At 70.7% G+C, this 114,457-nt stretch carries 102 protein-coding genes (2 of these 102 only partly in view); 59 read left to right on the forward strand and 43 right to left on the reverse strand.

Going from position 1 to position 114,457, the window contains the following annotated elements; all coding sequences use genetic code 11:
- The 6 genes from miaB to K311_RS0107385 form a co-directional block, all read left to right on the forward strand.
- Positions 1–1,269, forward strand: the 3' portion of a protein-coding gene (gene miaB / locus K311_RS0107360; protein WP_026816770.1) for a tRNA (N6-isopentenyl adenosine(37)-C2)-methylthiotransferase MiaB. 108 nt of this gene lie to the left of the window's left edge; 1,269 of the gene's 1,377 nt are visible here — the last part of the coding sequence; its start codon lies beyond the left edge, outside the window; the stop codon is at positions 1,267–1,269.
- Positions 1,270–1,296: 27 nt separating this feature from the next.
- Positions 1,297–2,277 (forward strand): PhoH family protein, encoded by a 981-nt coding sequence (locus K311_RS0107365; protein WP_026816771.1) that lies wholly within the window; start codon positions 1,297–1,299, stop codon positions 2,275–2,277.
- On the forward strand, positions 2,274–2,735 hold the full coding sequence (ybeY, locus tag K311_RS0107370; RefSeq protein WP_026816772.1) for an rRNA maturation RNase YbeY: 462 nt from the start codon (positions 2,274–2,276) through the stop codon (positions 2,733–2,735). The genes K311_RS0107365 and ybeY overlap by 4 nt, the downstream gene beginning before the upstream one ends.
- Before the next feature lie 181 nt (positions 2,736–2,916).
- The gene (locus tag K311_RS0107375; protein WP_026816773.1) at positions 2,917–3,768 is read left to right on the forward strand and encodes a CorC family transporter; all 852 of its coding nucleotides are present in this window, start codon (positions 2,917–2,919) and stop codon (positions 3,766–3,768) included.
- A gap of 25 nt (positions 3,769–3,793) precedes the next feature.
- On the forward strand, positions 3,794–5,074 hold the full coding sequence (locus K311_RS0107380; RefSeq protein WP_026816774.1) for a lipoprotein N-acyltransferase Lnb domain-containing protein: 1,281 nt from the start codon (positions 3,794–3,796) through the stop codon (positions 5,072–5,074).
- Between the two features lie 108 nt (positions 5,075–5,182).
- A complete protein-coding gene (locus tag K311_RS0107385; RefSeq protein WP_026816775.1) occupies positions 5,183–6,169 on the forward strand; it encodes a magnesium and cobalt transport protein CorA in 987 nt (328 codons plus the stop codon).
- 21 nt (positions 6,170–6,190) lie between these two features.
- Here the strand turns inward: K311_RS0107385 and K311_RS17620 are convergent, their stop codons facing one another.
- The gene (locus tag K311_RS17620; RefSeq protein WP_051239720.1) at positions 6,191–7,381 is read right to left on the reverse strand and encodes an OmpA family protein; all 1,191 of its coding nucleotides are present in this window, start codon (positions 7,379–7,381) and stop codon (positions 6,191–6,193) included.
- Between the two features lie 165 nt (positions 7,382–7,546).
- Here K311_RS17620 and hemN point away from each other — a divergent pair, with 165 nt between their 5' ends.
- From hemN to K311_RS15950, 21 genes are all read left to right on the forward strand, one after another.
- Positions 7,547–8,938 carry an oxygen-independent coproporphyrinogen III oxidase gene (gene hemN, locus K311_RS0107395; protein WP_425476574.1) on the forward strand — a complete coding sequence of 464 codons (1,392 nt, stop codon included), beginning with the start codon at positions 7,547–7,549 and terminating at the stop codon, positions 8,936–8,938.
- A 13-nt stretch (positions 8,939–8,951) separates the two neighbouring features.
- Positions 8,952–9,707: a helix-turn-helix domain-containing protein gene (locus K311_RS0107400; protein ID WP_154659508.1), complete on the forward strand. Its 756-nt coding sequence runs from the start codon at positions 8,952–8,954 to the stop codon at positions 9,705–9,707.
- Positions 9,708–9,827: 120 nt separating this feature from the next.
- Positions 9,828–12,140 carry a nitric-oxide reductase large subunit gene (locus tag K311_RS0107405; protein ID WP_026816778.1) on the forward strand — a complete coding sequence of 771 codons (2,313 nt, stop codon included), beginning with the start codon at positions 9,828–9,830 and terminating at the stop codon, positions 12,138–12,140.
- A gap of 2 nt (positions 12,141–12,142) precedes the next feature.
- Positions 12,143–12,385, forward strand: a complete 243-nt coding sequence (locus tag K311_RS0107410; protein WP_026816779.1) for a hypothetical protein — start codon at positions 12,143–12,145, stop codon at positions 12,383–12,385.
- 102 nt (positions 12,386–12,487) lie between these two features.
- Positions 12,488–13,657 carry an NnrS family protein gene (locus K311_RS0107415; RefSeq protein WP_081683340.1) on the forward strand — a complete coding sequence of 390 codons (1,170 nt, stop codon included), beginning with the start codon at positions 12,488–12,490 and terminating at the stop codon, positions 13,655–13,657.
- 10 nt (positions 13,658–13,667) lie between these two features.
- Positions 13,668–14,066 (forward strand): SirB2 family protein, encoded by a 399-nt coding sequence (locus tag K311_RS0107420; RefSeq protein WP_026816781.1) that lies wholly within the window; start codon positions 13,668–13,670, stop codon positions 14,064–14,066.
- Positions 14,067–14,133: 67 nt separating this feature from the next.
- Positions 14,134–15,252 carry a PLP-dependent cysteine synthase family protein gene (locus tag K311_RS15935; protein WP_211223635.1) on the forward strand — a complete coding sequence of 373 codons (1,119 nt, stop codon included), beginning with the start codon at positions 14,134–14,136 and terminating at the stop codon, positions 15,250–15,252.
- A 128-nt stretch (positions 15,253–15,380) separates the two neighbouring features.
- On the forward strand, positions 15,381–16,913 hold the full coding sequence (nirK, locus tag K311_RS0107430; protein WP_026816782.1) for a copper-containing nitrite reductase: 1,533 nt from the start codon (positions 15,381–15,383) through the stop codon (positions 16,911–16,913).
- Between the two features lies 1 nt (position 16,914).
- Positions 16,915–17,772 (forward strand): formylglycine-generating enzyme family protein, encoded by an 858-nt coding sequence (locus K311_RS0107435; protein WP_026816783.1) that lies wholly within the window; start codon positions 16,915–16,917, stop codon positions 17,770–17,772.
- Positions 17,769–18,362 (forward strand): SCO family protein, encoded by a 594-nt coding sequence (locus K311_RS0107440; RefSeq protein ID WP_026816784.1) that lies wholly within the window; start codon positions 17,769–17,771, stop codon positions 18,360–18,362. The genes K311_RS0107435 and K311_RS0107440 overlap by 4 nt, the downstream gene beginning before the upstream one ends.
- A 66-nt stretch (positions 18,363–18,428) precedes the next feature.
- Positions 18,429–19,874: a cytochrome-c oxidase, cbb3-type subunit I gene (gene ccoN / locus K311_RS0107445; protein ID WP_026816785.1), complete on the forward strand. Its 1,446-nt coding sequence runs from the start codon at positions 18,429–18,431 to the stop codon at positions 19,872–19,874.
- Entirely contained in the window at positions 19,871–20,479 is a 609-nt protein-coding gene (gene ccoO / locus K311_RS0107450; protein WP_026816786.1) for a cytochrome-c oxidase, cbb3-type subunit II, read from the forward strand. The genes ccoN and ccoO overlap by 4 nt, the downstream gene beginning before the upstream one ends.
- A 4-nt stretch (positions 20,480–20,483) precedes the next feature.
- Positions 20,484–20,639: a cbb3-type cytochrome oxidase subunit 3 gene (locus K311_RS18110; RefSeq protein ID WP_211223636.1), complete on the forward strand. Its 156-nt coding sequence runs from the start codon at positions 20,484–20,486 to the stop codon at positions 20,637–20,639.
- A complete protein-coding gene (ccoP, locus tag K311_RS0107460; protein WP_026816787.1) occupies positions 20,636–21,577 on the forward strand; it encodes a cytochrome-c oxidase, cbb3-type subunit III in 942 nt (313 codons plus the stop codon). The genes K311_RS18110 and ccoP overlap by 4 nt, the downstream gene beginning before the upstream one ends.
- Positions 21,574–21,870, forward strand: a complete 297-nt coding sequence (locus K311_RS18375; RefSeq protein ID WP_043797118.1) for a hypothetical protein — start codon at positions 21,574–21,576, stop codon at positions 21,868–21,870. The genes ccoP and K311_RS18375 overlap by 4 nt, the downstream gene beginning before the upstream one ends.
- A 2-nt stretch (positions 21,871–21,872) precedes the next feature.
- A complete protein-coding gene (locus K311_RS0107470; RefSeq protein WP_026816789.1) occupies positions 21,873–23,414 on the forward strand; it encodes a 4Fe-4S dicluster domain-containing protein in 1,542 nt (513 codons plus the stop codon).
- The gene (locus K311_RS17625; protein ID WP_051239725.1) at positions 23,411–23,917 is read left to right on the forward strand and encodes a FixH family protein; all 507 of its coding nucleotides are present in this window, start codon (positions 23,411–23,413) and stop codon (positions 23,915–23,917) included. The genes K311_RS0107470 and K311_RS17625 overlap by 4 nt, the downstream gene beginning before the upstream one ends.
- Positions 23,914–26,355: a heavy metal translocating P-type ATPase gene (locus tag K311_RS15945; protein ID WP_081683343.1), complete on the forward strand. Its 2,442-nt coding sequence runs from the start codon at positions 23,914–23,916 to the stop codon at positions 26,353–26,355. Before K311_RS17625 ends, K311_RS15945 begins: the two co-directional genes overlap by 4 nt.
- Positions 26,352–26,573: a cbb3-type cytochrome oxidase assembly protein CcoS gene (ccoS, locus tag K311_RS0107485; RefSeq protein WP_026816790.1), complete on the forward strand. Its 222-nt coding sequence runs from the start codon at positions 26,352–26,354 to the stop codon at positions 26,571–26,573. Before K311_RS15945 ends, ccoS begins: the two co-directional genes overlap by 4 nt.
- Complete coding sequence (locus K311_RS0107490) at positions 26,573–27,286, forward strand: sulfite exporter TauE/SafE family protein (RefSeq protein WP_026816791.1); 714 nt, start codon at positions 26,573–26,575, stop codon at positions 27,284–27,286. Before ccoS ends, K311_RS0107490 begins: the two co-directional genes overlap by 1 nt.
- 793 nt (positions 27,287–28,079) lie before the next feature.
- Positions 28,080–29,218, forward strand: a protein-coding gene (locus K311_RS15950; RefSeq protein WP_154659487.1) for an IS3 family transposase whose coding sequence is annotated in 2 segments (ribosomal slippage) — positions 28,080–28,338 and positions 28,338–29,218 — 1,140 coding nt in all. Because the reading frame shifts where the segments join, the coding sequence is not laid out codon by codon here.
- Positions 29,219–29,227: 9 nt separating this feature from the next.
- On the opposite strand, the gene K311_RS15955 is transcribed toward K311_RS15950, so the two are convergent.
- The 4 genes from K311_RS15955 to K311_RS0107520 all read right to left on the reverse strand — a co-directional run bounded on the left by K311_RS15955 (position 29,228) and on the right by K311_RS0107520 (position 37,393).
- Complete coding sequence (locus K311_RS15955) at positions 29,228–32,776, reverse strand: RHS repeat-associated core domain-containing protein (RefSeq protein ID WP_051239726.1); 3,549 nt, start codon at positions 32,774–32,776, stop codon at positions 29,228–29,230.
- 6 nt (positions 32,777–32,782) lie between these two features.
- The gene (locus K311_RS15960; RefSeq protein WP_154659488.1) at positions 32,783–34,387 is read right to left on the reverse strand and encodes an RHS repeat domain-containing protein; all 1,605 of its coding nucleotides are present in this window, start codon (positions 34,385–34,387) and stop codon (positions 32,783–32,785) included.
- Positions 34,388–34,596: 209 nt separating this feature from the next.
- Complete coding sequence (locus K311_RS0107515; RefSeq protein ID WP_026816793.1) at positions 34,597–35,319, reverse strand: helix-turn-helix domain-containing protein; 723 nt, start codon at positions 35,317–35,319, stop codon at positions 34,597–34,599.
- A 7-nt stretch (positions 35,320–35,326) separates the two neighbouring features.
- Positions 35,327–37,393 (reverse strand): alpha/beta hydrolase family protein, encoded by a 2,067-nt coding sequence (locus K311_RS0107520; protein WP_026816794.1) that lies wholly within the window; start codon positions 37,391–37,393, stop codon positions 35,327–35,329.
- Positions 37,394–37,521: 128 nt separating this feature from the next.
- Here K311_RS0107520 and K311_RS0107525 point away from each other — a divergent pair, with 128 nt between their 5' ends.
- Positions 37,522–38,364, forward strand: coding sequence for a hypothetical protein (locus tag K311_RS0107525; protein WP_154659489.1), 843 nt, complete (start codon positions 37,522–37,524; stop codon positions 38,362–38,364).
- A gap of 40 nt (positions 38,365–38,404) precedes the next feature.
- Here the strand turns inward: K311_RS0107525 and K311_RS15965 are convergent, their stop codons facing one another.
- From K311_RS15965 to ssb, 6 genes are read right to left on the reverse strand one after another with little or no spacing between them, the layout of a single operon-like run.
- The gene (locus tag K311_RS15965; protein WP_043797122.1) at positions 38,405–40,438 is read right to left on the reverse strand and encodes an alpha/beta hydrolase family protein; all 2,034 of its coding nucleotides are present in this window, start codon (positions 40,436–40,438) and stop codon (positions 38,405–38,407) included.
- A gap of 55 nt (positions 40,439–40,493) precedes the next feature.
- Positions 40,494–41,399, reverse strand: coding sequence for a dTDP-4-dehydrorhamnose reductase (rfbD, locus tag K311_RS0107535; RefSeq protein ID WP_026816796.1), 906 nt, complete (start codon positions 41,397–41,399; stop codon positions 40,494–40,496).
- Positions 41,399–41,953, reverse strand: coding sequence for a dTDP-4-dehydrorhamnose 3,5-epimerase (rfbC, locus tag K311_RS0107540; RefSeq protein WP_026816797.1), 555 nt, complete (start codon positions 41,951–41,953; stop codon positions 41,399–41,401). The genes rfbD and rfbC overlap by 1 nt, the downstream gene beginning before the upstream one ends.
- A complete protein-coding gene (rfbA, locus tag K311_RS0107545) occupies positions 41,950–42,834 on the reverse strand; it encodes a glucose-1-phosphate thymidylyltransferase RfbA (protein ID WP_026816798.1) in 885 nt (294 codons plus the stop codon). The genes rfbC and rfbA overlap by 4 nt, the downstream gene beginning before the upstream one ends.
- The gene (gene rfbB / locus K311_RS0107550) at positions 42,834–43,889 is read right to left on the reverse strand and encodes a dTDP-glucose 4,6-dehydratase (RefSeq protein ID WP_026816799.1); all 1,056 of its coding nucleotides are present in this window, start codon (positions 43,887–43,889) and stop codon (positions 42,834–42,836) included. The genes rfbA and rfbB overlap by 1 nt, the downstream gene beginning before the upstream one ends.
- A 44-nt stretch (positions 43,890–43,933) precedes the next feature.
- Positions 43,934–44,500 (reverse strand): single-stranded DNA-binding protein, encoded by a 567-nt coding sequence (gene ssb / locus K311_RS0107555; protein WP_026816800.1) that lies wholly within the window; start codon positions 44,498–44,500, stop codon positions 43,934–43,936.
- A 155-nt stretch (positions 44,501–44,655) separates the two neighbouring features.
- Here ssb and K311_RS0107560 point away from each other — a divergent pair, with 155 nt between their 5' ends.
- The 8 genes from K311_RS0107560 to K311_RS0107595 all read left to right on the forward strand — a co-directional run bounded on the left by K311_RS0107560 (position 44,656) and on the right by K311_RS0107595 (position 51,857).
- The gene (locus K311_RS0107560; RefSeq protein ID WP_211223637.1) at positions 44,656–45,093 is read left to right on the forward strand and encodes an RrF2 family transcriptional regulator; all 438 of its coding nucleotides are present in this window, start codon (positions 44,656–44,658) and stop codon (positions 45,091–45,093) included.
- Between the two features lie 14 nt (positions 45,094–45,107).
- Complete coding sequence (locus tag K311_RS18115; RefSeq protein ID WP_081683345.1) at positions 45,108–45,326, forward strand: YezD family protein; 219 nt, start codon at positions 45,108–45,110, stop codon at positions 45,324–45,326.
- Positions 45,327–45,481: 155 nt separating this feature from the next.
- Positions 45,482–46,924, forward strand: a complete 1,443-nt coding sequence (locus K311_RS0107570; protein WP_026816802.1) for an OprO/OprP family phosphate-selective porin — start codon at positions 45,482–45,484, stop codon at positions 46,922–46,924.
- A 20-nt stretch (positions 46,925–46,944) separates the two neighbouring features.
- A complete protein-coding gene (locus K311_RS0107575) occupies positions 46,945–47,982 on the forward strand; it encodes a sulfate ABC transporter substrate-binding protein (RefSeq protein WP_051239727.1) in 1,038 nt (345 codons plus the stop codon).
- Between the two features lie 3 nt (positions 47,983–47,985).
- A complete protein-coding gene (gene cysT / locus K311_RS0107580; protein WP_026816804.1) occupies positions 47,986–48,825 on the forward strand; it encodes a sulfate ABC transporter permease subunit CysT in 840 nt (279 codons plus the stop codon).
- Positions 48,826–48,832: 7 nt separating this feature from the next.
- Positions 48,833–49,714, forward strand: coding sequence for a sulfate ABC transporter permease subunit CysW (cysW, locus tag K311_RS15970; RefSeq protein ID WP_051239852.1), 882 nt, complete (start codon positions 48,833–48,835; stop codon positions 49,712–49,714).
- 11 nt (positions 49,715–49,725) lie between these two features.
- Complete coding sequence (locus K311_RS0107590) at positions 49,726–50,769, forward strand: sulfate/molybdate ABC transporter ATP-binding protein (RefSeq protein WP_026816805.1); 1,044 nt, start codon at positions 49,726–49,728, stop codon at positions 50,767–50,769.
- Between the two features lie 83 nt (positions 50,770–50,852).
- Positions 50,853–51,857 (forward strand): polyprenyl synthetase family protein, encoded by a 1,005-nt coding sequence (locus tag K311_RS0107595; RefSeq protein WP_026816806.1) that lies wholly within the window; start codon positions 50,853–50,855, stop codon positions 51,855–51,857.
- A 182-nt stretch (positions 51,858–52,039) separates the two neighbouring features.
- Here K311_RS0107595 and K311_RS0107600 read toward each other — a convergent pair whose 3' ends face one another.
- The 4 genes from K311_RS0107600 to K311_RS0107615 form a co-directional block, all read right to left on the reverse strand.
- Positions 52,040–52,834: a dienelactone hydrolase family protein gene (locus K311_RS0107600; RefSeq protein WP_026816807.1), complete on the reverse strand. Its 795-nt coding sequence runs from the start codon at positions 52,832–52,834 to the stop codon at positions 52,040–52,042.
- Positions 52,835–52,998: 164 nt separating this feature from the next.
- Positions 52,999–54,378 carry a UDP-N-acetylmuramoyl-L-alanine--D-glutamate ligase gene (gene murD / locus K311_RS0107605; protein WP_026816808.1) on the reverse strand — a complete coding sequence of 460 codons (1,380 nt, stop codon included), beginning with the start codon at positions 54,376–54,378 and terminating at the stop codon, positions 52,999–53,001.
- Complete coding sequence (locus tag K311_RS18695) at positions 54,365–55,852, reverse strand: MurL-like N-terminal domain-containing (RefSeq protein ID WP_026816809.1); 1,488 nt, start codon at positions 55,850–55,852, stop codon at positions 54,365–54,367. The genes murD and K311_RS18695 overlap by 14 nt, the downstream gene beginning before the upstream one ends.
- Complete coding sequence (locus tag K311_RS0107615) at positions 55,845–58,463, reverse strand: bifunctional aspartate kinase/diaminopimelate decarboxylase (protein WP_026816810.1); 2,619 nt, start codon at positions 58,461–58,463, stop codon at positions 55,845–55,847. Before K311_RS0107615 ends, K311_RS18695 begins: the two co-directional genes overlap by 8 nt.
- Before the next feature lie 206 nt (positions 58,464–58,669).
- On the opposite strand from K311_RS0107615, the gene K311_RS0107620 reads away from it, so the two are divergent.
- Genes K311_RS0107620 through K311_RS0107635 form a run of 4 tightly spaced genes read left to right on the forward strand, consistent with a single transcriptional unit; the run spans position 58,670 to position 60,664 of the window.
- Positions 58,670–59,551, forward strand: coding sequence for a PhzF family phenazine biosynthesis protein (locus K311_RS0107620; protein WP_154659509.1), 882 nt, complete (start codon positions 58,670–58,672; stop codon positions 59,549–59,551).
- Positions 59,552–59,554: 3 nt separating this feature from the next.
- On the forward strand, positions 59,555–60,004 hold the full coding sequence (locus K311_RS0107625) for a pyrimidine dimer DNA glycosylase/endonuclease V (protein WP_026816812.1): 450 nt from the start codon (positions 59,555–59,557) through the stop codon (positions 60,002–60,004).
- Positions 60,005–60,029: 25 nt separating this feature from the next.
- Positions 60,030–60,269 carry an MAPEG family protein gene (locus tag K311_RS15975; protein ID WP_051239729.1) on the forward strand — a complete coding sequence of 80 codons (240 nt, stop codon included), beginning with the start codon at positions 60,030–60,032 and terminating at the stop codon, positions 60,267–60,269.
- Positions 60,269–60,664: a GFA family protein gene (locus tag K311_RS0107635; protein ID WP_026816813.1), complete on the forward strand. Its 396-nt coding sequence runs from the start codon at positions 60,269–60,271 to the stop codon at positions 60,662–60,664. The genes K311_RS15975 and K311_RS0107635 overlap by 1 nt, the downstream gene beginning before the upstream one ends.
- A 22-nt stretch (positions 60,665–60,686) precedes the next feature.
- Here the strand turns inward: K311_RS0107635 and K311_RS15980 are convergent, their stop codons facing one another.
- From K311_RS15980 to K311_RS0107650, 3 genes are all read right to left on the reverse strand, one after another.
- Positions 60,687–62,417: an amidohydrolase gene (locus tag K311_RS15980; RefSeq protein ID WP_051239731.1), complete on the reverse strand. Its 1,731-nt coding sequence runs from the start codon at positions 62,415–62,417 to the stop codon at positions 60,687–60,689.
- Positions 62,418–62,511: 94 nt separating this feature from the next.
- Entirely contained in the window at positions 62,512–63,123 is a 612-nt protein-coding gene (locus K311_RS18895) for a glycine zipper 2TM domain-containing protein (RefSeq protein WP_026816814.1), read from the reverse strand.
- A gap of 115 nt (positions 63,124–63,238) precedes the next feature.
- Positions 63,239–63,667, reverse strand: coding sequence for an OsmC family protein (locus tag K311_RS0107650; protein WP_026816815.1), 429 nt, complete (start codon positions 63,665–63,667; stop codon positions 63,239–63,241).
- Between the two features lie 119 nt (positions 63,668–63,786).
- Between K311_RS0107650 and K311_RS17630 the strand changes: the two genes are divergently transcribed.
- The 3 genes from K311_RS17630 (at position 63,787) to K311_RS17635 (ending at position 68,790) form a co-directional block, all read left to right on the forward strand.
- A complete protein-coding gene (locus K311_RS17630; protein ID WP_051239733.1) occupies positions 63,787–65,658 on the forward strand; it encodes a sulfotransferase in 1,872 nt (623 codons plus the stop codon).
- A 251-nt stretch (positions 65,659–65,909) separates the two neighbouring features.
- Positions 65,910–67,946: an elongation factor G gene (fusA, locus tag K311_RS0107660; RefSeq protein ID WP_026816816.1), complete on the forward strand. Its 2,037-nt coding sequence runs from the start codon at positions 65,910–65,912 to the stop codon at positions 67,944–67,946.
- Between the two features lie 79 nt (positions 67,947–68,025).
- Positions 68,026–68,790 carry a hypothetical protein gene (locus tag K311_RS17635; protein ID WP_051239735.1) on the forward strand — a complete coding sequence of 255 codons (765 nt, stop codon included), beginning with the start codon at positions 68,026–68,028 and terminating at the stop codon, positions 68,788–68,790.
- Between the two features lie 40 nt (positions 68,791–68,830).
- Here the strand turns inward: K311_RS17635 and K311_RS0107670 are convergent, their stop codons facing one another.
- The 5 genes from K311_RS0107670 to K311_RS16000 all read right to left on the reverse strand — a co-directional run bounded on the left by K311_RS0107670 (position 68,831) and on the right by K311_RS16000 (position 74,836).
- On the reverse strand, positions 68,831–69,826 hold the full coding sequence (locus K311_RS0107670; protein WP_026816817.1) for a cytochrome d ubiquinol oxidase subunit II: 996 nt from the start codon (positions 69,824–69,826) through the stop codon (positions 68,831–68,833).
- 10 nt (positions 69,827–69,836) lie between these two features.
- Positions 69,837–71,243, reverse strand: coding sequence for a cytochrome ubiquinol oxidase subunit I (locus K311_RS15995; protein WP_081683347.1), 1,407 nt, complete (start codon positions 71,241–71,243; stop codon positions 69,837–69,839).
- Positions 71,240–71,812, reverse strand: coding sequence for a GbsR/MarR family transcriptional regulator (locus tag K311_RS0107680; RefSeq protein WP_026816818.1), 573 nt, complete (start codon positions 71,810–71,812; stop codon positions 71,240–71,242). Before K311_RS0107680 ends, K311_RS15995 begins: the two co-directional genes overlap by 4 nt.
- Positions 71,813–71,921: 109 nt before the next feature.
- Positions 71,922–74,177, reverse strand: a complete 2,256-nt coding sequence (locus K311_RS0107685) for a DUF5916 domain-containing protein (RefSeq protein ID WP_245570637.1) — start codon at positions 74,175–74,177, stop codon at positions 71,922–71,924.
- 128 nt (positions 74,178–74,305) lie between these two features.
- Complete coding sequence (locus K311_RS16000) at positions 74,306–74,836, reverse strand: SET domain-containing protein (RefSeq protein WP_051239737.1); 531 nt, start codon at positions 74,834–74,836, stop codon at positions 74,306–74,308.
- 105 nt (positions 74,837–74,941) lie between these two features.
- Between K311_RS16000 and K311_RS0107695 the strand changes: the two genes are divergently transcribed.
- From K311_RS0107695 to K311_RS0107735, 9 genes are all read left to right on the forward strand, one after another.
- The gene (locus K311_RS0107695; RefSeq protein ID WP_026816820.1) at positions 74,942–75,973 is read left to right on the forward strand and encodes a VIT1/CCC1 transporter family protein; all 1,032 of its coding nucleotides are present in this window, start codon (positions 74,942–74,944) and stop codon (positions 75,971–75,973) included.
- A gap of 63 nt (positions 75,974–76,036) precedes the next feature.
- Positions 76,037–76,489, forward strand: coding sequence for an SUF system Fe-S cluster assembly regulator (locus K311_RS0107700; protein ID WP_026816821.1), 453 nt, complete (start codon positions 76,037–76,039; stop codon positions 76,487–76,489).
- Positions 76,486–77,928: a Fe-S cluster assembly protein SufB gene (sufB, locus tag K311_RS0107705; protein ID WP_026816822.1), complete on the forward strand. Its 1,443-nt coding sequence runs from the start codon at positions 76,486–76,488 to the stop codon at positions 77,926–77,928. Before K311_RS0107700 ends, sufB begins: the two co-directional genes overlap by 4 nt.
- Entirely contained in the window at positions 77,928–78,662 is a 735-nt protein-coding gene (locus K311_RS16005; RefSeq protein WP_043797153.1) for a hypothetical protein, read from the forward strand. The genes sufB and K311_RS16005 overlap by 1 nt, the downstream gene beginning before the upstream one ends.
- 61 nt (positions 78,663–78,723) lie before the next feature.
- Positions 78,724–79,494, forward strand: coding sequence for a Fe-S cluster assembly ATPase SufC (gene sufC, locus K311_RS0107715; protein WP_026816823.1), 771 nt, complete (start codon positions 78,724–78,726; stop codon positions 79,492–79,494).
- Positions 79,491–80,789, forward strand: a complete 1,299-nt coding sequence (gene sufD, locus K311_RS0107720; protein WP_081683348.1) for a Fe-S cluster assembly protein SufD — start codon at positions 79,491–79,493, stop codon at positions 80,787–80,789. Before sufC ends, sufD begins: the two co-directional genes overlap by 4 nt.
- Positions 80,786–82,018, forward strand: a complete 1,233-nt coding sequence (locus K311_RS0107725) for a cysteine desulfurase (RefSeq protein ID WP_026816825.1) — start codon at positions 80,786–80,788, stop codon at positions 82,016–82,018. The genes sufD and K311_RS0107725 overlap by 4 nt, the downstream gene beginning before the upstream one ends.
- A 14-nt stretch (positions 82,019–82,032) precedes the next feature.
- Positions 82,033–82,587 (forward strand): GNAT family N-acetyltransferase, encoded by a 555-nt coding sequence (locus K311_RS0107730; RefSeq protein ID WP_026816826.1) that lies wholly within the window; start codon positions 82,033–82,035, stop codon positions 82,585–82,587.
- The gene (locus K311_RS0107735) at positions 82,584–82,919 is read left to right on the forward strand and encodes a non-heme iron oxygenase ferredoxin subunit (protein ID WP_051239739.1); all 336 of its coding nucleotides are present in this window, start codon (positions 82,584–82,586) and stop codon (positions 82,917–82,919) included. The genes K311_RS0107730 and K311_RS0107735 overlap by 4 nt, the downstream gene beginning before the upstream one ends.
- A 43-nt stretch (positions 82,920–82,962) precedes the next feature.
- Here the strand turns inward: K311_RS0107735 and K311_RS0107740 are convergent, their stop codons facing one another.
- From K311_RS0107740 to K311_RS16015, 7 genes are all read right to left on the reverse strand, one after another.
- The gene (locus tag K311_RS0107740; protein ID WP_026816828.1) at positions 82,963–83,748 is read right to left on the reverse strand and encodes an oxygen-binding di-iron domain-containing protein; all 786 of its coding nucleotides are present in this window, start codon (positions 83,746–83,748) and stop codon (positions 82,963–82,965) included.
- 186 nt (positions 83,749–83,934) lie between these two features.
- Positions 83,935–84,261: a lipid-A-disaccharide synthase N-terminal domain-containing protein gene (locus K311_RS0107745; protein WP_425476575.1), complete on the reverse strand. Its 327-nt coding sequence runs from the start codon at positions 84,259–84,261 to the stop codon at positions 83,935–83,937.
- 11 nt (positions 84,262–84,272) lie between these two features.
- Positions 84,273–84,998 (reverse strand): glycosyltransferase family 2 protein, encoded by a 726-nt coding sequence (locus K311_RS0107750; protein WP_043797155.1) that lies wholly within the window; start codon positions 84,996–84,998, stop codon positions 84,273–84,275.
- Positions 84,995–86,773 (reverse strand): glycosyltransferase family 39 protein, encoded by a 1,779-nt coding sequence (locus tag K311_RS0107755; protein ID WP_026816830.1) that lies wholly within the window; start codon positions 86,771–86,773, stop codon positions 84,995–84,997. The genes K311_RS0107750 and K311_RS0107755 overlap by 4 nt, the downstream gene beginning before the upstream one ends.
- A 27-nt stretch (positions 86,774–86,800) precedes the next feature.
- Positions 86,801–87,391: a HutD/Ves family protein gene (locus tag K311_RS0107760; RefSeq protein ID WP_026816831.1), complete on the reverse strand. Its 591-nt coding sequence runs from the start codon at positions 87,389–87,391 to the stop codon at positions 86,801–86,803.
- Positions 87,392–87,533: 142 nt separating this feature from the next.
- Positions 87,534–87,938, reverse strand: coding sequence for a transposase (locus tag K311_RS17640; RefSeq protein ID WP_051239741.1), 405 nt, complete (start codon positions 87,936–87,938; stop codon positions 87,534–87,536).
- Positions 87,939–88,283: a ComEA family DNA-binding protein gene (locus K311_RS16015; RefSeq protein WP_043797157.1), complete on the reverse strand. Its 345-nt coding sequence runs from the start codon at positions 88,281–88,283 to the stop codon at positions 87,939–87,941.
- Between the two features lie 201 nt (positions 88,284–88,484).
- On the opposite strand from K311_RS16015, the gene K311_RS0107775 reads away from it, so the two are divergent.
- Together K311_RS0107775 and K311_RS16020 are read left to right on the forward strand one after the other, a co-directional pair.
- A complete protein-coding gene (locus K311_RS0107775) occupies positions 88,485–89,963 on the forward strand; it encodes a M20 family metallopeptidase (RefSeq protein WP_026816832.1) in 1,479 nt (492 codons plus the stop codon).
- Between the two features lie 7 nt (positions 89,964–89,970).
- Complete coding sequence (locus K311_RS16020; protein WP_051239743.1) at positions 89,971–91,269, forward strand: aspartyl/asparaginyl beta-hydroxylase domain-containing protein; 1,299 nt, start codon at positions 89,971–89,973, stop codon at positions 91,267–91,269.
- 343 nt (positions 91,270–91,612) lie between these two features.
- On the opposite strand, the gene K311_RS0107785 is transcribed toward K311_RS16020, so the two are convergent.
- On the reverse strand, positions 91,613–92,311 hold the full coding sequence (locus tag K311_RS0107785; RefSeq protein WP_026816833.1) for a 2OG-Fe(II) oxygenase: 699 nt from the start codon (positions 92,309–92,311) through the stop codon (positions 91,613–91,615).
- Between the two features lie 115 nt (positions 92,312–92,426).
- On the opposite strand from K311_RS0107785, the gene K311_RS17645 reads away from it, so the two are divergent.
- A complete protein-coding gene (locus K311_RS17645; RefSeq protein ID WP_051239745.1) occupies positions 92,427–94,223 on the forward strand; it encodes a tetratricopeptide repeat-containing sulfotransferase family protein in 1,797 nt (598 codons plus the stop codon).
- A 24-nt stretch (positions 94,224–94,247) separates the two neighbouring features.
- Here K311_RS17645 and K311_RS17650 read toward each other — a convergent pair whose 3' ends face one another.
- The 7 genes from K311_RS17650 to K311_RS0107825 form a co-directional block, all read right to left on the reverse strand.
- A complete protein-coding gene (locus K311_RS17650) occupies positions 94,248–95,237 on the reverse strand; it encodes a class I SAM-dependent methyltransferase (RefSeq protein WP_051239747.1) in 990 nt (329 codons plus the stop codon).
- 104 nt (positions 95,238–95,341) lie between these two features.
- The gene (locus tag K311_RS0107800; RefSeq protein ID WP_026816834.1) at positions 95,342–97,900 is read right to left on the reverse strand and encodes a TonB-dependent receptor plug domain-containing protein; all 2,559 of its coding nucleotides are present in this window, start codon (positions 97,898–97,900) and stop codon (positions 95,342–95,344) included.
- Between the two features lie 228 nt (positions 97,901–98,128).
- On the reverse strand, positions 98,129–99,031 hold the full coding sequence (locus tag K311_RS0107805) for a DUF4097 family beta strand repeat-containing protein (protein ID WP_026816835.1): 903 nt from the start codon (positions 99,029–99,031) through the stop codon (positions 98,129–98,131).
- 43 nt (positions 99,032–99,074) lie between these two features.
- A complete protein-coding gene (locus K311_RS17655) occupies positions 99,075–99,578 on the reverse strand; it encodes a hypothetical protein (protein WP_051239750.1) in 504 nt (167 codons plus the stop codon).
- Complete coding sequence (locus K311_RS0107815; RefSeq protein WP_026816836.1) at positions 99,565–100,158, reverse strand: RNA polymerase sigma factor; 594 nt, start codon at positions 100,156–100,158, stop codon at positions 99,565–99,567. Before K311_RS0107815 ends, K311_RS17655 begins: the two co-directional genes overlap by 14 nt.
- 172 nt (positions 100,159–100,330) lie before the next feature.
- Complete coding sequence (locus K311_RS0107820; RefSeq protein ID WP_043797159.1) at positions 100,331–102,109, reverse strand: phosphoenolpyruvate carboxykinase (GTP); 1,779 nt, start codon at positions 102,107–102,109, stop codon at positions 100,331–100,333.
- Between the two features lie 114 nt (positions 102,110–102,223).
- On the reverse strand, positions 102,224–102,808 hold the full coding sequence (locus tag K311_RS0107825) for a TetR/AcrR family transcriptional regulator (protein ID WP_026816838.1): 585 nt from the start codon (positions 102,806–102,808) through the stop codon (positions 102,224–102,226).
- A gap of 114 nt (positions 102,809–102,922) precedes the next feature.
- On the opposite strand from K311_RS0107825, the gene K311_RS0107830 reads away from it, so the two are divergent.
- The 3 genes from K311_RS0107830 (at position 102,923) to K311_RS0107840 (ending at position 106,904) form a co-directional block, all read left to right on the forward strand.
- Positions 102,923–103,834 carry an alpha/beta fold hydrolase gene (locus K311_RS0107830; RefSeq protein WP_026816839.1) on the forward strand — a complete coding sequence of 304 codons (912 nt, stop codon included), beginning with the start codon at positions 102,923–102,925 and terminating at the stop codon, positions 103,832–103,834.
- Entirely contained in the window at positions 103,831–106,302 is a 2,472-nt protein-coding gene (locus K311_RS0107835; protein ID WP_026816840.1) for an acyl-CoA dehydrogenase, read from the forward strand. The genes K311_RS0107830 and K311_RS0107835 overlap by 4 nt, the downstream gene beginning before the upstream one ends.
- A 164-nt stretch (positions 106,303–106,466) precedes the next feature.
- A complete protein-coding gene (locus K311_RS0107840; RefSeq protein WP_425476576.1) occupies positions 106,467–106,904 on the forward strand; it encodes a hotdog fold domain-containing protein in 438 nt (145 codons plus the stop codon).
- A 134-nt stretch (positions 106,905–107,038) separates the two neighbouring features.
- On the opposite strand, the gene K311_RS0107845 is transcribed toward K311_RS0107840, so the two are convergent.
- From K311_RS0107845 to K311_RS0107860, 4 genes are all read right to left on the reverse strand, one after another.
- Positions 107,039–107,389 (reverse strand): DUF1304 domain-containing protein, encoded by a 351-nt coding sequence (locus K311_RS0107845; RefSeq protein WP_026816842.1) that lies wholly within the window; start codon positions 107,387–107,389, stop codon positions 107,039–107,041.
- Positions 107,390–107,447: 58 nt separating this feature from the next.
- Positions 107,448–108,284 carry an S-formylglutathione hydrolase gene (gene fghA, locus K311_RS0107850; RefSeq protein WP_425476581.1) on the reverse strand — a complete coding sequence of 279 codons (837 nt, stop codon included), beginning with the start codon at positions 108,282–108,284 and terminating at the stop codon, positions 107,448–107,450.
- A gap of 7 nt (positions 108,285–108,291) precedes the next feature.
- Positions 108,292–109,401: an S-(hydroxymethyl)glutathione dehydrogenase/class III alcohol dehydrogenase gene (locus K311_RS0107855; RefSeq protein WP_026816844.1), complete on the reverse strand. Its 1,110-nt coding sequence runs from the start codon at positions 109,399–109,401 to the stop codon at positions 108,292–108,294.
- A gap of 189 nt (positions 109,402–109,590) precedes the next feature.
- Entirely contained in the window at positions 109,591–110,934 is a 1,344-nt protein-coding gene (locus K311_RS0107860) for an NTP/NDP exchange transporter (RefSeq protein ID WP_026816845.1), read from the reverse strand.
- A 160-nt stretch (positions 110,935–111,094) separates the two neighbouring features.
- Between K311_RS0107860 and K311_RS0107865 the strand changes: the two genes are divergently transcribed.
- Positions 111,095–112,711, forward strand: a complete 1,617-nt coding sequence (locus K311_RS0107865; RefSeq protein WP_026816846.1) for a GMC family oxidoreductase — start codon at positions 111,095–111,097, stop codon at positions 112,709–112,711.
- A 92-nt stretch (positions 112,712–112,803) separates the two neighbouring features.
- Here K311_RS0107865 and K311_RS0107870 read toward each other — a convergent pair whose 3' ends face one another.
- Positions 112,804–114,457: the 3' portion of a M48 family metallopeptidase gene (locus K311_RS0107870; RefSeq protein ID WP_026816847.1), read on the reverse strand. Its footprint extends 269 nt past the window's final position; the window shows 1,654 of its 1,923 coding nt (coding positions 270–1,923); the start codon falls outside the window, past its right edge — the gene reads right to left on this strand; its stop codon occupies positions 112,804–112,806.

The raw sequence follows: 114,457 nt of genomic DNA on the forward strand, positions 1-114,457 counted from the left end.
GCCGCCGAACAAGGCCTGGAACTGACGCAGGACGAGACCGAGGCCGACGTCATCCTGGTCAACACCTGCTCGATCCGCGAGAAGGCGCAGGAGAAGGTGTTTTCCCAGCTCGGCCGCTGGAAGCAGCTGAAGAAGGACAGGCCGGTGCTGATCGGCGTCGGCGGCTGCGTCGCCAGCCAGGAGGGCGAGGCCATCCTGAAGCGAGCGCCCTTCGTCGATCTCGTGTTCGGTCCGCAGACCCTGCACCGCCTGCCCGACCTGATCGAGGCCCGGCGCGAGAGCGGCCGCCCGCAGGTCGACGTCAGCTTCCCGGAAATCGAGAAGTTCGACCGCATGCCGGAACCGCGTGCCGAGGGCCCGACCGCCTTCGTGTCGATCATCGAAGGCTGCAGCAAGTACTGCAGCTTCTGCGTGGTGCCCTACACCCGCGGCGAGGAAGTCTCGCGGCCGTTCGACGACGTGCTGCTGGAGGTCGCCCAGCTCGCCGCCCAGCGGGTCCGGGAGATCCACCTGCTCGGGCAGAACGTCAACGCCTACCGCGGCCGCATCGGCGACGGCCCGGAGATCGCCGACCTCGCCACGCTGATCCGCGCGATCGCCACGATCGAGGGCGTCGGCCGCATCCGCTACACGACCTCGCATCCGCTGGAGTTCTCCGACGCGCTGATCGAGGCGCACCGCGACGTGCCGCAGCTGGCGGCGTTCCTGCACCTGCCGGTGCAGTCGGGCAGCGACCGCATCCTCGCGGCGATGAAGCGCAACCACACCGCGCTCGAGTACAAGGCGCGCATCCGCAAGCTGCGCGCCGCGAAGCCCGACATCGTCATCAGCTCGGACTTCATCGTCGGTTTCCCCGGCGAAACCGAGCGCGACTTCGAGCAGACGATGAAGCTGATCGAGGAAGTCGGCTTCGACCAGAGCTTCTCCTTCGCCTACTCGCGCCGTCCCGGCACGCCGGCCGCGAACCTGCACGACGAAGTGCCGCACGAGGTCGCGTTCGCGCGCCTGCAGCGTCTGCAGGCGGCGATCAATGCCAATGCGCGGCGGATTTCCGAGGCGATGCTGGGCACGGTGCAGCGGGTGCTGGTCGAAGGCCCGAGCGCGCGCAACCCGGACGAGCTGACCGGCAAGACCGAGAACATGCGCAACGTGAACTTCCCCGGCAATCCCCGCCTGATCGGCCGGTTCGTCGACCTGCGCATCACCGAGGTGAGGACAAACTCACTGCGCGGCGAGGTGGTGACGGTCGACGAGGCCGTCGCCGCGTAATCCCGCAGACCGGGAATCGGAGCAACGATGACGAAGCACGCGGCGCACCGGGATTTCGTGCTCGAACCCGAGGACAACGAACGGCTGGCGAACCTCGCCGGCCCCTTCGACGAACATCTGCGGCAGATCGAACTGCGGCTCGGTGTCGAGATCGCCAATCGCGGACATGTGTTCCGCGTCACCGGCGATGGCAAAGCCGTCGACGCCACCGAGAAGCTGCTGCGCGCGCTCTACGAGGACGCCGCCGGCGAGACCCTGGACCCGCACCGCATCCACCTGCGCCTCGGCAGTGCGAGCCTGGAGCGCATCGCCGGCGACGACGACTTCGCGCCGCAGGAGGTGACGGTCCGGGTCAAGCGCGGCACCGTGCGTGGCCGCGGCGCCAACCAGGCGAAGTACCTGCACGCGATCTCGCAGAACGACATCAACTTCGGCGTCGGCCCGGCCGGTACCGGCAAGACCTTCCTCGCGGTGGCGATGGCGGTCGATGCGCTCAACGAGAGCCGGGTGCAGCGGCTGCTGCTGGTGCGTCCGGCGGTCGAGGCCGGGGAGAAGCTGGGCTTCCTGCCCGGCGACCTCAGCCAGAAGGTCGATCCCTACCTGCGGCCGCTGTACGACGCGCTGTACGAGATGCTCGGCGTCGAGAAGGTCGCCAAGCTGCTCGAGCGCAACGTCATCGAGATCGCGCCGCTGGCCTACATGCGCGGGCGCACGCTCAACGACGCGTTCGTGATCCTCGACGAGGCGCAGAACACCACCATCGAGCAGATGAAGATGTTCCTGACCCGGATCGGCTTCGGCTCGACCGCGGTGATCACCGGCGACCTCAGCCAGATCGACCTGCCGAAGCACCAGAAGTCCGGCCTGCGCGACGCCATCGACGTGCTGCGCGGGGTCGAGGGCATCAGCTTCACCTTCTTCGACGCCCGCGATGTCGTGCGCCACCCGCTGGTCGCGCGCATCGTCCGCGCCTACGATGCCCGCGACGGCAAGGAGTCCCAGGAATGAGCCGCTGGCCGCTGCAGCTGGACGTGTCGGTGAGCTACGGCTGCGGCCGCGCCGGGGTGCCGGCCTCCGCCAGCTTCCGCCGCTGGGTCGCCGCGGCGACGAAGGGCCGCATCAAGCGCGCCGACCTGGCGATCCGGGTCGTCGACGAGAAGGAAGGCCGCGCCCTCAACCGCCACTACCGCGGCAAGGACTATGCGACCAATGTGCTGAGCTTCCCGGCCGAACTGCCCGAAGGCGTGCAGCTGCCGCTGCTCGGCGACCTGGTGATCTGCGCCCCGGTCGTCGCCCGCGAAGCCGCCGAACAGGGCAAGCCCCTGCAGGCCCACTACGCCCACCTGACCGTGCACGGCGTCCTGCACCTGCTCGGCCTCGACCACGAGGACGAACGCGAGGCGGAGGCGATGGAGCAGATGGAGCGCGAGATCCTGGCCGAACTCGGCCTCCCCGATCCCTACTGACCCCGCAGCCCCCCCTGCCTCTGTAGGAGCGGCTTCAGCCGCGATGCCTTCCTCCCATTCGTTCCGGGTCCCTCCGGGATCGCGGCTGAAGCCGCTCCTACAGAGGCAGGGGGGCGGGTTTTGGGGGCGGGTGGAGGTTGGCCGTGTAGAATCGACTCCCCGTCACGAGACGCTAGCCCGCATGTCAGAGGACTCGCCAAGTACCACCGCGCCGGAACGCCGCTCGTGGCTCGAACGCCTCAGCCTGGCGTTTTCCGGTGAACCGCAGACCCGCGCCGACCTGATCGAGATCCTGCGCGACGCGCAGACCAACGGCCTGCTCGAGGCCGACACCCTGAAGATGCTCGAGGGCGCCCTGTCCGTCTCCGAACAGCAGGTCGGCGACATCATGGTGCCGCGCTCGCAGATGGTGTCGCTGCCGATCGACGCGCGCTTCCTCGACCTGACGAAGATGGTGGTGGAGTCCGGGCACTCGCGCTTCCCGGTGCACGGCGAGGACCGCGACGAGATCCTCGGCATCCTGCTCGCCAAGGACCTGCTGCGCGGCCTGGTGTCCGACGGCGGCCCCGGCAGCGTGCGCGAGCTGCTGCGCCCGGCGGTGCTGATCCCCGAATCCAAGCGCCTGAACGTGCTGCTGCGCGAGTTCCGCCTGTCGCGCAACCACATGGCGATCGTCGTCGACGAACACGGCGGCGTCGCCGGCCTGGTCACGATCGAGGACGTGCTCGAACAGATCGTCGGCGAGATCGACGACGAGCACGACGACCTCGACGAGGCCAAGCTGATCGCCGCCCAGGCCGACGGCCAGTTCATGGTCGACGCGCTGACCCCGATCGACGACTTCAACGAGCGCTTCGGCGCCGACTTCCCCGACGACGAGTACGACACGATCGGCGGCCTGGTCACCTCGGCGATCGGCCACTTGCCGGCCGCCGGCGAGGAGCTGGCGCTGGGGCGTTTCCACTTCCGCGTCTGCCGCGCCGACCGCCGCCGCGTGCACACCTTCATCGTCAGCGTCCATGCGGGCGAGTGAGGCCCGCGGCCGCTTCCGTTCCCGGATGAGCCCGCCCCGCGCCGCCGCGGTGGCGGCCTGGCTGCTGGCCGCGTGGCTGCTGCTGGGCACCGCGGTCGCGCGCGCGGCCGGCGCGCCGGTGCAGGACGCCCCCGTGCCGGCGGCCACGGGGCAGGACGACGGCACGCAGGCCGCGCCGCCGCAGGCGCGCGGCCTGCGCATCGGCATCCTGACGATGGAGCCGGGCGAGATCTTCTTCGAGCGCTTCGGCCACAACGCGATCGTCGTCGACGACCCCGCCGCGGCCGGGCCGGTGTCCTACAACTACGGCTACTTCGACCTCGACGAGGAAGGCTTCGTCTGGAATTTCGCCCGCGGCCGGATGGTGTACCGGCTGGTCGCGCTGCCGCTGGAACGCGACCTGCGCTACTACGCCGAGGTCGGCCGCGGCGCGACGATGCAGTGGCTGGACCTGCCGCCGGAACGTGCCGCCGCCCTCGCCGCGCGCCTGCACGACCAGGCCACCGGGCCGGAATCGCGCTACCGCTACGAGTACTTCACCAGCAACTGCTCGACGAAGGTGCGCGACGGCATCGATTTCGCGCTCGAAGGCGCCCTGCACCGGCAGCTGGTGCCGCGCTCGCAGGGCGACACCTGGCGCAGCGAGGCCGTGCGGCTGGCGGCGCCGGCGCCGTGGATGGCGCTGGGTTTCCACCTCGGCCTCGCCGGCTGGGCGGACCAGCCACTGTCGCGCTGGGACGAGGCGTTCGTGCCGATGCGCCTGCGCGACGACCTGCGCCGGATCACCCTCGCCGACGGGCGACCGCTGGTGGCGTCCGAGGAAGTGCTGCTGCCGCATCGGCTGGGCCAGCCGCCGGACGCCGCGCCGCGCTGGCGCCTGCCGGCGCTCCTGCTCGGCATCGCGATCGCCGCCGTGGTGTTCTGGAGCGCGCGCCGGGCGCCGCGCCTGCTCGGCCTCGGCGCCGGCCTGTTCTGGCTGTTCGCCGGCCTGTGCGGCGTGCTGATGGGCTTCCTGTGGTTCGGCTCCGATCATGTCGCCGGGCACGCCAACCAGAACCTGCTGCTGCTGAGCCCGCTGGCCCTGGGCCTGCTGCCGGCGGCATGGGCGAAGCTGCGCGGCCGCACGCCGGGGGCGTGGTTCCGGCCGCTGCTGTGGACCGTCGCCGGCATGGCGGCGCTGGCCGGCTTCCTGAAGTTCCTGCCCTTCCTCGACCAGCAGAACACGGACTGGGTGCTGCTGTTGCTGCCGGTGCATTGGGCGCTGCTGAAAACCTTCGATCCGAAGCGGGAAACGAGTGGAGAGTAACGAGCAACGAGTGAAAGCGCGCGCTGCGCGCGGGTCTTCCCTCGTTGCTCGTTACTCTCCACTCGTTACTCGCTTGCCGAAGGCGCACTCCCCCCGGAAGATCCACGCATGGACCAGACCCCGTCCCCGGTGGTGAACTGCGTCGCCTACTGGCGCGACGGCAGCAAGCGGGTGATTCCGCTGGACGAGATCAGCGACGTGCTCGCCGTCGACGACGGCAGCTTCGTCTGGGTCGGGCTGTTCAATCCGCCGGCCGACCTGCTCGGCAAGCTGCAGGAGGAGTTCTGCCTGCACGACCTCGCGGTCGAGGACGCGCGGCACGCGCACCAGCGGCCGAAGATCGAGGCCTACGGCGATTCGCTGTTCATCGTCGCGCACACCGCGCAGGTCGTCGACGGCCGCATCCGCTTCGGCGAGACGCATCTGTTCGTCGGCCCGCGCTACCTGGTGACGCTGCGGCACGGCGCGTCGCTCAGCTACGCGCCGGTGCGGGCACGCCTGGAACGCGACGCCGCGGCGACCGCGCTCGGTCCCGGCTACGCGCTCTACGCGGTGCTCGACTTCATCGTCGACAACTACCTGCCGATCGTCGACGTGTTCGGCGCGCGGCTCGAGGGCCTGGAGCAGGACATCTTCGAGGAGACGTTCCGCCGCGAGACCGTGCGCGAGCTCTACGACCTCAAGCGCGAACTCACCCGCATGCGGCTGGCGGTGACGCCGCTGCAAGACATCACCGGCCAGCTCACCCGCGTCCACGTCGCGCTGATCGGCGAGGACATGCGGCTGTACTTCCGCGACGTCTACGACCACGTGCTGCGGGTGAACGACGCGGTCGACACCCTGCGCGAGATGCTCACCGCGGCGATGAACGTGAACCTCGCCCTGGTCACCGTGGCCCAGGGCGAGATCGTCAAGCGCCTCGCCGGCTGGGCCGGCCTGCTCGCGGCGCCGACCCTGATCGCCAGCTGGTACGGCATGAACTTCCCGCACATGCCTGAACTCGCGGGGCGCTGGAGCTACCCGATCCTGATCGGCGTCACGATCGCGGTGATGGCGGTGCTGTTCGTGGTGCTGCGCCGCGCGCGCTGGATCTGACGCGCGCGGCGCCCGTCGCGCTCAGCGCTTGACCAGCTCGACGCGGCGGTTCTTCGCCCGGCTCGCCGAATCGGTGTTCGCGACCAGCGGCCGGCCCTCGCCGTGGCCGTCGCTCGCCAGCCGCCCGGCGTCGATGCCGCGCCCGACCAGCGCCGCGACCACCGCCGCCGCGCGTGCCCGCGACAGCGCCAGGTTCGCCGCGTCGCCGCCGATGTCGTCGGTGTGGCCCTCGATCGACAGCGCCAGCGCCGGGTCGGCCTGCATGAGCGCCTGCACCCGGTCGAGCACGGGCGCGGCATCCGGGCGCAGCGTCGCCTTGCCGAAGTCGAAGTTCACGTACAGCGCCACCCGGCCCTCGGCATCGAGCGCGGCGCGCAGCGCGTCGGGTTCCGGCGGCAGCAGGCTGGAGGCGAACGGCTTCTCCTCGATCACCGTCAGCTCGTACATCCGGTCCTCGGAATACACGCCGACCCACACCAGCTGGCCCTCGTGCATCAGCCGGGCGGTGAGGTTGTTCTCCTCCCCGTCGTGCACGATCTCGCCGCCCCGCGCCAGCACGGCATGACGGAAATTCTCGATGACGTCGGGCCAGCCCACCGGCTGGCCGCCGTCGGCGAGCACGAAGCGGGCGTGGTACTTCGCGCCCTGCGCGGTGATTCCGGTGAAGCCGCCGTCGGCGTCGAAGCTGCGGAACTCCGCCTCGTCGAAATTCCGCCGCTCCGGTTCCTCGGCGACGAAGCCGGGCATGTGCCCGAACAGGCGGTGGTCGTCGGCGCACGGCGCGGTCAGCGTCGGGCGGTGCGGCGCGACGTCGACCACGACGATGTCGATGCGGTGGTCGTCGCTGTAGACGTGGACCCAGTGCCGGGTGCCGTCGCGGTCGAACCAGGCGTGGGTGTCGTTGCCTTCGGCGAACGCGACCGTCGCACCGAGCGCCGCGAGCTGCTCGCGATAGTTGTACTGGATCTCCAGCGCGCTCATCGGCGTGTCGCCCTGGAAGATGTAGGTGGCCTCGCAGTAGCGGCCGGCGACCGGTTGCTCGCGCACGCTGCCGTCGGCATCGGCCACGCGGAAGGTGTTGCGGTGCCAGGCGTACTTCGTCTCCGAGTCGGGCTCGTAGCCCGGCAGGGTGCCGAGCGGTGCGCAGTCGGCGGCGGCGGTGCCGGCGGCCAGGGCGAGCGTGACGGCGGCGAAGCGGAAAGCGGTCTTCATGGGCGGGAGGCTCCTCGAGGCCTGTTGCGGCGCATCATCGTGGTGAAAACCGGGTCGAACGCCGACCCGGGCTCCACGCGGACAGTCCCGGGCCGCCGGATGTGACCGTCGCGGGCTTGACCGGCGTCAAGGCATCGCCGCCGGCCGCCCGGCAGGATGCCGGCCATGAACGCGATTCCGTCCTTCGACGCCGAACTGCTGCGCCGCTACGACCGCCCGGGTCCGCGCTACACCTCGTACCCGACCGCGCCGCAGTTCGCGCCCGGCTTCGGCGAGGCGGAGTTCGTCCGTGCCGCGCGCGCGAGCAACGACGACCCGATCCCGCGCCGCCTGTCGCTCTACGCGCACGTGCCGTTCTGCTTCAGCCCCTGCTTCTACTGCGGCTGCAACCGCATCATCACCCGCGACCACGGGCGCGCCGCGCCGTACCTGCAGCGGCTGGTGCGCGAGGCGTCGCTGCTCGGGCCGCTGTTCGCGCGCGACCGCGAGGTGATCCAGATCCACCTGGGCGGCGGCACCCCGAACTTCCTCACCGCCGACCAGATCGGCGAATTCCTCGAAAGCCTCGCCACCCACTTCCGCTTCAGCAGCTCGCCCGAGCGCGACTTCTCGATCGAGCTCGACCCGCGCTTCGTCGCCGACGGTGCCGTCGCCGCGCTGGGCTTCATGGGCTTCAACCGCGCCAGCCTCGGCGTGCAGGACTTCGACCCGGCGGTGCAGGCGGCGGTGAACCGCATCCAGAGCGTCGCCGAGACGATGAAGGTCATCGACGACTGCCGCGCGCACGGTTTCCGCTCGGTCAACGTGGATCTCATCTACGGCCTGCCGAAGCAGACGCTCGCCGGCTTCGAGCGCACGCTGGACATCGTCACCGCGGCCCGTCCCGACCGGCTGGCGATCTACGGCTACGCGCACATGCCGCAGCTGTTCCGTCCGCAGAAGCAGATCGACGAGGCGCAGCTGCCGGCCCCCGAGGACAAGCTGGCGCTGCTGCAGCTGGCGATCGACAAGCTCGGCGCCGCCGGCTACGTGCACATCGGCATGGACCACTTCGCGCTGCCGGAGGACGACCTGGCGCGCGCGCAGGCGGCCGGCGGCCTGCACCGCAACTTCATGGGCTACACCACGCATGCCGACTGCGACCTGGTCGGCATGGGCGTGAGCGCGATCAGCCACGTGGCAGAGACCTTCAGCCAGAATCCGCGCGACCTCCCCGCGTGGGAGATCGCCATCGACGCCGGCAGGCTGCCGACCTGGCGTGGCATGCAGCTCGACGCCGACGACGTCCTGCGCGGCGACATCATCCAGCAGCTGATGTGCTCGGCCCGGATCGACATCGCCGACGTCGAGCGCCGGCACGACATCGACTTCGCGGCGACCTTCCCTGCCGAGCTCGACCGCGTGCGGGCGCTGGTCGCCGATGGCCTGGTCGAGGTCACGCCGGAGGCGATCACCGCGACCTCGCGTGGTCGCCTGCTGCTGCGTATCATCGCCGCATGCTTCGACCGCTACCTGCACCAGGGCGAATCCGCCGGCCGCTATTCGAAGGCGATCTGAGCGCTCAAGGGGCATCCGCGTGAGCACGCCGGCACGACGGCCCCGGCCCTCGCCGATCGCCGACGACGGCGACGAGCTGCGTTTCTGCAGCACCTGCGCGTTCTCCGACGCCTGCCTGTCGCAGGGCTACGACAAGTCGTCGCTGGCCGAACTGCACGTGCTGGTCGAACACGTCGGCCCCTTCCACGAGGGCATGCACCTGTTCCGCGAAGGCGACGAGTTCAACGCGATCGCGGCGGTGCGCGCGGGAACGGTGAAGACCTACGTGCTCGACGCCGAAGGGCGCGAGCAGGTGCTCGGCTTCCATCTGCCGGGCGAGGTGATCGGCCTCGACGCGATCCACGCGTCGCGCTATCCCTGCAACGCGGTGGCGCTCGACACGGTGATGCTCTGCCGCTTCTCGTTCCCGAAGATGGCGCTGCTGGCGACGCGCATGCCGGGGCTGCAGGCGCAGCTCTTCCGGTTGCTCAGCCAGGACATCGGCAAGGCGGCGCTGCTGTCGGGCGATTTCAGCGCCGACGAGCGGATGGCGGCCTTCCTGGTGGCGTTGTCGCGCCGTTTCGAGCGGCGCGGGTTCTCCGCCACGCGCCTGCACCTGACGATGTCGCGCACCGACATGGCGAACTACCTGCGCCTCGCGCCCGAGACCGTCAGCCGGGTGCTGCGCCGCTTCCAGTCCGAGGGCCTGGTCGGGGTCGACCGCCGCGAGCTCGAGATCCTCGATCCGGCGCGGCTCGCCGGGCTGGCGAAGGCGGTCCTCAGGGACTAGGCCGGCATCGGCGCGGGCGCTGCGGGATCCGGACGCCCACGCGATTCCGCTTGATCCAGGTCAGGGAGTGTCGCGCGGCGCGCGCGGACCATGGCGACGCATCGTCATGGGAGACGTTCGATGAGTACTACACGGAAGCTCTGGCTGGGCCTGGGAGCCCTGCTGGTCGCCTCGTTCGCCGTGCTGCTGTGGGTCGGCGGCGAGATCCACCGCGTCATGCCGCCGATCCCCGAACGGGTGGTCACCACCGACGGCCAGGTCGTCTTCACCCGCGACGACATCCAGACCGGGCGGCAGGTATGGCAGTCGATCGGCGGCCAGCAACTGGGCTCGATCTGGGGCCATGGCGGCTACGTCGCGCCCGACTGGACCGCCGACTGGCTGCACCGCGAAGCCGTCGACCTGCTCGACCGCCGCGCGCGCATCGACAACCGGGCGCCCGACTACGCCAGCCTGGGCCCGGCCGAACAGGGCGCGCTTCAGGCGCAGCTGCAGGCCGACCTGCGCGCGAACACCTTCGACGAGGCCACCGGCACGATCACGATCACGCCGGAGCGCGCGCAGGCGATCGCGAACGTGTCGGCGCATTACCAGAGCCTGTTCAGCAACGATCCGGCGACGAAGGACCTGCGCGAGGCCTATGCGATGCGCGACGGCACTGTCGCGGACGCGGAGCATCGCCGGCAGATGACGGCGTTCTACTGGTGGACCGCGTGGACCGCGGTCACCGAACGGCCCGGCAAGGACATCACCTACACCAACAACTGGCCGCACGACCCGCTGGTGGGCAACACGCCGCCGTCGGGCCTGCTGATGTGGACGGTGTTCAGCGTCCTGTTCCTGCTCGCCGGCATCGCGCTGCTGGGCTGGCACTACGCGGTGTCGCACGGCGACGGTGAGCGGCCGCTGCTGCCGGCGAGCGATCCGCTCGCGAAGGTGGTCGTGACGCCGTCGATGAAGGCCACCGCGAAGTACTTTTGGGTCGTCGTCGCGCTGTTCCTGTGCCAGATCCTGCTCGGCGCGATCACCGCGCACTACCAGGTCGAGGGCCAGGAGGCGTACGGCTTCGCGCTCAGCGACATCCTGCCGTACTCGCTCACGCGCACCTGGCACACGCAGCTGGCGGTGCTGTGGATCGCGACCGCGTGGCTGGGCATGGGCCTGTACATCGGCCCGGCGATCAGCGGCCACGAGCCGAAATACCAGGCGCTCGGGGTCAACGTGCTCTGGGTGTGCCTGATCGTGATCGTGGTCGGCTCGTTCGCCGGCCAGTGGTTCGCGGTGATGCAGAAGCTGGGCCTCGAGCACAACTTCTGGTGGGGCCACCAGGGCTGGGAGTACGTCGACCTGGGCCGCTTCTGGCAGTGGTTCCTGTTCGCCGGCCTCGGCATCTGGCTGACGCTGGTCGGGCGCTGCCTGGTCCCGGCGATCCGTGCCGGCGGCGAGTCGAAGTCGATCACCACGCTGCTGTTCCTCTCCACCGTCGCGATCGGCCTGTTCTACGGCGCCGGCCTGATGTGGGGCGAGCACACGCATCTGTCCATGGTCGAGTACTGGCGCTGGTGGGTCGTGCACCTGTGGGTCGAGGGCTTCTTCGAGGTGTTCGCGACCGCGGTCATCGCCTTCCTGTTCACGAAGCTGGGCCTGATCCGCACCCTGACGGCGACCGTCGCGGTGCTGTTCGCGACGATCGTGTTCATGGCCGGCGGCGTACTCGGCACCCTGCACCACCTGTACTTCACCGGCACGCCGACGGCGGTGATCGCGATCGGCGCCTCGTTCTCGGCGCTGGAAGTGGTGCCGCTGGCCTACGTCGGCTTCGAGGCGTACCACACGTACAAGCTCGGCCGCGCCACGCCGTGGATGCAGAAGTACAAGTGGCCGATCCTGTTCTTCGTCGCGGTCGCGTTCTGGAACCTGGTCGGCGCCGGCCTGTTCGGTTTCCTGATCAACCCGCCGCTGCCGCTGTACTACATGCAGGGCCTGAACCTGACGCCGCTGCACGGCCACACCGCGCTGTTCGGCGTGTACGGGATGCTGGGCATCGGCCTGATGCTGTTCTGCCTGCGCGGCATCAAGCCGCAGGCGATCTGGCCCGAGGCACCGCTGCGCACCGGTTTCTGGGCGCTGAACATCGGCCTGACGCTGATGGCGGTCTGCACGCTGCTGCCGATCGGCATCCTGCAGCTGAATGCCGCGATCGGCGAAGGCTACTGGTACGCGCGCTCGGCGGAGTTCATGCAGCAGCCGGTCATCGACCTGCTGGTGTGGATGCGCGTGCCGGGCGACACGATCTTCAGCATCGGCGCGCTCGCGATCGCGTGGTTCGTGCTGCGCCTGTGGATCCGGCCGACATCGGAGCCCGTGCCGGCGGCGATCGTGCCGGCCGCGGCTCCGGTGCCGGCGAAGGCTGCCGTGGCGATGGAGGCCTGACCATGGAATACCGCATCACCCTCCCGCCCCGCACGCCGGTGGACCTGGACCGTCTCGCCGCGGCACTGCAGGGGTTCGATCCCGCCGCGATCGTCGACCACGACGCGGTCATCGGGCGACTGCGCATCAACGCCGCGATGTCGTCCCTCGCGCTGGCCGGACTGCTGCATGCCCTGGGCGTTCCGGTCACGCCCGACGGTGTCGAAACCCAACCGTCCGTCTGCTGCGGCGGCTGCGGCGGCTGAGCCCGCCGCGCCTGACCTGCATCAAGGCGCGTCCACGGCGGGCCACCTAACCTGCCCGCCATGGACGCCAAACGCATACCTGCTCCCTTTCCGCTCGCGATCATGGGCGCGGCCCCACACCGGCTGATGTTCTTCGTCGGTGCCGCGAACGTGCTCGCCGCGATGGCCTGGTGGACCGCCTGGCTCGCCGGCAAGGCGCCGCCGATCGCGACACCGGCCGGCTGGGTGCACGCGTTCGTGATGCAGTACCAGGTGCTGCCCACCTTCATCTTCGGTTTCCTGCTCACCGTCTTCCCGCGCTGGATGGGCCTCACCGAAGCCGGCCGCTGGCACTACCTCCCGGTCGGGCTGGGGCTGCTGCTCGGGCAGGCGCTGACGCTGGCCGGCGTCGCCGCCGACATCCCGGCGCTGCTGCACTTCGGCGTGATCAACACCTGCGCCGGCTGGATCGCGGCGATGGCGGTGCTAGCCGGCTGGCTGCTGCGCGCGCGCGAGCCGAACTGGCACGCGATCTCCTGCTTCGCGGCGCTGGTGTTCGGCCTGGCCGGGCTGCTGTGCTTCGCGGTCTTCCTGCACACCGGCAACCCGAAGCTGGGTTTCGCGATGCTCAAGATCGGCACCTTCGGCCTGCTGGTGCCGGTGTATGCGACGGTCGCCCACCGGATGTTCCCGTTCTTCGCCGGCAACGTCGTGCCCGGCTACCGCGCTTGGCGGCCGCTGTGGCTGCTGGGCGCGATGTGGCCGCTGTGGATCGCGCACTTGGCGCTCGAGCTCGCCCACCTGCACCCGTACCTGTGGCTGGTCGACCTGCCGATGCTGGCGCTGACGACACTGGCGCTGTGGCGCTGGTGGCCGCGCGGTAAGGCGCCGCCGCTGCTGCGCGTGCTGTTCATCGGCTACGCCTGGCTGCCGCTCGCGCTGGCGCTGTACGCCGGCCAGTCCGCCTGGTTCATGGCGAGCGGCGAATACCTGCTCGGGCGCGGCCCGGTGCACGCGCTGTCGGTCGGCTTCTTCGGCAGCCTGCTGGTGGCGATGGTGACGCGCGTGACCCAGGGCCACTCCGGGCGGCCGCTGGTGCTGGGCACGATCCCGGCGCTGGCGTTCGCCGGCATGCAGCTGGTCGCGGTCGTGCGCGTGGTTTCGGAACTGTTCGCGAACCCGTCGCCCTGGTTCATCGCCGCCGGCGCCGGCTGGCTGCTCGTCTTCCTGCCGTGGGTGGTGCGATCGCTGTGGATCTACGCGACGCCGCGCGCCGACGGCAAACCCGGTTGAGGATCTTCCGATGCTCGCGTTCTACCTGCAGATCAAGATGGTCCACATCGCGATGGCGCTCGCCAGCGGCGGCCTGTTCGCGCTGCGCGGCGCGCTCGTGCTCGCCGGCGTGCGCGCGGCGATGGCGACGCCGGTGCGCTGGCTCAGCTACGCGATCGACACCACGCTGCTGACCGCGGCGCTGATGCTGCTGACCGCGCTCAAGCTCAACCCGTTCGTGGTGCCGTGGCTGGGCGTGAAACTGACCGCGCTGGTGATCTACATCGTGCTCGGGACCTTCGCGCTCAAGCGCGGGCGCACGCGCAGGGTGCAGGCGGCCTGCTACGTCGCCGCGCTGCTGGTGTTCGGTTTCATGTACTCGGTGGCGCGTGCGCACCACCCGCTCGGCGTCTTCGCGGGGATGTCCTGATGGATCCGGCGATCCGGCCCCCGCCCGGCCCGCGCCCGTGCGTGCCGGCGCCGTGCGAGGCCCTCGCGTGAGCGCGCGCGCCTGGAGCGCGGCCGCCGTCGCCACGCTGGCCCGCGAGGCCGCGCGTTCGGCCGACACGCATCTGCTGCAGCTCGGGCTGCCCGCCTTTCCCGGTATCGACCTGTATTTCAAGGACGAGTCTTCGCACCCCACCGGCAGCCTCAAGCACCGGCTCGCACGCTCGCTGTTCCTGTACGCGCTGTGCAACGGGCGGCTTCGCGAAGGCCAGGGCACCATCGACGCCTCGTCGGGCAGCACCGCGATTTCCGAAGCGTGGTTCGCGCGCCTGCTCGGGCTGCGCTTCACCGCGGTGATGCCGGAGACCACCGCGCCGGCGAAAGTGCGGCTGCTGCGCGATTACGGCGCGGACGCGGTGCTCGCGCCGGTCGGCGCCGACTGCCGCGCGGTCGCGCGGGCGCGCGCCGCCGCCGACGACCTGTGCTTCCTCGACCAGTTCGGGCTCGCCGAACGCGCCACCGACTGGCGCGGCAACAACAACATCGCCGAGTCGATCCTCGCCCAGATGGCCCGCGAGCCGCATCCGGAGCCGGCGTGGATCGTCTGCGGCGCCGGCACCGGCGGCACCTCCGCGACGATCGGGCGCTATCTGCGCCTGCGCGGGACCCGCACGCGACTGTGCGTCGCCGAACCACGCGGCGGTGCGTTCGCCGAAGGCTGGCGGCGGCGCGATCCGGATGCCCGCGCGAGCGCCGCGACGGTGATCGAAGGCATCGGTCGCCCGCGCGCGGAGCCGGGCTTCCTGTACGACGTCGTCGATGCCGTCGACGAGGTCGACGACGCCGACTCGATCGCCGGCGCCTGGCTGCTCGGCGAACGGCTCGGGCGCCGCTACGGAGGAAGTTCCGGCACGGTGCTGCTGGCCTGCCTCCGCCTGGCGCGCGGGATGCACGCCGCCGGCACCGGCGGCAGCATCGTCGGCCTGCTCGGCGACGGCGGCGAGCGCTATGCGGAGACGCTGTTCGACGCGGCGTGGCTCGCGGCACGCGGCATCGATGTCGCGGCTGCGCGGGCCGCACTGCGGCGGCAGTTCGACACGGGACTGCCGCCGGGTGTGCCGCGCACGGGGCTCAGTCCGCCCGCGTCGTTTCCCGTTCGGGATCGATGAACAGCTTCCCCTTCGCGACGAGTGCGGGCAGACTCGGGATCACCGCTTGCTTGACGTGGGTCAACACGGCCGACGCCGTCGCGTTCGATCCTTCCCCCGACGCAGTATCGACCGTCCGGAGAATCCGCATGAAGCGCAGTCTGTTGGCCCTCGCCTTCCTGTCCCTGCTCGCTGCCGGTTGCGGCCGCGACAACCCGAATGCCGCGCTCGATGCCCGCGACGCCGCGCGTGCCGACGCCGCGGCCGCCGCCGGCGGTGACACCGGCGGTTCCCGCGCCGGCGATTTCGGGCCGCCCCAGGGCGAACCGATCGAGGCGATCCTGACCAGCCCGCCGCTGGTGCCGCCGGCGACTGGCCGCGACTACCCGGCGAAGGTCGTCGTCAACCTCGAGGTGCGAGAGGTCGACCTCGAGATCTCCGAAGGCGTCACCTACACCTTCTGGACGTTCGGCGGCACCGTGCCGGGCAGCTTCATCCGCGTGCGCCAGGGCGACACGGTGGAGTTCCACCTCAACAACCACCCCGACTCGAAGATGCCGCACAACATCGACCTGCACGGCGTCACCGGCCCCGGTGGCGGCGCCTCGTCGACATTCACGGCGCCCGGCCACAGCTCGCAGTTCACGTTCAAGGCGCTCAACGCGGGCCTGTACGTCTACCACTGCGCGACCGCGCCGGTCGGCATGCACGTCGCCAACGGCATGTACGGCCTGATCCTGGTCGAACCGCCGGAGGGGCTGCCGGAAGTCGACCGCGAGTTCTACGTGATGCAGGGCGACTTCTACACGACCACCAAGTACCGCGAGAAGGGCTACGCGCCGTTCGACATGCAGCGGGCGATCGACGAGAACGCGACCTACGTGCTGTTCAACGGCAGCGAAGGCGCGCTCACCGGCGACAACGCGCTGCGCGCGAAGGTCGACGAGACCGTGCGCATGTACGTCGGCAACGGCGGTCCGAACCTGGTGTCGAGCTTCCACGTGATCGGCGAGATCTTCGACAAGGTCTGGTACGAGGGCGGCACGCGCTACCAGGAGAACGTGCAGACCACGCTGATCCCCGCCGGCGGCGCCGCGATGATGGAGTTCCACACCGAGGTGCCGGGCAGCTACGTGCTGGTCGACCACTCGCTGTTCCGCGCGTTCAACAAGGGCGCGCTGGCGATCCTGCAGGTCGAGGGCCCGGAGAACCTGTCGATCTACACCGGCAAGGAAGTCGACGAGACCTACCTGGGCGACGCCGGCGCCAGCCGCGCGCCGGTGGCCGAAGCCGCCGCCGCGGCCGCGGCCGGCACGCTGACGCCGCAGGAACAGGCGGCCGCGGGCCAGGCGCTGTACGCCGGCACCTGCTCCACCTGCCACCAGGGCAACGGCGCCGGCCTGGCCGGCGTGTTCCCGCCGCTGGCGAAGTCCGACTACCTGACGCGCAGCCACGACGAGCTCATCGCCGTCGTGCTCAACGGCCTGAGCGGGCCGGTCACGGTGAACGGCCAGGACTACAACTCGGTCATGCCGCCGATGAGCCAGCTGACCGACGACGAGGTCGCCAACATCCTGACCTACGTGCTCAACAGCTGGGACAACCCCGGCGGCGTGGTCAGCAAGGAAGACGTCGCCCGCGTCCGCGCCGGCACGCCGCGCTCGGAAGGCGCCGCGCACTGACATGCGCGCGGCCGCGCTCCCGGTGACGCTCGCCGCCGCGCTGGCCCTCGGCCTCGCGGCGGCGCCCACCCTGTCTGTAGGAGCGCCTTCAGGCGCGAATCCCCCGACCCCGGCGCCCGCAACCCCGGCCGCCACGCCATCGGACTGGGTCACGATCCCCGCCGGCTCCTTCCCGTCCGCGCTCCGCTACGAGGACATCACCGGTCCGGTCGCCGTCGACGCGTTCCAGATGCAGCGCCGCCCGGTGACCAACGGCGAGTTCCTCGCGTTCGTCACCCGCAATCCGCAATGGCGGCGCGGCGTCGCGCCGGCGGTGTTCGCCGAGGCGCGCTACCTGCAGCACTGGTCCGGGCCGCTGAGCCTGGGCAGCGTCAAGCCCGCGCAGCCGGTCGTGCACGTGAGCTGGTTCGCCGCGCAGGCCTACTGCGAATCGCAGGGTGCGCGCCTGCCGACGTGGTCGGAATGGGAATACGTGGCCGCGGCCGACGCCACCCGCCGCGACGCCCGCGCCGACCCGGCATGGCGCGAGCGGATCCTGGCCTGGTATTCGGTGCCGTCGAACCGCCCGCTTCCCGAGGTCGGCGGCGAGCGCAACGTCTACGGCCTGCAGGACGTGCACGGGCTGGTCTGGGAGTGGACCGAGGACTGGTCGGCGATGCTGGTCTCCACCGACAGCCGCGAGCAGGACGTCTCCGACGCGATGCGTTTCTGCGGCGCCGGCGCGCTGTCGATGGAGGACCGCGACAACTACGCGATCCTGATGCGCGTCGCGCTCCTGTCTTCGCTCGAAGGCGACGACACCACCGGCAATCTCGGCTTCCGCTGCGCCCGCGACCTGCCCCCAGGAGCCGCCCGATGAACCCGTTCCTCCGCGCGCTGGCCGTCGCCGCCGTGCTCGCGATGCTTCCGGTACCCGCCGCGGCGGCGGAGCGCGCCGTCCCGGCCGACCTGCCGCCGGAGTCGGCGTATCGCCTCGGCGACACCTACAGCGACCAGGCCGGGCGGGAGTTCCTGCTCGCCGACGGCCGCGGCAAGGTCCGCGTCGTCAGCCTCTTCTACACCTCGTGCCGCTACGTATGCCCGCTGATCATCGACAGCGCGAAGGGCGTCGAGCACGCGCTGACCGACGCCGAACGCGCCCGCCTCGGCTTCCTGCTGGTCAGCCTGGACCCCGACCGCGACGACACCGCGGCGCTGAAGTCGGTCGCCGACCGGCGCCGGCTCGATCCGGCCCGCTGGACGCTCGCCCGCACCGACGCGGCCGGCGTGCGCCGCCTCGCCGCGGTGCTGGGCGTGCGCTATCGCGCGCTGGCCGACGGCGAGTTCAACCACACCTCGGCGCTCGTGCTGGTCGACGGCGAGGGCCGGGTGCTGGCGCGCACCGAAACGCTCGGGTCGGTGCCCGACCCGGCCTTTCTCGCCGCCGTGAAGGCCGCGCTGGCCGATTGACGCATGTCAAAGCCGGGAGCGCCCCGGCTGGCCGACAATGGGCGCCGTGAACGCAGGGAACCGCGCATGTCCACGAGTACGGAAAGTTACAACGACAAGGTCGTCACGCAGATGGCCGTCGCCACGGTCATCTGGGGCGTCATCGGCATGGCCGTCGGCGTCTTCATCGCCGCCCAGCTGTACTGGCCGGCCCTGAACTTCGACATCCCGTGGCTGAGCTACGGCCGGCTGCGGCCGCTGCACACCAATGGCGTGATCTTCGCGTTCGGCGCCACCGCGCTGATGGCGACCAGTTACTACGTGGTGCAGCGCACGTGCCACGTGCGCCTGTTCTCCGACAGGCTGGCGGCCTTCACGTTCTGGGGCTGGCAGGCGGTGCTCGTGGCGGCGGTCATCACGCTGCCGCTGGGCATCACCCAGAGCAAGGAATACGCCGAGCTCGAGTGGCCGATCGACATCCTGATCACGGTGGTGTGGGTCGCCTACGCCGTCGTGTTCTTCGGGACCATCGTCAAGCGGCGGATCCCGCACATCTACGTCGCGAACTGGTTCTACGGCGCCTTCATCATCGCGATCGCGGTCCTGCACATCGGCAACAACCTGGTGATGCCGGCCTCGCTGTGGAAGTCCTACCCGATCTACAGCGGCGCGGTCGACGCGCTCGTGCAGTGGTGGTACGGCCACAACGCCGTCGGCTTCCTGCTGACCACCGGCTTCCTCGGGATGATGTACTACTTCGTGCCGAAGCAGGTGCAGCGGCCGATCTACTCCTACCGCCTGTCGATCGTGCATTTCTGGGCGCTGATCGGCATCTACATGTGGGCCGGCCCGCACCACCTGCTCTACACCGCGCTGCCGGACTGGGTGCAGTCGGTGGGCATGGTGTTCTCGCTGATCCTGCTGGCGCCGAGCTGGGGCGGCGCGCTCAACGGCATCCTCACGCTGACCGGCGTGTGGCACAAGCTGCGCACGGACCCGATCCTGAAGTTCCTCATCGTCGCGATCTCGTTCTACATGATCGCCACGTTCGAGGGGCCGATGATGTCGATCAAGACCGTCAACTCGCTGAGCCACTACACCGACTGGACCGTCGGCCACGTGCACGCCGGCGCGCTGGGCTGGATCGCGATGATCACCGTAGGCTCGCTGTACGCGCTGTTCCCGCGCCTGTTCGGCGCGCCGGCGATGCATTCGACGAAGGCGGTGGACTGGCATTTCTGGATCCACACGGTCGGCGTGGTGCTGTACATCGCCTCGATGTGGATCGCCGGCGTCATGCAGGGCCTGATGTGGCGCGCCACCAACCCCGACGGCACGCTGACCTATGCGTTCGTCGAGGCGCTGAACTCCACGTACCCGTACTACCTGGGCCGGCTCTGCGGCGGCCTGCTGGTGCTGGCGGGCATGCTGCTGATGGTCTGGAACATGTGGAAGACGTGGCAGGCGGGCAGCCGCGCCGCGGTGCCGGTGATCGCGCCGGCCGTCGACCACGCCGAAGGAGCGACGCCATGAGCGGGCACGAGAAACTCGAGAAGAACATCGGGATCATGGCGCTGGCGATCGCCGCGGTGATCAGCTTCGGCGGCCTCGCCGAGATCCTGCCGCTGATCTACCAGGCCGAGGCGATCGAGCCGCTGCCGGGGCAGAAGCCCTATCCGGCGCTGGAGCTGGCCGGCCGCGACGTCTACGTCCGCGAGGGCTGCTACAACTGCCACTCGCAGATGGTGCGCACGCTGCGCTTCGAGACCGAGCGCTACGGCCACTACTCGCTCGCCGGCGAGTCGGTGTACGACCGCCCGCACCAGTGGGGCAGCAAGCGCACCGGCCCGGACCTGGCGCGGGTCGGCGGCCGCTATTCCGACGACTGGCACCGCGTGCACCTGATCAATCCGCGCGACGTGGTGCCGGAGTCGAACATGCCCGGCTACCCGGCGCTCGCCGAGACCCGCATCGACGTCGCCGAACTGCGCGCCCGCATGCGCGCGCTGCAGCGGCTGGGCGACCCGTACACCGACGAGGAGATCGAGGCGGCGGGCGACGCGGTCCAGGGCAAGACGGAGCTGGACGCACTGGTCGCGTACCTGCAGGGCCTCGGCCGCTGGGCGCCGAAGGGCTGACGGCGTGCTCACCGGGATCGTGACGCTGGTCGCGATGGCCGCCTTCCTCGGCGGCGTCGCATGGGCGATGAGCAGCAGGCGCAAGCGCGAGTTCGACGAGGCGGCACGGCTGCCGCTCGAAGAGGACGACGCGCGCGAACAGGACGGGAAGGACAAATGAGCAAGGGCTGGTCGATCTACGTGATCCTGATCGTGGCGGCGAACATCCTCGGCGCCGCCTGGCTGCTGTGGTGGACCTCGCGCCCGCCGAAGGACGGCAAGCACACCGAGACCACCGGGCATGTGTGGGACGGCGACATCCGCGAATACAACAAGCCGCTGCCGCGCTGGTGGATCAACCTGTTCTACATCACGATCGTGTTCGCGATCGGCTACCTGATCTGGTTCCCGGGCCTCGGCGGTTTCGCCGGCACGGCCGGCTGGACCTCGGCGGGCGAACACGACCGCGCCAAGTCGGAAGCCGACGCGCGCCTCGCGGAGGCGTTCAGTCGCTTCGACGGCATGGGCATCGACGAGATCGCGCGCGACGAACAGGCGGTCGGCTTCGGCGCGCGCATCTTCGCCAACACCTGCGCGCAATGCCACGGCGCCGACGGGCGCGGCGCGCGCGGCTTCCCCAACCTCACCGACGCGGACTGGCAATGGGGCGGCAGCCCCGAGCAGATCCTCACCACCGTGCTGCACGGCCGCCAGGCGGCGATGCCGGCGCTCGGCGCGGCGATGGGCGGCGAGGTCGGCATCTCGGAAGTCGCCGCCTACGTGCAGAGCCTGTCCGGCCTGCGCGCCGATCCGGCACTCGCGGGTGCCGGCAGGGCCCGCTTCGCCGGCGTCTGCGCCGCCTGCCACGGCGCCGACGGGCGCGGCAACGAGGCCCTCGGCGCACCGAACCTGACCGATGGCGTGTGGCTCTACGGCGGCGACTTCGAGACGATCCGCGAGGGCGTCATCGCCGGCCGCAACGGCATGATGCCGGCGCACCTGCCGATCCTCGGCGAAACCCGCTCGCGCCTGGTCGCCGCCTATGTGTGGTCGATCTCCGACGCGGCGCGTCGCGAGGCTGGCGGCAGCGCGGCCGCGGGGGGAGAATCGGTACGGTGAAACTCCGCGCCGAACCGGTCATCGACCATCCGCCACGGCCGCTCGCGCAGCGGCTGGGCGCGATCCTCTGGCCGAGCTTCTTCGCCGCCGGCGTCGCCACCGCCGCGGTGTTCGCGCATTTCGATCCGCTGGCGCTGCGCGACCTGGTCTGGCCGGAGCTGGAGATCAGCCGCGGCAGCGCCTACACCCTCGGCTTCTTCCTGCTGTGGTCGTGCACCGCGGCGTCGAGCCTCTTCACCTGGCTGCTGCTGCGGCCCTCGAGCCGGTTCAACCCGCCCACCGGGAGAATGTAGTCGTGCCCCGCGGTATCCCCATCGAAGTCGTCGACGACGGCGCCGCCTACGTCTCCGAGCGCAAGGTCTACCCGCGCGAGATCGACGGCCGCTTCGACCGGCTGCGCAAGATCGCGGTGTTCTGGCTGCTCGGGATGTACTACGGCTTCGCGTGGATCCCGTGGGGCGACCGCCAGGCCGTGCTGTTCGACCTGCCGGCGCGCAAGTTCTACGTGTTCGGGCTGAACTTCTGGCCGCAGGATTTCTTCTACCTCGCGCTGCTGCTGATCATCGCCGGCATGACGCTGTTCTTCGTCACCGCGCTCGCGGGGCGCATCTGGTGCGGCTACGCCTGCCCGCAGACGGTGTGGACCGAGGTGTTCCTGTGGATGGAGCGCTGGACCGAAGGCGACCGCATGCAGCGGATGAAGCTCGACGCCGGCCCGTGGAACGCCGACAAGATCCGCCGCAAGCTCGCCAAGCACACGCTGTGGCTGGTGTTCGCGCTGTGGACCGGCTTCACGTTCGTCGGCTACTTCACCCCGATCCGCGATCTCGGCGCGCGCCTGGTGCCGTTCGAATGGGGCGGCTGGGAAACGTTCTGGGTGCTGTTCTACGCGCTCGCCACCTGGGGCAACGCCGGCTTCCTGCGCGAGCAGGTCTGCAAGTACATGTGCCCGTACGCGCGCTTCCAGGGCGCGATGTTCGACCGCGACACGCTGATCATCGCCTACGACCCGATGCGCGGCGAACCGCGCGGGCCGCGCAGCAAGGCGAAGATCCGCAGCGTGCTCGAGCGCGCGCGCGGGCTGCTGCCGCTCGACGTCGCGACCGCGGCGGTCGTCGACGCCGCCCATCGCGGCAAGAAGACCGATGCGCGCGCGACCACGTCGCTAGTGGTCGACGCCCAGCACGGCCTGCCGCCACCGCCGGTCGCGGCGACGCCCGAGGACCTGGGCGACTGCATCGACTGCACGATCTGCGTGCAGGTCTGCCCGACCGGCATCGACATCCGCAACGGCCTGCAGTACGAGTGCATCGCCTGCGGCGCCTGCGTGGACGCCTGCGATTCGGTGATGGACCGGATGGGTTACCCGCGCGGCCTGATCCGCAACACCACCCAGAACGCGCTCGACGGCAAACCGACGCGGATCCTGCGCGCGCGCGTGCTGATCTACGGCGTGCTGCTGCTCGCCGCGACGTCGGCGTTCGTGTTCGGCATCGCCGGGCGCAACCCGCTGATCGTCGACGTGATCCGCGACCGCAACGCGCTCTACCGCACGGCCGTCGACGGCACGGTGGAGAACGGCTACCAGGTGCGCATCGTCAACAAGGGCCAGCAGGCACGCACGTTCCGCATCGCCGTGCAGGCGCCCGACGGCGTGGTGCTCGTCGACGCGGCGCGCGTGCTGTCGGCCGACGCCGAGGAGGTGCTGACCGTGCCGGTCACGCTGCGCGCCCCGCCCGGCGCCGTGCGTGGCGGAAGCGACGTCGTGTTCGTCGTCGAGAGCGAGGACGGCGGGCTGCGCGCCGAGACGGAATCGCGCTTCTTCGGGCCGCCGTGAACGCGTCCGCGCGTCGCTGGTACCGGGAGCCGGTGACCTGGCTGCTCGTCGGCTTGCCGCTGGTGGGCGTGATCGCGACGCTGGCGCTGCTCGGCGTCGGCGCCGGCCTGAGTTTCGATTCCGCGCCCGACGACGTGCGCCGCAGCGCCCAGGTGCAGCAGCGCGACCTCGCCGCCGACGAACGCGCGCTCGCGCTCGGCCACCGCGTCACCGCGCACCTGCGCGGGGACGGCGCCTTCGAGATCGCGCTGGACGGGCTGCCGGACGGCGACTACGCGCTCGAACTCGTGCATCCGCTGGAGGCGCGCCTGGACCGCCGCATCGAGGTCGCGCGTGGCGCCGGCGTCGTCACCGTCGCCGATTTCGACCGGACGATCGCCTGGCGTCTGCGGCTCGCACCGGCCGACGGCCACTGGCGCATCGTCGGCCGCTGGGACCCGTCGGCGCCCGCCGCGGACGTGGTCCTGCAGCCGGCCTTCGCCGCGGCGGAGCCGCCGCGATGACCCCGCGCGGGGCAGGCGCCGCCGTCGGCGCGGCCGTCGCCTCGCCGTCGCCCGCCGCCGGGCATGTCCGCGACGCCTGCCACCACTGCGGCGAGGCATTGCCGGCCGATCCGCCGCGCGCCCGCATCGACGGCGTCGACGCCGCGTTCTGCTGCCCGGGCTGCGCCGCCGCCGCGCGCTGGATCGCCGAGGCCGGCCTCGCCGACTACTACCGCCTGCGCAGCGCCGACGGCGCCCGCGTCGATCCCGATCCCGAGGACTTCGCGGCCTGGGACCGCGACGACGTGCTCGCCGGCCACGCGGTGGCGATCGCCGGCGGCCGCGAGATCACCGTCGTCGTCGACGGCATGCGCTGCGCCGCCTGCGCCTGGCTGATCGACCGTGCGCTCGCCGGCGAAGAAGGCGTGCTGGCGGCCGGCGCGAACGCCGTCACCGGCCGCGTGCGGATCGCCTGGGACCCGGCGCGCGCGCGGCTGTCGGCCCTGCTCGCGCGGCTCGGTGCGCTCGGCTACCGCGCCCACCTCGCCGGCGGCGCCGCCGCCGAGCGCGAGCGACGGCGCGAACGCAACACGCTCATCGCCCGCCTCGGCGTCGCCACCCTCGGCGCCCTGCAGGCGATGATGTACGCCGACGCGCTGTACTACGACGCCACGATGTCGGTACCGATGCGCGACCTGTTCCGCTGGACCGCCCTGCTGGTGTCGACGCCGGTGGTGTTCTTCAGCGGCTGGCCCTTCCTCGCCGGCATGGCGCGCGAGCTGCGCGCGCGGGCGCCGGCGATGGACACGCTGATCGCCGGCTCGGTGTTGCTGGCCTACCTCGCCAGTGCGGTGCAGACGTTGCGCGGCGGCGCCGTGGTCTGGTTCGACGCCGCGGTGATGTTCGTCTGGTTCCTGCTGATCGCCCGCTTCCTCGGCGCGATGGCGCGGCAGCGCGCCGGCGCGGTGCTCGACGTGCTGGCGCGGGCGCGGCCGGCGCTGGTGACGCGCGAGGTCGACGGCCGTCGCGAGCGCGTACCCGCGGCGGCGCTGCAGGTCGGCGACGTGCTCCGTGTCGCCCCCGGCGAGGCGCTGGCCGCCGACGGCGAACTGCTGGCACCGGCGGCCTTCGACGAATCCCTGCTCACCGGCGAATCGGTGCCGGTCGCGAAATCCGCCGGCGACACCGCCTGGGCCGGCAGCCTCTGCCGCGAGGCCTCGGCGCGGCTGCGGGTGACCCGCATCGCCGCCGACACCCGGCTGTCGCAGCTGGTGCGCCTGGTCGAGGACGCGCAGGCGCACAGGCCGCGGCTGGCGCGGGTCGCCGACCGCGTCGCCGGCCAGGTGGTGACGGCGCTGCTGGTGGTCGCGGCGGCGGTGTTCGCGCTGTGGAGCTGGCAGGTGTCGCCCGAGCGCGGATTCGAGATCGCGCTCGCGGTGCTGATCGTCACCTGCCCCTGTGCGCTGTCGCTGGCGGTGCCGACCGCGCTGGCGAGTGCGCACGCGGCACTGGCGCGGCGTGGCGTGCTGGTGCTCGCCGACGACGCCCTCGACGCGCTGGCGGAAGTCGACACCGTCGTGTTCGACAAGACCGGCACGTTGAGCCGCGGCCAGCCGCGCCTGCTCGCGACGCGCGTCCTCGCGGATGTCGATGCAGCGGCGGCGCGGGCGCTGGCGGCGCGGCTGGAACGTGGCAGCGCTCACCCGCTGGCATATGCCTTCGCGGCGTTCGACCCCGGTGACCGCGACGGCCTGGTCGTGACCACCATTCCGGGCCACGGGCTCGAGGCCGACATCGACGGCGCCCGCTGGCGCCTGGGCCGGGCCTCGTTCGCGACCGGCACCGCCGGCGACGACGATGCCGGCACGCTGGTGCTCGCGCGAGACGAGGTCGCGGTCGCCGAGTTCACCGTCGCCGATCCGCTGCGCGACGACGCCGCCGACGCGGTCGCGGCGCTGCGCACCGCCGGCCTCGACGTGCGCATCCTCAGCGGCGACGGCGCCGCCGCCGTCGCCGCCGTCGCCGCCGAGGTCGGCATCGAGCGTTTCGCCGCCCGCCAGTTGCCGCAGGACAAGCTCGCCGCAGTGCGCGCGCTGCAGGCGCAGGGCCGGCGCGTGCTGATGGTCGGCGACGGCCTCAACGACGCGCCGGTGCTGGCCGCTGCCGACGTCTCGATCGCGCTCGCCGGCGGCGCCGACCTCGCCCACCGCGCCGCCGGCATCGTCGTGCTCGCCGACCGCCTCGGCCGCATCCCGGAAACGATCGCGCTGGCGCGGCGCACGCGGGCGGTCGTGCGGCAGAACTTCGGCTGGGCGATCGCCTACAACCTGGTCGCGCTGCCCTTCGCCGCGATCGGCGTGGTCGGCCCGGGTCTCGCCGCGCTCGGCATGGCGGCGTCGTCGCTGCTGGTCACCGGCAACGCCCTGCGCCTCGGCCGCGGTGCGAAGATCGCCGCATGAACATCCTGCTGGCGCTGATCCCGGTGTCGATCCTGCTGCTCGGCGCGGCGATCTGGGCCTTCCTGTGGGCGGTGCGCCGCGGCCAGTTCGACGACCTCGACACGCCGGCGCTGGACATCCTGCGCCGCGACGACGCGCCGGCGCAGCCGCGCCGCGGCGACGACGCCGCATCGAACGGCAGGGCCGCCACCGACGAATCCACGGAGCCGCCGCGCTGATGCCGGTCGACCTGGTCGTGCTCGGCGCGGCGCTGCTGACCGGCCTGCTCGGCGGCGTGCATTGCGTCGCGATGTGCGGCGGCATCGCCACCGGCCTCGCCGGCGCCGGGCCGCCGCGTCTGGCCAACGCGTTCGCGCTCAACGGCGGCCGCGTGCTCGGCTACACCCTCGCCGGCGCGATCGTCGGCGGCTTCGGCGGCGCCCTGCTGTCGCTCGCGCGCATCGACGGCCTGGCGACGACGCTGCGCATCGCCCTCGGCGCCGTACTGATCGTCGTCGCGGTGCGCCTGCTGTGGCCGCGTCGCTTGGCCTGGGTGACGCGCGCCGGCGGCGTCGCCTGGAACGCGCTGGCGCCGCTGCGCGCGCGCGTGGTGCCCTCGACCGGGCCGCTGCGGCCGTGGCTGATGGGCATGCTCTGGGGCTGGCTGCCCTGCGGGCTGTCGACGACGGTGCTGGTCGCCGCCTGGCTCGAAGCCGACGCCCTGCACGGCGCCCTGGTGATGCTCGCCTTCGGCACCGGCACCCTGGCGACGATGGTGCCGCTGACCTGGGCCGGCGCCCGCCTGCAGTCACGGCTGGCCTCGCGCCGGGGCCGCATCGCCTCGGCGGCGCTGATCGCCTCGGCCGGCATCGTCACGATCGCCGCGCCATTCCTCGCCGGCGTACCCGGTGTGCATGCAGTTCTGGAAGCGCTGGGCTGTCGGTCGGTCTGAGCGCGCAGTTCCTAGCCGCAACGCTCCGTCACTCGGACAAATTCCGTTGCCAGGTTACCTCGACAACAATGAAGTTCATAATTCACTGCACCCGACCCGTGATGCCATCCGCTCCGATCAGGTCATCTTCGTCCCGGGGAATTCCCAATGAGTCACGCATGTGCGCAACCATGAGCACCTCGCTCATCGCCGAGCACTCACTTACGCCTGCGTCGGAACCAGGCAGCAAGACGAGTCTTTCCTCCAAGTTCGTCGTGGTCGCAGTCCTCAGCTTGATCGTCTGTGAGCGTCATCGTGTAGAGGGCTGCGCTGACTCACACGGGATGAAGTCAGCTTGTCTAGCTTGAAGGTGTCCGTTTGGCCCGAAGTAGTAGCCCATTGCAAGCGTATTCGGGCCAAACGCGATGTAGTCACCGATTATTCGCATGCAGACGCCTCCGTCGGCTGGAACATCGACATCAAACCCCACAAATGAGACATCGATCGCGGCCGCCGGCTCTGCGCTCTCCGCAAGGCGACAGTCGTCGTAAAGAGCAAAGGTCTCCATCGGCGTCAAGGCAACACAGCCTTCGACCACAACGAAATTTATGGTGTCCTTGAGCTGACGCAGTGCTTCCAATCTCTGGACAGCGACTGTCTCAATCCCCGCGCACGACCCCAACACTAGCGCAACCAAAAGAATTGACGTGCTTCTTATGTCATTCCTCTTCATGATCATCTGCCACCTGACCTGCCCCCCGATTTCCGCGCCACTCTGATCTAAGTAGAGTCCGTCATCAACACGAGGACGGAAATGAAGAAGCGCTACACCGACGAGCAGATCATCGGCTTCCTGAAGCAGGCCGCCGCCGGCACCCCGATCAAGGAGCTGTGCCGCAAGCACGGCTTCAGCGATGCGTCGTTCTACCTGTGGCGGCGGCGGTTCGGCGGTATGGAAGTGCCGGATGCCAAGCGACTCAGGACGCTCGAGGCGGAAAACGCCAGGCTCAAGAAGCTGCTGGCCGAAGCCATGCTGGATAACGAGGCGCTGAAGGTGGTGGCCCGGGGAAAATTCTGAGCCCGCAGGCGCGGCGCGATGCAGTCGCGGCGGTGCGGGCAAAGATGGGTATTTCTGAGCGGCGGATCTGCGATCTGCTGGGGTTGTCGCGCAGCGTCCTGCACTACGAGCCCAGGAAAACCGACGACGGAGTCCAGGTGCGGCTGATCGAACTTGCCGGCGAGCGTCGGCGCTTTGGCTATCGGCGGCTGCACGTGCTGCTGGAGCGGGAAGGCATGCTCGTCAACCACAAGCGCGTGCACCGTCTCTACCGTGCCGCCGGGCTGGCTGTGCGACGGCGTCGTAAGCGGGAGCGCGTGGCGGTCGAGCGGCGGCCGCTGATCGTCCCCTCGGGACCCAACCACACGTGGTCAATGGATTTCGTGTTCGACGCGCTGGCGGACGGCAAGCCGATCAAGTGCCTCACGGTGGTGGACGACTGCACCAAGGAAGCCGTCGAGATCGCCGTGGGTCGACGCATCAACGGCCAAGGCGTCGCCGACATCCTGGACGCCGTGTGTCGGTTCCGCGGCTATCCAGCGGCCATCCGTACCGATCAGGGCCCGGAGTTCACCGGACGGGCGCTGGATCAGTGGGCTTCCGCAAATGGGGTCAAGCTGCTCCTGATCGAGGCCGGCAAGCCGACGCAGAACGCTTACGTCGAGAGCTTCAACGGCAAGTTCCGCGACGAATGCCTCAACGAAACCTGGTTGACTTCCATCGACCACGCGAAGGCAGCCATCTCGGCATGGCGCCGGGACTACAACGAGGCGCGACCACACAGCGCCATCGGAAACCGGACTCCTGCTGAGTTCTCTGCCGCGCTGCGACAGGACGGCAGCATTGCCAACCGACCTGCGGGCGGTAAGCTCGCAACCCAGGACTCTACGAAATAGGAACTGGCCCTAAGACAGGGGGCAGGTCACACCATCAAGAAAACCTTCGACCGAAGCAGCGACTTCAGACGGCGTCATACCAGGCCTCCAGTTGGCCTGTACGTATGCGCCAAACCGTGCGTCGCCGCCGCCGAGATACTCGACGACCGGCGCAGAGTATGTACCGGTAATAACGTACCGTTCTCCGCTTGGCATTACGACTCCACTTGCACGCCCGATTGAAAGTGGAGCGTGATCGCCTGGACCAATGAACGAACGGGAGTACTTCTTCGCGTCCGACATATTCTCATAGCCAGCTGGAATGGCGTGAACGTGCCCAAGCAAAGTGGAGTTGACAAAAATTGTTCCAGGCACAAACGTGCAGCGGTCATCTCCAGTACAGTTGTCCTGGTTTCTGCCACGGATAGCGCCGGAATCGTCCATTTGGAACTTGTACTCTCGGCCATTGTCCGTCCTGCCGAATATTCGCGCATTTCCCGTCGCTAGAACTTGTCTCTGTGCCGCCGTTGCGTTGGCCACTGGCTCCTGAGTCGCCGATGGCGTGCTACCAGATTCAACGCCGTCATCCGTAGTTCCGCTGCTGGCGACGAGTGGCCTTCGCCCGTTCCGCTCAGCTGCCCGACGCTTCCATTCTTCGCTGCTAGCTGTAGTCGAGGTCGACTGCCGTCCGTCTGGATCAGTGAATCGGTATGGATTGTTGTTTCCATAGTTGTAGCGGTTGAAGTTCAGCCCGCCGATCGTGTCTGCCGCCACCGGATCCACACTCAGGAACCGCCCCACCTCCGGGTCGTAGTAGCGCTGCTGCATGTAGACCAGCCCGCTCTGCGGATCCATCACGTGGCCGGTGAAGCCCACGCCGTCGATCGGCGCGCCGAGCGCCTGGCCGAACGGCTCGTAGACCACGTAGTCCCCGACCCGCGCGCCGTTCTCGTCGGTCGTGGTGACCGGGCTGCCCAGTGCGTCGGTGTGCTTGTAGTGGACGCGGGTTCCGCCGCCGCCGTGCAGGTAGTCGACCGTCGCGACGAGACTGCCGCCGAGATGGATGTGATCGGTGTTGCGGCCGTCCGTCTCGTTGCCTTCGAACAGCAGCTGGCCGCCCGCGGCATACAGGTAGAAGCGAGCCAGTCCGGTGGTCGGCATCCATGTCGACACGCGGCGGCCGTGGCCGTCATAACGCATGCCTTCCTGGCCGGCGATGCCGCGATCGCGGTTGCCGTAGTCGAAATTGAACGTCGTGCCGTCCTTCGTGCGCAGGTTGCCTTGCGCGTCCCACGTGAACGTGTGGCGGACCTGGCTGCCGCTGCCGAGGATGCGCGTCAGCCGGTTGGTCGTGCCGTCGTATTCGTAGGTCGCGAAGTCCTTGCCCGGATCGCCGCTGCCGGCGCCGCGCGTCCACGACCGCAGGTTGTCGACGACGTCATAGCTGAACGCGTGGATGCCGTTGCCGCCGAAGGCGACCGACTGCGCCTCGACCAGGCGGTCGAGCGCGTCGTACTCCATCGCCCGGTTGCGATTCACATCGACATAGTCGGTGATCGATACGGGATTGCCGTGCGCGTCGAACACGTATTCCAGGTCGAGGATGCCGCCGCTGTCGGTGCTGCGCTCGGGCAGCATCCGCTCGTTCTGCAGCATCGTGTGTTTGATGCCGTTGCCGTAGTGGAACTCGCGGATCGCGCCGTTCGGGAAATACTTCACGCCGGTGGCGAAGTCGCCGGCGCGGGTCGGCTGGCCGAGCGCGTTCGGCGCATAGTCGACCTGCAGGCCACTCGGGTAGTCCAGCGTCGCGAGGTGGCCGTTGGCGCTGTAGCCGTAGTCGACGGTCCAGCTGTAGGCGCCGGGCTGCGCCGAGGTCTCACTGGCCATCAGCCGGCGGCGGTTGTAGGTGTAAGCATTGGTGACGATCTCACCAAGCCCGTTGTTGCTGGTCGTGATCGTCGCCGGCAGGCCGTCGGCCGTGTAGGTCCACGTCTGGTTCCCGGTATTGTCGGGAAACACCAGGGTCAGAAGCCGGTTCTGCACGTCGTAGCTGCGCTCGACGCGGCGGCCGCTGGTGTATGCGGTCGTGCGCAGGGTGTCGCAGGCCGCAGGCTGCAGGGCGGGGTCGGGCTGGGGATGGGGTGACGACATCGTCAGGCCCGCGGCCGACCAGTCGACATTGCCGGCGTCGTCATAGTTCAGCACAGTGCCGCCGGTCTCGGGCTCCGACAGCAGGCACAGGCGGCTTGCAGAGTCGTAGAGGTAGTGACGCGAGACGGCCGGATGCCCCGGCACGCTGCCGGTCCGGGTGAGCGTCAGCGCGCGGCCGAGCACGTCGCGCAGGATGAGGGTGCGCTGGTTCTCCGGCGCGTCGATCAAGGTGGGAGCCGCGGCACCCGGATCATCGAAGGCCTGGTAGGCGGTCACCGTCTGGAAGCCGCGCGGATTGGTCGTGCGGGTACGGAAGCCCGTCAGGAACTCGGTGAGGGTTTCGAGCTGGCCACTGCCCTCCCAGTCCTGGCGCGTCAACACCAGCCGGCCGAGGGCATCGAATTCGCTGTAAGTCCCGGTCGAGAACGATGCCAGCGAGCTGACGCTCGCACGGGGGTAGGCGGTGAAGACGGTATCACCGGCCGCATCGTACTCCCAGGCACTGAAGCGCTGGGTACCGGCCGGGTCGGTGCTGTCGTACTCGCGGGTCATCAGCGGCCGCCACAACGCATCGAACCAGGTGACCTTCACGCCGGAGCCGGTCTGGACGGTCCGCTTCCACGTTCCGGCCGGGAATCCGTACTCGACGGCGGTGGTTCTCGTGAAGCCCAGCACGGTGGCGTTCCAGGCGACATCATCGCCGCTCGGGTAGGTGATTGCCGACAGTAGCCCGCGTGCGTCGTACGCGTAGTTCGTGGCGAAACCCAGCTGGTCGGTCACCCGCGTGATCTGGCCGCGATCGTTCACCACGGCGGCCTGGGTTGTCGTGTCGGCATGGGTCACGAGCCTGGGAACGCCGCGCTTCCAGCTCGAAAGGGTGGTGATGTTGTCCAAGCCGTCGCGCACGGTGGCGAGCACGCCCTTCGCGGACCAGGCCAGCTTCTGCTGCGGGATCGCGGTACCACCGTTGGGGTACGGCCAGAAGATCGTGATCGGGAGCCGGCTGGTGCCGTGATAGTCGGTGCGTGCGGTGATGTAGTCCAGCTCCACGTTGCGTTCGTGCGTGACCAGGCCGATGACCCAGCGGGACACGTCATTGAGGTAGGTCGTCTCGTCGGTTCGGCTGTCGCGTTCGATCCCGCCTTCCCGCGAATAGCGTTTGACCTGCGTCGGCATCGCCCACGCATTGCGCGCCAGCTCCTTCCAGACGAATTCGACTCCCTGCTGCCAGGTCACCGATTCGGTCATCGGGACGACGCACTCGCTGTAGTCGATGCCGAACTCCAGGCTTTCACCCCACTGGATCGGGCAACTGCCGTCGGGGTTCGTCTCATAAACGTGGCGGACCTCGCGCAGGACGTTCTGCGGTCGCCCACCGACGAGCACCGTCGACGGGGCGGTGCCGTAGCCGGTCTCGACCTTCAGCAACTGGCCCTAGTTGGACCGGCACTCGGTGCCGTGGGTGTAGCGGACCCAGCGGTTACCCGGCGCGACCACCAGGGTCGTCGCGTTCAGGCCACAACCCGAGATCGACGTGCAGGCCGGTTTTTCCGCGCACTGTTCGAGCGTCTTGTTCGACGGACAGACGTAAGGGTTCGCGAACGGCCCGCCATTCGGATTGTTGTAGCGTCGCGGCGACTGGTAGTCGTAGCTCCATTGCGCCGTCGGAACGCCGTTGCCGGTGATCGTCTTGGCGACGAGGCTGAAGCTGTCGTAGCTCGCCGGCACGTAGGCGACGTCGTCGGTCGGGTCGTTCGGCTGGCCGCCGCCGGTCACGTTGGCACAGAACAGCGGCACATTGGTCCGTCCGTGCCGGCGGATACCGAGCGTGAAGGTGCCGGTGGCGCCCGACGGGTGGGTGATCGTGCCGACAGGTGACGCCGCCGCCCCGGCGTTCTGCGGCATAAGCTCTGTCGCGCAGCTGCGCTCCCACGGCCCCGGAGTCAACGGATAGTCCAGTTCGGCATCGGTGAACTGCGCCAGGTCGATGGTCCAGGCGTCTCCGCCCGGCACGTTCACCTTCTCCAGCGTGCGGCGTCCGTCCGGCGTCGTGCCGTACTCGTAGGTCCAGACCCGGCCGGTATTGTCGGAAACCTGCGAGACATTGCCGTTGCTGTCGTACGACAGGCTCAGCAGGCGGCCGTCACCACCGGCGCCGGTCGTCGCTTCGCCGCTGCGGATTTCGACGAGCCGCGTGCGGCCGTCCGCGGCATTCGAGTACTTGTAGCTCACCACGTTGCCGAAGCGATCGACGACCCGCGTCGCCAGCAGCATGTGCCGCTTCACCGGAATCTCGTACTCGCGCGGAATGACGTTGCCGATCGGATCGCTGAAGAAGATGATCCGGGTGCCCTGCCGAAGCGGCGCTTCCTCGTGCGTCGCCATCCAGTCGAAGTAGTAGGTCGTGCCGTCGGGTGTCACGGCGACGAAGCCTTCGCCGCTGATCCCTGCGCCCGGATTGGCTATCCCGCTCGTGAGGCAGTCGACCCGGATGTGATCGTTGGTCAGGTAGGGGTAGTCGACGATCGACGTGCCTTCAGGCTGGTTGCCGTTGGCTTCCAGCAGCGTGCCGCCACCGACGCCGGGAATGTCGAGCCGCAAACCGTTCCAGTAATCCCAGGCCATGATCCCCCGGCTGGCGTCCGGCGCTGGCCGGCCGCCGACCGAGCAGCGCGCCTGGCCGCCGGCGGAATCGACCCAGCCCTCGAGGTAGTTGCCGCTGATCGACGGAACCTCGATGTCCCAGTCGCCGAACGCGCCGTCGGCGATGCGCCAGCGCATGTCCTTGACGCGATAGCTGCGCGCGACCGCGACGCCGGGCCCGGCGTTGCCGGGCAGGCTGACGTCGGTCGCGAAGAAGCTCAGGCCACCATCGTTGAGTGAAACGCTGTCGCCGAGCAGGTCATCGCCGAGATGTCCGACTTCCTGGCTCGAGGCGAGACGGGATGCGTAGTTCTCCCAGGGGGCGCGACCGTCCTGAGCCAGCGCGGTCGAGGTGGCAAGCACGATCAACGCGCCGGTGATGCAGAGTTTTCGCACGATTTCCCCTGGAGGCCGCGGCAGATGGAGTCACACTCGCATCAATCGATGATCTCGACCGGGATGGCGGTCACGATTATCGGCAGTAAGAGTCGCGCGGCTCTGCTTTCCGGATCGGAAGCGCGCGCCGCCGGCTTCCGGCGAGGATTTGCGACTTCGACGCGCGTCGAAGCAAGAGCGGATCGCGGCTGAAGCCGCTCCTGCAATGGCTACGGATGCGCGAGGGCGTCGAGTCTCGCGGCGTCGAGGATCCGCAGCTGCCGCCCGCGCACGGCGATCACGCCGTCGTCCTGCATCTTCGACAGCGTGCGACTGACGGTTTCGATGACGATGCCGAGGTAGCTGGCGATGTCCTCGCGGGTCATCGGCAGCTGCAGGTTCTCGCCGCCGCGGCCGAGCTGGCGGTAGCGCTCGGCGAGGCCGTGCAGGAACAGCGCGATGCGCTCGGGCGCCTGCCGGCGGCCGAGCATCTCCACGTGCGTCTGGTCGCGGCCGATGCCCTGGCCGATGACGCGCAGCAGCTGGCGCTGCAGGCCCGGCACTTCGCGCGCGACCGACTCGAGCTGTTCGAGCGGCACCACGCACACCTCGGCGCGGGTCAGCGCCTCGGCGTCGACCGCGTGGATGCCGTCGCCGAGGCCGTCGAGACCGATCAGCTCGCCCGGCAGGTGGAAGCCGATCACCTGCGAGGCGCCGCCGCCGGTCGCGATCGTCTTGAACGCGCCCTCGCGCGCGACGTACAGCGAGGTCAGCGCCTGTCCGGCGCGATAAAGCCGCTCGCCCGGCTGCAGCGGCCGGCGCGAGCGCACGATGTCGTCCAGCCGCTGCAGGTCCTCGCCCTCGATCGCCGCGGGCAGGCAGAGCACGTGCAGCGAGCAGCGCGCGCAGCCGCGCCGCAGGTGCTCGAGGTCGAGGGGTAGCGGAGCGTTCAAGTCGACGTCACTCCGCCGTCCAGCGCTCGAGCCATTCGTTGACGGTGTCGTGCCACTGCACGCTGTTGTGCGGCTTCAGGATCCAGTGGTTCTCGTCGGGGAAACGCAGCAGCCGGCTCTCGATGCCGCGGCGCTGCGCCGCCGAGAACGCCGCCAGGCCCTGCTCGACCAGCACGCGGTAGTCCTTCTCGCCGTGGATCACCAGCATCGGCGCCTGCCACTTCGCGACGTGGTTGAGCGGGTTGAAGCGCTCGTAGTTCTCCGGCACGTCCCAGACGGTGCCGCCGTTCTCCCACTCGCTGAACCACAGCTCCTCGGTGTTGACGCCCATGAGGCGCGTGTCGAACACGCCGGCGTGGTTCACCAGGCACCTGAACGCGTCGGGCCAGACGCCGGCGATCCACGACACCATGTAGCCGCCGTAGCTGCCGCCGAGCGCGCAGGCGCGGTCGCCGTCGAGGAACGCGTACTTCGCCTGCGCGGCGGCCCAGCCCTTCTGCAGGTCCTCGAGCGGGCGGTCGCCCCAGTGCCGGCTGATCGAATCGGTGAAGTCCTGGCCGTAGCCGACCGAGCCGTGGAAATCGATCATCACCACCGCGAAGCCGCGGCCGGCGTAGGTCTGCGGATTCCAGCGGTAGTGGAAGTTGTCGCCGAAGCTGCCCTGCGGCCCGCCATGGATCAGGAAGGCGACCGGGTACTGCTTCCCTTCCTCGTAGTTCGCCGGCTTCACGACCCAGCCGTACACGGTCTCGCCGTTCCAGCCCGCGAAAGAGAACTGCTCGGCCTCGCCCATCGCCAGCGTCGCCAGCACGTCCTGGTTGTTGACCGTGACCTGGCGCGGCGACGAGCCGTCGGCGCGGGCGACGAAGGCCTGCGCCGGCGACGTCAGCGAGTCGCGCGTGTACGCGAGCGTGTCGCCGGCGAGGTCGAAGCCGCCGATGTTGCCGCCCGCGACGACCATGCGCACGTCGCCATCGGCGATGTCGACCGCGAACAGGTCGTGCGTGCCGACGTCGTAGGCGGTGGTGTAGATCGTCGCGCCGTCGGCCGACAGCGTGATGCCGTCGGCGCTGCGGTCCCACTGCGGCGCGATCTCGCGCACGGCGTCGGTGACCAGGTCCAGCTCCATCAGCGCGAGCCGGTCGGCCTCGAAGCCGGGGCGCTTCATCGCCCGGTAGTAGAGCTTCGTGCCGTCCGCCGAGAACACCGGTCCGGTGTCCATCGCCGGGTTGCCCGCGGTGAGGTTGAACGGCGTCGCGCCGCCATTGGCGGCGACGTGGAAGAGGTCGAAGTTCGTCGACCAGGCTTCGCTCTGCCCGGCGACGCGCGCGCTGTAGACCAAGGTGCCGCTGTCGGGCGACCAGGTGTATTCGGAGGCGTCGCCGAACGGCTTGGAGGGCACGTCACCGTCGAGGCCGCGGCTGATGTGCACGGGTTCGCTGAGCTTTCCGTCCACGTCCAGTTCGGAGACGAACAGCTGGCTGCGGCGACCGTCGGCCCAGGTGTCCCAGTGGCGCACGAACAGGCGGTCGTGGATCACGCCGGTGGTCTTGCCGGCGGCGGTGTCGGCGAGGCGCTGCGAGGTGCAGTCCAAGTCGGCGCAGTCGGTGAAGACCTCCATCGAGAACGCGACCTTGTAGCCGCTCGGCGCCAGCCGGAACGAGCCGACGTCCAGCGGCAGGTCGGTCATCTGCTCGGGCGTGTCGCTGCCGATCGCCTGCCGCCAGATCTGCTGCGAGCCGCTCTTCGCCGACAGGAACCAGACGTACCGGCCGTCGGGCGAGAAGGCCGGCGAGTTCACGTTCATCCCTTCCGGCGTGAAGCGCACCGGCGGTGCCGCGTCGCGCGCGTACAGGTCCTCGATCCACAGGCCGGTGCTGGCCTTGTTGGCGTCGAAATCGACCTGGCGCACGGTGACCACGAGGCGGCGCCCGTCCGGCGACAGGGTCGGCGAGCCGACGCGTTCGAGCGTCACCAGGTCGCGGACGTCGAACGGACGGCGCGCGTCTTCGGCATGCGCCAGCGGGGTCAGGGCCGCGAGCAGCAGCGCCGGGAACAGGGCTTTCACGATCATCTCGGTCTCCGGAAGGAACGGCCCATGGTAGGCCGCCCGACACGGTGGGCAAAGGCCGGCGGAGCCGCGCTAAGCTGGGGCGCATGAACACATCGTTCCCCCGCACGGCTTCCCGCACGCGCCGGCTCGTGGCCTGCGCCATCCTGTCCGCCCTGCTGCCGGGCTTCGCCGGCGCCGCGCCCTGGGCGGCCTGCGCCGGGGAAGTCCTGCGCGCACCGCCACTCCCCGAGCGCACGGAGGGGGCACGCTTCGGCGGGCTGCCCGAGGTTCCGTCCAACCCGGTTGGGTGCCTGTTCGGCCTCTCGATGCAGGTCGACGCCGACACCGTCCTGTGGCGCTGCATGATCGACTCCGAACTGCAGGAGGCTGCGGTGTGGGAAAGCGAAGACGGATCGGCCGAGCCGCCGTACGCGCGCGACGACGGCCGCGTCGACGAACAGGACCCGCGCAACTGGTCCTACGCGCTGCTGCTGCTGCGGAACGGCCAGCCGGTGCAGGCCTGGCGCGACTCGCTGATGGGCGGCCGCTACGACGCGTTCGCGCTGCACCGCGTCGACCTTGACGGCGACGGCGTCCGCGAGAACCTGGTGACGCTCTGGAACGCGCAGGGCAACGGGCTCGGCGTGAACCACTGGACGCTGCGCGTCTTCTCGGACGACTGGCGGCTGCTGGATTCGCGCGCCGGCGTCGCCGACTGGGGACCGGGCGCGCTGCGTGCCGCGCCGGCGCCGCGCGGCGGCTGCGACATCGGGGTGACCTCCTGGGTGGAGGACCGCAGCACTGGTCGCGACGGCATCGCGCTCGAGGCCCGGTTCCTGCGCCTGCAGGACGGCCGGCTCGTCGAAGCCGCGGACCGTCCACCGGAGCGCCGCCGCTACACGTTCGGATTCCAGAACCAGCGCACGGCCTGGTTCGACGCCGACCCCGACCGCCTCGAAGGCGACATCGCCGGCTGGCTCGGCGGCGACTGACGCGCCGCGACGGTCGCCGCCGCCGCGGGGCGCCTGCGGGTCACGGAGCCGCGGGCTCCGCCGCCGCCGCCGCATCGCCGACGTCGACCCGCCCGCCGATGTGGCGGCCGAAGAAGTCGAGCATCTGCGAGTACAGCGAGAGGCGCGCGTCGACCCCGTAGAAGCCGTGCATCTCGCCGGACTGGATGATCACGCCTTCCGGGGTGTTGCCGACGGCGATCAGCGCGTCGCGCATCGCCTCGGTGTTCTCGGGCGGGCACCGCGGGTCGCGGGCGCCGGCGGCGAGGAAGACCGGCAGGTCCGCCAGCTTGTCGGCGTGGTTCACCGGCGACATCGCGTTCTGCTCGGCCACCGTCGCGCCGAGCGCGCGGCGCAGGTAGCGCAGGCCGGATTCGCGCCGGCTGGTGTCGCTGCGCTGCATCTGGATCGCCGCGCTGTAGGCGCCGACGTAGCCGAAGGCACAGGCGTACAGGCCGGGTTCGCGCGCCGGCGCCATCATCGCCGCGTAGCCGCCGAAGCTGCCGCCGTAGATGCAGATGCGCTCGCGGTCGGCGACGCCCTGGTCGATCGCCCAGTGCGTGGCGTCGAGCACGTCGTTCATGATCCCGGTGGCCCAGTTGCCGTAGGCCATGTCCTGGAACGCCTTGCCGAAGCCGCCCGAGCCGCGGAAGTTCACCTGCAGCACCGCGTAGCCGCGGCTGGCGAACAGCTGGGTTTCCCAGTTGTACTCCCAGTCGTCGCGTACGCCCATCGGGCCGCCGTGCGGGTTGACGATCAGCGGCAGGTTCCGGCCGTCGCTGCCGGCCGGGATCGTCAGGTAGCCGTGGATCGTCAGGCCGTCGCGCGAGGTGAAGCGGAACGCGCGCACCGTCGCCGACTGCGCCGGCTCGACCCAGGCGCGGCGCTTGAGCAGGAAGCGTGCCTGGCCGGTCTCGCGGTCGTACAGGTAGAGCTCGCCCGGATTGCGGTCGCTACGCACCGACACGATGATCTGGCGGCCGTCGCGGGTGGCGCTCTCGAAATCGACCAGCTGGCCCGGAAAGGCCTGCGACAGCGAGGCGAAGATCTCGGCGTCCGCATGCTCCTCGTCGACCAGGTGCACCTTCGGCACGCCGGCGGCGGTGACCACCGCGATGATGCGGCCGTCGAGCGGCGAGAACACGTAGTTCGAGATCTCCGCCACCGGATCGGCGAACAGCTGCCGGAAGCTGCCGTCGGCGGCGATCGTGCCGAACTCTTCCGGCGCCTTGCCGTCGCCCTGCATCGCGTAGATCGTGCCGTCGTCGGCGGTGGTGATCACCCGCAGGCTGCGGCCACTGGCGGCGCTGCTGTTGAGCTTTACCCAGCGGCCGTCGTCGCCGCGGCGCCAGACCTCGCTGTGGATGTCGAAGTTGCCGGCGGCGTCGGTGTCCTGGCTGCAGACCGCCCAGCGCGCTTCCTTCTTCTCGTCGAGCACCAGGCCGCAGTTCTCGGCCGGCGCCCGGGTCAGGTTGCGGCGCTCGCCGCTGACCGTGTCGACGCGCACCATCACGACGCCGGCGCCCTCGCTGGAGCGCGGGTAGTAGGCGGCCATCAGCACGTCGCGCGAATTCTCGTCGACCAGGCTGTCGAGCATCTGGTAGCGCTCGTTGCCGATCTGCTTGCGGCGTTCGCTGGCGGAACGCTGGCCGTAGTGGATGAACGGCTGCGGCTGGCTGCCGTCGGCGTTGACGCCGAACCACTCGCCGGTGCTCGCCGGCAGCGCGTAGCTGCCGACTTTGGTGACCGCGGTGAAGACCAGGCGCTCGTCGCTGATCCAGCGGAAGCCGGCGACGCTCTTGTCGCCCGGCAGGGCGTTGACGTGCACGAGCCCGAGGTCGGACATCCGCAACACGGTCAGCACGTCCTTCTCGCCCTGGTCGACCGAGATCGCGAGGTAGCGCCCGTCCGGCGAGATGCGCGCGTCGCTGTAGGCCGGATGCCGCGCGAAGTACTCGACCGGCGGCGGCGCGGGCCGCGCTTCGGCCGCGAAGGCCGGCGAAAGAACGGCGGCGAACAGCCCCGCCAGCAGGACCGCACACAGCGGCTGGTTCATCGATGTCTCCCCCTGGAAATCGGCCGTCGTCGTGCCGCGACGGCGCCAGCGGATTCTAGCCGTGCCGTGCGCGCAGCGCGGCGATGGTCTCGCGCACGCCCTGCCGCCAGTCGGGCAGGCGCAGGCCGAAGTCGGCGGCGAGGCGGCTGCCGTCCAGACGCGAGTTCGCCGGCCGCCGCGCCGGCGTCGGCCAGTCGGCGCTGGCGATCGCGGTGACCCGCGGCGCCCGCGCCAGCAGACCGGCGGCGAGCGCGTCGGCGACGATCGCCTCGGCGAAGCCGTGCCAGGTGGTGGCGCCAGCGGCGGCCAGATGCCAGGTGCCGCGCAGCTCGCGATCGCTGCGGATCACCCGGGCCACGGCGTCGGCGATCCACGCCGCCGGCGTCGGCGCACCGGTCTGGTCGGCGACCACCCGCAGCTCGTCGCGTTCGCGCGCCAGCCGCAGCATCGTTTCGAGGAAGTTCTTCCCCTCCGGCGCGTACACCCAGCTCAGGCGGAAGATCCCGTGCGGGCCGCCGGCGGCGCGCACCGCCTGTTCGCCGGCGAGCTTGCTGGCGCCGTAGACGTTGCCGGGCGCGGCGACGTCGTCCTCGCGCCAGGGCCGCACCGCGTCGCCGGCGAAGACGTAGTCGGTCGAGAAATGCAGCAGCGGCAGGTCCTTCGCCGCGCAGGCGCCGGCGAGTTCGGCGACGGCGCCGGCATTCACCCGGAACGCGGCCTCGGGCGCGGTCTCGGCGGCATCGACCGCGGTCCAGGCGGCGGCATTGATCACCAGCGCCGGCGCCGTGGCGGCGACCAGTTCCGGCAGCGCGCCGGGCTGCATGAAATCGGCCGGCAGCGCCTGGCCGCCGTCAGGCAGGCGACCGTCGATGGTCGAGCTCAGCACCTGCGCGAAGGGCGCGAGGCTGCGACGCAGTGCGCTGCCGACCTGGCCGTCGGCGCCGAGCAGCAGGATCCGCATCAGGCGACGGCCGGCAGGCGTACGGCCGGGATGTCGGCGAGGAAAGGCAGGGTGGAATCCTTGGCCGACAGCAGCGGCGCCGACACGGGCCAGTCGATCGCCAGCGTGGCGTCGTCCCAGCGCACGCCGGCGTCGGCGGTCGGCAGGTAGGTCGCCGTGCACAGGTAGCCGAACAGCACGTCCTCGCTCAGCGCGACGAAGCCGTGCGCGTGGCCTTCCGGGATCCAGAACTGGCGGCGGTTGCGCCCCGACAGCACCACGGCCGTCCAGCGGCCGAAGTCAGGCGAGTCGCGGCGCAGGTCGACGGCGACGTCGAAAGCCTCCCCCTCCAGCACCGTCACCAGCTTCCCCTGCGGCTGCGGCCACTGGTAGTGCAGGCCGCGCAGCACGCCGCGGCGCGAGCGCGACACGTTGCCCTGCACGAAGGCCGGCTGCAGGCCGTGCTCGCGCAGGCGGTCGTGGTTGAAGGCTTCGAAGAACTCGCCGCGGTCGTCGCTGAACACCCGGGGCTCGAACAGCAGGCAGTCCGCCAGGCCGGTCGCGATCACCTTCATCGGCGCACGCCCCGGCCGAGCAGGGACAGCAGGTATTCGCCGTAACCGCTGTTGCGCAGCGGCGCCGCCAGCGCCGCGAGCGCGGCGTCGTCGATCCAGCCGTTGCCCCAGGCGATCTCCTCCGGGCAGCACACGCGCAGGCCCTGGCGCGCCTCGATCGTGGCGATGAAGTTCGACGCCTGCAGCAGCGATTCGTGGGTGCCGGTGTCGAGCCAGGCGTAGCCGCGGCCGAGCACCTCGAGCTGCAGCGCCGCCTCGTCGAGGTAGCAGCGGATCAGGTCGGTGATCTCGAGTTCGCCGCGCGCCGACGGCCGCAGCGAGGCCGCGAAGTCCGGCGCGCGCCCGTCGAAGAAGTACAGGCCGGTGATCGCGTAGTCGGAACGCGGCTGCGCCGGTTTCTCCTCGATGCCGACCACCTTGCCGTCGGCGTCGAATTCGGCGACGCCATAGCGCTGCGGATCGCGCACCCGGTAACCGAACACGGTGGCGCCCTGGCCGCGGGCGTCGGCGCGACGCAGCAGCTCGGTCAGTCCGGTGCCGTGGAAGATGTTGTCGCCGAGCACGAGGCAGCTGGGCTGGCCGGCGAGGAATTCGCGGCCGATCAGGAAGGCCTGCGGCAGCCCTTCCGGGTTCGGCTGCGCGGCGTATTCGATGCGCATGCCCCACTGGCTGCCGTCACCGAGCAGGCGGCGGAACAGCGCCTGTTCGTGCGGCGTGTTGATCACCAGCACGTCGCGGATGCCGGCGAGCATCAGCGCGCTGAGCGGGTAATAGATCATCGGCTTGTCGAACACCGGCAGCAGCTGCTTGCTGATGCCCTGGGTGATCGGGTACAGCCGGGTGCCGGATCCGCCGGCGAGGATGATGCCCCTGCGCGTCATCACGCCTCCACGCCGATGCGTTCGAGCCGGTAGCTGCCGTCCAGCACGCGCGCGACCCAGGCGGGGTTCGCGAGGTACCAGTCGACGGTCGCGGCGATGCCCTGTTCGAAATCCACCGTCGGCGCCCAGCCGAGTTCGCGCCGCAGCTTGCCGGCGTCGATCGCGTAGCGGCGGTCGTGCCCCGGGCGGTCGGTGACGAAGGCGATCTGGTCGGCGTAGGAACGGCCGTCGGGGCGCGGGCGGCGGGCGTCGAGGGCGGCGCAGATCGCGCGCACGACCTCGATGTTCTCGCGTTCGGCATCACCGCCGACGGTGTAGGTGTGGCCGACGCGGCCGCCGGCCAGCACCGCCTTCAGCGCCGCGACGTGGTCGCGCACGTACAGCCAGTCGCGGACGTTGCGGCCGTCGCCGTAGACCGGCAGCGGCGCGCCGGCCAGCGCCTTCTGGATCACCAGCGGGATGAGCTTCTCGGGGAACTGGAACGGCCCGTAGTTGTTCGAGCAGTTCGTCGTCAGCACCGGCAGGCCGTAGGTGTGGTGGAAGGCGCGCACCAGATGGTCGGCGGCGGCCTTCGAGGCCGAGTACGGCGAGTTCGGCGCGTAGGCCGTGCTCTCGCAGAAGCGCCCCGAGGGACCGAGCGAGCCGTAGACCTCGTCGGTCGACACCTGCAGGAAGCGGAAGCGCGCGCGGGCGGCGTCGTCGAGCGTGCGCCAGTGGTCGCGGGCCGCTTCGAGCAGGACCAGGGTGCCGACGACATTGGTGTCGACGAAGGCCGCCGGCCCGTCGATCGAGCGGTCGACGTGGCTTTCGGCAGCCAGGTGCACGATCGCGTCCGGACGGTGTTCGGCGAGCAGCCGGGCGACCAGGGCGCGGTCGCGGATGTCGCCGTGCACGAAGACGTGCCGTGGCTCGTCCGCCACCGCCGCCAGGGTGTCGGGATTGCCGGCGTAGGTCAGCGCGTCGAGCGTGACCACGCGATGGCCCGACGCGATCGCGTCGAGCACGAAATTGCCGCCGATGAAGCCGGCACCGCCGGTCACGAGCCAGGTCTGCATGTCGTGCGTGCTCGGAGGAAGCCGGCGCAGCCGCGGGCCGCGGCTCAGAACGGGATGTCGTCGTCCGGGAACGGCTCGTCGCGGCCCGGCGAACCGCCACCACCGCCACCACCGCCACCGCCGTAGCCGCCACCGCCGCTGCCACCGCCACGGTCGCCATAGCCGCCGCCGGAACCACCGCCGCGCGGGCCACCGCCACCGCCGCGCGGGGCGCGTTCACCGCCACCCCCGCCGCTGCGCTGGCCGCCGCCGTAACCGCCGCCGCCGTCGCCGCCACCCCCGCCGCCGAGCATCTGCATCTCGTCGGCGACGATGTCGGTGAAATAGCGTTCCTGGCCGTCCTGGCCGGTGAACTTGTCGTAGCGGATCGAGCCCTCGATGTAGACCTGGCGGCCCTTCTTCAGGTACTCGCCGGCGATCTCGCCGAGCTTGCCGAACAGCTTCACGCGATGCCATTCGGTGCGTTCCTGCTGGTTCCCGTCGCGATCCTTGCGCACCGACGTGGTCGCCACGCTCAGGGTGCAGACCGCCATGCCGCCCTGGGTGTACTTGACCTCGGGGTCGTTGCCGAGATTGCCGACGAGGATCACCTTGTTGACGCCGCGGGCCATGCTGGTTCCTTGGATTCGAGCCTTGAACGGATCGTGGAGTATGCCAGCCCCGTCCGCGTCGGACATGCGCCCCGGCCACCCGTAGGACTTTTGCGGAAGTGCTTGACAGCGGGTTTCTGCAAATCCTATACGTTCAGTCGGAATTTATGTTGACGATGAAGGCCAAGTACGCATTGCGAGCCCTCGGCGCCCTGGCGCGGGCGGCTCCCGACCGCCTGCAGGCGCGGAGGATCGCGGTGGAAGCGAAGGTGCCGGAGAAGTTCCTGGAGGCGATCCTGGTCGACCTGCGCAAGGCCGGCCTGGTCTCCAGCGCCCGCGGCACCATCGGCGGCCATCGGCTCGCCCGCGACGCGAGCGAGATCATGATCGGCGACGTCATCCGGGTCATCGACGGCCCGCTGGCGCCGCTGCGCTGCGCGAGCGTCAGCGCCTACAAGCCCTGCACCGACTGCCCGGATCCCGGGAGCTGCAGCCTGCGACTGCTGATGGGCGACGTGCGCGAGGCGATGTCCGGGGTTCTGGACCGCTGCAGCCTCGCCGAGTTCATCCGGTCCACCGAACCCGCCAGCGCCGAGCCGGCGGGGCATTCCTGAGCGAAGGAGGAAGCATGATCCGCCAGAAAGTCACGGGCATCGGCCCGTCCCCCCGCCCGACGACCGCCCCCTTGGCGGCGATCGCGGAAACCCCGCTGAGTCCGCAGGAGCTGGCCGTGCTGGCGGCGATCCGCGAGACCCCGTACGGCGCGGTCGAAGTCGTGCTGCACCAGTCGCGGATCGTCCAGATCGTCCGCACCGAGAAGATGAAGGTCGACGAAGCGCCGCGCTGAGCCCCGACGTCGACGGACCGATGCAGTCCGCAACACCCGTCGCCGCCACCACGGCGCGGCCTCCGAACTTCCGCACCACCCAACCCGCACCCCCGTAGCCGACCAGACCGCTGGAGGCGCCCGGCAACTCGACTGGAACCAGTCAAGGAGGCGTCATGTCCAGAAGGGCTACACCCCGATCCAGACCCCTTTCCCTCGCCGGCGCATTGGCGCTGGCCCTCGTTTCCGCACAGGCCAACGCCGCGGAACCGACCGTCGCCGAGCTGCTCGAGCGCATCCAGCGCATCGAGGCCCGCCTCGGCGGCGAGGCTCCCGCCCCCGCTCCCGGCACCGATCCGATCGCCGCGCTCGACCAGCGCCTGCGCGAACTCGAACGCCGGCTCGACCAGCAGGCCGGGGCCGAAACCGCCCGCGTCGCCGCCGAAACCGCGCGCGCCGCGGCGCCGACCGTGACCATCGACGGCCGCGGCCTGAGCGTGCGCGATTCCGGTGGCGACTTCGAACTGAAGATCCGCGGCCTCGTGCAGGCCGACCACCGCGTGTTCCTGGACGACGACGACGCCTTCGGCGACGGCTTCCTGCTCCGGCGTGTGCGCCCGACCTTCGAAGGCTCGCTCGGCAGGCTGATCGGCTGGCGCATCACCCCGGAACTCGCCGGCGACAGCGCCTCCCTCGTCGACGCCTACATCGACGTGCGCTTCGATCCGCGTTTCACCCTGCGCGCCGGCAAGGTCAAGGGGCCGATCGGCCTCGAGCGCCTGCAGGCCGGCAGTGCGATCTCGTTCGTCGAGCGCGGCTTCCCGACCGAGCTGGCCCCCAACCGCGAACTCGGCGTGCAGCTGATGGGCGAGTTCGCCGGCGGCAAGGTCAGCTACGTGGCCGGCATCTACAACGGCGCCGCGGACGGCCGTGACGGCTCGACCACCGACCCCGACCACAACCGCGAATTCGCCGGCCGCCTGTTCTTCGAGCCCTGGCGCGGTACCGATTCGGCGCTGGCCGGCCTCGGCTTCGGTGTCGCCGGCAGCACCGGCGACAAGGAGGGCGCCGGCAATGCATTCCTGCCGCGCTACCGCACGCCGGGCCAGAACGTGTTCTTCAACTACCGCGGCGGCGTCGCCGCCGACGGCCGGCACAGCCGCTTCTCGCCGCAGGGCTGGTACTACAAGGGCCCGTTCGGGGCGACTTTCGAGGCGATCCACTCGCGCCAGGAACTGCTGCTCGGCGGCGTTTCCGAAACGCTCGAGCACGCGGCCTGGGGCCTGAACCTGGGCTGGGTGCTGACCGGCGAGGACGCCTCCTGGCGCGGCGTGCGCCCGGACCGCCCGTTCAGCGCCGGCGCCGACGGCTGGGGCGCCTTCGAACTGGTCGGCCGCTTCGGCGAGCTCGACATCGACGACGACGCCTTCCCGTTCTTCGCCGACCCGGTACTGGCCGCGACGCGCGCGCGGAGCTGGGGCATCGGCCTGAACTGGTACCTGACCAGCAACCTCCGTTTCGTCGTCGACCACACCCGTACCCGCTTCGACGGCGGCGCCGTGGGTGGTGACCGCGACGACGAGAAGACCCTCTTCACCCGCCTGCAGGTGGCGTTCTGATTCCCCGCGAGGAGATACCCATGAACCAGTCCGAAAACCGCGCGTCCCGGCGTGCCAGGCTCCTTCCGCTGCTCGCCGCGGCCCTGCTCGCGTTGGTCGCGGGCGCCGTTTCCGCGACCGAGAGCTCGATGCTGAACGTGTCCTACGACCCGACGCGCGAGCTCTACGCCGACTTCAACACCGCCTTCGCCGCGCACTGGAAACAGCGCACCGGCACCACCCTGACGATCCACGCCTCGCACGGCGGCTCGGGCAAGCAGGCGCGCTCGGTGATCGACGGCCTCGAGGCCGACGTGGTCACCCTGGCCCTGGCCTCCGACATCGACGCGATCGCCGCGCGCGGCGACCTGATCCCGGCCGACTGGCAGTCGCGGATGCCGCACAACAGCTCGCCCTACACCTCGACGATCGTGTTCCTGGTGCGCAAGGGCAATCCGAAGAACATCCGCGACTGGGGCGACCTGGTGCGCGAGGGCGTGGGCGTGGTGACGCCCAACCCGAAGACCTCGGGCGGCGCGCGCTGGAACTACCTCGCCGCCTGGGCCTGGGCGAGCCGCGAATACCAGGGCAGCGGCGCCCGCGTGCTCGACTACATGCGCCGGCTGTTCGCGAACGTGCCGGTGCTCGACACCGGTGCCCGCGGCTCGACGACGACCTTCGCCTACCGCGGCGTCGGCGACGTGCTGCTGGCCTGGGAGAACGAGGCGCACCTGACCCTCGCCGAGGCCGGTGACCAGTTCGAGATCGTCTACCCGAGCATCAGCATCCTCGCCGAGCCGCCGGTGTCGATCGTCGACAAGGTCGTCGACCGCCGCGGCACCCGCGAGATCGCCCAGGCCTATCTCGACTACCTGTACACCCCGCAGGGCCAGGCGATCGCCGCGAAGCACTTCTACCGGCCGCGCAACCCGGAAGGCATCGACCCGGCGGTGATGGCGCGCTTCCCGGCGATGCCGATGGTCACCATCGACGATGCCTTCGCCGGCTGGGAGAACGCGCAGAAGGTCCACTTCGAAGACGGAGGTTTCTTCGACCGGATCATGCAGCCGGGGCGCTGACCCATGTCCGCCCTCGGCCATCGGCGCCGCGCCGGGCCCCTGCCCGGCTTCGGCCTGACGCTGGGACTGAGCCTCACCTGGCTCGCCCTCATCGTATTGCTGCCGCTGTCGGCACTCGTGATCCGCGCCGGCGGACTCGGGCTCGACGGCTGGTGGCAGATCATCGCGGAACCGCGCGTCCAGGCGGCGCTGAAGCTCAGCTTCGGCACGGCCCTGGCGGCGGCCGCCTTCAACGCGTTCGCCGGTACGGTGATCGCGTGGGTGCTGGTGCGTTACCGGTTCCCCGGACGCAGCTTCGCCGACGCCATCGTCGACCTGCCCTTCGCGCTGCCGACCGCGGTCGCCGGCATCGCGCTCACCGCGCTCTACGCCGGCAACGGCTGGATCGGCCAGTGGCTCGAGCCGGTGGGTCTCAAGGTCGCGTACACGCCGCTCGGCATCGTCATCGCGCTGATGTTCGTCGGCCTGCCGTTCGCGGTGCGCACGGTGCAGCCGGTGCTCGAGGCCTTGCACCGCGAGCACGAGGAAGCGGCGGCGTCGCTCGGCGCCGGCCGCTTCACCACCTTCCGCAAGGTGCTGCTGCCGCAGTTGCTGCCGGCGATGCTCACCGGCTTCTCGCTGGCGTTCGCCCGCGGTGTCGGCGAGTACGGCTCGGTGATCTTCATCGCCGGCAACCTGCCGCGGGTGTCGGAGATCGCGCCGCTGCTGATCGTGATCCGGCTCGAGGAGTTCGACTACAACGGCGCCACCGGCATCGCGGTCCTGATGCTGGCGGTGTCGTTCGTCGTGCTGCTCTCACTGAACCTGCTCGAAAGGAGGCTCGCGCGTGGACAGGGCAATTGACACCACGATCGCCGCCCCCGCGGGCCCGGTGGCGCCGGGGATCGCATTCCGCGACCCGGTCGTCGAACCGGCCTGGGTGCGCTGGGGCCTCACCGCGCTCGCGCTGCTGCTGCTGGCGGGGATCGTGCTGCTGCCGCTGGCGGCGGTGGTCTTCGAAGCGCTGCGCCAGGGCTGGGCCGCCTACGCGAAGGCGATCGTCGAGCCGGACACGCTCGCGGCGATCCGCCTGACCCTGCTGGTGGCGGCGATCAGCGTGCCGGCGAACGCGGTCTTCGGGGTCGCGGCCGCCTGGGCGATCACCCGCTTCCAGTTCCGCGGCAAGCGGGTGCTGCTGACGCTGATCGACCTGCCGTTCACCGTTTCGCCGGTGGTCGCGGGCCTGATCTTCGTGCTGCTGTTCGGCGCCCACGGCTGGTTCGGCGAATGGCTGCGGCTGCACGAAATCAAGATCATCTTCGCGGTGCCGGGCATCGTGCTCGCGACGATCTTCATCACCTTCCCGTTCGTGGCCCGCGAGCTGATCCCGCTGATGCAGCAGCAGGGCGGCGAACAGGAGGAGGCGGCGGCGTCGCTCGGTGCCGGCGGCTGGACGATGTTCTGGAAGGTGACCTTCCCGAACATCCGCTGGGCACTGCTGTACGGCGTACTGCTCTGCAACGCCCGGGCGATGGGCGAGTTCGGCGCGGTGTCGGTCGTTTCCGGCCACATCCGCGGGCTCACCAACACCCTGCCGCTGCAGGTGGAGATCCTCTACAACGAATTCAGCTTCGTCGCCGCGTTCGCGGTGGCCTCGATGCTGGCGCTGCTCGCGCTGGTGACGCTGTGCCTGAAGCTGTGGCTGGAATGGAGACACGGCGATTCGCTCGCACGCCGTGCCCGCGGACACTGACGGAGTGACGCATGGACATCAGAATCGAAGGCGTGAGCAAGATCTTCGAGGGCACCGCCGCCCTGCATCCGGTCGACCTGGCGATCCCTTCCGGGCAGCTGGTCGCCCTGCTCGGCCCGTCGGGCTCGGGCAAGACCACCCTGCTGCGCCTGATCGCCGGCCTGCTGCCGGCGGATGAGGGGCGCATCCTGTTCGGCGGCCGCGACGCCACCCGCCTGTCGCTGCGCGAGCGGCGGGTCGGCTTCGTCTTCCAGCACTACGCGCTGTTCCCGCACCTGACGGTGTTCGAGAACGTCGCGTTCGGCCTGCGCTGCAAGCCGCGGCGCGAGCGCCCGAAGGAGGCCGACATCGCGGCGAAGGTCCGGGAGCTGCTGGAACTGGTGCAGATGATCGATTACCGCGAGCGGCTGCCGGCGCAGCTGTCCGGCGGCCAGAAGCAGCGCGTCGCGCTGGCGCGGGCGATGGCGATCGGCCCGACCGTGCTGCTGCTGGACGAACCCTTCGGCGCCCTCGACGCCAAGGTGCGCGTCGAGCTGCGCCGCTGGCTGCGGCGGATCCACGAGGAAACCGGCTTCACCACGGTGTTCGTGACGCACGACCAGGAAGAGGCGCTGGAACTGGCCGACCGCGTCGTGGTGATGAACCGTGGCCGGATCGAGCAGGACGGCGAACCGGAGCAGGTCTACGCGGAGCCGGCGACGCCGTTCGTGTTCGACTTCCTCGGCCGCTCCAACCAGATCGGCGGTCGCGTCGACGGCGGCGGCTTCCGCCTCGGCGACGACGGCGCGGTACTGCCGGCCGAAGCCGGTGCTCCGGGCCCGGCGACGCTGTTCGTGCGTCCGCACGACATCTCGGTCGTATCGACGGACGAGGGCGTGGCCGCGACCGTCACCGAGGTCCGTCGGCTCGCCGGCCGACTCATCCTGGAAGCGGAGCTGGCCGGGCAGTCGCGGCCGGTCGAGGTCGACCTGCCGTCGGGCGACGTCGCCGCACCGCGCCGCGGCGAACGCATCGGCCTGGCCCTGCGTCGCTACCAGGTGTTCCCCGGCGCCTGAGCCACGCCATTCCCGGGTCGGACGCGGCCCGGGAAGCCGCCGGCGACGCCGCCTTCGCGGGGGGCGGCCCGTATAATCGCGGCATGTCCGCTCCCCTCCCCGCCCGCGCTGCCGCGCTGCCCGGCATCGCCGCCATCCAGCGCCTTGCCGCCGCCGACATGGCGGCCGTCGACGCGCTGATCCGCGACCGACTCGCCTCCGACGTCGTCCTGATCAACCAGATCTCCGAACACATCGTCGGCGGCGGCGGCAAGCGCCTGCGGCCGATGCTGGTGGTGCTGGCCGCGCGCGCCCTCGGCGGTGGCGGCCCGGCGGCGCACCAGCTGGCGGCGATCGTCGAGTTCATCCACACCTCGACCCTGCTGCACGACGACGTCGTCGACGAATCCGACCTGCGCCGTGGCCGTCGGACCGCCAACGCACTGTGGGGCAACGCCCCGAGCGTGCTGGTCGGCGACTTCCTGTATTCACGCAGCTTCCAGCTGATGGTCGAGCTGGACTCGATGCCGGTCATGCGCGTGCTCGCCGACACCACCAACCGGATCGCCGAGGGCGAGGTGCTGCAGCTGCTGCACGTGCACAACCCCGACACCGACGAGGCCGCCTATCTGGCGGTGATCGAGCGCAAGACCGCGGTGCTGTTCGCCGCCGCGACCCGGCTCGGCGCCCTGCTCGCCGGCGCCGATGAAGCGGCCCAGCAGCGCCTGCACGACTTCGGCATGGCGCTGGGCATGGCCTTCCAGATCGCCGACGACGTGCTCGACTACACCGCCGACGCCGACGCCCTCGGCAAGAACCTCGGCGACGACCTCGCCGAGGGCAAGGCGACGCTGCCGCTGATCCACGCGATGGCCAACAGCCGTGCCGAAGTGCGCGAACGCCTGCGCGCGATCGTCGAGGCCGGCGACGCGACGGCGATGCCGGAAGTGCTCGCGGCGATCGGCCAGAGCGGCGGCATCGGCTACAGCCAGGCGCGTGCGGCCGGGTTCGCTGCGGCCGCGGAAGCCGCGCTCGACGGCCTGGCGGATTCGGAATGGGTCGCGGCGCTGCGTGGCCTCGCCCGCTACGCCCTGGAACGCAACTCCTGACCCCCCTCCTGTAGGAGCGGCTTCAGCCGCGATGCCTTTCCGTAGGAGCGGCTTCAGCCGCGATGCCCTTCCGTTGGAGCGGCTTCAGCCGCGATGCCCTTCCGTTGGAGCGGCTTCAGCCGCGATGCTCTTGCGCGGTCCAGGAGAAGAGCATCGCGGCTGAAGCCGCTCCTGCAGGCACGTCAGTCCTCGCCGAAGTTCTCGTCGAGGAAGTCCGCCATCATCGCGTAGGCGCGGTTCGCGGTGCGTTCGTCGTACTTGCAGCCCGGAATCGTGTTGCCGTCGGCGCTCGGTTCGGCGAAGCAGTGCACGGCGCCGCTGAAGTCGACGAACTGCCAGTCGGCACCGGCAGCGGTCATCTCCTGCTTGAACTCGGCGATCGACTCCGGCGACACGAAGGTGTCGGCGGCACCGTTGAGCACCAGCATCGGCGGTCGCGTCACGCCGGCCGCGGCGGGGACGCTGGTGCGCAGGCTGCCGTGGAAGCTGACGACCGCATCGAGCTCGGCGCCGGCACGCGCGAGTTCGAGCGCGACCGCGCCACCGAAACAGAAGCCGATCGCGGCGAACCGCTCCGGATCGAGCGGCAGGTCGGCGGCGCGACCGCGCAGCACCTCGACCGCGGCGGCAGCGCGCCGGCGCAGCGCCGCGTTGTCGGCGTAGACCGCGCCGGAGGCCTTGCCGGCCTCGTCCGGGTTCGCCGGGCGAAGGTCCTTGCCGTACATGTCGGCGACCAGGATCACGTAGTCGTCCTCGGCGATCGCCTTCGCGCGCTCGACCGCGTCGGCGGTCGGGCCCATCCAGTTCGGGAACATCACGATGCCCGGACGCTCCGGATCGCCATCGCCGTCGTCGTAGACCAGGAAGCCGGAGAAGGTCTTGCCGTCGACCTCCCATTCGACCGGTTCGGCGACCGGCGAGGCGGCGACGGCGAAGCTGGCGGAACACAGGGCGGCGGCGAGCAGCAGCTTGCGCATGAGGAGGCTCCGGTAGGGTTTGCGTCGATTCTATGCCGCCGCGCGCCCTGTACCCGCACCCTGAACCCGCACGCGCACGCTGTAGGAGCGGCTTCAGCCGCGATGCTCTTGTGCGAATCAGGAGAAGAGCATCGCGGCTGAAGCCGCTCCCACCGGATCGGGGTTCAGGCGACGCCGAGGCCGGGAATCGACGCGATCACGTCCGGGTCGTAACCCGCGCAGCGGGCGAAATGCCTGCCCCGCTCCGTGTAGTCGCGGTAGCGCGGGAAGCTCGGCGCGCCCGGCGACAGCAGCAGCACGCCGGTGCTGCCGAGGGCCTGCAGCCCGAGGCGGACCGCGGCTTCCATGTCCGTGGCCTCGGCGAGCAGGAAACGGTCGCCGGTGGCCAGCGGCTTGAGCTTCTCGAACACGCGCGGGCCGTTCTGGCCCATCGTGATCACTGCCGCCGGCGGATCGGCGGCGATGCGTTCGGCGAACACGCCCCAGTCGAGCCCGCGGTCGTAGCCGCCGACGAGGATCGCCACGCGGCGGCCGCGGAACAGGTCGAGCGCGGCGATGCTGGCGTGCGGCGTGGTGCTGATCGAATCGTTCACCGCCTCGACACCCTGGCGCTGGCCGAGCGTCTGCAGCCGGTGCGGCAGCGGCCGGAAGCCTGCCGCCGCCGGGGCCGCCGCGACCGCGTCGAAACCGGCGGCCTCGATCGCCGCCAGCGCCGCGCACAGGTTCAGGCGGTTGTGGCGGCCGGGCAGCGGCAGGTGGCGGGCATCGAGCACGGCGAGCTCGCCGCGGTGCACGACCGTGTCGCGCAGGTGCCAGCCGTCACCGTGGTTGAACCAGGCGACCGCGGTGCCGGCGGGGATGTCGAGCTCGGCGAGCGCGGCGTCGGCGGCGTTGAGCACCGCGACCCGCGGCCGCCCGCGGGTGACCAGTGCCAGCTTGTCGGCGAAGTAGCGCGCTTCGCTGCCGTGCCAGTCGAGGTGTTCCGGAAACAGGTTGAGGACGACGGCGACATCGAGATCCTGGGCCTCGCCGGTCTGGTAACTCGACAGCTCGATCGCCCAGGCGTCCGGCGGCGGCTGCACGTCGAGCAGTTCCAGCAGCGGCAGGCCGATGTTGCCGGCGAGCGCGGTGCGATGCCCGGCGGCGCGCAGCAGGTGGGCGATCAGCGCGGTGGTGGTCGACTTGCCCTTGCTGCCGGTGACGGCGATGCGGCGCCCGGCCGGCGCCTCGGCGAACCACAGGCCGCTGCCGCCGATGAACGTCACGCCGTCGAGCGCCGCATCGGCGGCCGGCGAGGTGTAGGGGCTGATGCCGGGTGACTTGATGACGACGTCGAAGCTGCGCAATGCCGCGGCGTCGACCGTCGGCAGCACGGTCAGCTGCGGATCCTGCAGTTCCGCCAGCGCCTCGACCTCGTCGGGCGAGCAGAAGACGGTCAGCGGTTGCGCCGGCAGCCGCCAGCGCAGCGCGGCGAGCGCGGCGCGGCCTTCGCGGCCATAGCCCCAGATCGCGACGGATTTGCCTTCGAGCTCAGAAATTCGCACGCAGCCGTCCCCACAGCCCGTCCGGAATGCCGTGATCATCCGAGGCTTGCAGCAGCGGCGCAATCGACAGGTCGGCGACCTCGAGCAACGGGGCGATCTCGTCGCGGAAGCGGCGCACCAGCGCGTCCTCGGACCAGGCCGGCGACGCCGCCAGCGCCGCCATCGCCGCGCGCGCCTCGATGCCCTCGCCGACGCATTCGAAGGGCTTGTGGTCGCGGAACTCCATCAGCGCGTCGAAGCCGCCCGCCTGGTCCGGCTCGTCGAGCAGGTTGCGGCCGAAGATCGCCATCAGCCGCGGTTTCGGCATGAACGGCGCCAGCGCCAGGAACACGAAGCGGCATTTCGGGCATTCGCCGCACCAGCGCTGGGTCGGGCGCTCGCCGAGGATGTGGAAATTGCGGTTGCAGCTGGAAAAGTGCGCGTCGTAGCGGTCCTGCTTCGCGAACTGCCGCGCCACCGCCAGCTCCGAATACGGGCGCAGCAGCGAGTAGTAGCGCAGGTCGGCGGCGACGTGCCGGCGCACGTGCGCGGCGAAGTCGCGCTCGAAGTCCCAGCCCTTCGACCACTGGTGGTTGACCTCGTCGGTGACGTGACCGTCGGCGTCGACGATGCGCGAGCCGTAACTGGCCGAGCGCTCGTTCGAGAACACCACCTGGTCGTGGCCGGTGAGCAGCGCGGCCAGCACGAGGATCGCCGAATTGATCGCGGTGACCGGGATGTGGCCGTTCAGCGCGCCGGCGCGGTTGAGCTCGAACAGCCGCGGCGACAGCGTGCGCTGCACGTTCAGGGTCGGCAGGCCGGTGCGCGCGGCGCAGGCGGCGATCAGCGGCGAGCTGCCGATCCAGGCCACGGTCTGTTCGACGCCGGCGGCGCGCAGGGCCTCGATCGACACCAGCGAGTCCTTGCCGCCGCCGATGGCCACCAGCGCCCGCTCCTGCGGCTGCCGCTGCTGTTGCAGGAGCGGCTTCAGCCGCGATGCTTCTTCCGGATCACCAGGCGAAGGCATCGCGCCTGAAGGCGCTCCTACGGAGGGCATCGCGCCTGAAGGCGCTCCTACGGGAGCGGAGGGCATCGCGCCTGCAGGCGCTCCTACGGGGGCGGAGGGGAAGGGGATGCGGCCGCGCAGGGACAGGCCGTTGCGGTAGGCGAACTCGCCGAGGCCGTTCTCGTACACCGACTGCAGCAGCGCCGCGGTGTCGGCGCCGATGCCCTCGCCCTCGATCACGATCTCCGGCGGCACCGCCGCCTTGTAATAGCTGACGCCGGCGATCAGGTGCAACAGGCGCAGCGCGCGCGCGACCGCCGCCGCACGTTCGCCGTCGAGCACGAAGGGCGCGCCGGGAAAGCGCAGCGACTCGACGAACTCGTCGGTGTGGTCGAAGGCGTACACCAGCCGCGCCTCGCCGCTCTCCGGCGCGAACGCGCAGTCGACGAAGCGGAAGGCACGCACGGCGGCGCGGTCGAAATCAGACATCGAAAACGTCCTCGGCGGGCAGGTCCCGCAGGTTGTAGCGGTTGGCCATGCTCATGCCGTAGGCACCGGCGTGCGCGACCAGCAGCACGTCGCCTTCGGCGGTGGCATCGGGCAGGCAGCGACGGCGGCCGAGCACGTCGCCGGTCTCGCAGACCGGCCCGACGACGTCGGCCGGCGCGCCCTCCGCTTCGTGCAGGCGCGACAGGTTCACGATCCGGTGCCAGGCCGAATACAGCGCCGGGCGCATCAGCGCATTCATGCCGGCGTCGGCGCCGATCCGGCGCACGCCCGACTTCGTGGCCACCTGGGTCACCGACAGCAGCAGCGCCCCCGCTTCGGCGACCAGCCAGCGGCCCGGCTCGACCCACAGCGAGTAATGCGGCCAGCCGGCGCGGGCGTCGGCGAGCGCGGCGCCGTAGGCGCCGAGGTCGAAAGCCTCGCCGTCGGGGTCGTAGGCGACGCCGAGACCACCACCGACATCGATCACCTCGACGGTGCCGATGCGGTCGGCGAGCGCGGCCAGGCGCGCGAACACCGTGCGCCAGTGGCGCGGATCCTGCACGCCGCTGCCGATGTGCGCGTGCAGGCCGGTGATGCGCAGCCCGAGCTCGCGGACGGCGGCGAGGAACTCCGGCAGCGCATCCTCGGCGAGGCCGAACTTCGCCTCGCGGCCCCCGGTGCGCACCTTCTCGTGGTGGCCTTCACCGAAGCCGGGATCGATGCGCAGCAGCACGCGGCGACCACGCAGCAGCTCCGGCCACTGCCGCAGCGGCGCGAGGCTGTCGACGGTGACGTGCACGCCGCGCTCGAACGCGTCCTCGTATTCGTCGCGCGGTGCGAAGCTGGGAGTGAACAGCACCCGCGCGGGCGCCAGCGCCGGCAGCACCGCGAACAGGTGCTCGAGCTCGCCGGCGGAGACGCATTCGAAACCGAAGCCCTCGGCCTCGAGCGTGCGCAGGATCGCCGGATGCGGATTGGCCTTCAGCGCGTAGAATCGGCGATCGATCGCCGGCAGCGCCGCGAGTTCGCGGGCGCGCTCGCGTACCGTCGGCAAGTGATAGAGGTAGCGCGGCGTACCGCGGGCGGCGCGAGCCAGCACCTCGTCGCGGCAGGTCTCCCACCAGGCCGGCGTGCGGGCGGCATCGGCGGCGCAGATGCGGCGCCAGCTCGGCCCGAACACCGCCGTCTCGTGCACCGGCATCGCCCCCGACTGCGCCAGCAGCGCGTGCAGGGTCGGCAGCACGTCGTCGGCCAGCGCCTCGTCGACGACGAAGGTCAGGTTGAGGTCGTTGCTCGACTGCGAGATCAGGTGCACGCGCTCGCGACCGAACTGCGCCCACACCTCGCCGAGCCGGTGCAGCAGCGAGCGCATGCCGCGACCGACCAGGGTCACCGCCGCGCACGGCGCGATCACCTTCACCCGGCACACCTGGGCGAGGTCGGCGCACAACGCGTCGAGCACGTTGGTGCTGACCAGGTTGTCGCTGGGATCGAGCGACACGGTGACGTTGGTTTCCGAGGAGCCGATCAGGTCGACCGACAACCCGTGCGCCTTGAAACGCTCGAACACGTCGGACAGGAAGCCGACCTGCTGCCACATGCCGATCGTTTCCATCGACACCAGCACGATGCCGCGGCGCGAGCTGATCGCCTTGACCCCGGGCACGGTCGCGGCGCCGCCGTCGATCACGGTGCCGGGCAGGTCCGGGCGCGCGGTGTCGCGGATCCACAGCGGCACCCTCGCCTCGCGGCAGGGATGGATGCAGCGCGGATGCAGCACCTTGGCGCCGGTGGTGGCGATTTCCTGTGCTTCCTCGTAGTCGAGCCGGCTCAGCAGCCGCGCATCGGGCACCGCGCGCGGATTGGCGCTGAACATGCCGGGCACGTCGGTCCAGATCTCGACCCGGCGGGCGCCGAGCAGCGCACCGAAATAGGCCGCGCTGGTGTCGCTGCCGCCACGACCGAGGATCGCGGTGCCGCCGTCCTCGCCGCGGGCGATGAAGCCCTGGGCGATGCGCAGCGCCGGCCCGGCGTCGGCGAAGCGCGCGCGGGTCAGCGCATCCGCCTGCGGTAGGCACGAGGCCGACAGCCGCCGGCTCCAGCCGTTCTGGTTCGGCAGCGCCTGCGCCTGCAGCCAGTCGCGCGAATCGACCCAGCCGACGTCCAGTCCCTGCGCCTGCAGGAAGGCGGCGCCGAGCGTCGACGACAGCAGTTCGCCCTGCGCCAGCACTTCCGCCTGCCAGTCCAGCGCCCCGGACGCCGCGCGCGGATCGACGCCCAGACCGATCAGCTCGGCCAGCCGGTCGCGAACCGCGCCGCGCTCGACCCCGAGCTCATCCGCGAAGGCTTCATGGCGATGCACCAGCGCATCGATGCCGGCGCGCACCGCGTCCGCATCGGCGTGGGCATCGCAGATCGCCTGCAGGGCATTGGTCACCCCGGCCAGCGCCGACACCACCACCAGCACCTTCGTCCCTTCCTCGTCCGCCCGGCGCTGCATCAGCGCCCCGATCGTCTCCCAGCCCGCCCGGCGGGCGACGCTCGTCCCGCCGAACTTGAGCACGGTCCAGTCGGCGAGGTTGTCCGGTGCGGCGTTGGCAGGCGGATTCATTCGGGTTCGGCGGGGGGAGCGTGCAACGCACGCGGCGCCGCGCAGTCTAGCCGACGTGATGACCGCATTCCGGGCAATTCGCCGGCATCAGCGCCCGCATCGCCGCCAGACGCGGGACCACGCCGGCAACGCACCCTTTCCGGACGCCGGCTTGCGGATGCCGGCATCCGGAAAGCGTTACGATCGCGGCCCCCGAGCGAGGAGTGGTGATGGACAGGGAGTTCGTGCAGCTGGACGTATTCGCCGCCAAACCCGGCGACGGCAACCCGCTGGCGGTGGTGCTCGACGCCGAAGGCCTGAGCGACGACACGATGCAGGCGATCGCGAAGTGGACCCGGCTGCCGGAAACCACCTTCGTCTTTCCGCCGACCACCGCCGAGGCCAGCTACCGCCTGCGCATCTTCAGCCCGCGCCGCGAGGTGCCCTTCGCCGGGCATCCGAGCATCGGCAGCGCGCATGCGGTGCTCGACGCCGGCCTGGCGACGCCGCGCGACGGCGTGTTGATCCAGGAATGCGCGGTCGGCCTGCTGCCGGTCGAGGTGCGTGGCGACGGCCGCGAACGCCGGCTCGCGGTGCGCGCACCGAAGGCCCGCGTGCTCGAGGTCGGCCAGCCCGAGGACGTGCGCCTGAGCAATGCCCTGCGCGGGCACGTGCCCGGCGCGCTGCCGCCGGTGCTGATGGACGGCGGCCGCCGCTGGTGGATCTCCGAACTCGTCGACGAGGCCTCGGTGCGCAGCCTGGTGCCGCGCTGGGACGCGATTTCCACCCTCGCCCGCGCCCACGAGGCGATGGGCCTGTGCGTGTTCGCGCGCTGCCAGGGCCGCGACTACGACCTCGTCGTGCGCGCCCTGGTCGGGCAGCCGGCGCAGGTCGAGGACGCCGCGTCGGGCGCGGCGAACGCGACTCTCGCCGCCTTCCTGCACGAATCCGGCGCGATGCCGAACGCCGACGGCCGCTACGTCGTCAGCCAGGGCCGCGAAGTCGGCCACGATGCCCGCCTCGAGCTGCGCGTCGACGCCGAGGGCGAGGTCTGGAGCGGCGGCCAGGTGCAGACGGTCGTGCGCGGCCGCCTCGACTGGCCGGACTGACCGGTGCGGCTCTGGTCCCTGCATCCGCGTTATCTCGACCGGCAGGGTCTGACCGCGCTCTGGCGCGAAACCCTGCTGGCGCAGGCCGTGCTGCGCGGCACTACCCGCGGCTATACCCGGCATCCGCAGCTGGAGCGCTTTCGCGAACACCCGGATCCGGCGGCGGCCATCGCCGCCTACCTCGCCGCCGTGCACGCGGAAGCCACGGCACGCGGCTATTCGTACGACGCTTCGAAGTTCCCGGCGCTCGCGGGCCCGCCCGCGACGATCGCGGTGACCGAAGGCCAGCTCGACCGCGAATGGACGCACCTGTGCGGCAAACTCGCGGCGCGCTCGCCGGCGGTGCTCGCGCGCTGGCAGCAGGTGAAGCGGCCGGAGCCGCATCCGCTGTTCCGGGAGGTCGCCGGGCCGGTGGCATCATGGGAACGCGCCGGCGGCCCGCCGGCGCAGTAGCCGAAGCCCCCCGGAACACGACGCCGTGAGTCCCAGCCTCCTCGCCCTGCTAGCCTTCATCGCCTGGACCCTGGCCCTGCTGCTGGTCATGGAAGTGGTGCGCGCGACGCTGGTGCTGAGCGGCGACGTCGCGGCGAACGGCTTCGATCCGGCGAACTCGACGCTGTCGCCGTTCATGCAGCGGCTGGCGCGGGCGCACCTGAACTGCCTCGAGGGTCTGCCGGTGTTCGGCGGCCTCGCGCTGGCGCGGACGGCGCTGGGCTGATGGATGTCCGGCGCGCCGCCTGCAGCTGTGGCCGTCTCGTCGCCGAGGCGCGCGGCGAACCGGTGCGCGTCTCGGTCTGCCACTGCCTGAACTGCCAGCGTCGCAGCGGCAGTGCCTTCGCGGTGCAGGCGCGGTATCCGGACGCGGCGGTGACGATCGCCGGCGAGCGCCGCGAGTTCGTGCTCGCCGGCGACAGCGGCGCCCTCGCCCGCTTCCACTTCTGCCCGCACTGCGGCGCGACCGTGTACTACCGCGCCGACGCCCTGCCCGGCGTCGTGATGATCCCGGTCGGTGCCTTCGCCGATCCGGCGTTTCCGGCGCCGACGGTGTCGGTATACGGCGAGCGCAAGCACGGTTGGCTGCGGCTCGACGACCGCATCGACGCACTCGACTGAAACGCGACGGTGTCAGAGACGGTTAATCCGGAGAGGGCTGCGGCGGAGCCCGGGACACTCCCGGATCAACTGTTTCCGACACCGTTTTTTCGTAGACCGCCTCGCCGTCGACCCAGGTCGAGCGCACCACCAGCACCGGCAAGCGCGTCGCCGGCATCGCCAGCGGGTCGGCGTCGAGGATCACGAAGTCGGCGCGGTAGCCCGGCATCAGCCGGCCGAGTTCGGCCTCGTCGAAAGCGGCGAAGGCGGCGCCGGCGGTGAAGCCCTCGAGCGCCTGCACCGGCGTCAGCCGCTGCCGCGGGAACCAGCCGCCGCGCGGGCGGCCCTCGCTGTCCTGGCGGCTCACCGCCGCGTACAGGCCGAGCCGCGGATCCACCGATTCCACCGGGAAATCCGAGCCCAGCGCCAGCGGCACGCCGGCCGCGCGCAGGGTCTGCCAGGCGTAAGCGCCGCGGATGCGTTCGCCGCCGACGCGCGTCTGCGCCCAGGGCATATCCGAGGTCGCATGCGTCGGCTGCATCGACGCGACCAGGTGCAGCGCCGCGAAGCGGCTGAAATCCTCCGGCGCGATCACCTGCGCGTGTTCGACGCGCCAGCGGTGATCGTCGGCGCTGGCGTCCCCCAGGGTGCGCGCATAGGTGTCGAGCACGATGCGCACGCCGCGGTCACCGATCGCGTGGCTGGCCGGCTGCAGGCCGCAGTCGGCCGCCTTGCGCACACCGGCCGCGAAGTCCTCCGGCGCGGTGACCAGCAGGCCGCGGTGGCCGGGCTCGTCGCTGTAGTCTTCGAGCAGGGCCGCGCCGCGGCTGCCGAGGGCGCCGTCGACGTAGAACTTCACCCCGCGCATCGCCAGCCGGCCGCCGCCGTGTTCGTAGGGACCCATCGCGCACAGCGCCGCCAGCGCCGCGGCATCGCCGTCGGCATAGGCGCGGATGCGCAGCGGCAGGCGACCGGCGTCGGCGAACTCGCGCATCAGCCGCAGGTCGTCCAGCGACACGCCCATGTCGTGCACGCCGGTCAGGCCGTTCGCGACCGCGGCGGCCAGCGCGCGTTCCAGCGCCTCGGCGCGCAATGCGTGCGAGGCCGGCGGCACCACCGCGTCGACCAGGGCCGAGGCGGCGTCGATGAACACGCCGGTCGCCCGGCCCTCGCCGTCGCGCAGGATGCGGCCGCCGTCGGGCTGCCAGTCGCCGGACAGGTCGCGGCCCACCGCGCGCAGCGCCGCCGAGTTCGCCCAGCCCGCGTGGCCGTCGACGCGTTCCAGCCAGACCGGCCGGTCCGGGAACGCGGCATCGAGGTCGGCGGCGGTCGGGAAGGCCTTGTCGGGCCAGTCGTTCTGGTCCCAGCCGCGGCCGAGCAGCCAGGCGCCGTCGGGCAGATCGGCGGCGAAGGCCTGCAGGCGGGCGATCACCTCGGCCCTGTCGCGGGCGCCGACGAGATCGGCACGCAGCAGCGCGAAGCCGAGGTTCATCAGATGGGCGTGGGCGTCGATCATGCCCGGGATCACGACGCCGCCGCCGGCATCGACGATACGGAGGCCGCCGTAGTGCAGCAGCAGCGGCGCCTCGTCGCCGACGGCGAGCACGCGCCCGCTGGCGTCCCAGGCCATGGCCGTCGCGGCCGGCTGGTCCGGGTTGCCGGTGTGGATGCGGGCGTTGACGAGGACGGTGGTGTCGGCGGCGCTGGCGGCGCCGGCGAGAAGCAGGGAAACGAGAAACGAGGAACGAGCAACGAGTGGCTTGAGTCGACGCATGGCGCTTCCCCGGAGGTCCCGCCGCAACCATAACCCGTGGAAGCGGAAGGGGCCCTTTCGGGCCCCTTCGCTGGCGACTTCCGGTGATTCCGGATCAGTCTTCCGGGATCACTTCGACACGCACGCGGAGCTGGCTGCCCGGGTGGCGGTCGGTGACGGTCTCGAAGCGGCGGCCAGCGTATTCGTATTCGACCCGGTAGCCGACGACGCGTTCGTCGGGCTGGTAGTCGGTGACGACGCGGCAGCGGCGGACCTCGGTCGTGGCGACCGGCGCGTCGTCGCGACCGTAGTACTCGTCCTGGCGGCGGATGTTCTCGCGCTCGACGTTGTTGCCGATCGTGCCGCCGATCACCGCGCCGGCGATCGTCGCCGCGCGGCGACCGTCACCGCGGCCGACGGTATTGCCCAGCGCACCGCCGACGATCGCGCCGAGCACCGCGCCGCCGCCGCTGGTGCGCGGAACGCCGCGACGGTCGTCCTCGTAGGCATAGGCGGGCTCTTCCTCGTACCAGCATTCCTGGCGGTCCACCGGTTGCTGCACGCGTTCGACCATCGGCTCCACGCGGGTCACGCGGGCGACGTCCTGGATGGCGGCGCTGCCGTACCCGTCGCGGTCGTAGTAGCCACGGTCGTCGTACGACTGGGCCTGCGCCGTCGACACGGCGGTCAGGGCGAGCACCAGCGGGGCGAGCATCGAGCGCTTCATGGGAACTCCTGTCGCCGGGGATCGGCGCCGGGCCAGCATCGTTCCGGTTCGCCGAATTCGGGCTGAATCGCGGGCGGCCGCCGGCCTACGGCAGCCCCCCGGTTCAGGCAAGGCCTCAGGCGAGGCGGGCGTCCATCGTCACCGGGATCGCCAGCACCTTCGAGATCACGCAGTTGGCCTTGGCGTTCTCGGCGAAAGCGGCGAACTCCTCCGCCGACAGCCCCGGCACGCTGGCGCTGACGGTCAGGTGCACACCGGTCGCGTGCGGGCCCGGCGCGGTCTCCATCTGTACCTCCGCCTTGGTGTCGATGCGCTCGGCGGTATGGCCGGCGTTCTGCAGGATGAAGCTCAGCGCCATCGAATAGCAGCCGGCGTGGGCGGCGGCGAGCAGTTCCTCGGGGTTGCTGCCCTTCTCGTCGCCGAAACGGGTGCCGAACGAATAGCGGGTGCCCTCGAACAGGCCGCTCTGCGGCGTGCTCATGCGGCCCTGGCCGGACTTCAGGTCGCCCTCCCAGCGGGCGGTCGCGTGGCGCTTGAATCCCATGGCGAAGCTCCAGTGGCGGTGGTGGGCCGAGTCTACGCCCGCCGGGGATCGGGGGTGGCGGCCCGGGGCCACGGCACGGCGGCGGGCTAAAATGCCGCGTTCGCCTCCCGGATATCGCGATGAAACTGCAGGTCCCGTTCGTCCAGCTGCCGATCCGTTTCGACGCCGCCGCCCTCGCCGCGGAGATCGCGCAGATCGAGGACCGGCACTGGCGCGCGCGCGCGGTCGGCGTTGCCGGCAACAGCGCCCTGACCCTGGTGACCACCGGCGGCGACCCGGACAACGACGACCTCGCCGGGGTGATGCGCCCGACCCCGCACCTGCAGCGGCTGCCGAAGGTGATGCAGGTGATGGAGGCGCTAGGCGCCACCTGGGGCCGCGCCCGCCTGATGAAGCTCTACGGCCAGTCGGAAGTCAGCGCCCACGTCGACACCAATTACTACTGGCGCGAGCGCATGCGCGTGCACGTGCCGATCGTGACCACGCCCGGCGTGCGCTTCCAGTGCGGCGACGCCGAAGTGAACATGGCGCCCGGCGAGTGCTGGATCTTCGACACCTGGCGCCGGCACCGCGTGCTCAACGAGAGCAACCAGGAGCGCATCCACCTGGTGCTCGACACCGTCGGCGGCGAGCGCCTGTGGTCGCTGATCGCCGCCGGCCGCGCGCCGGGCCGCGAAGCGCCGGGCTGGCACGCCGCGCCGTTCGCCTTCGACCCGGCGCGGCCGGCGCCGCCGCTCGACTTCGAGACGGTGAACCTGCCGCTGGTGATGTCGCCGTGGGAGATGCGCGAGCACTTCGTGTTCCTGCTCGGCGAAGCGGTGGGCGATCCACGCCTGCCGGCGATCCAGCAGGCCCTGCTCGACTTCTCGCGGCGCTGGTTGGCGCTGTGGGCGGCGCACGGCGAGGACCGCGGCGGCTGGCCACGCTACCGCGCCCTGCTCGACGCCACCGCCGCCCGCCTGCTCGCGCTCGGCGTCGGCGAGATCGGCCTGCGCAACGAGGTCGGCCTGTGGTTCGCGCTGCAGTCGCACGTGTTCGACGTCGCCCTGGCCGACATCGACGCCAGCGGCGCCGCCTCGCGCCAGGACGTGCACGGTGCGCCGGCTGCGGAAACGCCGGTGCGACGCAAGCCGATCGCCAGCACCAGCGGCTCGAGCCTGCACCAGTTCGACCGTCCGGTGTTCATCGTCAGCCCGCCGCGTTCGGGCTCGACCCTGCTGTTCGAGACGCTGGCGAAGGCCCCCGGCGTCTACAGCCCCGGCGACGAGAGCCATGCGCTGATCGAAGGTCTCGCGGCGCTGTCGCCGTCGGCGCGCGGCTGGGATTCGAACGTGCTGACCGCGGCCGACGCCGCCGACGGCATCGACGAGCAGCTGCGGCAGCGTTTCTTCGCCGCGCTGCGCGACCGCGAACGCCGGGCACCGGCGCCGGGCGCGACGATCCGCATGCTCGAGAAGACGCCGAAGAACGCCCTGCGCATCCCCTTCCTGCGCACGCTGTTCCCGGACGCGCGCTTCATCTGGCTGTACCGCGATCCGCGTCAGGTGCTCGGCAGCATGATCGACGGCTGGAGTTCCGGCGACTTCGTGATGTATCCGCAGCTGCCGGGCTGGAGCGGGCCGCCGTGGTCCTTCCTGCTGACCCCGGGCTGGCGCGAACTGGCCGGCAGGCCGCTCGCCGACATCGTCGCCGGGCAGTGGGACGCGTGCATGCGCACGCTGCTCGACGACCTGCAGGCATTGCCGCGCGAGCACTGGATCGCGGTCGACCACGCCGACGTGACCGCCGACCCGCAGGCGCAGGTGCAGCGCGTCGCCGCCTGGGCCGGCTGGCAGTGGGACCGGCAACTCGGCCCGACCCTGCCGCTGTCGCGCTACACCCTGACCGCGCCGGCGCCCGACAAGTGGCGCCGGCACGAGGCGGAGATCGAGCGGGCGATGGACGGGATCGCGGGCACGGTCGCGCGCGCCCTCGCCTCCCGCACCCTGTAGGAGCGGCTTCAGCCGCGATCCCCGTCCCGTGGGAGCGGCTTCAGCCGCGATGCTCTTCACCATCGACAAGAGCATCGCGGCTGAAGCCGCTCCTACGGCGAGGAGCATCGCGGCTGAAGCCGCTCCTACGGCGAGGAGCATCGCGGCTGAAGCCGCTCCTACAGGTGGGCGGGCCGAGGGTCATTGCGGTTGACGCGCCCTCCCCCCGGCGCGACCCTAGCCCGGCCATTCCCACGCGGGAGCACGGCCTCATGTCCTACTCGACGGAACAGATCCGCAACGTGGCCCTCGCAGGCCACCCGGGCGCCGGCAAGACCACCCTCTTCGAAGCCCTGTTGCATGCCGGCGGCACGATTCCAGCGACAGGCAGCCTGGAACGCGGCACCACGGTGTCCGACCACGATCCGATGGAAAGGGCGCGCGGGCATTCGCTGAACACGGCGATCGCCGCCATCGACCACGGCGGCTTCCACATCAACCTGATCGACACGCCCGGCTATCCGGACTTCCGTGGCCCGACCCTGTCGGCACTGTCGGCGGTGGAGACCGTCGCGATCGTCGTCGACGCGGTCGCCGGCATCGGCTGGAGCAGCCGGCGTCTGATGGAAGCCGCGAAGGCACGCGAGCTCTGCCGCGTCGTCGTGATCAACCGCATCGACGCCGACGGCGCGCGCCCGGCCGAGGTGCTGGCGGCGCTGCGCGAGGAATTCGGTCCGGAATGCCTGCCGATGAACCTGCCCGCGGACGGCGGCCGCCGCGTCGTCGACTGCTTCTTCAATCCGCAGGGCGACTCCGACCTCGGGCCGGTGGCGGACTTCCACCAGAAGATCGTCGACCAGGTGGTCGAGATCAACGAACAGGTGATGGACCATTACCTCAGCGACGGCGAGGAAGGCCTGTCCGGCGCCGAACTGCACGACGCCTTCGAGCAGTGCCTGCGCGAGGGCCATCTGGTGCCGGTGTGTTTCGTGTCGGCGCGGACCGGCGCCGGGGTCGCCGAATTGCTGGAACTCGCGGAGAAACTGTTCCCGAATCCGGACGAGGGCAACCCGCCGGCCTTCGAGCGCAACGGCGAGCCGATCACGGCGACGCCGGATCCGCGGGCGCACGTGATCGCCGACGTCTTCAAGATCGTCAACGACCCGTTCGTCGGCAAGCTCAGCGTGTTCCGCGTGTTCCAGGGCACGGTGCGCCGCGACAGCCAGCTGTTCGTCGACGACGGCCGCAAGCCGTTCAAGGTCGGCCACCTGTTCCGGCTGAAGGGCAAGGAACACGTCGAGATCGAGCAGGCCGTGCCCGGCGACATCGCCGCGGTCGCCAAGGTCGACGAGATCCACTTCGACGCGGTGCTGCACGACAGCCACGACGAGGACCACATCCACCTGCGCCCGATCGATTTCCCGAAGCCGATGTTCGGGCTGGCGATCGAGGCGGCCACCCGCGGCCAGGAACAGAAGCTCGCGACGGCGCTGCAGAAGCTCGCCGAGGAGGACCCGGGTTTCCACGTCGAGCACAATGCCGAGCTCAACGAGACGGTGATCCGCGGCCTGGGCGAACTGCACCTGCGGGTGATGCTCGAGCGCATCCGCGAGCGCTACGGCGTCGAGGTGACGTCGCGTCCGCCGCGCATCGCCTACCGCGAGACCATTTCCGCGCCCGCCGAAGGTCACCACCGGCACAAGAAACAGACCGGCGGCGCCGGCCAGTTCGGCGAGGTTTTCCTGCGCATCGAGCCGCTGGAGCGTGGCAAGGGCTTCGAGTTCGTCGACGCGGTGAAGGGCGGCACGATTCCCGGCCAGTTCATTCCGGCGGTCGAGAAGGGCGTGCGCCAGGTGCTGCAGGGCGGCGCGATCGCCGGGCATCCGCTGCAGGACGTGCGCGTGACCGTCTACGACGGCAAGTACCACAGCGTCGACTCGAAGGAAGTCGCTTTCGTCGCCGCCGGCAAGCGCGCCTTCCTCGATGCGGTGCTGAAGGCGAAGCCGCAAGTGCTCGAGCCGATCGTGGAACTCACTGTGGCGGCGCCGGAAGCGCACATGGGCGACATCACCGGCCAGCTCGCGGGCAAGCGCGCCCGCATCCACGGCACCGACGGCGGCCGAGACGGCGAAATCGTCGTGCGCGCGCAGGTGCCGCTGTCGGAGCTCACCGATTACGCCGCCGAACTCAAGGGTGCCACCGCCGGTCGCGGCCGTTACGTGCTCGAGTTCAGTCATTACGAACCGGTGCCCGGCAACGTGCAGAAGCAACTCGTGGAGGGCTGGAAACCCCACCACGACGAGGACTGAGCGGCGGTCCCGGAGTCCGGGGCACCGGCGGCGCAGGACCTGCGGCTACACTCGCCGCATTCCCCCGCGAGGTGACCCGATGCGCCCTGCCCGCCTGCTGCTGTGTGCCCTGGTGCTGTCCGGCTGCGAGCGCGCCGCGGCGCCCGATCCGTCACTGCCGCCCGCCGAGGTGGGCGCGCAGGCGGCTCCGGCCGCCACCGACGATGCGAACACCGGCGCCGACGGCGTCACCGTATCCGGCGAGCCGGTCGCCGCGCAGGACACCCTCATTCCCGACACGGCACCGGCCGCGGTGCCGCCGGCGAACGGCCTGCTGGACGGCATCGCCAGTGGCGACGACACCCTCGCTTCCCTGCGCGCGCGCTACGGCGCCGAGAATGTCGTCGAACGCGAACTGGCGGTCGGCGAAGGCGAAACGATGCCGGGCTGGGTGCTGTTCCCGGACCGGCCGACGCGCCAGCTGGAAGTCCACCTCGACGAGACCGGCGAGCATCCGGCGATGCTGGTGGCCGGCAGCGACGTCACCGAATGGCAGCGCGCCGACGGCGTGCGCAACGGCCTCACCGCGGCCGAGCTGACGGCGATCAACGGCCGCCCGTTCTCGTTCATGGGCTTCTACTGGGACTACGGCGGCGTGGTGATCGACTGGAAAGGCGGCGCCCTGGGCCCGGAAGACACCGTGGTGGGGCCGGTGACGCTGTGCCCGCCGCAGTTCGCCGACGAGGACATCCCCGACGGCTACCCGGCCGGCGACGGCGAATACGCCTCCGACCTGGCGATCCTGACGACCTTCCCGCCGGTGGTCTGCGAGTTCGGCGTCGTGCTGGCGCTGCCGCCACGGTGAGGGCCGACGCGGCGCCGACGCTGGTGGAACGAAGCTCCGGCTACTCGTAGCTCAGCTCGGTACTGCGCCCCCAGAACACCCGGTAGGCGAACACCGTGTAGCCGATGATCATCGGCAGCGTGATCGCGGCGCCGATCAGGATCACCTTCAGCGACTCCGGCGCCGCCGCGGCTTCGGAATAGACGATGCGATCGATCACCAGGTACGGGAACATGCTGTAGGCCAGTCCGGCGAAGGCGAGCACGAACAGCGCGATCGCCGCCGCGAACGGCACCCAGTCGCGCCCCGGTTCGCCGCGACGGATCCGGCGCAGGTGGTTCTCGCAGACGGCGAACACGATCGCGGTCAGCAGCGGCACCGGCAGCAGCAGGAAGAAGCCCGGCAGCGCGAACCACTTCTCGAAGATGCGCGGCGAAACGTAGGGCGTCGCGATCGACACCGCGGCGATGCCGAGCCCGGTCGCCCACAAGGCCCACCAGCCCCAGCCGGCGGCGCGCTGCACCAGCGGCCCTTCGAGTTTCAGCAGCAGCCAGGTGGCGCCCAGCAGCGCATAGCCACCGGCGAGGCAGATCGCGACGAAGGCGGCGAACAGCAGCGGTACCGCGCCGGCCTCGAAACCGAGGATCCAGCGCCCGATCATCCAGCCCTGCGCCAGCGACGCCAGCAGCGAGCCGGCGAAGAACGCCGCATTCCACAGCCCGCGGTGCTCGTCGTGGGCCTTGCTGCGGAAGTCGAACGCGACGCCGCGCAGGATCAGCCCGACCAGCATCGCCGCGACCGGCAGGTACAACGCGCCGAGGATCACCCCGTGCGCCACCGGGAATGCGACCAGCAGCAGCCCGACGCCGAGCACCAGCCAGGTTTCGTTGGCGTCCCAGAACGGGCCGATCGAGGCGACCATGCGGTCCTTGCCGGCGCCGTCGGCCAGCGGCACCAGCAGGCCGACGCCGAGGTCGTAGCCGTCGAGCACGACGTAGGCGAGCATCGCGATCGCCATCAGCGCGACGAAGATCAGCGGCAGGTGGGCATCGAGCATCGCGGCCTCCTCAGGTTTCGTCGGCGTCGCCGCGCGCGGCGGTGATCGGCGGCGCCACCGTGGCCCCGCCCTTGCGCGCCAGGTGGAACAGCACCGACACATAGGCCAGCAGCAGCACCGCGTACAGCGCCAGGTAGGCCGACAGGCTCAGCCCGATCACCGCCGGCGGGTGGTCGGCGGCGGCTTCGGACGTGCGCAGGATGCCGGTGACCAGCCAGGGCTGGCGGCCGATCTCGGTGACGTACCAGCCGGCCAGCGTCGCGATCCAGCCGGAGAAGGTCATGCCGACCAGCCAGCGCGCGAGCCAGCGTGGCGGCTCGCGCCCGCCGCGCAGCTTCCACGCCGCGACCAGGCCGGTGGCGATCATCAGCAGGCCGACGCCGACCATCACCCGGAAGCCCCAGAACACCGGCAACACCGGCGGGTGGTCGTCGAACGCGTCCAGGCCCTGCAGCTCGCCCTCGAGGTCATGGGTCAGGATCAGCGCCGCCAGGCCGGGGATGCCGATGGCGTAGTCGTTGCGGCGCTCGGCCTCGTTCGGCCAGGCGAACACCAGCGCCGGCGCGCCCTTCTCGCCTTCGCCCCAGATGCCTTCCATCGCCGCGATCTTCGCCGGCTGGTGTTCGAGCGTGTTCAGCCCGTGCTGGTCGCCGACGAAGGCCTGCACCGGCGCCAGCACCGCCGCCATCAGCACGCCGGTGCGCAGCATCGCGCGCACGTCGCCGCCGCGGTCGCCACGCAGCCAGCGGTAGGCCGCCAGGCCGCTGACCAGGAACGCGACGGTCAGACCGGAGGCGATCAGCGTGTGCGTGAGCCGGTACGGGAACGAGGGATTGAAGATCACCTGCCACCAGTCGCCGACATGGGCGACGCCGTCGACCATCACGTGCCCGGCCGGCGTCTGCATCCACGAGTTCAGCGCCAGGATCCAGAACGCCGAGGCGGTGGTGCCGGCCGCGACCAGCACCGTCGCCAGCGTGTGCACCCGCTCGCCGACGCGCTTGCGCCCGAACAGCATGATCCCGAGGAAGCTGGCCTCGAGGAAGAAGGCGGTCATGATCTCGTAGGCCAGCAGCGGCCCGGCGATGTTGCCGACGGTGTTCATGTAGCCCGGCCAGTTGGTGCCGAACTGGAAGCTCATCACCACGCCGCTGACGACGCCGAGCGCGAAGCTCAGCGCGAACACCTTCACCCAGAAGAAATAGGCCGACAGCCAGGCCTCGTCGCCGCTGCGCAGGAAGCGCAGCTTGAAGTACAGCAGCACCCAGCCGAGCGCGATCGTGATGCTCGGGAACAGGTAGTGGAAGCTGATGTTGGTCGCGAACTGGATGCGCGCCAGCATCACGGCATCGACCGCGGCGGCGGGGTCGGAGCCGGCGGTCGCCGCGGCGGCGGCGAGCAGCAGGGGCACGCTCATGGCCGGCCACCGTAGTCGGGGGCGGCTTCCGGGCCGAGGAAGCGTTCCTTCATCTCCAGCAGTTTCGTCGCGGTCGCGCCGAGGGCCATCAGCTTCTCCAGGGTCTGTGGCGACAGCCGGCGGATCTCGGCGAACCAGTCGGTCAGCTGTTCGATCAGCGCGTGCATCTGCCGCATGCGTTCCTGAGCGTGCTTCTCCTCGGGTGAGTCCGGCGTCACCAGCAGGGCGTCGCGCAGCATCGACAGGGTCGGGTCGACCTCGCGCCGTTGCCGCTCCTCGGCCAGCGTGCGGAAGATCGCCCAGACGTCGTCGGGGGCCGAATAGAAGTCGCGGCGGTCGCCGGGCTGGTGGCTCAGGCGGACCAGGCGCCAGGAGGTGAGCTCCTTCAGCCCCATGCTGACGTTCGAGCGGCTGACCCCGAGGCGCTCGGTCAGGTCGTCGGCGGTCAGCGGTTGCGCCGAGATGAACAGCAGGGCGTAGATCTGCCCGACCGTGCGGTTGATGCCCCAGCGGCTGCCCATTTCACCGAAGTGCAGCACGAAGGACTGACTGAGCGGTGGCAGATCCATCACGAATCCCGAAGTTTCAGAAATTTCTGAAACTTTACGCCAACCCTCAGGCCGTCACCAGTGGCCACGCGGCTGCCCTCCGTCGCGCCCGGAACTCAGCCGTCGTGCGTCAGTTGCTGAAGCGGTAGCTGAGCTTGATGAGGATCTGGTCGGCGTCGCGCAGATCGGTGGCGTCGCCGAGCAGCTGCGCCAGCGAACGGCTGTCGGCCTGCTCGGTGAACCCGCCGCGGCCGTAGACGATGTAGAGGTCCGACAGCGGCGCCAGCTCGTAGCGCCAGCGGATCTGCAGGCCCATCTGCGCGAGGCTGAAATCGGAGAGCGGGTCGTTGCTGGCGAGCGGCCGGCCGTCACCAGCGACCCGCCAGGCCTGCTCCGCGCGCGCATCGAGGGCGATGGTCTCGAAGCGCACGCGCAGTTCCTGGCGGTCGCCGATCCGCCACTGCAGGTTGGCGCCGATGCGGGCGAATTCGGCGTCGTAGCTGCCGAGCAGGTTGCCGCCGCGCCACAGCAGCCAGTCGGGAATGCGCTGCAGCGCGAACTCGCCGCGCAGGGACAGGGTGTCGCTGATGTGCAGCGTCGGCTCGAAGCCCAGTTCCAGACCCATGCCGGAGATCCCGTCGAGGCCTTCCGCGTTCGCGCTCGCCCAGCCGTACAGCGACCAGTGCCCGCGCCGCGGCCGCGACCGCTCCCAGAACAGGAACACCTTCTCCGGCACGCGCACGACGCCGTTGCCACGGGTGATGCGGTCGTCGTGGCCGCGGCTCCAGACGCCGATGTCGAAGAATTCGCTGCCACCGTCGCGGCGCTCGCTGACCCGGTTCACGGCGACCGCGTTGGCGATCAGCAGGCCGTGGTCATTGCGCCGCTGCGAGGCCGCCCAGCGCCATTCGTGCGACGCGAACGGCGACGATTCCGGCAGCCCGGTGCGCCGCTGCGCGAACTCGTAGCGCAGGTAGTTGAAGTCGTTGCGGTCGAGGTAGCCGAAGTCGTCGAGCTGCAGCTGATCGCCGAGGTGCAGGAAATACAGCTGCTGCCGCCGGCCTTCGCCCATCTCCCAGTCGATGCGGGTCTGGAAACCGCTGTCGCCGGTGGTGGTGCCCGCCTGCTCGATGCGGGACAACACGAGCGCCGAGGCCACGTTCCAGCCCGGCGCCGGCACCCAGCGGTCGTCGATCGCGTAGACGCTGGCGCTGCGGTCCAGGAAGGGGCGGTCGACCCGGGTCAGCATGCCGCCGAGGTCGTGGGCGCCGAAGTCGCGGGTCGCGCGCAACGCGAGGAAGTCGCGGCCGGCGTCGTCGCCTTCGCTGGCGGCGAGCACGCCGTAGCGGGTGGCGCCGAGGCTGCCGTTGAGCTTGATCGCCGCGCGCACGTCGGCGGCGCCGCTGCCGTCGTCGGCATTGCCGCCGATGCGACGGGTATAGAGCAGGCGGCTGTTGCCGACACCGAAGCCGAAGTCGAACAGGCCCTGGTTCTCGGTGAAGAAGGGCCGCTTGTCGCCGAAGAAGGTCTCGACCGCGCCGAAGTTCACGACCAGCGCGTCGCTCTCGACCTGGCCGAAATCGGGATTCAGCGTCGCCGCCAGCTGGAAGCTGCCGTTCGGCTTCCAGAACAGGTCGGCGCCGGCGTCGAAGTCGGCGCGGTCGCCGACGAAATCCTGGCTGGCGACCACGTAGGGCGTCACCGCCAGCAACGACTGCTCGAAGTGCGGCACCTCGACCTTCGCGAACTGCGACAGGAAGGTCGGGCGCTGGAAACTGATGTCCGGCCAGCCGAAACGTTCGCCGGTGCTGCCGACGACACGGTCGAGGTAGAGACCGATCGTGCGCACCCCGCCTTCGGGGCGAGCCATCGGCGCCACGTGCCAGGGGATCAGCAGCTCGACGTACCAGGCATCGGCTTCCTGGCGGGCGGCGTGCTGCCACACGCCGTCCCAGTCGGTGCTGAAGTTGCGCTCGTTGGTGATCACCTCGTCGGAGACGTCGCCGACGTTGGTGACCATCAGGTCGTAACCGGTGCGGCCGTCGCCGTCGAAGTCGACCATCACGTTGATGCGGTCGAGCTGGCCGCCCTGATCGCGGCGGGTGCGCTGGGTGGTGCGCGGCACCTCGGGCGGCTGCTCGTTGCGGAAGGCGACGGCCAGGCCTTCCGGCGTCGCCAGCACCCAGGCCTCGGTGCGCCAGGTCGCCGGCGCGCCGGTCATCGGCTGCACCAGCACGAAGTCGGTGATGTGGCGGGCGCCGTCCCATTCGCCCGGCGCGAGGTGGCCGTCGATCTCGACCGCGGCGGCCGGCATCGCGGCGGTGAGCAGGAAGGCCAGCCAGGCGGCGCGCGTCATCGAGAAGGCCTCGTCCGGGGGGCGCCGCATCCTGGCGCCTACGGAACCCATGCGGCCCGGCCCATTGGTCACGAAGATCATCGGTGTCGGCTTCCTGCGGTGGGTCGGCCGCTGGAGGGGCCGGCCGCCGGATCCGTCGACCAAGCTCGATCGCCTACTCAGCCGCGGCGAGCGCCCGATTTCTTCTTCGCGGCCTTCTTCGCGGCCTTCTTCGCCGCCGGCTTGCGCTTCGGCTGCAGCATCGTGCCGGTGCAGTTGCGGGCGCCGCAACGGCAGCCCCAGAGCCGCTTGAGCGCCGGCGTGTAGCGCTCCTCGAGGACGATGCCGTAGTTGTAGGTGAGTTCCTCGCCGGCAGCGATGTCGCGCAGCGCCTCGATCCAGATCGCGTCCTGGCGGCGGTCGCCGCCGGCGGATTCCTCGAAAACGGCCTCGCAGTTCGGCTTGCAGCTGTGATTGATCCAGCGCGCGACGTTGCCACGCACGTTGGCGTCGATCACGTAGTCGTCGTTGAGGGTGAACAGGAAGGTGTGGCCGTCTTCGGGGATCGCGCCGTACTCGGCATCGACGTCGGCGTGCGTGCGCAGGGCGCCGCGGTAGCGGATGATCCGCTCGCCCTTCTTCAGCGGGGCGATGGCGAACACGCCATTGCCGTGGATCTGGGAACGGCGGGCTTCGATCTTCTTCGACATCGGTATCGGTCCGGAACGTGGGGGCGTCATTGTGGTGCATCGCGCCGCCGTGCGCAGCCCGGTGCGGCCGCGTATCCTGACGCGGCATTCACGGGGGAAGCGCGCATGGATCCGGCAGCTAGCTGGCGCGAGGAGAAGCGTTCGGCCTGGCTCTACCGCGCCCTCGCCCGAGCCGAGGCCGATTCCCGCATCGCCGCGCTGTTCCGCGATCTCGCCGCCGCCGCCGACGCCCAGGCGGAAATCTGGGCGGGGCTGGCACACGACGCCGGCCAGACCCTCCCCGCCTTCGCCCCCGATGCGCGCGCCCGCCTGGTCGCGGCGCTGGCGCGACGGCTCGGACCGCGGCGGATGCGGCCGGCGCTCGCGGCGATGAAGGTGCGCGGGCTTTCCACCTACACCACCGCCCTCGCCGGCCACCTGATGCCGACCGATCCGTCGCAGGTCGGCGCCGGTCACCGTGGGGTCGGCGGCGGCAACCTGCGTGCCGCCATCTTCGGCGTCAACGACGGCCTGGTCTCGAACGCGAGCCTGGTGCTCGGCGTGGTCGGCGCCAGCGCCTCCACCGCCACCGTGCTGGCGACGGGCATTGCCGGTCTGCTCGCCGGTGCGCTGTCGATGGCCGCCGGCGAATACGTGTCGGTGCGCTCGCAGCGCGAACTGTTCGAGTACCAGATCGGGCTGGAAGCCGACGAACTGAAGAAATACCCGGAGGCCGAGGCCGAGGAACTGGCCCTGATCTACATCGCCCGCGGCATGCCCCCGGCGGAAGCGCGCGAGTTCGCGAGCCGGCTGGTGCGCGATCCCAGGCAGGCCCTGGACGTGCTGGCACGCGAGGAACTCGGACTCAACCCGGACGATCTCGGCTCGCCGGTGGGCGCCGCGGCGTTTTCGTTCCTGTCTTTCACGGTCGGTGCGCTGGTGCCGCTGGCGCCCTTCTTCTTCGGCGCGCAGCTGCCGGGCGCGGCGATCACCGGCACCGCCCTGGCCGCCTTGGGGCTGTTCGCGACCGGTGCCGCGATGAGCCTGTTCACCGGCCGCAACCCCTGGCGCGGCGGCCTGCGCATGCTCGGCATCGGCGCGGCCGCCGGCGGCACGGTGTTCCTGATCGGCGGCCTGATCGGCGTCGACGTGGCCTGAGCGCCGGTTGAGCCGCCGCGGCTCAAACCGTACAATTTCGGTCCTGATTGGCAGGACCCCACGATGCTGCGCGTCACCCGCCTGACCGACTACGCCACCCTGGTGCTGGCCACCCTGGCCCGCGCCTCCGAGCCGATGCTGTCGGCGGCGGGCCTGGCGGAGCGTGCGCGGCTGGAGGCGACCACCGTCGCCAAGGTGCTGAAACCGCTGGTGCACGCCGGCCTGGTCGAGAGCTTCCGCGGCGCCGCCGGCGGTTACCGGCTCGCCCGCCCGCCGATGCAGGTGAGCCTGCTGGCGATCGTCGAGGCGATCGAGGGCCCGCTCGGCATGACCGACTGCGCCGGCGACCACTCGTCCTGCGAACACGAGCCGCATTGCGACCTGCTGCCGCACTGGCGGCGCATCAACGAAGTCATCGCCGACGCGCTCGGCGCGGTGACGCTGGCGCAGCTGCTGCCGCCGGATCCGTCGCGGGCGATCCCGCTGACCCTGGCGCCGGCGAAGGAAACCGCATGAACACCCGCAACCAGGAAATCCAGGAACAGCTCGGCCGCAAATACAGCGCCGGCTTCGTCACCGACATCGCCTCCGAGTCCCTGCCGCCGGGCCTGGACGAGGACGTCGTGCGCTTCATCTCGGCGAAGAAGGAAGAGCCGGAATGGCTCACCGAGTGGCGGCTGAAGGCCTACCGCCACTGGCTGACGATGACGCCGCCGGCCTGGGCCAAACTCGACATCGCCCCGATCGACTTCCAGGCGGTCAGCTACTACGCCGCGCCGAAGGGGCCGAAGTACAAGTCGCTCGACGAAGTGCCGCAGGAGCTGCTCGACACCTACGAGAAGCTCGGCGTGCCGCTGCACGAGCGCGCGAAGCTCGCCGGCGTCGCCGTCGACGCGGTGTTCGACTCGGTCTCGGTCGGCACCACCTTCCGCAAGGAACTCGCCGAGAAGGGCGTGATCTTCTGCTCGATCTCGGAAGCCGTACGCGAGTATCCGGAGCTGGTGCGCAAGTACCTGGGCTCGGTGGTGCCGGTCGGCGACAACTACTTCGCCGCGCTCAATTCCGCGGTGTTCTCCGACGGCTCGTTCGTGTTCATCCCGAAGGGCGTGCGCTGCCCGATGGAACTGAGCACCTATTTCCGCATCAATGCCCGCGATACCGGCCAGTTCGAGCGCACCCTGATCATCGCCGAGGAAGGCAGCCACGTGTCCTATCTCGAAGGCTGCACCGCGCCGCAGCGCGACGAGAACCAGCTGCACGCGGCGGTGGTCGAGCTGGTCGCGCTCGACGATGCCGAGATCAAATACAGCACCGTGCAGAACTGGTATCCCGGTGACGAGAACGGCGTCGGCGGCATCTACAACTTCGTGACCAAGCGCGGCGAATGCCGCGGCGCCCGCAGCAAGATCAGCTGGACCCAGGTCGAGACCGGCAGCGCGATCACCTGGAAATACCCGAGCTGCGTGCTGCGCGGCGACGATTCGGTCGGCGAGTTCCACTCGGTGGCGCTCACGCACCATCGCCAGCAGGCCGACACCGGCACCAAGATGATCCACCTCGGCAAGCGCACGAAATCGAAGATCGTCAGCAAGGGCATCAGCGCCGGTCGTGGCCAGAACACCTACCGCGGCCTGGTGAAGATGGAGAAGACCGCCGCCGGCGCCCGCAACCACACCCAGTGCGACAGCCTGCTGATCGGCAAGCGCTGCGGCGCGCACACCTTCCCCTACGTCGAAGTGAAGAACCCGAGCGCGACCGTCGAGCACGAGGCGACGACGTCGAAGATCAGCGACGACCAGCTCTTCTACTGCCGCAGCCGCGGCATCAGCGAGGAGGACGCGGTGTCGATGATCGTCGACGGCTTCTGCCGGCAGGTGTTCCGCGAGCTGCCGATGGAATTCGCGGTCGAGGCCAAGAAACTGCTGGAAGTGTCCCTGGAAGGAGCCGTCGGCTGATGTCACGCACCACCTACCGTTCCGCGCGGCTCGCCGCCGCATTCGCCACCGCCCTCGCCGTCGCCGCGTGCGCGCCGGAATCGCCGCAGGCGCCCGCCGCCGGGGCCGATGCGCAGGACACCGCGCGCGAGGCGATCGCCGCGACCGCGGCCGACGATGCCGCCCCGCCCGTCTCCGACGCCGAAGCCGCGCTGGTGGCCGAGGCCCAGGCTGCCGTTCTCGCTGCCGCGACGCCGCGGATCGACGGCGCCCCGGTCGCCGATGGCCGCAACAGCTTCCAGTTCTGGTTTTCCGCCCGCAGCGACGAAGGCGAGGATGCGCGGGTCGTGCAGTGGGCCGAGGATCCCTGCGGCATGACCCCGATCGCGGTGGTCGAGCGCATGCCGCTGGACGATCCGTTCCTGCTGCCCGACTTCGTGGTCGAGTTCGATGCCGAGGGCCGCGAACTGCGCCGCTGGGGCAAGCCCTACAGCGCGGAGATCCGCACGATCGCCGGCGATGCGCTGGTGTTCCGCGCCAACCACGACGGCGCCGGCCTGCGCGATTTCCGCACCGACCCCGCCGGCAACATCGCCGTGGCGCCGTCGGAAGTGCCGTCGACCTTCGGTGACGCCACCGCCCGCGACTGCCCCGCCCTGCCCGCCTTCGAAGGCTCCGACTACGTGCAGTGCTACGAGGTCCGCGATGCCGACGGCGGCACCCGGCTGCTCGCCTGGGAAGGCGCGTGCAGCTGATGCCCACCGCCACCGCCCACCGGTTCGCTTACGAACGCCCCTGCACCTGAAAGGCTGTCCAATGCTGAAGATCGAAAACCTGCACGCCGGCATCGGCGGCAAGGAAATCCTCAAGGGCCTCACGCTCGAGGTCGCCGCCGGCGAAGTGCACGCGATCATGGGGCCGAACGGCGCCGGCAAGTCGACGCTCGGCAACATCATCGCCGGCCGCGACGGCTACGAAGTGACGCGGGGTTCGGTGAAGCTCGACGGCGTCGACCTGCTGGCGCTGGAGCCGGAGGAGCGCGCCGCCGCCGGCGTCTTCCTCGCCTTCCAGTACCCGGTCGAGATCCCGGGCGTGAACAACACCTACTTCCTGCGCGCGGCGCTGAACGCGCAGCGCAAGGCGCGCGGCGAGTCCGAACTCGACTCGATGCAGTTCCTGAAGAAGGTGCGCGAGAAGCTGGCGGTGCTGTCGCTGAAGGACGAGCTGCTGCACCGCGCGGTGAATGAAGGCTTCAGCGGCGGCGAGAAGAAGCGCAACGAGATCTTCCAGCTCGCCCTGCTCGAGCCGAAGCTGGCGATCCTCGACGAGACCGACTCCGGCCTCGACATCGACGCGCTGAAGGCGGTCGCCGACGGCGTCAACCTGATGCGCTCGCCGGAGCGCGCCTTCCTGGTGATCACCCACTACCAGCGCCTGCTCGACTACATACGGCCGGACGTGGTGCACGTGCTCGCCGACGGCCGCATCGTCGAGAGCGGCGGCCCGGAACTGGCGCTGCAGCTCGAGGAACACGGCTACGCCTGGGTGAAGGATCGCGTGGCGCCGGAAGCGAAGGCGACGCCGTGAGCGCCCTGCTCGACGCCCTGCAGGCGCAGTTCGCGGCGTTGCCGCCGGCGCTGGTCGCGGCGCAGGGCCTCGGCGAGGCGCGTCGCGCCGCGCTCGCCGCCGCGCTCGCCGACGGCCTGCCGGGTGCGCGCACCGAGCGCTGGAAGTACACCTCGCTGCGGGCGCTTTCCGCACGCACCTTCGTGCCGCCGCCGGCGCAGCCTGCAGCGGTCGACGCCGCCCGCATCGCCGCGATCCCGGCGCCGCGCCTGGTCTTCGTCAACGGCGTGCACGCCCCCGGACTTTCCGACCTCGCCGGGCTGCCGGCGGGTGTCGAGCTGCGGCCGCTGTCGGCCGCACTCGCCGGCGACGACCCGCGCGCGGTCGCCGTACTCGGCCGCCGCTTCAACCACGCCGACGAAGTGTTCGCGCGTTTCAATGCGGCGCTCGCCACCGAGGGCGTGCTGCTGAGGCTCGCCGAGGGTGCCGTCGCCGAGGCGCCGCTGCACCTGGTCTTCGTCGCCACCCCGGCCGAGGGCGACGTCGCGGCCCACCTGCGCCACCTGATCGAACTGCGGGCCGGCGCCCGTGCCACCGTCGTCGAACACCACCTCGGCGAAGGCGCGCACCGCCACCTGCACAACCACGTCTGCCACGTGCACCTGGCCCGCGACGCCGCGCTGGTGCATGCGCGCCTGCAGGACGACGATGCCGGCGCGACCCAGATCGCCCGCAGCGATGCCGTGCTCGCCGCCGGCGCCGAGTACCGCCGGCTCGATCTCGAACTCGGCGCGGCGCTGTCTCGGCACGAACTCAATGTCGACCTGCAGGGGGCCGGCGCCGCGGTGATCGCCGGCGGCGTGCTGGTCGGCGACGGCCGCCGCCACGTCGACACCCGCCTGAACGTCGAACACCAGGCCCGCGACACCCGCTGCGAACTGCCCTGGCACGGCCTCGCCGACGACCGCGCGCGCATCGCCTTCCACGGCGGCATCACCATCCGCGAGGGCGCCGACGGCAGCGATGCCGCGCTCGAGAGCCGCAACCTGCTGCTGTCGGAAGACGCCGAGATCGACACCCAGCCGGTGCTGGTGATCCACGCCGACGAGGTGAAGGCGGCGCACGGCGCCACCGTCGGTCGCCTCGACGAGACCGCGCTGTTCTACCTGCGCAGCCGCGGCCTCGACCGCGTCGCCGCGCAGCGGCTGCTGCAGCAGGCCTTCCTGCGCGCGCCGCTGCGGGTGCTGCCGGTACCCGAACACATCGCCCTGCTCGACGCCCGCCTGGGCCGCCGGCTCGGCACGGAGACCGCATGAACGCCGTCGCGATCCATCCCGACTGGCTGCGCATCCGCGCCGACTTCCCGGTGCTGACCCGGGAAGTGCACGGCAAGCCGCTGGTCTACCTCGACAGCGCCAACACCTCGCAGAAGCCGCTGCCGGTGATCCGCGCGGTGGACGCCTTCTACCGCGAGCACAACGCCAACGTGTCGCGGGCGATGCATGCGCTCGGCGCCGAGGCCACCGACGCCTACGAAGGCGCGCGGCGCAAGCTCGCGGCGTTCGTCAACGTCGGCGCCGACGAGCTGGTGCTGACGCCGGGCACGACCTTCGCGCTGAACCTGGTCGCGTACAGCTGGGCGCTGCCGCGACTGCAGGAAGGCGACACGATCCTGCTGACGCGCATGGAGCACCACGCCAACATCGTGCCGTGGCAGCTGGTCGCGCAGCGCAACGGTGCGCGGATCCGCGTGGTCGAACTGACGCCGGAAGGCGCACTCGACCTCGACGACCTGCGCCGCAAGCTGACGCCGGACGTGAAGCTGCTGGCGGTCACGCACGTCTCGAACGTGCTCGGCACCGTCAATCCCGTCGCCGAGATCTGCCGCGAGGCGCGCCGGTGCGGGGTGATCACCGTCGTCGACGGCTCGCAGGCGCTGCCGCACCGGCCGGTCGACATCGCCGCGATCGGCTGCGATTTCTACGCCTTCACCGGCCACAAGATGCTCGGCCCGACCGGCACCGGCGCGCTCTGGGGCCGGCGCGAGCACCTGAAGGCGATGCCGCCGTTCCTCGGCGGCGGCGAGATGATCCGCGAGGTGCGTTTCGAGCAGACCGTGTTCAACGACCCGCCGCACAAGTTCGAGGCGGGCACGCCGAACATCGCCGGCGTGGTCGGCCTCGGCGCCGCCGTCGACTACCTGTACGAGATCGGCATGGGCCACATCGAGGCGCGCGAGCAGGCGCTGCTGGCGCACGCGAACGCGCGCCTGGCCGAGATCCCCGGCCTGCGCGTCTTCGGCAACGCACCCGGCAAGGCGGCGGTGATCAGTTTCCTGGTCGAAGGCGCACATGCGCACGACCTGGCGACCCTGCTGGACCTGGAGGGCGTCGCGGTGCGCGCCGGCCACCATTGCGCGCATCCGTTGATGGCCCACCTCGGCGTGCCGGCGACCTGCCGCGCCTCGCTGGCGTTCTGGAATACCCACGCCGAGATCGACCACTTCGCGGCGGCGATCGGCCGCTGCCGCAAACTGCTCGCCTGACCCTGCCGCCGCCGATGTCCGAAACCACGATTCCGCTGCAGTTCCGCGCCGCCGGCGCCGCCGATGTCGAAGCGGTCGTCGCCCTCGTCGAATCCGCCTACCGCGGCGAGGCCAGCCGCGCCGGCTGGACCACCGAAGCCGATTTCCTCGACGGCCGCCGCACCGGCGCCGACGACATCCGGACGCAGCTCGCGCGCCCGCGGAGCCTGATCCTGCTCGCGGAAGCCGGCGGCGCGCTGATCGCCTGCGCGCATGTCGCGGTCGAGGACGAGGCCGGCTATTTCGGCATGTTCGCGGTCGCGCCCGGCCGCCAGGGCGGCGGCATCGGCAAGGCGGTGCTCGCCGAAGCCGAGCGCATCGCCCGCGACGACTTCGGCCAGGCGACGATGCGGATGACGGTGATCGACATCCGCGACGAACTCATCGCCTTCTACGAGCGCCGCGGCTACCGCCGTACCGGCGTGTTCAAGCCCTTCCCCTACGGCGACGCCCGCTTCGGGCTGCCGAAGCGCGACGACCTGCGCTTCGAGGTGCTCGAGAAACCGCTGCGCACGGAGGTCACCGCATGAGCGCCGACGACGAATTCCCGCTGGGCTGGGTGCGCGTCTGCGCGACGTCGGAGCTGCTGCCGGGCGAGATCCAGGTCACCTGGGACGGCGACACCCCGATCATGGTCGTGAACCTCGACGGGGAGCTGCATGCGCTCGAGGACCGCTGCACGCACGAGGATTTCGAACTCAGCGCCGGCCCGCTCGACGGCGACCAGATCGAATGCACGCTGCACGGCGCCCGCTTCGACCTGCGCAGCGGCGAGGCGCTGTGCGCGCCCGCCTACGCGCCGGTGCGCAAGTTCCCGGTACGGGTCGCCGACGGCGCCGTGTGGACGCGCGACGACCGTTGAGCGCGGCCGCGCCCCGGCTCCAGCGGGGCCGGTTCCAGCGCGATCAGCGCAGGCCGCCGCGCGGCAGCCGGTAGTCGCCGGCGCCGAGCAGGTCGACGCCGCACTCGAGGTTCTCCAGCCACGACAGGAAGGCCGGGATCGCCGCGCCATGCAGCGGCAGGCCGTGCTGCGGCACGATCCACAGCGGATCCAGCTCGCGCACCATCGCGACCCACAGCGCCGCGACCCGGCGCGAGGCCATGTAGCGGCGGTGGAAACCGGCCATGGTGCGCGTATGCGCCTCGAAGTCCTCGACCGGCCGGTAGGCGACGCCGCTGGCGACCAGCGACGAACCGACGTCGCCGGAGAACAGGATCCGGCTGACCGGGTCGAAGAAGCTGAAGTTGCCGACCGAGTGCAGGAAATGCGCCGGCAGCGCCCAGAGTTCGCTGTCGCCCATCGGCACGGTGCCGCCCTGGTCCTCGAGCAGGCGGTAGCGGTCGGCGCCGGCGTTCTTCTGATAGTGCGGCACGCTGTGCGGCACGAAGCGGCCCCAGAGCTTCGAACACACGACGGTGGCCTGGGTGTACATCAGCCAGCGGTCGACGGCACCGATGATGTCCGGGTCCTGGTGCGAAGCGAGGATCCAGGTCAGGTCCTTCGGCTGCATGTAGCGGCTGATCGCCAGCGTCAGCGGCGTGTACAGCAGGGCACCGCCCGGATCGAGCAGGGCCGACTGGTCGCCGTGCTGGATCAGGAACTGGTTCGCCTGCACGCCGTCGTCGCCGCGGACGAGGTCGTTGAACACGACGACCCGGTGGGCGCCTTCTTCGAACAGGACCTGGGGCATGGGAATGCGGCTCCGGAAGATGAGGGCCGCATGCTAGCGACGGGCCGCGGACCGGGCCTTGACGAAACTCAAATCCCCGCGCGACCGCCATCCCTCCCCCCTGTAGGAGCGGCTTCAGCCGCGATCGGCACTTCGACCCGCCGAGGGAAGATCAGAAGAGGAAGCGCATCGCGCCTGAAGGCGCTCCTACAGGGGGGCGCGGTCGCCGTGCCAGCCGCGGTGGCGGACGTCCAGCCACAGGCTGTAGGCGGCGGTGAAGGTCGGGAACAGGTTCTGCACGATGCCGACCGCGTCCTGCTTGTGCGAGAACACGAAATAGCTGAGGGTCATCGCGCTGCCGGCCAGGCTCATGTACCAGAACGCGCGCGGGATCACCGGCCGCCGCGCCCGCCGCGAGGCGAGGAACTGCACGACCCAGCGCAGGCCGAACATCAGCGCCCCGGTCAGGCCGATCAGCTTCCACGGCGACATGTGCACGCCGGTCCATTCGAGCCAGGCGATAGGGGTGTTCATCACGTCCATGCTCAGATCTCCTCGACGTCGGCGCGGCGGTTGCGGCGGATCAGCCAGGCGACGCCGCGCAGGTCGGCCAGCCCGACCCAGGCCCGCTGCAGGTTGCCGTACTTGGACACGCCGGCGCCGCGCGGACGATGGTTCACCGGCACGCTGACGGTCTTCCAGCCTTCGCGCTGGAACAGCGCCGGCAGGTAGCGGTGCATGTGGTCGAAGCGCGGCAGCGCCAGGAACACCGCGCGCTCGAACAGCTTGATGCCGCAGCCGGTGTCCGGCGTGTCGTCGCGCAGCATGCGGCGGCGGATGCCGTTGGCCAGCTTCGACGCCCAGCGCTTGCTCGCGGTGTCGCGGCGCTGCACGCGCCAGCCGGCGAACAGCTTCACGTCGGGGGCGGCGGCATCGCGCGCGGCGAGCAGGCCCGGCAGGTCGGCCGGATCGTTCTGGCCGTCGCCGTCCAGGGTCGCGATCCACGCGGCCCTGGCCGCGCGCACGCCGGTGTGGATCGCCGCGCTCTGCCCGGCGTTGCGGGCGTGGCGCAGCGGTCGCAGTTCGGGCACCTGCGCCTTCAGCGCCGCGAGGATCGCCGCGGTGCCGTCGCGCGAGGCGTCGTCGACGATCACGATCTCGAACACGAGCCGCCCGCGCAGCGCGGCGACGATCTCCTGCACCAGCGCGGCGATGTTGCCTTCCTCGTCGAACACCGGCACGACGATCGAAAGTTGCGGTGTCGCGTTCATGCGTCGTCCCCATCCGGATCACCGGCCTCGCCGGTCTCGTCGGCGAGCGGCGGCGTCACGCAGCCGGTACGCAGTGCGGTGCCGGGCAGCAGCAGCCAGTCGCGGCGGTTCGCGCGACCGATCGGGATCGCCTGTGCGGCGTCGGCGCAGGGGCTCATCGCCTCGTCGAGCACGAAGATCCAGCGCCGACCGGGATCGCCGGCGACCCAGGACTGCGCCTCGCGCCACTGTTCGTGCCACGGGCGACGGAAGCCGAAATCGACGGCGGCACGGTCCGCCTGCAACAGCTGCTGCTCGCGCCAGGCGACCAGGCCGAGTTCGGCGTCGCTGCCGATGCGGGCGCCGACCGCGCTCATCAGGCCACGTGCCGAGCCGCTGGCATCGAGCGCCGGCCCGATGCCGAGGCCCATGCCGAACCACAGCACCGCCGAGAACGCGAGCGTGGCCGGGCCGGCATGGCGGCGCCGGGCGAGCGCGACGATGCCGAGCAGCAACCCGCCCGCGCCCATCGCCAGCAGCCAGCCCAGCAGCGACGCCACGGTGGCCGGATCGAGGGCACGTTCGGCGACGATCTCCGGCAGGCGCGGAACGGCGCCGGCCAGACCGGCGGCGCCCAGGCCGCCCAGCAGCAGCGACAGCAGCAGGATCCAGGCGGCCAGCACGCGCTGCACCCCGCGGCGTTCGAGCAGCGCCGGCAGCAGCGGCGCCGCCGCCAGGCACAGCGCCGGCAGCGCCGGAAAGAGGTAGACGCCGCGCTTGCCGGGACTGGCGCTGAAGAACAGCAGCACCAGCACGACCCAGCCGAGCAGTAGCCACAGCGCGCGCTCGCGTCCACGCAGTCGCTGCCACCAGCCGACGATCAGCCACGGCAGCAGCAGGGCCAGCGGCAGCCACATCGTCGCGATCACCTCGAGGTAGTACCAGGCCGGCTTCACGTGATGCCAGGAGTCGGCATAGCGCACGGCCGTCTGCCGGAACAGCAGGTGGCGGGCGTAATCCGGCAGCGCCGGATCGTTCGAGGCCAGCAGCGCGACCGCCAGCGGGCCGAGCCATACCGCGGCGCCGGCGAGGAAGCCCAGCGCCAGCAGGCCCCAGCGCCATCGGCTCACGGGTGCGGCCGCCGTGACCCTCGGCGAGGCGAAGCGCGAGGTCGCCAGCCAGGGCAGCAGCACCAGCAGCGGCAGGAAGCCGACACCTTTCGTCACGGTGCCGAGCCCGGCGGCGAAACCCGCCACCGCCAGCGCGCCCCAGGCCGGGCCGCGCAACAGGTGGCGCAGCAGGCCCCACATCGCCAGCGTCGTCAACGCCACCAGCACCATGTCGATCTGCGCGCGCTTGGCCTGCAGTCCGAACTGCAGGCAGGCGAACAGTGCCGCCGCGGCGTACACCCCGACGCGCGGCGACCACAGGCGCCGGCCGAGGTCGAAGACCAGCCACAGCGTCGCCAGCGCGGCGAGCACCGACGGCAGCAGGAAGGCCACGCGCCAGTCGCGCACCACGCCGTACGACAGCGCCAGCGCCCACATGAACGGCGGCGGCTTCTCGGCATAGATCTCGCTGCCGCGGTGCGGCACCAGCCACTGGCCGGTCTCGATCATCGTGCGCGCGGCGAGCACGAAGCGCGGCTCGTCCGGCGGCGAGGGATCGCGCATGCCGATGCCGGTGACGACCGCGGCGAGCGCGACGACCAGCAGCAGCCAACCCAGCCAGCCCGGCAGACGGCGCGTCGCCGCGGGCACGGCGGGGGACGAAGCGTCGACGCTCGAAGGGGTCATCGCGGCGGGGGTACGGGATTAACGATTCTAGCCGTCGGCCGCGTGCAGGCGGGCCAGCAGCAGCTCGCCACCGCCGTCGAGGATCAGCCGCGACGGCCCCTCCGGATCCGGCAGCAGGAGCAGGCTGTCGTGCTGTGCGAGATGCAGCGGGCGGGCGAGGTCCTTCACGGCCGCCTGGCCCTGCATCACGTGCGCGAGCCAGGTCACGCCCGGCTCGGCGAAGAACACCATCGGCCCGACCAGCGGCCGGTGCAGCAGCGTCGCCGCGACCGCGCCACGTTTCCACATCAGGTTGAAGTCGTGGGTCGGCCCGGCGACGAGTTCGGCCCGCAGCGGCCGCTCGCCGGCGAAGCGGATGCGGTCGTGCGGCGGCTGCAGCGTCACCGACTCGCCGTCGTCGAAATGCAGGTGCATGCCCTCCCCGTGCAGCAGCACCAGTTCGCGGTCGACGCCTGGGAATGCCGAGAACGGCGCGTCGTGGTCGATCTCGGCGATCGACACCCGCCACGTCCAGTCGGCCGCGGCCTCCGGCCAGCGCAGGATCTCCCGCGTCCAGCCACGTTCGTTGCGCCAGCGCTCGCGTCGGTACTCGTTGGCAGGCAGGTGGCGAAGGCGCATCGGCGGGCCGGGGGCGGGAATGGCACTAGCCTACTGCGGGAAGCCGGAAGCGTGGAACGGGGAACGCGTGAGGGCCCGCGCGCTTCGCACGCGCAAGCCGGTGGGGGCGGCACTGGCCCTCGCGCCCGCAGGGCGCGGGCCCTCACGCGTTCCCCGGTCCCCAGGTTCCGCGAAGACGCTGGACCTCGGCCGCGACGTCCTCGCCGGCGCCGAGGTCGCGCGCCCGGAATCCCCGACCCCAGAGCCAGCCGTTGATCCGGTGGCGGGCATCGATCGCGCGCGAGGTGACGGCCTTGAAGCGGCCGACGACCGCGGCGAGGGGCTCGCTGCCGTCGAGTTCCAGCACCGCCTGCCACTGGTCCGGCTGCAGCCGCCAGGCGACCACCCCGGCATGCCGCCAGGGCCAGCGCAGCCCGTGCACCGCGGAAACCACGCCGGCCGCGTCGGCATCGTCGAACACGGGCCGGCGGTACAGGGTCAGCAGGCGCACGTGGCAGATCCGGCCGGCCCGCGCGGATTCGGCGCGGGCCGGCAGGGCGCGGCTCATTCACTGCCGCGCCGGCATCGTCGCCGGCGCCGCCGCGGGGACCGGTTCCGCCGGCGCCGGGCCGGCGCCCGAATCGCCGACGATGATGCGGTCGCGGTTCTGCTCGATGGTCGCCAGGCCGATGCCCTTGACCTCGGCGAGTTCCTCGATGCTGCGGAAGGCACCGTGCTGGTTGCGGTGGGCGACGATCGCCTCGGCCTTCGCCGGGCCGATGCCGTTGAGCACGCGGTCGAGGGTGGCGGCATCGGCGCTGTTGATGTCGACCTGCTCGACGGCGGCGAGGCCGGGCCCCGCGAGCAGCGCGGCCAGCAGCAGGGAAAGCAGCGAAATGGACTTCTTCTTCATGATCGGCTCCTCGTGGATGTCGGCGCCGCCACGGCGTGGCGGCAGGCTCAGTCTCGACAGCCCACCGCGCCGCGCCCATCGCCATACCCCGGCGCCGCGGCTGCGAAGCCGGCGTGCGCCGCTGTAATCCGCTTCCTACCCGGCACGGGCACGGGCCCGCCGGCGGGGTAAAATCGCCGTCCTGTCTTCGCTGGAACCGCCATGGATACCGCCAAGCTTCAGTCCTTCGTGTCCGCCACCTGGGACGACGACATCGTCCCGCAGCTGGTCGAGTACATCCGCATCCCGAACAAGTCGCCGATGTTCGACGCGCAGTGGCGCGAGAACGGGCATATGGACGCGGCGGTCGCGCAGTTCGAGGCGTGGGCGAAGGCGCAGCCGATCCCCGGCATGCAGGTCGAGGTCGTGCGTCTCGAGGGACGTACCCCGCTGATCTTCATCGAGGTGCCGGGCCAGGGCGACGACTGCGTGCTGCTCTACGGCCACCTCGACAAGCAGCCGGAGATGACCGGCTGGGCCGACGACCTCGGCCCGTGGAAGCCGGTGATCAAGGGCGACAAGCTCTACGGCCGCGGCGGCGCCGACGACGGCTACGCGATGTTCGGCTCGCTCACCGCGATCCGCGCGCTGCAGGAACAGGGCCTGCCGCACAGCCGCTGCGTGATCCTGATCGAGGCCTGCGAGGAATCCGGCAGCTACGACCTGCCGCATTACGTCGATCACCTGTCGGAGCGCATCGGCAAGCCCTCGCTGGTGGTCTGCCTGGACTCCGGCTGCGCCAACTACGACCAGCTGTGGTGCACGACCTCGCTGCGCGGCCTCGCCGGCGGCAACCTGCGCGTCAGCGTGCTGTCGGAAGGCGTGCACAGCGGCGACGCCTCCGGCGTGGTGCCGTCGAGCTTCCGCATCCTGCGCCAGCTGCTGTCGCGGCTCGAGGACGAGACCACCGGCCGCATCCTCGTCGACGACCTCTACGTCGAGATTCCCGAGCAGCGCCGGCAGCAGGCGAAACGCGCCACCGAGGTGCTCGGCACCGCGGTCTACGACAAGTTCCCGTTCCTGCCCGGCATGACGCCGATGAGCGAGGACCTCGGCGAACTCGTGCTCAACCGCACCTGGCGGCCGATGCTGTCGGTGACCGGCGTCGACGGCATGCCGCCGCTGACCAGCGCCGGCAACGTGCTGCGTCCGTACACCGCGGTGAAGCTGAGCCTGCGCCTGCCGCCGACGCTGGAGCCGAAGAAGGCCGGCGAGGTGATCAAGCGCGTGCTCGAGCAGGACCCGCCGAACGGCTGCAGGGTCGAGGTCGAACTCGAGAAGGCCTCGACCGGCTGGAATGCGCCGGCGCTGGCGCCGTGGCTGGAACACGCGATCGACCACGCGTCGCAGGATTTCTTCGGCGCCCCGGCGATGTACATGGGCGAAGGCGGCACGATCCCGTTCATGGGCATGCTCGGCGAGAAGTTCCCGGGCGCGCAGTTCATGATCACCGGCGTGCTCGGCCCGCACAGCAATGCGCACGGCCCGAACGAGTTCCTGCACATCCCGACCGGCAAGCGCGTCACCGCGGTGGTGGCGCGGGTGATCGCCGAACACTTCGAGGCCAGCGGCAAGGGCCTGACCCGCGGCGTCGGCGTGCAGGCCGGCGGCGACGGCTTCGGCGACCACGGCTGCTGCTGAGAACCCCATGTCCGCCATCCCCGGTGACCCGCAGGTCGACGCGCTCGCCGCCGAAGCCGAACGCCTGATGCGCGGCGGCCTCGTGCAGGCCGCCCTGCGCCTGTGGGACCAGGTGCTGGCGCGCATGCCCGGCCACCCCGGCGCGCTCGCCGCGCACGGCGCCCAGGCGCTCGCCCGCGGCGACCTCGCCGGCGCCCGCGACCTGCTGCAGCGCGCGGTCGCCACCGGCCGCGCCTCGGCGCTCGCGCACGCGACCCTGGCGCGCGCGCTCGCGGCCGGCGGTGACGACGACGGCGCGCTGCGCGAACTCGACCAGGCGGTGAAGCTCGATCCGGGCGCCTACGCGGTGCATTTCGAGAAGGCGGCGATCTACGGCCGCCTCGGCCGGTTGCGCGACCAGGCCCTGGCCTACGAAGCCGCGCTGCGCACGACCCCGGATGCGGTGGCCGTGGCGCCGGAGGCGCGCGCCCTGCTCGAGCGGGCGCAGGCGGCGGTGAGCGGGAACCGCGCCGAACTCGCGCGCTTCCTCGACGCCCGGCTGGCGCCGCTGCGCAGCGGGCTGTCGGCGCGCACGGCCGGTCGCTTCGACGAATCGCTCGACGTCTCGCTCGGGCGCAAGCCGCTGCACCTGCCGAAGCCGGCGATGTTCCACATCCCCGGACTGCCGGCGATCGCCTTCTTCGAACGCGAGGACTTCGCCTGGGCGCCGGCGGCCGAGGCCTGCACCGACGCGGTGCGGGCCGAACTCGAGGGCGTGCTCGCCGGCGACGATGCCGGCTTCGTGCCCTACGTGCGCACCCGTCCGTCCGAGCATCCCGGGCAGTTCGCCGCGCTCGACCGCAATCCCGCCTGGAGCGCCTATTTCCTGTGGCAGCACGGCCGCCGCATCGACGATCACGTCGCGCGCTGCCCGGCGACGATGGCGATGCTCGAGAACGTGCCGCAGGTCGAGGTGAACAACCGCGCGCCGGCGGCCTTCTTCTCGGCGCTGAAGCCGCGCACGCACATCCCCGCGCACAACGGCGCCACCAACTGCCGCCTGACCTGTCACCTGCCGCTGGTGATCCCGCCGGACTGCGGCATCCGCGTCGGCAACCACACGCGCACGTGGACGCCGGGCGAACTGGTCATCTTCGACGACACGATGGAGCACGAGGCCTGGAACCACAGCGACCAGTTGCGCGTGGTGCTGATCTTCGACATCTGGCATCCGCTGCTCAGCGACGCCGAGCGCATGCTCGTCCGCGAGTCGCTCGAAGGCATCATGGCCTACTACGGTGCCGATGCGCCGCTGGGGGAGTTGTAAGTCTTCCCCGCGCCGCTTCCGATCCGGCCAGTACGCCGAGGTGCACGGGGGCGCTTTCCGGACACGCCGCAAGTACGTCCGTGTAGGCCAATCGGCGGCGCGGGAACTGCTTTCGCCCCGCGCAGGCCGCCGCGAATCGCAGGGGTCCAGGTGCGCTGCGCCGGTAGCGTTCGCAGGCCGCCGGGTACTTCAGGGCCGCGGTGTGCGGCATGCACCGCGGACCTTCACCGACATGGATGTCGGTGAAGAGACAACATGGACGTACTTGCGGCATGTCCGCGGGGCATGACGCACATCGCGGCCGCCGACGTATCACACCGGCCTGCGGACAGCGTCCGCGCGATTACGCCGCGCGCGCCGGGGGTCTGGCGTGCCACCAGCCGGTGATGGCGAGGCGGGGATTGCGGGCCCAGGGCGCGACGACGCCGACGTAGTGCTTCATCGGCACCTTGAACAGGCTCAGCGAATTGAAGCGCGGCACGAAGGCGCCGTCGGGATTGCCGTCGGCGTCGACGAAATGCAGCAGCCCGCCCCAGTCCGGTTCCCAGTCGCGCGACAGGTTCAGCACGTAGGCGTAGCGGCGCGCCTCGTCTTCGTGGCGGTCGTCGTGCATGCGCAGGAACTGCCCGGGCAGGTAGCGGGTGGCCTGGGCGCCGACCATCGCCAGCGACGGATCGCCGGTGAGTTCGCGCATCGCCTGCAAATAGGGCTCGCTGTTGAAGTAGACCAGCAGCGGGTGCAGCGGCAGGTGCGGATCCCGACCGGCCTTCATCGCCTCGACGATCAGGTAGCGGTCGTAGACGAAATGGAAGTCGGCGACGGCGCGGCGGTAGGCCGCCGGCATCCGCTGCGCGAGGGTCGCGCCGATCCACGGCGGGCTGTCGGGCTGGCCGCGTTCGGCGGTCGACCACGGCACCTGGGTGCGCAGGCATTCGGCGAGGCGCTCGGCGACCGCCGGCTGCAGGAATCCGGGAATCTGCACGCGACCGTCGCGGGCGAGGCGTTCGCGCCAGGGCGCGAGGTCGAGATCTTCGGCGAGCATTCGGCGGACGGTCTGCGGCGGGAGGCACATTCTAGCCGGCCCGGTACACGCGACGCGGCGGGTAGAATCGCGGTCCCATGAATGTCTCGCGCTCCCACGCCGCGCCGCCTGCTCGATGAGCGCATCGCCGCCTTCCGATCCGCTCGCCGCCGGCCTCGCCGCCGCGAGCGCCCTGCAGCAACGGGGCGATGTCGCCGGGGCAAGGCGGGCGCTGCTCGACCTGCTCGCGGCGTTTCCCGGACACCCCTCGGTGCATCGCGCGCTCGGCCTGCTCGCGGCCAATACCGGTGCGCGCGACGAGGCGCTGCGTGAATTGCGCGCGGCCGTCGCCGCGGCGCCCGGCGTGGCGAGCCTGCAGGTCGAACTCGGCAGTGTGCTGGCGCACGGCGGTGATTTCGCCGCCGCACTGCCGCATTTCGAGGCGGCCACGCGGCTGCAGCCCGGGCTCGCCCTCGCCTGGCACCTGCGCGGCATCACCCTCGTCCGCCTGCAGGACGACGCCGCCGCGCTGCCGGTGCTGCGCCGCGCGCACGCGCTCGCGCCGGACCAGACACCGACCCTGCTGGCGCTCGCCCAGGCGGAGTTCCGCAGCGGCTTCCCGGCCGATGCGCTGCCGCTGTGGCAGGAAGTGCGGCGTCGCCGCCCGGATGCCGAGGCGGTGCTGAGACTCGGTGAGACCCTGAGCCGGATGGGCCGCCAGGACGAGGCGGCCGCGCTCTATCGCGACGCCCTGCAGCGACAGGGTGACGATGCCGACCTGTGGATGGCACTCGCGCAGGGCGAGGAGGACGAAGGCCACCGCGATGCCGCCGAGGCGGCCTACCAGCGCGCGCTGGCGCTGCGCCCGGGCTGGGCGTTTCCGCTCGCCGGCCTGCTCGGGCTGCGCCGCGGCAAGGCGGCGCCGGAGCATGTCGCGGCCGCCACCGCCCGCCTCGGCGACGACATCCCCGACCCCGAACGCGCCCTGCTCGGCTACGAGCTCGGCAAGGTGCACGACGGCCGCGGCGAGTACCGCGAGGCGATGGCGCGCTGGGACGACGCCAATGCGGCGCGCCGGCGGATGATCGGCGACTACGACGACGGCGACATCCGCGCCCGCGGCGAGGCGATCGTCGCCGACTGGCCGGCGCAGGTGTTCGCCGCAGGGCCGCGCCCCGGGCACGACCCCGACCCGCGGCCGCTGTTCGTGGTCGGCATGCCGCGCAGTGGCACGACGCTGACCGAGTCGATCCTCGGCGCCCATCCGCAGGTTTTCGGCTGCGGCGAACTCGCCGAACTCGGCCTGGTCGCCGCGCTGGCGCCGCTGCGCCCGGGGCGCGCCCGGCGCTGGCCGCCCGGTCCCGACGACCTGCATCCGGACGCCCTCGCCTGGGCGGCGCCGCGCTGGCTCGAGGCCGCGACCCGGCGCGCGCCCGCCGACGCGCTGCGGCTGGTCGACAAGTCACCGCTGAACTTCCAGCTGCTCGGCCTGGCCGCGCTGCTGTTCCCGAATGCGCGGGTGGTCTGGTGCCGGCGCGATCCGCGCGACGTCGCGGTGTCGATCTACGGGGAGAACTTCTCCCTCGACGAGCGTTTCGCGACCCGGCTGGAAGGCATCGCCGGCTTCATCAATCTCGAGCAGCGGCTGATGCGGCACTGGCAGCAGGTCCTGCCGCTGCCCATCCTCGAGCTGCGCTACGAAGCCCTGGTCACCGACGTCGAGGCGCAGGTGCGCCGGCTGATTCATTTCGCCGGCCTGCCCTGGGATCCTGCCTGCCTGGACTTCCATCGCAGCGAACGCGGCGTCCAGACGCCGAGCCGCTGGCAGGTGCGGCAGCCGGTGCACGCGCGGTCGGTGGGGCGCTGGCGCAATTACGAATTCGCGCTGGGTCCCCTGCTCGCCGCACTCGACGACGCGCCGGAAGGCGGGTGAAGGTCGCACCCGCTCCCTGCACGCTCACGCGCTCTCGAGGCTCCAGCCCAGCACCCCTTCTTCCTGACCGAGCTCGGCGACGGTGACACCGCCGCCACGGGCGGTGACGATGGCATCGCGGAGGTCGGCGACATCGCCGGGATGCAGGGCACAGGCGACCAGCTCCCGGCTGCGCAGGGCGGCATTGCCGAGGCCGGCGCGCCAGTCGGCGAGGGCGGCGAGGGTCGGTGCCGGATCGGCGCCGGTGGCGGCGACGAGGCGATGCACCGCATCGCGGACATCGACCAGCAGGTCGGGGGCGTGTTCGCCGGCGATCGCCGTCGACAGCGCCTGCTGCGCCGCGTTGTAGGCCGCGCGGGCCCGGCGGGCAGCAGGATCTGCGCCGGGATTGCCGCCGGCACGCGCGAGCGCGAACCACGGCACGACCGCGGCGGCAGCGGCGAGCAGGCCGTCGTCGGCGAGCAGCCGCGCCTGGTGCCGCAGTTCGCTGCGCGCGACCTCGACCAGCACCGATCCGGCGTGGTGCATCACCAGCGCGACCCCGCCACGCGGCGCCAGCACGCGCAACAGCTCCGCGAGCGCCGGCGCGCGATCCGCATATTCGAAGCCGTACTGGCTGGTGACCAGGTCGAAGCTGCCGTCGGCGAACGGCAGCGCCTCCATCGCGACGCCCTGGTGGAAACGCAGGCGCGGCTGCGCATCCGCGCGGTACCAGGCCGGTGCGAGTGCGGCGGCGTCGACGGCGTCGATGCGCAGGGCGGCATCGTCGGGGCGCTGCTGCAGCAGCAGCTGCGGCAGCGGGCCATTGCCGGTGGCGAGGTCGAGCACACGCGCGCCGTTGGCCAGGGCCGCGAAGCTGCGGCTCCAGAACGCCGCGATCGCTCCCCCGTAGTTGCCGGACCAGCTGCCGACACAGGAATGCAGGGCGCCGGCCTGCCAGTAGGCGGACCAGGCGGCGCGGCGGGCGGCGGCGTCGCTCTGGGCGGTGCTCGCGGACGGTCGTGATTCGGTCATCCGCCGATTATGAAGGCGGGAAACGGGAAACGAGGAACGATCGTTTCCGGCAAAAAAAGAGGGGCCCTTGCGGGCCCCTCGAAGTTCCGTGCAACCGGCAATTCTTAGAACTGCTGGGTGTAGCGGACGTAGGTCGTACGGCCGTAGGCGTCGTACAGGTAGAAGTTGAACGGACGGCCGTCGAACGCGTTCAGCTCCGGATAGCGGTTGCCGGCGTTGATGGCGCCGACCGCGATCGTGGCGTTCCACGGGGCCTTCCAGGACAGCTGGACGTCGTTGGTGGCGTAGCCGCCGTTCGGGCCGTTGTCGCCGATGTAGTTGACGTTCCAGCCGAAGGTGAAGTCACCGATCGTCCAGTTGTTCAGCAGCACGGCGCGCAGGTCCGGGTAGCCGTTCACCGAGCTGCAGCCGACGTAGCAGGAGATGTTGCCCAGGCCGTCGTCGATTTCGAACTCGACGGTCTTGGAAACCTGCAGGCTGTTCGACAGCTCGCCCCAGTTGCCCAGGTCGAAGTTGGTGTTGGCACGGAAGTCCCAACCCTTGTTCGTCAGGATGCCCTGGTTGGCGTAGCCGGCGATGATCTCGGTGATGCGGCCGTTGGCGGCGCGCGTGATGCTCAGGCCCGGCGGGATCGGACCGTAGGTGGCCGGATCCAGGTCGGAGTTGATGATGTCCTGCGCACCGATCGACGAGATCGTGTCTTCGACTTCGATGTTGTAGTAGTCGAGCGAGAGGTCCAGCCACTCGACCGGGTCATAGACCACGCCGACGGACCACTGGGTCGACTGCTCGGACGACAGGTCCGGGTTCGCCAGGAAGAACGTGTCGACCTGCAGCGAGCAGTTGGTCGGCTGACCCAGCGCGGCGCACGACTGCGGGTCGTTGACCGGCTCGGCCGAGAACGACGCGGCCTGCGTCAGGATGTCCAGGCCCGGGGCGCGGAAGCCCTGACCCCACGAACCGCGGAAGGTCAGGTTCTCGAGCGGCTGGAAGCGCAGGGCGATCTTCGGCGAGAAGTCGCTGCCGTAGTCGCTGTAGCTGTCCCAGCGGCCGGCCAGGGTGATGTCGAAGGTGCTGGCGAACGGCAGCAGCAGCTCGAAGTACGCCGCCTTGGCGTCACGCGAACCGGCCGACGGGCCACCCGACGAACCGAGGACGACGCCCGCCGAGGACAGCGAGTCGTAGATGTCCTTGAAGGTGTCTTCGCGGTACTCGGCACCGACGACGGCGTTGACCGTGCCGCCGCCCATCTCGAACAGGTCGAAGTTGACCAGGCCGTAGATTTCGTCGGTCTGCCAACGCGACTCGCGGTTGATGGTCACCGAGAAGCCGTCGAGGACTTCCTGCGGGGCGCCGAACGGATCGGTGAACATGTAGTCACCGGCGTTGGCGGCCTGCGAGGCCAGCGAGCCGACGATGTAGCCGCGACCCAGCTCGATGTACTTGTAGTCGGTGCGACGGGCGCCGAAGTCCACCGCGATGGTGTCGGTCAGCTGACCCTGGAAGCCGACGGAGAAGTCGGAGTTCTGGGTGTCGGTGAAGTTGTCGCGGTTACCGGCCGCGGCGAAGCGGTGGTAGAAGTAGGTCGGCAGACCGTCGGTGGCGAGGCCGTTGGCCGCGCAACCGCCGACGCCGCACATCACGCCGCCGTTGATGTCGTTCGGGGTGCCGTCGTCGACGCGCACCACGCCCGGGACCGGCGCGTAACGACCGAAGGTCTCGACCTTCGTGGTGTTGGCGGTGAAGTACACCGACCAGTCGTCGTTGATCTGGTGGTCACCACGGACGAACACCGACTTGGTGCCGACCTTCGCCTCGTTGGCCGCGACCGAGTTGAAGTCGAACGAGCACAGGCCGTTGCCGAGGGTCCAGAAGCCGTTGGCGTTGCAGTTGAAGCCCGGAACCGGCGAGGCGTTGCCCGTGGCCCAGTTGTAGTAGTTGTTGCCGTAGGTCGACACGCCGAGGGCGCCGCCACCGATCTGGTCGCGGGTGAACACCATGCCGCGCTTCGAGGCCGAGGCACCACCGATCAGGCGGGTGCGGTCGGAAGCCGAGCCCAGCACGACGGACATGTCTTCCAGGTCGCCGCCGGTGACGTCGGTCGAACCCACGCCGAAACGCAGCTCGGCGCCGTTGAAGTCCTTGCGCAGGATGATGTTGACCACGCCGCCGATCGCGTCGGAACCGTACACGGCGGACGCGCCGTCGGACAGGATCTCGATGCGCTCGACCGCCGCCAGCGGAATGGCGTTCAGGTCGGTACCGCTCGAGGCGGACATCGGGTTGGTCGGGGCGCGACGGCCGTCGACCAGCACCAGCGTACGGCCCGAACCGATACCGCGCAGGTCGATGGTCGCCAGCGACTGGGCCGACGAACCGGACTGCGGACGGAAGTTGCCGAACGACGCGAACGTCGTGTCACGCAGGACGTCGGCGACGGACACGTCACCCGAGGCGTCGATCTGCGTGCGGTCGATGACGATCACCGGAACCGCACCTTCGATATCGGCGCGCTTCAGGCGAGAGCCCGTGACCTCGATCGTGTCGATGGTGGTGGCTTCATCGGAATCCTGCGCGAAGGCCGGGACCGTCGCGAAGGTGGAAGCGGCACCGGCGAGGAGCGCGAAGCGGATCGCGCCGGACAGCTGGTTACGATTGGACATTTACTCTCTCTCCAACGTCAGAGTGATGGTGACTCTAGAGTTCGGGACATAAGCCTTTGGGCGGAATCCCGACTGCTAAGCCGCCCTGGCCGCCGGAGCATAACGCAATCTTTACGGACCGCAAACGGGTTAAGGCCCCGTAAAGAAAATTTTGCGGGACCGTGAAAAGACCGGCCCCCGCGACCGTTTTCGGGCGCGGGGGCCGCAATTGACAGCCTTTTCAGCGACTTAACGGATATCGACCCGGACATTCCCTGAGAAGGACTCGAGCCGGATGTCGCCGTCGCCGTCCCCGAGAGACGCATTCAGATGGCTTCCGGGGCCAAATTCTTCCTTCACGACCTGCCCGACCGGGCTGGTCAGGCGGCCGCTGAAGGTCTCCATCGCCAGGCGCGCCGAGGTCGTGGCCGGCAGGCTCAGCGTGATGTTGCCGCTCACCGCGTCCGCGCGGACGAGACCGCCGGGGGCGAGGCTCAGCCGCAGTTCGGCATCGCCGGACACCGAACCGAAGCTGAGGCGATCGAGCGTGCCCGCGTCGACCTCGACATCGCCGCTGACGACATCGATGGCGACGCGGCCGCGCACGTTCCCGGAGACGGTGACGTCGCCGCTCACCGTGTCGATCTTCAGGTCGCGGGTGTCCCCGCGCGCGTCGACGTCGCCGCTGACGCTGTCGATGCGCAGTTCGCGCGGGGCGATGTCGCGCAGCGTGATGTCGCCGCTGACGGCGTCGACCTCGAGCAGGGCGCCGCGCATGCCGCTGACGTCGACATCGGCGCTCACCGCGTCGATCGACACGGAGGCTCCGGCCGGGACCCGCAGTTCGAGCATGCTCGGCTCGCCGCCGTCGCGGCGGCCGAAGAACCAGCCGGACTGCGGGTATTCGACTTCGATCGACAGCGACGAGGCGCTGCCGCCGATGGCCAGCTTCTCGACGCCGTCGCCGAGGGTGCCGCCGATGTGGACTTCCGGGCGGTCCCAGGCGCGCACGACGATGCGGCCCTTGAGGTTTTCGATCGACACCCGGCCGTCGGCGGCCAGCGGACGGGTCTCGTCGATCGGGGTGGCGGCGAAGGCGGGGGCGGCGGCGGCGGCGAGCAGGGCCGCGGCCAGGATCATGCGGGGGATCATCGGAGGGCTCCTGGATACATATATGTATGAGTGTGGTGCCGGCTCAGCCGGTGACCGCACGCTGGGTCAGCTGCAGCCGGCGGGAATAGGTGCTGCGCAGGCGGTCGAGCAGCCAGGGCGCATCGGGGTCGCGAGCGATCGCTTCCTGGATCTGGTCGGCGCTGGCGTCGAGGGTCGCCAGCACCGGCTGCAGGTCTTCCGGCACCGGCGCACCGGCGTACTCGCGCAGGGCGGCGTCGTATTCGCGCGCCATCGCGTGGGCTTCGCGCTGCAGCACGCCGTTGCCCGCGGCCCCACCCTCCCCGGCCGGGCCTTCGGCGACGGCCACGGCGGCGGGGTCCGGGAGCACGGGGGATTCCGGCGTGCGCAGCTGCGCACCGATCGCGATCGCCAGGGCGGCGACCGCCGCGGCGGCCAGCATCGGCCGCCAGTGGCTGCGGCGGGGCGGCTGCTGCAGCCGGGCGGCGATGTCCGGCCACAGGTCGCGTCCGGGCTCGATCTCGCGCGGCAGCTGGCGCAGGCGGAAACGCAGGTCAGGGTCGTTCATGGGCTTCTCCGAGTCGGCTGCGCAGCAGGCCGCGGGCGCGATGCAGCTGCGCCTTCGAACTGCCCACGGCCATGCCGAGGCTGGTGGCGATCTCCTCGTGCTTCCAGCCTTCGATGTCGTGCAGGACCAGCACCGCGCGCGCGCGCGGCGGCAGGGTCGCGACCGCGCGCTCCAGGTCCATGCCGAGCGCGGTGCGCTGCGCACCGTCGGCGGTGGCATGGGTTTCCAGGGCGCTGTCGTCGGTTTCGAGATCCTCGCCGCCGCGGCGCGAGCGCAGTTCCATCAGTGCGGTGTTGACGGCGAGGCGATGCAGCCAGGTCGAGAACGCGCTCTCGAAGCGAAAGCCCGGCAGCGCCTGCCAGGCGCGCACGAAGGCGTCCTGCAGCAGGTCCTCGGCGCGGGCGTCGTGGCCGCCGCACAGCCGCCGCAGTACCGAATAGATCCGGCGGTGATGGCGGCGGTACAGCGCCTCGAAGGCACGCACGTCGCCAGCGCCGGCCGCTCGCACCAGCGCGTGGTCCTCCTCGCGGGGCGAGGTGGCGGTGTCGTCGGGTTGGTAGTCCACGGCGGCGTTGAGCATAGCCAGTCGGATGCGGCGCCGGGTGGGAGGGTTTAGCGGATGCTGAAAAAGCCGCGGGCCGGTTTGGGCCGGCCCGCGGGTGGAGCATCGCGGCTGAATCCGCGGTGGAGCATCACGGCTGAAGCCGCGGTGGAGCATCGCGGCTGAAGCCGCTCCTACAGGGAGGAGCGGGTCAGGCGAGCTGGGCGGCGATCTTGGCGCGCTCGGCCTTCAGGGCGTGCGGGGTGCGGTCGCCGAAGCTGTCGAGGTATTCGCCGATGCTTTCCATTTCGGCCTTCCAGCCTTCGCGGTCGAGCTGCAGCAGGGCCTCGAGGGTGGCGGCATCGAGCTCGAGGCCGTCGATGTTCAGGTCGGACGGCTTCGGCAGGTTGCCGACCGGCGTCTCCACCGCCCCGGCCTGGCCGGTGACGCGCTTGAGCATCCACTCGAGCACGCGCAGGTTGTCGCCGAAGCCCGGCCACATGAACTTGCCGGCGGCGTTCTTGCGGAACCAGTTCACGTGGAAGATCTTCGGCAGCTTCGCGCCCGGCTGGTCGAAGCTCAGCCAGTGGGCGAAGTAGTCGCCGAAGTTGTAGCCGGCGAAGGGCTTCATCGCCATCGAGTCGCGGCGCACGACACCGACCGCGCCGGTGGCGGCGGCGGTGGTTTCCGAGGCCATCGAGGCGCCGACCAGCACGCCGTGGGTCCAGTCGCGGGCTTCGAACACCAGCGGCACCAGCGATTCGCGGCGGCCGCCGAAGACGATCGCGCTCAGCGGCACGCCCTGCGGGTCTTCCGCCATCGGCGTCCAGCTCGGGCAGTTCTTCGCGCTGACGGTGAAGCGCGAGTTCGGATGCGCGGCCGGGCCGTTCGCCGGGTCGAAGTCGCGGCCCTGCCAGTCCTTGACCGGCTTGCCTTCCGGCAGCCCTTCCCACCACGGCTGGTTGTCGGCGGTGACGCCGACATTGGTGAAGATCGCGTCCTTGTAGAGCATCGCCAGCGCGTTCGGATTGGTCTTGGCGCTGGTGCCCGGGGCGACGCCGAAGAAGCCGGCCTCCGGATTGATCGCGTACATGCGGCCGTCGGCGCCCGGGCGCATCCAGCAGATGTCGTCGCCGACCGTCCAGACCTTCCAGCCGTCACGGCGATAGCCTTCCGGCGGGATCAGCATCGCCAGGTTGGTCTTGCCGCAGGCCGACGGGAAAGCCGCGGCGACGTAGTGCACCTCGCCCTGCGGGTTCTCGATGCCGACGATCAGCATGTGCTCGGCGAGCCAGCCCTCGCTGCGGGCCTGGAAGCTGGCGATGCGCAGCGCGTGGCACTTCTTGCCGAGCAGGGCATTGCCGCCGTAACCCGAGCCGTAGCTCTTGATCGTGAGGTCCTGCGGGAAATGCATGATGAAGCGGCGCTCCGGATCGAGCTCGCCGATCGAATGCAGGCCGCGCACGTAAACGTCCTTCTGGCCGGCGGCGGCCCGCTCGGCGCCTTCGCGTTCGATGCGCGCCAGGGCCGCGGCGCCCATTCGGGTCATGATGCGCATGTTGGCGACGACGTAGGGCGAGTCGGTGATCTCGACGCCGCAACGGGCGAGCGGCGAGTCGATCGGACCCATGCAATAGGGCACGACGTACATCGTGCGGCCCTTCATGCAGCCGGCGAACAGGCCGTCGATCTTCGCGTGCGCGTCTTCCGGCGCCATCCAGTGGTTGTTCGGGCCGGCATCCTCGCGCTCCGGGGTGCAGACGAAGGTCAGGTGCTCGACGCGGGCGACGTCGCTCGGGCTCGAACGGTGCAGGAAGCAGTTCGGGTGCGTCTCCGGGTTCAGCCGCAGCAGGTCGCCGCCGGCGAGCATCAGTTCGGTCAGGCGGTCGTTCTCGGCATCGCTGCCGTCGCACCAGTGGATGGCGTCGGGCTGGGTGAGGCGGGCGACGTCGTCGACCCACTGTTTCAGGCTGTCGAGTTTCGTGGACATCAGCTGGCGGGCTCCGGGAGGGCCTGTTCTAGGCGGAAAGCGAGAAAGCGCCGGTAGTTACGGCGCCGTGAAGGCGACCATTCTAACGGCTGCGGCGCCGGCCTGCCCCGAAGCTCAGGCGGGGATCAGGGTCGCCATCACGTGGTCGACGTAGGTTTCGAACTCTTCCTGGTGCAGCCGCGGCTGCCCGAGCTGCAGCGAAAGCTGCAGGAAACCGACATAGGCGGCGTAAGTCAGGCGGGCGCGGTTCTGCGCGTCGATGCGCGGCAGACCGGACTGGCGGAAACTGGCGGCGAGGTAGTCCATGCGCTGCTGCGACACCCGGTGCAGCACCGGCTGCACGACCGGGTGGTCGAGCGCCTTCAGCAGCTCGGAATAGATGATGTGCGGCTTGAGTTCGTGCGCGACCAGCTGGAACAGCGCGCGCAGGCGCGACCGCGGATCGGAGATCGCCTCGAGCTTGCCGAACACGGTTTCCTGCTCGATCGCTTCCCAGCGCTCCAGCGCCGCGACCAGCAGCGCCTCGCGTGAAGGGAAATGCCAGTAGAAGCTGCCCTTGGTGACACCGAGGCGACGCGCCAGCGGCTCGACCGCGACGGCGGCGAGCCCCTGTTCGGCGATCACGTCGAGGGCGGCGAGCGCCCAGTCTTCGGCGCTCAGGCGGGCGGGACGTTCAGGCTTGTTCGCGGTGGCAGGCATCGTCCGGGGTCCAGGCGGTTTCGTTGCACGGGGCCGGTCGCCACCGTACGGTGCATGATGCACCATACGGAATCGTATTGACACACCGGCGCACGGCCCCCAATACTCGGCCGTATGGTTTCCTGTCCCTCCCCGCCCGGCGCGGCGCCTGCCGCGATGATCGACGTCGTCGCCGACGACGGTCTGGTGCTCGCCGCGACCCGGGTCGCCGGGGGTGGGCCGGGGCTGCTGCTCGCGCACGGCTTCGGTCAGACCCGCCAGGCCTGGTCGGGCAGCCAGCGCCGGCTCGCCGCCGCCGGCTTCGCCAGTCTGGCCTGGGACGCGCGTGGCCACGGCGGTTCCGGACGCAATCCCGAGACGCGAGTCTATGCCGGCGAACAGTTCGTCGCCGACGTGCTCGCCGCCGCGGCCGCCGCCGCCCGGCCCGGCGGCCAGCGGCCGATCCTCGTCGGCGCCTCGATGGGTGGCCTGACCGGAATGATCGCGCAGGCGCGCGCGCGGCCGTTCTCGGCGCTGGTGCTGGTCGACATCACCCCGCGCTGGGAGCCGGCCGGGGTCGCCCGCATCCTCGATTTCATGGGCGCCCACCCCGACGGTTTCGGATCCTGGGAAGACGCCGCCGAACGGATCGCGGCCTATCTGCCGCACCGGCGCGCCCGCAAGACGCCGGGCCAGCTCGCCCACCTGCTGGTGCCACGGGCCGACGGCCGCCTGGTCTGGCACTGGGATCCGCGCCTGCTGTCCGAATTCATCCCCGACACCGAAGGCCTGCAGGACGTGCTCGACGACGCCTGCCACGCCCTCGACGTGCCGGTGCTGCTGGTCAGCGGCGGTCGCAGCGACCTGGTCACCGCCGACACCATCGCCCACTTCCTCGAACTCGTTCCGCACGCCCGTCACGTGCAACTGCCCGACGCCACCCATATGGTGGCCGGCGACGACAACGACGCCTTCACCGGCGCCCTCCTCGATTTCCTGTCCGACCTGTCCGCGGTCCCCACGGCCGCTTCCGGAGATCCACGATGAGCCTGCTCGCTCCCTTCCTCGTCCTGCTGCTCGCCGTGCTCGTCACGGCCTACCACCGGCTGTCGCTGGCGGTGTTCACCGCGATCGCCGCGACCGGCCTGGTCGCCGCCGGCCTCGCCGGCGCCAACCTCACCGCGACGATCGTCGCCGGCGTGCTGCTGGCGGTGATCGCGCTGCCGCTGCTGATCACGCCGCTGCGCCAGGCGCTGATCACGAAGCAGGCGCTGCGCTTCTACACGAAGATCCTGCCGCCGCTGTCGGCGACCGAGAAGACCGCGCTGGAAGCCGGCACCGTCGGTTTCGAGGGCGAGCTGTTCTCCGGCATGCCGAAGTGGGAAACGCTGCTGGCGCAGCCGAAGCCGCAGCTGACCACGGAGGAGCAGGCCTTCCTCGACGGCCCGGTCGAGCAGGCCTGCCGCATGACCAACGAATGGGAGATCACCCATGTCCGTGCCGACCTGCCGCCGGAACTGTGGGATTTCCTGAAGAAGAACCGGTTCTTCGGGATGATCATCCCGAAGCAGTACGGCGGCCTCGGCTTCAGCGCGCTGGCGCACCACAAGGTGATCCAGAAGCTGGCATCGGTATCGGCGACGCTGAGCTCGACGGTCGGCGTGCCGAACTCGCTCGGCCCGGCGGAACTGCTGCTGCACTACGGCACCGACGAGCAGAAGAACCACTACCTGCCGCGCCTGGCCGATGGCCGCGAGGTGCCCTGCTTCGCGCTCACCGGTCCGACCGCCGGCTCGGACGCGACCTCGATCCCCGACTTCGGCATCGTCTGCGAAGGCGAGTGGAACGGCGCCCGCGTGCTCGGCGTCAAGCTGACCTTCGACAAGCGCTACATCACGCTGGCGCCGGTGGCGACGGTGATCGGCCTGGCCTTCCGCCTGCACGACCCGGACAAGCTGCTGGGCGACGAATCCGACCGCGGCATCACCCTCGCGCTGATCCCGCGCGACACGCCGGGGCTGGAAGTCGGCCGCCGCCACTTCCCGCTGAACTGCGCGTTCCAGAACGGTCCGGTGCGCGGCAACGAGATCTTCGTGCCGCTGAGCCAGCTGATCGGCGGCGAGGACTACATCGGCCAGGGCTGGCGCATGCTGGTCGAGTGCCTGTCGGTGGGCCGCGCGATCACCCTGCCCTCGACCGCCAGCGGCGCCTCGAAGATCGGCGCCGTCGTCACCGGTGCCTATGCGCGCATCCGCAAGCAGTTCGGGCTGTCGATCGGCCGCTTCGAGGGCGTCGAGGAAGCGCTGGCGCGCATCGCCGGCAATGCCTACGCCACGAGCGCGCTGTCGCAGGCCACCGCGGCCGCGGTCGACCGCGGCGAGAAGCCGGCGGTGCCGTCGGCGATCGCCAAGTACCACGCCACCGAAATGGCCCGCCAGCTCGCCGCCGACACCATGGACGTGCACGGCGGCAAGGGCGTGATCCTCGGCCCGAAGAACTACCTCGGCCGCGGCTGGCAGGCGGCGCCGATCTCGATCACGGTCGAGGGCGCCAACATCATGACCCGCTCGCTGATGATCTTCGGCCAGGGCGCGATCCGCTGCCATCCGTGGGTGCTGAAGGAGATGCAGGCGGCGCAGAACCCGGACCGCGAGGCGGCGCTGCGCGAGTTCGACACCAACCTGTTCGGCCACATCGGTTTCGCGATCTCCAACGCGGTGCGCTCGTGGGTGCTCGGCCTGGTCGGCGCCCGCATCGGCAAGGCGCCGGGGGATGCCTACACCCGCCGTTACTACCGCAAGCTCAACCGCTATTCGGCCAACCTCGCACTGGTCGCCGACACCTCGATGCTGATGCTCGGCGGCAAGCTGAAGTTCAAGGAGCGGCTGTCGGCCCGGCTGGGCGACGTGCTCAGCCACCTGTACATCGCCAGCGCGATGCTCAAGCGCTACGAGGACGAAGGCCGCCCGGTCACCGACCAGCCGCTGCTGGCCTACGCCTTCCACGACGCCGCGCACAAGATCGAGCTGGCGCTGTCGGGGGCGCTGCGCAACTTCCCGATCCGTCCGGTCGGCTGGCTGCTGTGGATGCTGGTGTTCCCGTGGGGCCGGCGCGCGCAGGCGCCGAGCGACCGCCTCGGCCACCGCGCGGCGGCGCTGCTGATGTCGCCGTCGGAGGCGCGTGACCGCCTCGGCGCCGGCACCTTCCTGACCCCCTGCGAGAACAATCCGGCCGGCCGCATCAACAGCTACCTGCCGAAGGTGATCCTCGCCGAGCCGGTGGAGCGCAAGTTCCTCAAGGCGCTGAAGAACAGCGACATCGAGGCGCTGGACTTCGCCTCGCAGCTGGCCGAAGGCCTGCGCGAGGGCTGGATCACCGCCGAGGAGAAGGCGCAGCTCGAAGAGTTGCGCGCGATGACCTGGGATGCGATCAGCGTCGACGATTTCGATCCGGCGGATCTGGAGTCGGCGGCGATGTACCGCCAGCAGAAGCGGGCGGCGAGGCATGCGGCCTGAGCAGGAAACTGGGAAAAAAGAAACAAGAAGTAAGAAATAGGAAATAGAGGGCGTCGGTGGCCGGTCACCGGCGCCCTTTCCACCTCCGGCTTCGGCTCCGACTCATCACTGCTACTTCGGGAACACTCTCCGCGATGGCTCCCCTGCTGCGAACCTGGAACAAGATGAGCCGGTGGCCATTGGGACACTGGCTGTTCTCGCGCGCCGTCTGCTTCAGGGCGCCCTACTTCGGCACGATCGCGCCGCGCTTCACCCTGCTGGAGGCGCGACGCTGCGAGGCGGTGATCCGCGACCGCCGCGGCGTGCACAACCACATCGGCACCGTGCACGCGATCGCGCTGTGCAACCTCGCCGAGCTGGTGGCGGGGGTCATGACCGAGGCCTCGTTGCCGAAAGGCATGCGCTGGATCCCGAAGGGCATGACGGTGCAGTACCTGAAGAAGGCGGTGGGCAGCCAGCGTGGCGTGGCCACGCCGGCCGCGGAGATCGTCGCCGCCGACGCGGGCTACGAGCTGCCGGTGAATGTGGACGTCTTCGACGCCGGCGGCGAGCGCGTGTTCAACGCGGTCGTCGCGATGTGGCTGTCCCCGAAACGTTCGTGACCCCTGTAGGAGCGGCTTCAGCCGCGATGCCTTTGAACGCGTCGCGATGATTCAGAACGCATCGCGGCTGAAGCCGCTCCTACAGATCTCCCGGATCGCGGCTGAAGCCGCTCCTACAGATCCCAGGATCGGGATCAGAGGTAGTGGACGGCGGCCGCCGCCGCGACCGCCGGCAGCGCCTGCACGAACAGGATCGAGCGCTTCACCGTCCACGCGCCGAACAGGCCGGCGACGGTCACGCAGGCCAGGAAGAACAGGCAGATCGCCGCATCCTGCAACCACAGCCCCCAGACCAGGCCGGCGGCGAGGAAGCCGTTGTACAGGCCCTGGTTCGCGGCCAGCTTCGCGGTCTCGCGCGCAGCCGCCTCGCTCAGTCCGAAGACGCGGCGGCCGTAGGGCGTGGTCCACAGGAACATCTCCAGCACCAGGAAGAACAGGTGCAGGGCGGCCACCAGGGCCACCAGCACGTTCGCGAGCGTCGACAGCATCAGCATGGGCCTCTCCTGTGCCGCCCCGGCGGCGCGAACGTGGCGATGGTGGCGCTCAGCCGGCGAGCACGCCGGCGTGGTGGCGCAGGTGATCTTCGATGAAGCTCGACACGAACCAGTAGCCGTGGTCGTAGCCTTCGTGCCGGCGCAGCTGCAGCGCCTGCCCGGCTTCGGCGCAGGCCTGCTCGAAATGCTCCGGGATCAGGGTCTCGCCGAGGAAGGGATCGGCCAGTCCCTGGTCGATCAGGATCGTGCCGGCGAACGGCCGCCGCTTCACCAGCTCGCAGGCGTCGTGTTCGGCCCAGGCCGCGCGGTCCTCGCCGAGATAGGTGCGGAAGGCGCGGTCGCCCCAGCGCACGCGCGAGGGCGAGACGATCGGCGCGAAGGCCGAGACGCTGCGGTAACGCTCCGGGTGGCGCAGCGCCAGCGTCAGCGCCCCGTGCCCGCCCATCGAATGCCCGAGTACGCCGGCACGCGCCGGATCGGCCGGGAAGTGTTCGGCGATCACGCCCGGCAGTTCCTCGACCGCGAAGGTTTCCATGCGGAAGCGCGAAGACCACGGCGCCACCGTCGCGTCGAGCCAGAAACCGGCGCCTTCGCCGATGTCGGAATCACCGGTCGCGCCGGGAATGCCGGTGTCGCGCGGACTGGTGTCCGGCACCACGATCAGCAGGCCGAGTTCGGCGGCGACGCGCTGCATGCCGGCCTTGATGGTCGCGTTGTCCTCGGTGCAGGTCAGGCCCGACAGGTAGTACAGCACCGGCACGCGCCCGTCCTTCCCCTGCGGCGGCTGGTAGACGGTGAAGCGCATCGGCCCGGCGCAGGCGGTGGACTGCATGCGGTAGTAGCCCTGCACACCGCCGAAGCAGCGCGATTCGGAAACGATCTCGATAGTCATGTCAGTACACCACGACGCTGCGGATCGACTCGCCGCGATGCATCAGTTCGAAGGCGTCGTTGATCTTCTCCAGCGGCATCGTGTGGGTGATCAGCGAATCGATGTCGATCTTCCCTTCCATGTACCAGTCGACGATCTTCGGCACGTCGGTGCGGCCGCGGGCGCCACCGAAGGCGCTGCCGCGCCAGTTGCGGCCGGTGACCAGCTGGAACGGGCGCGTGCTGATCTCGGCGCCGGCCGGAGCCACGCCGATGATCACGCTGGTGCCCCAGCCCTTGTGGCAGCACTCGAGCGCCTGGCGCATCACCTGCACGTTGCCGATGCACTCGAAGGAATAGTCGGCGCCGCCCTTCGTCAGCGAGACCAGGTAGGGCACGAGATCGCCGCCGACTTCCGCCGGGTTCACGAAGTGGGTCATGCCGAACTTGCGCGCCATCGCCTCGCGCGCCGGGTTCAGGTCGACGCCGACGATCATGTCGGCGCCCGCGAGGCGTGCACCCTGGATCACGTTCAGGCCGATGCCGCCGAGGCCGAACACCACGACCTTCGAACCCGGCTCGACCTTCGCCGTCCAGATCACCGCGCCGATGCCGGTGGTGACGCCGCAGCCGATGTAGCAGACCTTGTCGAAGGGCGCGTCCTCGCGGATCTTCGCGACCGCGATCTCGGGCAGCACCGTGAAGTTCGAGAAGGTCGAGGTGCCCATGTAATGCAGCACCGGCTTGCCGTCGAGCGAGAAGCGGCTGCTGCCGTCGGGCATCAGGCCCTGGCCCTGGGTGCTGCGGATGGCCTGGCAGAGATTGGTCTTCGGATTCAGGCAGTACTCGCACTGCCGGCATTCCGGGGTGTAGAGCGGGATGACGTGGTCGCCCTTCTTCACCGAAGTCACGCCGGGGCCGACGTCCACGACGATGCCGGCGCCCTCGTGGCCGAGGATCGCCGGGAACATGCCTTCCGGGTCGGCGCCCGACAGCGTGAACTCGTCGGTATGGCAGACGCCGGTGGCCTTGATCTCGACCAGCACCTCGCCGGCGCGCGGCCCCTCGAGGTCGACGGTTTCGATCGTCAGCGGCTTGCCCGCCTGGTGGGCGACGGCGGCGCGGGTCTTCATGGGAGGTCTCCGGGAATGCGATTGCCCCGGATTATCGGCCGCCCGCCCGCCTCTGTGTAGGAGCGGCTTCAGCCGCGATCCCGCGAACCCCGTAGGAGCGGCTTCAGCCGCGATCCCGCGAACCGTAGGAGCGGCTTCGGCCGCGATGCTCCAGGAGCATCGCGCCTGAAGGCGCTCCTACGGGAGCATTCACGGGCGGTCCTGCAGCTTCGCCTGCTCGCGCACCACCCGCCACGACGCCACGAAGAACGCCGCCGCCACCGCCATGCCGCTGGCGAACACGACGACGCTGCCGAACGCGGCCAGCGCCTTGTGCACCCAGACGAAGGTGAGGTCACCGCCGCGGTAGACGACGGTGTCGATCGCCGCCTTCGCCTTGTAGCGGGCCGCGCGGTCGACGCGCGTGTAGATGGTCTCGCGCGCCGGCTTGTTCAGCGCGAACTCGGAGGCGCGGGTCACGATCTGCACCACCGCCACCAGCACCGGCAGCGGCGCCGCGGCGAGGATCGCGTAGCCGACGAAGATCGCCAGCGCCGGAAACAGCAGCAGCGGCGCCACGCCCCAGCGGGTCAGCACGACGCGGGTCACGAAGACCTGCAGCAGGAGCACCAGCCAGTTGATCCACTTGTCGATCGTCGAGAAGAAGGCGGTGGCCTGCTCGGCGGCGGCCGGGTCGCCGGCGGTCATCGCGCGCACGATCGCGTTCTGCTCGTTGTACAGCAGGGTGCCGACACCGACGCCGAAGAACATCAGCATCGCCAGCGCGCGCAGCAGCGGATCGCTGGCGATGCGGCGCAGGCCCTCGAGGATGCCGCCGCCGATCGCCGCCTCGTCGCGCACCGACGGGTCGGCGCCCTCGCGCGCGCGCGCCGACGGCGCCAGCGCGACGATGCACACCAGGCACGCGAGCAGGCAGCCGACCGACACCAGCAGCATGTTGGCGACGCCGACCCGGGTGACGAACAGCGTCGTCAGCTGCGGCCCGAGCAGGCCGCCGAGGGTGCCGCCGGCGGCGATGAAGCCGTACAGGCGCCGCGCCTCGGAATCGCGCCAGACGTCGGCCATATAGCTCCAGAACACCGACACCGCGAACAGGTTGAACACCGCCAGCCAGATGAAGAACAGGCCGCCGCGGCCCGGCAGGCGCACTTCGAAGGCCCACCAGAACCAGGCCAGGCAGGCGACGAACGCGAGGTACACCACCGGCAGGAACACGCGCCGCGGGAAACGGCTGACCAGTGCGCCGTAGACCGGCTGCAGCAGCAGCATCGAGAAGAAGGTGCCGGTGAACAGCACCTGCAGCTGGTAATCGCCGAGGGCGATGCCGCGGGCGGCGAACCAGTCGACCATCGCCACCGGGAAGACCGCGCTCGGATCATTGGCGGCGCCCATCGCGTCGCGCACCGGCCGCAGGACGTAATAGCCGGTCAGCAGGAAGAAGAAATAGAGGAACGACCACGCCAGCGCCGGCCGCTCGCGCAGGGTCGCGCGCAGGTGGGCGTAGTGGCTGGCGCTGGAATCGGCGTCGGTCATCGGGCTTCCGTCGGGTGGCGGCACGATAACGGCCCCGGCGCGGATCGGCCAGACGGTGCCTGCAATGCGTCGTCGCGGACAGTGACGCCGTTCACGCGCCGAGTGTTTGCTCTAGATCGGGCGCCCACCATCGGGCGCAACCGCAGTGAAGAGCAGCCTCTTGTACGACTACATCATCGTGGGTGCGGGTTCGGCAGGCTGTGTACTCGCCAACCGACTGAGCGAAGACCCGGACTGTCGCGTTCTCCTGCTGGAAGCCGGCCCGAGCGACTGGCATCCCTTCATCCACATGCCCGCCGGCCTGTCCAAGCTGGTGAACCGCAAGGGCGTGAACTGGGATTACGACACCGCGCCGCAGCCGCAGCTCGACGGGCGCCGCCTGTGGTGGCCGCGCGGCAAGGTGCTCGGCGGCTCCAGCTCGATCAATGCGATGTGCTACATCCGCGGCCACGCCGGCGACTACGACGAGTGGGCACGGATGGGCGCCGAGGGCTGGAACTGGGATGGTGTGCTGCCCTACTTCCGCCGCAGCGAGGGCAATGTCCGCGGCGGCGACGCGCTGCACGGCGGCGACGGTCCGCTGACGGTCTCCGACCCGACGCACCGCAACCCGCTCTCCGAAGCCTTCCTGCAGGCCGCGCGCGAAGCCGGCCACGCGCCGAGCGACGACTTCAACGGCCCGCGCCAGGACGGCTTCGGCTGGTACCAGACGACCACCCGCGCCGGCAGCCGCTGCTCTTCGGCGAAGGCCTACCTGAAGCCGGCGCGCGCACGCCCGAACCTGAAGGTCGTCACCGGCGCCGCCGCCGCGCGTGTCACCTTCCGCGACGGCCGCGCCGACGGCGTCGTCTACAACGCCGGTGGCCGCGCCTTCCACGCGCAGGCCGCGCGCGAGGTGCTGCTGTCCGGCGGCGCGATCAATTCGCCGCAGTTGCTGATGCTGTCGGGCATCGGCCCCGCCGACGAACTGCGCCGGCACGGCATCGACGTGGTCGCCGACCTGCCCGGCGTCGGCGCCAACCTGCAGGACCATCTCGACATCTGCACGCTGCAGCGCTGCACCCGCGGCCTGAGCTACGACCAGCTCAGCGACGTTTCGGTGGCGCTGCAGTACTACCTGCTCGGCAAGGGGCCGGGTACCAGCAACATCGCCGAAGCCGGCGGTTTCCTGCGCAGCCGGCTCGCCGAGGACGAACGCCCCGACATGCAGTTCCACTTCGTGCCTGCGCAGCTCGACGACCACGGCCGCAACCGCCTGCCCGGCAATGGCTACACCCTGCACGCCTGCGGCCTGCGCCCGCGCAGCCGCGGCCGCCTGAGCCTGGTCAGCGCGAACCCGGGCGACAAGCCGCACATCGACGCCGGCTACCTGACCGACCCCGAGGGTTTCGATCTGAAGACGATGGTCGAGGCGGTGCACCTGAGCCGCGAGATCCTCGCGCAGCCGGCCTTCGCGCCGTTCCGCGGCGACGAGATCTACCCCGGCGCCGGCGTGCGCGACGAGGCCGGCATCGTCGCCTTCATCCGCCGCAAGGCCGAGTCCGTCTACCACCCGGTCGGCACCTGCCGCATGGGTCCGGCCGACGCCGCCGACAGCGTCGTCGACCCGCAGTTGCGGGTGCGCGGCGTCGCCGGACTGCGCGTGATCGACGCCTCGGTCATGCCGCGGCTGGTCGGCGGCAACACCAACGCGCCGACGATGATGATCGCGGAGCGTGCGGCCGACCTGATCCGCGGCACCCACGCCCCCCTTCCGCAGGAACGCCCCCCCCTGTAGGAGCGGCTTCAGCCGCGATCTCTTCTGTAGGAGCGGCTTCAGCCGCGATTGGTTCAAAGGCATCGCGGCTGAAGCCGCTCCTACAGGCGCACCTAGACGCGGTCCTTCGCCACCAGGCCCTCGTCGAGCATCGGCGGCAGCGGCACCTGCAGCGAGGCGCAGACGACGCGCAGCAGCTCGGCCTCGGCGACGGTCAGGCGGCCGTCGTGGCCGATCGCGACGACCACCGCCTCGAGCAGCAGCTGCTTGCCGACCGGCTCCACCTTCTCGAGCACCGGCAGCGCCTCGTCGAGGGCGCGCAACGGATCCTTCGGCGGCTGGAAGACCGCGTGCACCTGCGGGAATACCCGGTCGACCCCGGCGAGGAAGGCGCGCATCGCCGACCCCGGATCGTCGTGGCCGGCGTCGGCGAGCACCGCCAGCAGGGTCAGCGCCGGCGCCATCGCCTCCTTCAGGCGGCGATTGCCGGCGGTCCAGCGTTCCGGCTCGAGCGCGTCGCGCACCTGTACCCGCAGCAGGCGGCCGAGGCAGTACTCGAACAGGCTGATCTCGCCGTCGGCGTGCGTCAGCGCGAAGCAGCCGTCCATGAACCGCTCGAGTTCGGCGCGCGGACGCCGCTGCAGCACCGGCATCGCCATCGCCGCCAGCGGCAGGTGCAGGATCTTCGGCAGATCGACCAGGCGGTCGGCGTAGTCGGTGGCCTGGCGCGAGAGGCGGTCGTCGTGGCGCGCGGCGAGTTCGTACTGCTGGCGCTCGCGCACCTTGCCCGGCGGCGCCATCAGCAGGCCGAACAGCAGCGCCGGCGCCTCGTCGCGTTCGTGCGCGGCGTTGCGCAGCACTTCCGGGACCGCGTCGACCAGGGCGCCGGCACGCACGAAGTCGTCGACCTGTGGCGCTCCCGCCTGGGCGACCACGGTCGCCGGGCTCAGCCGCAGCTCGGCCTGGTCGCGCGGCAACGGTTCGCGCTCGCGGCGGTCGAGGCCGAGGGCGACGTCCTCGTCGAGACCCGACGGCGGATGCAGCTGCCAGCGCGCGCTCAGCTCCGGCAGCGAGTCCGGGCGGAACTGTGGATCCAGCGCCCGGATGCGCTCGACCAGCGGCGGATGCGTGGCGAACAGGCGGGAGAAGCCGATGCCGTCGCCGAACAGCATGTGCGACACCTCCTCGGTGTTCGCCGCCGCGAGCTTCGAGCCTTCGGGCAGGCCGGCGATCTTCTTCAGCGCGCCGGCCAGGCCGGCGGTCTGGCGGGTGAACTGCACGGCCGACGCGTCGGCGAGCATCTCGCGCTGGCGGCTGACACCAGCCTTGATCAGACGCCCGAAGAACAGCCCGGCGGCACCGACGATCGTCAGCCCGAGCGCCGCGATCAGCACGGGGCCGCCGTTGCGCGAACGGCCGCCGCCGTGGATCAGGATGCGGCGGCCGATCACCCCGAGCACGAGAATGCCGAACAGCACGCCCATCAGCCGGATGTTCAGGCGCATGTCGCCGTTGAGCACGTGGCTGAACTCGTGCGCGATCACCCCCTGCAGCTCGTCGCGGTTGAGCCGGTCGAGGGCGCCGCGGGTCACCGCGATCGCCGCATCGGCGGGCGTCCAGCCGGCGGCGAAGGCATTGATCGCCGACTCCTGTTCGAGCACGAACACCTGCGGCACCGGCACCCCGGAGGCGATCGCGATCTCCTCGACCACGTTGCGCAACCGGCGGTAGTGGAAGTCGCGGGTGTCCTCGGCGACCGGCGTGGCC

Origin of the sequence: Arenimonas composti TR7-09 = DSM 18010 (genome assembly GCF_000426365.1) — a bacterium.
GTDB lineage: Bacteria > Pseudomonadota > Gammaproteobacteria > Xanthomonadales > Xanthomonadaceae > Arenimonas > Arenimonas composti.

Coding starts and splice junctions, on each gene's coding strand:
- K311_RS0107860 (WP_026816845.1), bottom strand. CDS start 110,934: ATGACCGACGCCGATTCCAGCGCCAGCCACTACGCCCACCTGCGCGCG.
- K311_RS0107410 (WP_026816779.1), top strand. CDS start 12,143: ATGGAATACCGCATCACCCTCCCGCCCCGCACGCCGGTGGACCTGGAC.
- K311_RS0107680 (WP_026816818.1), bottom strand. CDS start 71,812: ATGGATCTGCCACCGCTCAGTCAGTCCTTCGTGCTGCACTTCGGTGAA.
- sufC (WP_026816823.1), top strand. CDS start 78,724: ATGCTGAAGATCGAAAACCTGCACGCCGGCATCGGCGGCAAGGAAATC.
- K311_RS0107375 (WP_026816773.1), top strand. CDS start 2,917: ATGTCAGAGGACTCGCCAAGTACCACCGCGCCGGAACGCCGCTCGTGG.
- K311_RS16000 (WP_051239737.1), bottom strand. CDS start 74,836: ATGTCGAAGAAGATCGAAGCCCGCCGTTCCCAGATCCACGGCAATGGC.
- ccoN (WP_026816785.1), top strand. CDS start 18,429: ATGTCCACGAGTACGGAAAGTTACAACGACAAGGTCGTCACGCAGATG.
- K311_RS0107695 (WP_026816820.1), top strand. CDS start 74,942: ATGGATCCGGCAGCTAGCTGGCGCGAGGAGAAGCGTTCGGCCTGGCTC.
- ccoS (WP_026816790.1), top strand. CDS start 26,352: ATGAACATCCTGCTGGCGCTGATCCCGGTGTCGATCCTGCTGCTCGGC.
- K311_RS0107800 (WP_026816834.1), bottom strand. CDS start 97,900: ATGTCCAATCGTAACCAGCTGTCCGGCGCGATCCGCTTCGCGCTCCTC.
- K311_RS0107670 (WP_026816817.1), bottom strand. CDS start 69,826: ATGCTCGATGCCCACCTGCCGCTGATCTTCGTCGCGCTGATGGCGATC.
- ssb (WP_026816800.1), bottom strand. CDS start 44,500: ATGGCCCGCGGCGTCAACAAGGTGATCCTCGTCGGCAATCTCGGCAAC.
- K311_RS0107415 (WP_081683340.1), top strand. CDS start 12,488: ATGGGCGCGGCCCCACACCGGCTGATGTTCTTCGTCGGTGCCGCGAAC.
- K311_RS0107435 (WP_026816783.1), top strand. CDS start 16,915: ATGCGCGCGGCCGCGCTCCCGGTGACGCTCGCCGCCGCGCTGGCCCTC.
- K311_RS17655 (WP_051239750.1), bottom strand. CDS start 99,578: ATGAACGACCCTGACCTGCGTTTCCGCCTGCGCCAGCTGCCGCGCGAG.
- K311_RS0107815 (WP_026816836.1), bottom strand. CDS start 100,158: ATGCTCAACGCCGCCGTGGACTACCAACCCGACGACACCGCCACCTCG.
- K311_RS15945 (WP_081683343.1), top strand. CDS start 23,914: ATGACCCCGCGCGGGGCAGGCGCCGCCGTCGGCGCGGCCGTCGCCTCG.
- K311_RS16005 (WP_043797153.1), top strand. CDS start 77,928: ATGTCACGCACCACCTACCGTTCCGCGCGGCTCGCCGCCGCATTCGCC.
- K311_RS0107520 (WP_026816794.1), bottom strand. CDS start 37,393: ATGATCGTGAAAGCCCTGTTCCCGGCGCTGCTGCTCGCGGCCCTGACC.
- K311_RS0107700 (WP_026816821.1), top strand. CDS start 76,037: ATGCTGCGCGTCACCCGCCTGACCGACTACGCCACCCTGGTGCTGGCC.
- fusA (WP_026816816.1), top strand. CDS start 65,910: ATGTCCTACTCGACGGAACAGATCCGCAACGTGGCCCTCGCAGGCCAC.
- K311_RS17640 (WP_051239741.1), bottom strand. CDS start 87,938: ATGAGCCGCGCCCTGCCGGCCCGCGCCGAATCCGCGCGGGCCGGCCGG.
- K311_RS0107600 (WP_026816807.1), bottom strand. CDS start 52,834: ATGCGCAAGCTGCTGCTCGCCGCCGCCCTGTGTTCCGCCAGCTTCGCC.
- rfbB (WP_026816799.1), bottom strand. CDS start 43,889: ATGCAGACCTGGCTCGTGACCGGCGGTGCCGGCTTCATCGGCGGCAAT.
- cysT (WP_026816804.1), top strand. CDS start 47,986: ATGTCCGCCCTCGGCCATCGGCGCCGCGCCGGGCCCCTGCCCGGCTTC.
- ccoO (WP_026816786.1), top strand. CDS start 19,871: ATGAGCGGGCACGAGAAACTCGAGAAGAACATCGGGATCATGGCGCTG.
- sufB (WP_026816822.1), top strand. CDS start 76,486: ATGAACACCCGCAACCAGGAAATCCAGGAACAGCTCGGCCGCAAATAC.
- K311_RS17645 (WP_051239745.1), top strand. CDS start 92,427: ATGAGCGCATCGCCGCCTTCCGATCCGCTCGCCGCCGGCCTCGCCGCC.
- hemN (WP_425476574.1), top strand. CDS start 7,547: ATGAACGCGATTCCGTCCTTCGACGCCGAACTGCTGCGCCGCTACGAC.
- K311_RS0107855 (WP_026816844.1), bottom strand. CDS start 109,401: ATGAAGACCCGCGCCGCCGTCGCCCACCAGGCGGGCAAGCCGCTGACG.
- K311_RS17650 (WP_051239747.1), bottom strand. CDS start 95,237: ATGACCGAATCACGACCGTCCGCGAGCACCGCCCAGAGCGACGCCGCC.
- K311_RS0107750 (WP_043797155.1), bottom strand. CDS start 84,998: ATGAACGCGACACCGCAACTTTCGATCGTCGTGCCGGTGTTCGACGAG.
- K311_RS0107775 (WP_026816832.1), top strand. CDS start 88,485: ATGGATACCGCCAAGCTTCAGTCCTTCGTGTCCGCCACCTGGGACGAC.
- ccoP (WP_026816787.1), top strand. CDS start 20,636: ATGAGCAAGGGCTGGTCGATCTACGTGATCCTGATCGTGGCGGCGAAC.
- K311_RS0107635 (WP_026816813.1), top strand. CDS start 60,269: ATGGATGTCCGGCGCGCCGCCTGCAGCTGTGGCCGTCTCGTCGCCGAG.
- K311_RS15980 (WP_051239731.1), bottom strand. CDS start 62,417: ATGCGTCGACTCAAGCCACTCGTTGCTCGTTCCTCGTTTCTCGTTTCC.
- K311_RS18695 (WP_026816809.1), bottom strand. CDS start 55,852: ATGTCTGATTTCGACCGCGCCGCCGTGCGTGCCTTCCGCTTCGTCGAC.
- K311_RS0107745 (WP_425476575.1), bottom strand. CDS start 84,261: ATGAACACCCCTATCGCCTGGCTCGAATGGACCGGCGTGCACATGTCG.
- K311_RS18895 (WP_026816814.1), bottom strand. CDS start 63,123: ATGAAGCGCTCGATGCTCGCCCCGCTGGTGCTCGCCCTGACCGCCGTG.
- nirK (WP_026816782.1), top strand. CDS start 15,381: ATGAAGCGCAGTCTGTTGGCCCTCGCCTTCCTGTCCCTGCTCGCTGCC.
- K311_RS0107805 (WP_026816835.1), bottom strand. CDS start 99,031: ATGATCCCCCGCATGATCCTGGCCGCGGCCCTGCTCGCCGCCGCCGCC.
- K311_RS0107740 (WP_026816828.1), bottom strand. CDS start 83,748: ATGCCCCAGGTCCTGTTCGAAGAAGGCGCCCACCGGGTCGTCGTGTTC.
- K311_RS0107825 (WP_026816838.1), bottom strand. CDS start 102,808: ATGCCTGCCACCGCGAACAAGCCTGAACGTCCCGCCCGCCTGAGCGCC.
- K311_RS0107755 (WP_026816830.1), bottom strand. CDS start 86,773: ATGACCCCTTCGAGCGTCGACGCTTCGTCCCCCGCCGTGCCCGCGGCG.
- K311_RS0107365 (WP_026816771.1), top strand. CDS start 1,297: ATGACGAAGCACGCGGCGCACCGGGATTTCGTGCTCGAACCCGAGGAC.
- K311_RS0107590 (WP_026816805.1), top strand. CDS start 49,726: ATGGACATCAGAATCGAAGGCGTGAGCAAGATCTTCGAGGGCACCGCC.
- K311_RS17620 (WP_051239720.1), bottom strand. CDS start 7,381: ATGAAGACCGCTTTCCGCTTCGCCGCCGTCACGCTCGCCCTGGCCGCC.
- K311_RS0107840 (WP_425476576.1), top strand. CDS start 106,467: ATGAGCCGGTGGCCATTGGGACACTGGCTGTTCTCGCGCGCCGTCTGC.
- K311_RS0107420 (WP_026816781.1), top strand. CDS start 13,668: ATGCTCGCGTTCTACCTGCAGATCAAGATGGTCCACATCGCGATGGCG.
- K311_RS0107735 (WP_051239739.1), top strand. CDS start 82,584: ATGAGCGCCGACGACGAATTCCCGCTGGGCTGGGTGCGCGTCTGCGCG.
- K311_RS0107725 (WP_026816825.1), top strand. CDS start 80,786: ATGAACGCCGTCGCGATCCATCCCGACTGGCTGCGCATCCGCGCCGAC.
- K311_RS17635 (WP_051239735.1), top strand. CDS start 68,026: ATGCGCCCTGCCCGCCTGCTGCTGTGTGCCCTGGTGCTGTCCGGCTGC.
- K311_RS0107560 (WP_211223637.1), top strand. CDS start 44,656: ATGAAGGCCAAGTACGCATTGCGAGCCCTCGGCGCCCTGGCGCGGGCG.
- K311_RS0107835 (WP_026816840.1), top strand. CDS start 103,831: ATGAGCCTGCTCGCTCCCTTCCTCGTCCTGCTGCTCGCCGTGCTCGTC.
- K311_RS0107380 (WP_026816774.1), top strand. CDS start 3,794: ATGAGCCCGCCCCGCGCCGCCGCGGTGGCGGCCTGGCTGCTGGCCGCG.
- K311_RS0107650 (WP_026816815.1), bottom strand. CDS start 63,667: ATGGGATTCAAGCGCCACGCGACCGCCCGCTGGGAGGGCGACCTGAAG.
- K311_RS0107830 (WP_026816839.1), top strand. CDS start 102,923: ATGGTTTCCTGTCCCTCCCCGCCCGGCGCGGCGCCTGCCGCGATGATC.
- K311_RS15965 (WP_043797122.1), bottom strand. CDS start 40,438: ATGAACCAGCCGCTGTGTGCGGTCCTGCTGGCGGGGCTGTTCGCCGCC.
- K311_RS0107570 (WP_026816802.1), top strand. CDS start 45,482: ATGTCCAGAAGGGCTACACCCCGATCCAGACCCCTTTCCCTCGCCGGC.
- K311_RS16020 (WP_051239743.1), top strand. CDS start 89,971: ATGTCCGCCATCCCCGGTGACCCGCAGGTCGACGCGCTCGCCGCCGAA.
- rfbA (WP_026816798.1), bottom strand. CDS start 42,834: ATGACGCGCAGGGGCATCATCCTCGCCGGCGGATCCGGCACCCGGCTG.
- K311_RS0107785 (WP_026816833.1), bottom strand. CDS start 92,311: ATGCTCGCCGAAGATCTCGACCTCGCGCCCTGGCGCGAACGCCTCGCC.
- K311_RS0107490 (WP_026816791.1), top strand. CDS start 26,573: ATGCCGGTCGACCTGGTCGTGCTCGGCGCGGCGCTGCTGACCGGCCTG.
- K311_RS18115 (WP_081683345.1), top strand. CDS start 45,108: ATGATCCGCCAGAAAGTCACGGGCATCGGCCCGTCCCCCCGCCCGACG.
- K311_RS0107820 (WP_043797159.1), bottom strand. CDS start 102,109: ATGTCCACGAAACTCGACAGCCTGAAACAGTGGGTCGACGACGTCGCC.
- K311_RS0107575 (WP_051239727.1), top strand. CDS start 46,945: ATGAACCAGTCCGAAAACCGCGCGTCCCGGCGTGCCAGGCTCCTTCCG.
- K311_RS0107595 (WP_026816806.1), top strand. CDS start 50,853: ATGTCCGCTCCCCTCCCCGCCCGCGCTGCCGCGCTGCCCGGCATCGCC.
- rfbD (WP_026816796.1), bottom strand. CDS start 41,399: ATGCGGATCCTGCTGCTCGGCGCCGACGGCCAGGTCGGCAGCGCACTG.
- K311_RS0107615 (WP_026816810.1), bottom strand. CDS start 58,463: ATGAATCCGCCTGCCAACGCCGCACCGGACAACCTCGCCGACTGGACC.
- rfbC (WP_026816797.1), bottom strand. CDS start 41,953: ATGAAGGTGATCGCGACCGGCCTGGCGGACTGCCTGCTGTTCGAGCCC.
- K311_RS0107685 (WP_245570637.1), bottom strand. CDS start 74,177: ATGCGGCGCCCCCCGGACGAGGCCTTCTCGATGACGCGCGCCGCCTGG.
- K311_RS15995 (WP_081683347.1), bottom strand. CDS start 71,243: ATGAGCGTGCCCCTGCTGCTCGCCGCCGCCGCGGCGACCGCCGGCTCC.
- K311_RS0107760 (WP_026816831.1), bottom strand. CDS start 87,391: ATGCGCCTTCGCCACCTGCCTGCCAACGAGTACCGACGCGAGCGCTGG.
- K311_RS0107440 (WP_026816784.1), top strand. CDS start 17,769: ATGAACCCGTTCCTCCGCGCGCTGGCCGTCGCCGCCGTGCTCGCGATG.
- K311_RS17630 (WP_051239733.1), top strand. CDS start 63,787: ATGAAACTGCAGGTCCCGTTCGTCCAGCTGCCGATCCGTTTCGACGCC.
- K311_RS16015 (WP_043797157.1), bottom strand. CDS start 88,283: ATGAAGAAGAAGTCCATTTCGCTGCTTTCCCTGCTGCTGGCCGCGCTG.
- K311_RS0107730 (WP_026816826.1), top strand. CDS start 82,033: ATGTCCGAAACCACGATTCCGCTGCAGTTCCGCGCCGCCGGCGCCGCC.
- K311_RS0107405 (WP_026816778.1), top strand. CDS start 9,828: ATGAGTACTACACGGAAGCTCTGGCTGGGCCTGGGAGCCCTGCTGGTC.
- ybeY (WP_026816772.1), top strand. CDS start 2,274: ATGAGCCGCTGGCCGCTGCAGCTGGACGTGTCGGTGAGCTACGGCTGC.
- K311_RS0107385 (WP_026816775.1), top strand. CDS start 5,183: ATGGACCAGACCCCGTCCCCGGTGGTGAACTGCGTCGCCTACTGGCGC.